Raw genomic sequence first — 114190 nt, forward strand, 5'->3', positions numbered from 1 at the left:
CCACCGCCGTCGCCGGCAGCAGGCGCTCGGTCGCCTGACCCCCATCGAGTACGAGACACTTCTTCAAGCCGCTGCCGCGGCCTGACCGCCCCTAACGACGAGGGTCAACGAGACTGGGGGCAGACCCCCCGGTGGAAGCGCGGCACTGCCCCCAAGCACGGAGCCTTCGTCGCCGTCCACGTCATCCTGGCGATCATGATGCCTGCCCTGGCCTTGCTCGCCTGGCTGAACCACTTCGGCTGGTGGCTGAGCATCCCGGCGGCCATCGCCGGCGCCGGATCCATCGCGACCGCAGTCCACGAGGTGCACCTGCTCCGACGCGGGGAGGGCTCGCCCTCCTCCTAGGGCATCTCAGCTGCCCTCTGGCCAACCACACGGTCATCTCGCCTTCCACGCGCTCGACGACTTCGCGGACAGGACGTCGACCGTGTGGTCGTGGACGTCTGCTGCTGAACCTCCACGGTCGAGGGAATCGCGTCCTCCTCCACTCAGGTGCGGGACCATCGTCAGGTGCAGTTCACCTCCACCGACGGCGCCGCCTTCGAGCTGCGCCCCACCGGCTACGAGTACCCGGCGACCAACACCCCCGGCGACTGGGATGCGAACTGGCTCATCGTCCACGGACAGGTGCACACTGCCGCCGGCGAGTCGTGGACGTTCCACGACCCGAGCCTCACGACCTGGGAGGCCCGCGAACTGCACCGCTGGCTGAAGAGAACTGCCCGGGGCAGGGTCGAGCCGACCGACAACCCTGGCCAGGACGCTGCGGACGTGCTCGCCTTCACCGAGCCGAACCTCGCCTTCAGCGTGGCCTCGGTGATCGACGGGGAGACCGTGCTGCGTGTCCACCTCTCCCTGGAGGCGGTCGCGGGCAAGGCCGGCTGGACGAGGGAGACCGGGCCCAGGCTCTACGAGTACAGCGTTCTCCTCAAGCTCGACCAGCGTCAGCTACGGGCAGCCGCAACACAGTGGAACCGTGACATCTCGACCTTCCCACCTCGTTGACAAGGGCCGAGATCGATCCCGATGGACACGGTCCGCCCGCCGCTGATGTCACGCGCATCCCGCGGTCCGAGCGAGGACGGCCACCAGCGACCCACTGAGGGCCCTACTCGAACGGGACCGTCTCGACGTGGTCCCACGGGCCCCCCGCGTAGCGGTGCACCGCCAGGCCCGTGACGGTGAACTCCCACGGCGTGATCTCCGCGCTGAGCCGTTCCACGGTGGCGCGGGCCGTGGCCGGATCCACGAAGTTCTGCACCGTGACGTGCGGGGAGAACCCGTGCCCGTCCTGACGGGTCAACCGGCCGGCGAAGTCCGTGGCCACGGCGGCCCGCGCGGCGACCAGGCCGGGGCTCGCGACGACGAGCGCGGCGCCGCGCCCCAGGGACCGCACGCCCGTCACCTCCGCCGTCGGGGCGGGCCGGGCGCAGGCCCGGCGTACGGCGTCCAGCACGTCGCCGAGCGCGTCGCCCGGGAGGGCGTGGAACAGGGTCAGGTGCGCCGCGAGCCGGTTCCGCTCGGGCGGGAAGTGTCTGCGGCGCAGACGGTCGAGGGCGTCCTGCGTGGGTTCGTCGACCTCGGCGGCGACGATGAACGGGTTCACAGGACGACGACGGCCGTCGCCACGACCCCCACGACGACGCACACGACGGAGAGCGCGAGGCCGGCCGTCCACCACCCGCGGTCGGGGTGCCCGGCGCGCAGCGCCCGCACCGCGAAGCCCACCACGACGAGGCCCATGACGATCGACAGCGGGGCGATGACGAGCGAGACGACGAGGCCCGCCAGGGAGGCGACGACCCCGCCGATGGCACCCGTGTTCGTGGGCTGGTTCGTGGGCTGGTTCCCCCGCGGGTTCCCGGGCTGCTGCACCGGGCCACTGTGCCACGCGTCCTCCCACGGGGCCGCTCGCGCCCCGCACGCGGCACGGCCCGGCCACCTCCGAGAGGTGACCGGGCCGTGGTCCGAGGGGGTCGCGCCGGGTCAGCCGACCGTGACGACCGTCCGCAGCGGGGTGTCGCCGTAGGCGATCGTCCCGAGGTACCGCTTGGACGGGTCGACGCCCTTCCACGACGCGGTGACGGTCGCCGGGCGGCCCTGCGTCAGCTGCAGCGGGTCCGGACGGACCGTGAAGCTGCCGGCCCCGGCGCCGGCCCCGAGGACGTACGACGTCACCGAGTACCCGACGTCGGAGGCCCCGCCGGCCCCGGTGTAGCCGGAGACCTGCAGCACGTACCGGCCGGGTTCGACGAACCCGTCGATCCGTTCGTCGGCGGCGGTCGTCGCGGACTGCGCGACGAGGGTTCCACCGTCGGTGTAGAGGAACAGGTCGACGTCCGACCCGGCCTGCCCGACGAGGTCGAAGCGGGTGAACGTCGTCCCCTCGGGGATCGTGACCGGGAACTCGCGGACGTCGCCGACGGGCACGCGACCGCTGCGGGTGTCCCCGGCCACCAGACCCGTGGCCGTGAGGTCCAGCGCACCGGTCGTGCCCGGCAGCACGGTCGCGCGGACCGAACCCGACGCCGCCGCGGGGGCCGTGAGGTCCGCGGGCACACCGCCGAGCGTCAGCGGCTTGAGCGCCACGGGCGAACGGACGGTGAGGCGCTGACCGCCGGTCCACGTCAGCCAGCCCGAGGACCACTGGTCGACCGGCGCGGTGGTCCGCGAGAACGTCACCCGGAACTGGCCGGTCTGGCCCGGCTGCAGGTTCAGGACGCTCGGCTGCACCTGGACGTCGAACCCGGGGACGGAGGCCTTGGCGTAGTACAGCCCGCCGGTGACCGCCGTGACCGACCGGGTCACGGTCCGGGTCCCGACGAGGTCGCCGACCGCGATGGAGGCCTGGTTGAGGTCGCTCGGGTCGACGGCGGGAAGACCGGTCCCGGTGTCGACGCCCGAACCTTCCAGCCAGCTCAGCCAGTCGACCGGCGTGGAGTCGTAGACCAGACCGGGCGAGGACATCTTCGTCGGCTCGACGAAACCCGCCCCGGCCGACAGGACCTTGCGGACGGCCTTGCCGTCGGACCCGACGATGTCGCGCGCCGTGGTCATGAGGGCCGACTTGACCATCATGGGCGTGAACTCGGGGTGCGCCGCCATGTACAGGGCCGCGAGCCCGGTGACGTGCGGGGCCGACATCGACGTGCCCGACTCGGGGGCGAACAGGTCCTTGCCGTTCGTCGAGGCGACCGGCGAGTACCCGGCGATGACGCCGGAACCGGGCGCCGTGACGTCGGGCTTGAGGACGTCGCCGTCGTCGACGAGGGCCGGACCGCGCGAGGAGAACGCCGATATCTGCGGCGTCGCCGTCGCGCGGCCCGTGGTGTTGCCGACCTGGAAGGAGGCCGTGGCGTTCCGGTTCCCCCGGACGTACGCGACGACGCGCTGGCCTGCGGTGGTGTCGAGGTGGACCGTGGGCACGGAGTGCGCGTCGGGTTCGAGGGAGTTCGAGACGGGGTTGTAGAGGACCATCCCCACCCCGCCGACCCGGGCGACCTCGGCGGACTTCGCCACGCGGGCGGTGATCGCGCGTTCGCAGACGACGATCTTGCCCTTGGCCTTGGCCGGGTCGAGCGAGCCGTCGAGGCACTTGTCGGCGTCGTCGGCCGGTGCCTGCCGGATCCGCACGGCCGACCCCAGGACGATCGGGGCCGAGGCCAGCGGCTTCTGCTGCAGGCGCGCACCGACGAGCTTGGTGCCGTCCCCGAGGACGACCGTGCCCTCGTGCAGGACGGACGTGGCGGCGGCGACGGTGGTCACCCAGGGGCTCTGGTGGTCGACGGTCGAGGCGGCCGGCCCGGAGTTCCCGGCCGAGGCCGACACGAAGATCCCCGCGGAGGCCGCGGACAGGAACGCCAGCTCGACCGGGTCGGCCGGGTCGGGCGAGGGGTCGGAGCCGATGGAGTAGTTGATGACGTCGACGTTGTCGGCGACGGCCTGGTCGATCGCGGCGACGAGGTCGGAGGTCTGGCAGCCGTTCTGCCCGTCCTCGCCCGTCCAGCACACCTTGTAGACGGCGAGGGCGGCGGCGGGCGCGATGCCGGTGACGTCGCCGTAGGAGTCGCCCTGGATCGTCGCGGGCACCCCGTTGCGGCCGACGGCGGTCGTGCCCGTGTGGGTGCCGTGCCCGTCGCTGTCGCGGGCCGAGTCGAACTCCTCCGGCGCGAGGGCCTGCGCCTGGAGGAAACCCTCGTTGAAGGAGCGGGCCCCGACGACCTTCGTCGAGCAGTTCGAGGCGCTCCACTGCTGGCCGGTCTGGCAGATCCCGGTGTAGGTGCCGCCGTCGGCCTTGGTCATGCGGATCGTGGACCCGCTGCGGTACGGCCCGTAGGGGTCGTTCGCGGGTGCCTTCGTGGGCAGCTTCGCGCCCGCGACCGACGGGTGCTCGGGCCACAGGCCGGTGTCGAGGTCGGCGACGACGACGCCGCGGCCGGCCTGGGCGACCCCGCCGAGCTGGTCCCACACACCGCCCTTGCCGGTGAGGCCGAGGTAGTCGGCGGTGGTCCTCGTGGACGCTGCGGTCGGCGCCGCCGACGCGGTGGTGCCGGAGGCCGCGGCAGAACCCTGGCTCTCGCTCGTCGTGTCGGCCAGGTGCCGGGTGACGTCGGGGGCGACCGAGACGACGCCGGCCGTCGCGGCCAGCCGCTTCGCCTGCGCCGCGGACAGGTGGGCGCTGAACCCGTTGAGCGCCACGGTGAACCGCTGCTGCGGCCTGGCACCGACGACGTCGGCGACCTTGGTCTGGGCCGACAGGAGCAGGTCCCGGTAGCGGCGGGTGGTGGACCGGGTCATGTCCAGCTCCCCGCCCGCGGACTTCAGCCTCGGGATGCCGGGAACGGAACCGTCGTAGTTCGCGATGGGGTCCTGGGCGAGGGTGACGACGTAGTTGCCGTCGGCGAAGGTCGTCGCCGGCGCGGAGGGTGGGGCGGCGGTCGCAGGGAGCGCGTGCGCGACGGCGAGGAGGATCCCCACCCCCGTCGCGAGCGCTGTGGTGGTGAGTGGACGTCGGGCGACCACGGTGGCCTCCAGCGGGGCAGGAGCGAAGGATTACTAGAAGTGTGCATCGTGTGACAGTCGGTGAAGACGTGACGCGGGGCAGCCAATCGGGTGACGGACGAACCGTCAAGACCGACACGACCTCCGGTGCTCGGGGCCGCAACACCGGCCGTCTCCGACGCTCCGTAGTCTTGGGACGTGCCGACCACCGACGTCCCCCGGTCCACCACCGCCGCCCCGACCCGCCCGGGTCCTCGCCGTGCGCTGCTGGCGACCGCGGCCGGGGTCTTGGCGCTCACCGGCGGACTGGTCACGGCCGGCCCCGCGGCCGCCCACGACCGCCTCGAGTCCACCAACCCCGCGGACGGCGCCACCGTCGCCACCGCCCCGGACGCCGTCGTCCTCACCATGTCCTCGACCCCGCTCGCGCTGGGGACCCTCGTCCGCGTGACCGGCCCCGACGGGGCCGTGGTCTCCAGCGGGGACCCGCAGATCGTCGACGCCGACGTCACCGAACCGCTCACGGGGGCCCGCCCCGCGGGCACCTACACGGTCGACTGGCGGATCACGTCCTCCGACGGCCACCCCGTCTCGGGCACCTTCTCGTTCACGGCGACCGGCGCGGCGGGCGGCTCGGCCAGCCCCACCACCTCCGCGCCCGACGCCACGGCGAGCGACTCCCCCAGCCCCTCAACGAGCTCGAGCGCAGCGGTCGTCGACCCGTCCAACCCGGTCGCCTCCGAGGGCAACGGGGGCCTCATCGCCGCCGGCATCGCCGTCGTCGTGGTGGTCGGCGGCATCGGCGGGCTCATCGGGTACCGGCGCCGGCAGCGCTGAGCGCCCGTCCCGACCGTTCCAGGCGCAGGTCGAGGAACCACACGAGCACGACCAGGACCCCGAAACCCGCGCCGACGGCGCTGACGAGGGGCCACCCGCCCGCCCCCCACGCCGCCGAGCCGACGGCCGACCCCAGCGCGCCGCCGGCGAAGTAGGTCGTCATGTAGACGGAGTTCAGCCGCGCCCGGGCGTCCGGGCGCAGCGGGTAGACCACGTTCTGGTTCGACACGTGGACGGCCTGCAGGAACATGTCCGCCAGTCCGAACCCGAGGACGAACAGCAGCAGCGACGTCAGCCACACCGAGCTCGACAACCCGAGCAGGCCCCAGGTGGCGACGAGACCCACGGCGCCGATGCCCGTCGCCCACTGCCCCTTGCCCGCGTCCGCCATCCGGCCGGCGAGGGAGGCCATCGATGCGCCGGCCACCCCCGCCAGCCCGACGAGCCCGATCTGCAGCTCGGACAGGCCGAAGCGGGGACCGGCCAGCAGGAACGTCGTCGTCGCGAACAGGACCGAGACGCCCGCGAAACCCAGCCCGCCGAGCAGGGCGCGCGTGCGCAACCGCGGCAGTTCGGCGACCAGCCGCGCCCCCGACGCGAGCGTCGCCAGGTACCCGCCGGGGGCGGACGGGACGCTGCGCGGGAGCCTGCGGCGCAACAGGACCGCGATGAGGAGCAACCCCACCGCGACGAGCGCGTAGGGGGCGTGCCACCCACCCACCTCGGCCAGCGCTCCGGACACGCTGCGCGCCAGCAGGGCCCCGATGAGCAACCCGCTCATCACGGTGCCGACGGCGCGGCCCTCACGGCCCGGTTCGGCCAGTTCCGCGGCGAACGGGACGAGGACCTGCGCGGCGACCGAGAACACGCCCGCCACCGCCGTCCCGACGACGAGCACCGCGTACGAGGGGGCGAGGGCGCACACGGCGTGCCCGGCCGCCGCCAGCAGGGCGAGGGTGACGAGGAGCCGGCGCCGTTCCAGCAGGTCGCCGAGCGGGACGACGAGCAGCAGGCCGAGCCCGTAGGAGACCTGGGCGACGGTCACGAGCGCCGCGGCGCGGCCGTCGGAGACCCCGAGGTCGGTGGCGATCGTGTCGAGCAACGGCTGGTTGACGTAGTTGCCGCCGACGGTCAGACCGGTCGTGACGGCCATGAGCAGCAGCAGCGGGCGGGTCAGCACCGGCCCATCGTGCGCCGGGGCCCATCCCCTGTCCAAGCGATCGGACGACCCGCACCGATCGCGATCCGCGATCGACGGGTGGGGGCGTTCCGGGGAGACTGTACGCCGTGACCCCGTTGCAGCTGCGGTGCGTCCTCGCGGTCGCGCAGGACCTGCACTTCACGCGCGCCGCGGCCGCGCTCGGGATCGCCCAGTCCGCGCTGAGCCACCAGGTCGCGACGCTGGAGGCCGAACTCGGGGCCCGCTTGTTCGAGCGGACGAGCCGGCGCGTCCGGCTGACGGCCGCGGGTGCCGCCCTGCTCCCCCGCGCCCGGTCGGTGCTCGCCGAGCTCGACCGGCTGCGCACGGACGTCGTCGCCGCCGGTGGCGCCGTCGCGGGGCGCCTGCGCATCGGGACCGTGCCGACCCTGCCGGAGGTCCGGCTGGCCGACGTCGTGGCCGGTCTGCACCGCCGCCACCCGGCGGTCCGGGCGTCCGTGGTGGTGCAGGGCAGCGACGCGACCCTCGCCGCCGTCGCGGACGGGTCCCTCGACGTGGGGTTCGTCGGGCTGGCGCTGACCGAACCCCCGGCGGGGGTCGAGCGGCGGCTGCTCGCGGTCGAACGGCACGTCGCCGTCGTCGCGGCCGACGACCCGTGGCGCGCCCGGCGCCGGGTCCGGCTCCGCGACGTGGCCGCCCGGCCGTGCGTCGACTTCCCCGCCGGCACCGGTGGCCGCCGGCAGACGGACGCCGCCTTCGCCGCCGCCAGCCTCGTGCGCGACGTCGTCGTGGAGTCCGACGACGTCGGCCTCGTGCTCGACCTCGTCCGCCGGGGCGTGGGGACGGCACTGCTGCCCGCGTCCACCGTGCCCGGTTCCGCGGGCCTGCACACCGTCGCGGTCGTCGACGGCCCGGCCCGGCGCACCTCCGTCCTGCACGCCGGCGACGGCGCCTCGGCCGCGACGCGCGCCTTCCTCGCCGAGCTCGACCGGCACCTGCCCGCCGGAGGCGCAGCGGGGTGAGGGCGCAGCGCACGCACGGGGACACCCACGGGGGAACTCACGTGGAGTGAGACGCGGGTGTCCCGAACCGGTCGCCCCGACGACGCCGAGCGGCCACCCACGGGTGTTCCCACGCCCGGTCCCACCTGGTGGCAGCCGTCGGACCGGCCAGCCGGTCGTCAGGACGACGCGCGCCCCGGTCCCACCCCCGGTCCGACGTCGCGCCGGGCCGCAGGACACCCATCGGGACACCCACGGGGGAACTCACGTGGAGTGAGACGTGGGTGTCCCGAACCGGTCGCCCCGACGACGCCGAACGGCCACCCACGGGTGTTCCCACCTCCGGTCTCACGGCCCGTGCCGCGCGACGGCCACGGACGCAGCAAGGGGCGGGACCCGGTCGGGTCCCGCCCCTCGCTCACCGCTGTCCGGCGCGCGTCCTGGTCAGGGGACGATGAGGCCGTTCGTCTGCGTGCGGGCGCGGTCGAAGCGGGCCTGGGCGTCGGCCCAGTTCACGACGTTCCACCAGGCCTTGACGTAGTCCGGCTTGACGTTCTTGTAGTCCAGGTAGAACGCGTGCTCCCACATGTCCAGCACGACGATCGGGACCAGGCCCAGGGCCAGGTTGCCCTGCTGGTCGTACAGCTGGACGTTGATGAGCTTCTGGCCGATGGAGTCCCAGGCCAGGATCGACCAGCCCGAGCCCTGGATGCCCAGGGCGGTGGCGGCGAAGTGCTTCTGGAAGCCGTCGAAGGAGCCGAAGTCGGCGTCGATGGCGGCGGCCAGTTCGCCGGTCGGCTTGTCGCCGCCGTCGGGGGACAGGTTGGGCCAGAACACCGAGTGGTTGACGTGCCCGCCGAGGTTGAACGCGAGGTTCTTCTCGTGCAGGTTCACCGTGGCCAGATCGTCCTTGGAGCGGGCCTCGGCCAGCTTCTCCAGGGCGGTGTTGACCCCGGCCACGTAGGTGGCGTGGTGCTTGTCGTGGTGCAGCTCCATGATCGCCCCGGAGATGTGGGGCTCGAGCGCGGAGTAGTCGTAGGGCAGATCCGGAAGGGTGTACTCAGCCATGCCTTCTCCTCGTCAGCGATCCTCGGCGCGCGGCGGGCGGCGGCTCGCGACCGCTCACGACCGCCTCGCACCCGTGACCTTCGCGCAGCTCCCAGGGGTGCGCAACCGGCGTCCGCAGCCTCTCACCGCGTGATCACCGACCTGCGTCCGGGGTCAGCCCCGGAAGGCGCCCCGTAGGGTCGCCCCCATGACGTCCGCGCCGGCCTCCGCGCCCGAGCCCCGCACCGACGGCGTCGCACCGGTGCCCGTCGTCGGGTTCGACCTCGACATGACGCTCGTCGACTCCAGCGACGGCATCGCGACGACGTTGCGGGCCGTGCTGGGTGAGGTGGGCGTGACGATCACCGCGGCCGACACCTGGCCCTACGCCGGGATGCCCCTCGACCTCATCCTCGCCGGACTGGCCCCCGGGACACCGGCCGAGGAGATCGAGGCCCTGCAGGCGCGGTACCGCCACCTCTACCCCTCCCTGGGCATCTCCTCGGTCCGCCCCTACACCGGAGCCGCCGCCGCGCTCGCCGCACCCGCCGCGCACGGGGGGCGCAGCGTCGTCGTCAGCGCCAAGCACACGCCCAACGTCCACCGCGTCCTGGCGGTCGCGGGGCTGGCCGGAGCGGTCGACGACGCCGACGTCGCGGGCGACCTGTTCGCCGAGGAGAAGGGTGTCCGGCTCGCCGAGCTCGGGGCCACCGCCTACGTCGGCGACCACCCCGGCGACGTGCGGGCGGCCGCCGTGGCGGGGGCGGTCGCCGTGGCCGTCACGACCGGGTCGCACGACACGGCCGCCCTCCTCGAGGCCGGCGCCGACGTCGTCCTGTCCTCCCTCACGGACTTCCCGGAGTGGCTGGCCACTCACGTCGAGGACCTGCGCACCGGCGCGGCCGGGCCGAACGGTGAGCGGACGGCACCGCTGCCCGGTTAACCTGGACCGACGGCCCACGGACCGCCGACCCCACGGTCGGCCGGACGCCGGGCCCGCTCAGACACTGGACGCACCCGCCGGTGCGCGCGGCCCCCCGCGGCGCCCGGCACCGCAGGCTGGAGAAGTTCGTGCCGACTGGCAAGGTCAAGTGGTTCGACGCCGACAAGGGGTTCGGCTTCCTCGCCGCCGAGGGCGGTGAGGAGGTCTTCGTGCACGCCTCGGCGCTGCCGACGGGCACCGCGACCCTCTCGAAGGGCACCCGCGTGGAGTTCGGCGTGGTGCAGGGCAAGAACGGCAACCAGGCGCTGTCCGTGCGTCTGCTGGAGCCCGTGCACTCGGTGAGCCGCGCCACCCGCAAGAAGCCCGACGAGATGGTCCCGATCGTCGAGGACCTCATCAAGCTGCTCGACGGCGTCTCCGGCTCGTTGCGCCGCGGCCGCTACCCCGACGCCTCCGGCGCGCGCAAGACCGCCGCCGTGCTGCGGGCCGTCGCCGACGACCTGGAGGCGGGAGCGTGAGCGTGGACTCGGTCGAGGACGAGACGACCACCACCCCGGGGACCACGACCGCCAAGCGCGTCCGCAAGCCGCGCAAGCCCACCCTGGACGCCGCCGCGGCCGGTGCGGTCGACCTGGCCCGCGCCGCGGCCGAGGAGGTCGCCGACGAGGGCACCGTCGGGGAACACCTCGGCACCGTCCCCGAGGGCGACCGCATCGTCAGCCACACCTTCGCGTGCCTGCTGCCCGGGTACCGCGGCTGGCGCTGGACGGTCACCGTCACCCGCGCCTCCCGCGCCCGCAACGTCACCGTCAGCGAGGTCTGCCTCCTGCCCGGCGACGACGCGCTGCAGCCGCCCGTGTGGCTGCCGTGGGCCGAGCGGCTCGCCCCGGGCGACGTCGGACCGCAGGACACCCTGCCGCGCAAGGCGGACGATCCCCTGCTCGAACCCGGCTTCGAGGAGACGGGCGACGAGGACCTCGACCGCGTCGCGCTGCACGAGCTGGGCCTCGGCCGCGAGCGCGTGCTGTCCCCGCTGGGCCGGGACGAGGCCGCGACCCGCTGGTACGAGGGCGACCGCGGCCCGCGCACCGAGATCGCCGAGAACGCCAAGGCCCAGTGCTCCACGTGCGGCTTCTTCCTCGCGCTCGCGGGCTCGCTGCGGCAGGTGTTCGGCGCGTGCGCGAACGAGTGGTCCCCCGAGGACGGCCGCGTCGTGAGCGTGGACCACGGTTGCGGCGCGCACAGCGAGACCGACGTCGAGGTGACGCCGGACGAGCCGTCCGTGACGGTCGTCGACGACCTGTCCTCCGACGCCTTCGAGGTCGTCGAGACGGCCTCGCTCGTGGACGACTCCAGCTCGTCGACGCTGGAAACCGTTGCCGGCGACGACGCCACGCAGACCGACACGCAGACCGACACGGTCGAGGCGACCAGCTGACCACGCCCGACCCCTTCGGGACCGCGGCGCTGCGCGACCGCGTCCTCGCGGCCTGGAACGCCTCGCCGGCCCGGCTGCGCGAGGACGCGAACGCCGAGGAGGACGCGGCCCTCGGCGCCTACCGCGACCGGCTCGTCGTCGAGCTGGCGCAGAACGCGGCCGACGCCGCGACCGCGGCGGGCGTGCCCGGCCGGCTGCTCCTGCGCCTCGTCGACGACCCCGCGGGCGGAGCCGGCACGCTGCTGGCCGCCAACACCGGCGCCCCGCTGACCGCCGCCGGCGTCGAGGGCCTGTCGACCCTGCGAGCGAGCGCGAAGGCGGACGCCGACGGGAGCGGGTCCGTCGGACGCTTCGGCGTCGGGTTCGCCGCCGTCCTGGCCGTCACCGATGCCCCCGCGCTGCGGTCGACGGACGGCGCGGTCCGCTTCTCCCGCAACGACTCCGTCGACCTCGTGCGGCAGGCGGGCAGCCCCGGCGCCGTCGCCGAGCTCGCCACCCGCGACGGTCACGTCGCCGCGCTGCGCCTGCCCTTCCCGGCCCCCGACGCCGCCGCCGTCCCCACCGGCCACGACACGGTCGTCGAGCTGCCGCTGCGCGACGCCGCCGCCCGCACCCTCGTGGAGGCCCAGCTCGACGAGCTCGCGGCCGGCGGGGGCGACGTGCTGCTGCTGGCCCTGCCGGGGCTGGCCGAGGTCGTCGTGGAACGCCCCGGCGCGTCGCCCGTGCGCACCGGCGACGTCACCGACCGCTGGCGGGTGCTGCGCCGCAGCGGCCGGTTCGACCCGGCCGACGTCGCCGACCGCGGCGTGGAGGACCGGCGCCGGCTGGGCTGGCAGCTGACGTGGGCGCTGCCCGTCGAGGGCTCCGGTGCGCGCGCGCCGGGCGTGCTGTGCAGTCCGACCCCGACCGACGAGGACCTGCCCTGGCAGGCACTGCTCGTCGGCACGTTCCCCCTCGGCCCGGACCGGCGACGGCTCGCCCCGGGCCGGGCGACGGACGTCCTGCTCGACGCGGCCGCGGAGGCCTACGGCGAGCTGCTCGCCGGCGTCGCCGCGGACGGCGGCGACGCGCTCGAGCTCGTCCCGTACGGCGCCGCCGCGGGACGCGTGGACGCCGAGCTGCGTCGCCGTGTCCTGGACCGCGCGCGTGACGTGCCGCTGCTGCTGTGCGTGGAGCGCGTCGACGGCGCTCCCCTGCCGGTGCGACCGTCGTCGGCCGTCGCGCTCACCGGGCCGGGTGCCGACGACCCGAGCCTGCTGGCGGCCCTTGCGCCCGCGCTCGCCGGTCTCGTCGCCGCGCCGCGGACCGCGGACCGGGTGCTGACCGAGCTCGGCGTCGTGCGCATGGGCCTGGCCGAGGTCCTGGACGTCCTGCCCGGTCAGGACGCCGCGGGCAGCCGCGCCCTCTTCGCCGCGCTCGCCCCGCTGGCGGCGGCCGACCCCGTGGCCCGGGAGGCGATGAGCGGTCTGGCCGTGCCGCTGCTGGACGGCCGCGGCGTCCACGGGGCGCGCGGGCTCGTGCTGCTCGACGCCCTGCCGGACGGGGCGACCTCGCTCGACCCGGACACCGCAGAGGTGCTGGCGCAGCACGGGTTGCGGGTCGTCGACCCCGCCGTCGCCGACGGTCCCGCCCGTGACCTGCTCGTGCGGCTCGGCGCCCGTGAGGGCGGTTCGTGGGCGCTGCTCACCGACCCGGCCGTCCGCGCGGCGGTCGCCGCCTCCCCCGACGCCGAGGACCCCGACGCCGTCGCCGAGGCGGTGCTCTCCGTCGTCGAGGCCGTCGTCGGGGCCGACGCGCCGGACCGGGCGACGGCGGACCGGGTGGCGCGGGACCTGCCGTGGCTCGCCGACCTCGCGCTGCCCGACGACGCCGACGACCTGGCCCCGGCGGGGTCCCTGGTCGTCCCCGGCACCCTCGCCGAACGGGCCTACGACCCCGCCGAGGTCACCGCGGTGCACCCGGACCTGCTGCAGGAGTGGGGGTGCGACGTCCTGCGCGCGGTCGGTGTGCTGACCGGACCGGCGCTGGTGGCGCTGCCCGCGCTGGACCTCGCCGACCCCGCCGCCCTCGAGGAGGCCGGCGAGCGGGGGCTCGCGGACGTCGCGCAGTACGTCGAGGAGGTCTGGGCGGACGTGGTCGAGGGGGTCGACGAGTCGCTGGAGGGGACGACCGTCGAGGGGGTCGTCGCCGTGCGCGACCTCGACCTCGTCGCGGCCGCGTGGCCCGAGGTGCTCGTGGCGCTGACCGAGGACCCGGCGGGGACGCAGGCGATCACGGCGGACTGGGTCCTCGGCCCGCACCGTCGTCCGGGGCTCACCGCGTGGTGGCTGCGCCGGCACGGTCCGTGCGCCGACGTCGTGCGCGACCCGGCCGGCTCGGCCCCCGCCTGGCTGCCGCCCGCCCCCGACTGGCTGGCCGGGTTGCCCGGTCCCGTCCGGCGCGCGCTCGGCGTCCTGGACGACCTCGCCACCGCGGGCACCGCCGACCTGGGAGGTCTGCTGCGGCGCTCCGCCCACGAGGTCGGCAGGCCCGGCGGTCCGTCGGCCGCCGACCTGCTCAGCCTGTGGAGCGCACTCGCCCGCGCCGTCGACGAGGCCGCGGAGCTCGACGTCCCGCGGCTGGCCGCCCTCGGTGCGGACGGTGTGCCGGTCGCCGCGGACACCGCCGACGTCGTCGTCCCCGACGACGCGGTGTGGGCGCAACGCACCGACCTCGGGCCGCGTCTGCTCGTCCCGGCGACGCACGCCGCCCGGGTGGCCGACCTGCTCGACCTCGACCTCGCCTCCGACCGCGCGGACGGCGAGCTCACCCACCCCAGAGGCACGGTCCGCGGGGTGCCCGCCGCCGCCCACGCCCTCGTGCCCGGCCTGTCACGGACGTGGACCGAGGTGGCGGAGCTGTCGTGCGACGGCGTGCCCGTGGGGTTCTGGGTGCGGGACGGCGAGCTCCTGGCGACGTCGGTCGCCGGTGCGGCCGCGGGACTCGCGGCGTCGGCGGGCGCCTGGTGGGCACGGACGGCGCTGGCCGGACTCCTCGGCGACGACACCGCCGTCGCGGCGCGGGTGCTCGCGGAGGAACTGCCGGGGCTGGGCTGACGCGCTCGCGTCGGCTGCACCGGCGGTGGGTCACCGCGGACGGGTCGTCCTCACCGCGGTGCCCTGGTGGTGGACCGCCTCCCACCCCTGCGCCGCACGCCGCCACAGGGTCATCCGCTGCGACGTCCTCCCGCCGCGGCGCAGCTCGTACGTGACCAGGAAGGTGTCCTCACCCAGAGCGCGGCAGTGGAAGTCGTCGGCCTGCCACGTCTGGTGCTCGCGCGCCTCACGGCGGCGCGACAGCACGCCGACGACGGCGTCCCGGTCGAGGCGCCGGCCGGTGGGTCCGACGGCGATGAAGTCGGCCGCCAGGTACGCGTACGGGTCACCGCCCTCCGGTCGCCGGGTCAGGCGGTGCAGGAGCGGTTCGCGGGCCTGCAGCTCCAGGAGCACCGGCACGACGTCGGGGTCCGTCGGCGGGGGCCACGTGCTGCCGTCCGCGGCACCGGCGGGCTCCTCGTCGTGGGGTGTCGACGGGTCGGGGGTGGGCTGACCGCTGCCGCTCCCCGGACGTCCTGGCTCGCTGCGGCGGACCGTCTGCCCCAGCGGGCCGGTGCCCTCAGCCAGCACCTCCCCGTCGGCGGCCACGGCTCGCCAGGAGGTGCGCTCGATCGCTTCCTGCGCGGTGACGTCCAGCCAGACCGCCGTCCACCACAGGCCCGCCGCCGTGGGAGCGAAGTGCTCGGTGCCGTCGGGTGTCCTGAGCACGACGGCGATGACGGACGGGTCGGCGTGGCCGAAGAAGTGTGCGATGCCCCCGTCGGGGTCCCCGCTGGGATCGACGCGGTCCCAGGTGGCGGCCGCGTGCTGCGACGGTGCGGCCAAGGGGGCAGCGAACCAGCTGCGCCTGCGGGCGCTGCGGTGTCCGTAGGAGAGGTAGGTCCGGTCGTGCCCGGGGGCGCGGAACGCGGTGGCGTGGGCGACCGGCGTGGGTTCGCCGGGGACGTGGCCGGCGAAGACCGCCCGCAACCCCTCGGGTGCGGGGGTGTGGGACCGCGGCACCTCGTCGGCCGAGGGGGCCCTGCGCCGGTGGGAGTTGACGACGGCGTCGAAGCAGATGGCGGCCGCTCGTTCGGAGACTGTCGCCGGGTCCAGCAGCCGGGGAACGGGCAGTTCCACCGGCTCGGAGGTGGCCACGGGGTCAGCGCGAGCGGCGCTCGCGGCGGTGCACGTACGCCAGGCCGATGAGCCCGAGCACGATCCCGGCGATGCACGAGCCGAGCCAGCGGCCCTCCCCCGTCGCCCGGACCTCCGGCACGACGAGCGCGACGACGAGCAGCAGCACCCACACGCCCAGCCCGACGAGGACGGCGCGGCGGTCGTCGGTCGTCAGCGGCGGCGGGGGTGGTTTCGCCTTCGACGGCGGCAGGAACAGCGGCACGCGCCCAGTGTCCCCCACCGTCGGGTCTGCTGGGGAGTCTGCTGGGATGGGCGCATGGCCTCCTCCTCGTCCCAGCCCTTCCCCCCGCACACCGGGAACGCCCCCGGCCGCACGGCCCTGGTGACGGGTGCGAGCAGCGGCATCGGCGCCGCGACGGTGCGGGCGCTGGCCGCGGCGGGGTTCCGGACGATCGCGGCGGCCCGGCGGGTGGACCGGTTGCAGGCGCTGGCGCAGGAGGTGGGCGGCCAGGCCGTCGCCCTCGACGTGACCGACCCGGAGTCGGTGGCCGCGATGGCCGAGCAGGTCGGTGACGTCGACGTGGTCGTGCACTCCGCCGGTGGCGCCCTCGGCAGCGACACCGTCGAGCACGGCGATCCCGAGGGCTGGAAGACGATGTACGACACCAACGTCGTCGGCGTCCTGCGCGTCCACCAGGCCCTGCTGCCCGGGATGCGCCGCGGCGGCAACGCGCACGTGGTGGTGATCGGCTCGATCGCCGGGTTCGAGGTGTACCCCGGCGGCGGCGGGTACACCGCCGTCAAGCACGGCGTGAACGCCCTCGTCCGGACGCTGCGGCAGGAACTCCTCGGCGAACCCGTCCGCGTCACCGAGATCGCGCCCGGCATGGTCGAGACGGAGTTCTCGCTCGTGCGGCTCGGTTCGCAGGAGGCGGCCGACAAGGTCTACGACGGCCTCGTCCCGCTGAGCGCCGAGGACGTCGCGGACGTCATCGCCTTCGCCGTGACGCGCCCGCCGCACGTCGACCTCGACAAGATCGTCCTCCGGCCGATCGCGCAGGCCGACGCGGCGCACGTGCACCGGGCCTGAACCCCACGCCCGGGCGGGCGTAGGATCCCCGCCAGCGTTCCGCACCCCGGTCGCGTCCCACCGTCCTCCCGCCGGCGTCACCATCGCCCGCGCGGGACGGTTCCGCCGCACACCACCGTCCCGGGGAGCCCGTCGTGACCGCACCCTCGTTGAACCCCCGCCTGGCCGGGGTCCGTTCCTCCCCCGTCCGCGACCTGCTCGCGCTCACGGGCGTCGAGGACGTCATCTCCTTCGCCGGCGGCCTGCCCGCGCCGGACCTGTTCGACGTCGACGGTCTGCGTGCCGCCTACGACCGCGCCCTGTCCGGCCCCGCGGCACGCCGGAACCTGCAGTACGCCGCGACGGAGGGCGACCCGCGGTTGCGCTCCCTCGTGGCGGACCGGCTCACGCGGCGCGGTCTGCCGACGGACCCGGACGACCTGCTCGTCACGACGGGATCGCAGCAGGCGCTGACGCTGCTCACGACGGCCCTGCTCTCCCCCGGCGACGTCGTGGCGGTGGAGGAACCCAGCTACCTCGCTGCGCTGCAGTCGTTCACGCTCGCCGGCGCCGAACTCGTGGGCGTTGCGAGCGACGACGACGGAGCCCTGCCCGAGGCCGTCGAGGAGGTGTTCCACACCCGTCGGCCCGCGGTCCTGTACCTCGTCCCGAACTTCGCGAACCCCACCGGGCGGACCCTCACCCTCGAACGCCGCGTCCGGATCGCCGAGCTCGCCGCCGAGCACGGCGTGTGGGTCGTCGAGGACGACCCCTACGGGGAACTGCGCTACACCGGAGACCCGGTCCCGGCGCTGGCCGCGCAACCCGCTGCGGCGCAGAACGTCCTGCACCTCGGCAGCTTCTCGAAGATCGGCGCTCCGGGGTTGCGGCTCGGGTGGGCGCGGTTGCCGCGAGCGGTCCGGCCGGCGGTCGTCGTGGCCAAGCAGGCCGCCGACCTGCAGACGTCCACCGTGGACCAGGCCGCCGCCGCCGAGTACCTGGCTGCGACCGACCTCGACGCGCACGTCGCCGGCGTCGTCGCGGCGTACTCCGCGCGCCGGGACGCGATGCTCGCGGCGCTGGAGGACGCGCTGCCCGTGGGCAGCACGTGGTCGCGCCCGGACGGCGGGATGTTCACGTGGGTCGACCTGCCGGGAGGGGTCGACTCGGCGCAGTCGCTGCCGGCCGCGCTCCGCGAAGGCGTCGCGTTCGTGCCCGGGGAGTCGTTCTTCGCCGGGGAACCGGACCGTTCGACGCTGCGCCTGTCGTTCACGACGCACTCCCCCGAGCGCATCGCCGAGGGGGTGTCCCGGCTCGGCCGCGCGCTACGGGCGTGAGAGCGCGATCGGGCCGGACGGGAGCCGGTGCGCCTCCACGGGCCGACCGAACAACCACCCCTGGGCCCGGTCGCACCCCATGTCCCGCAGCATCTTCGCCTGCAGTTCGGTCTCCACGCCCTCGGCCGTGACGACCATGCCGTGGGCGTGGGCGAGGCTGATGAGCGCCCGCACGACGGCCTCGGCCCGATCGGAGGAACCCAGGGGTCGCACGAAGCTCATGTCGATCTTGAGGAAGCTCAGCGGGAACTTGTCGAGGTAGGACAGCGAGGAGTACCCCGTCCCGAAGTCGTCGAGACCGACGCGGGCTCCGATGCTCCGCAGTTCGCCCAGGCTCGCGCGCGTCGACGTCGACAGGTCGATGAGCGTGCGTTCGGTGACCTCGGCGAGCAGGGAACTGCCGGAGGCACCGGTCGACTCGACGCTGTGCGCGAGGCGGTGCGCGAACGCGGGGTGCTCGAGCGTCTTGCCGGAGACGTTGAACGAGACCTGCAGGCCGACCCCGTCGCGCCGCCACTCGCGCAGTTGCCGCAGGACCTCACCCAGCACCCACGTGTCGACGTCGACGATGAGGCCGGTGTCCTCGGCCGTGTCGACGAAGTGCTTGGGTTCCAGGATGCCCTCGACCGGGTCGTCGAGCCGGACGAGCGCCTCGGCGGCGACGAGTTCGGACGACCGCAGGTCGACGATCGGCTGCCAGACCACGCGCAACCCGTCCGTGCGCAACGCACGGCGCACGCGGTGCTCGGCGACGTGGCGGGCCTGCGCCTCCTCGCGCATGGCCGAGTCGTAGACGGCGACGCGGTCGCGGCCGCCGTCCTTGGCCCGGTACAGCGCCATGTCGGCGCTGCGGAACAGGTCGTCGGCCGTCCCGTCGTGACCGATGGCGATGCCGGCGCTGGAGGTGCACACGAACGGCTCGGGCAGGCCGGGCAGGAGCATCGGGGTGCGGAGTCGGCGCAGGACGTCGCGCGCCATGATCGAGGCGGCCTCCACGCGGCTGACGCCGGGGACCATGACGACGAACTCGTCGCCGCCGAGGCGGGCCAGGACGGCACCGGGCGGGGCGGCGTCCTCGAGGCGGACGGCGACCTGGCGCAGCAGCGCGTCGCCGATCTGGTGCCCGAGGGTGTCGTTGACGAGCTTGAACCGGTCGAGGTCCAGCAGCACGAGGGCCACGGCGTCCTGCGGCGTCGCCCGCTCGAGGGCCTCGGCGAGGCGGACGTCGAGCACGGACCGGTTGGCCAACCCGGTGAGGGAGTCGCACTGGGCGAGGCGGACGAGTTCGCCGGTCGACTTCTCCCCCGCGGACACGTCGAGCACGAGGCCCTGGACGACGCTGGTGCTCGTCGTGGACAGCGGGACGCTCATCCCGAGGAAGGTGCGTTCGGTGCCGTCGGCGGAGGCGACGCGGAACGGGTACGGGGCGGAGGTCCCGGCGTGGGCCGCGGGGTCCTCGACGCCGGTGAAGGGTCCGCGGTCGTCGGGGTGGATGCGGGAGCGCCACGTCTCCAGGTCCGGGTCGGGCTCGGCGGCCGGCAGGCCGAGCATCTCCCGCAGGCGGTCGTCGAGGGTGACGACGCCGCTGGCCGGGTTCCACGACCAGGACCCCAGGCCCGCGAGGCGCAACGCCCCGGACAGCAGCAACCGCGCGCCAGCGGACTCGCGGTCCGCGCGCGCAGCGTCCGCCGTGGCGACCAGGGCGCGCCAGGCGGCGCCGGCCGAGGCCGTCAACACCTCCAGCCGCGGGAAGCGGGCACCGCCCACCCCTTCGCCGCCGCCCCAGACCGCGAGCCGCGGGGCGCGGGGGTGGCCCGGGACGAGTTCCACGACGGCGGACGGGCACATGCGCGTGAGGTCGGCTCCGGCGAGGCGGGACCCCGGGACGAGCAGCAGGTCGCCCTCCGCGGCGATCACCTCCAGCTCGCGGTGCCGGGACCGCGCCACGGTCTCCAGCAGCAGGACGCGCGCGTAGCCGGCGTCGTGCACCTCGGCGACGAGCTCCTCGGCGAGCGCCGTGACGTCCGAGCACTCGGTGAAGCGGCGCTGCGCCCGCAGGACGGCCGCCCCGAGGTCCACCGGGGGAACGGCGGCGGCGGAACCTGACAGGTCGACGCCGAGGCGCACGTCCTCCACGTCCCGCGAGGGGTCCTCGGCGACGGCCGCGGCCGCGCGCTCGCGGGCCCGTCGCGCGCGCAGGGTGGCCGACGACGCTGGCAATCCGCTCACTTCCCGGTTCCACCCTCCGCCGTGCGGGCCGACAGCCCGCCCTTCATCACGCAACGTGACTGACTCTAACGCCGAGTGCACGTCTTTGGTACCTCGACCGGCGTCTCGACAGATCGTTCGCAGTGGTAATTAGCGAGAGCAAGGACTATGGTGTCCTCATGCCACCATCTCCCTCCCCCGACGTCCGGGGCGCGGGCGCCGTGAGCACCACCGACCGCCCGGTCGACGACCACGACACCCCCGGCGCCCCCCTGGACCGCCTCGCGGTCGACCTGCGGGTGTCGCTGCTGCGCACCGCCCGGCGGCTGCGGGCCCAGAAGAGCGTCGACGACCTCACCGACGGCCAGTTCTCCGTCCTCGCCCAGCTCGTCAACGGCGGGCCGCGCACGCCCGGCGAACTCGCGGACGCCGAGCACGTGCGGCCGCCGTCGATGACGCGGACCATCGCCGCCCTCGCCGACGCGGGGCTCGTCTCGCGCACCGACCACCCGGTCGACGGCCGTCAGGTGCTCGTCGCCGTCACCGACGCCGGCCGCGACGTCGTCCTGGAGACCCGGGCCCGCCGGGCGGCGTGGCTGAGCCGCCGCCTGGAGGACCTCAGCCCCGCCGAACGCGCCACCCTGGCCGAGGCCGCCGCCATCCTCACGCGGGTGATCAGCGCGTGAACCAGACCTTCCGCTCGCTGCGGCACCGCGACTACCGCCTCTGGGCCGGCGGCGCGATCGTCTCCAACACCGGCACGTGGATGCAGCGCGTGGCCCAGGACTGGCTCGTCATCCAGGTCCTCACCCACGGCTCGGGCACCGCCGGCGGCATCACCACCGGTCTGCAGTTCGGCCCGATCCTGCTGCTCGCCCCCGTCGCGGGCACGATCGCCGACCGCTTCGACCAGCGCCGCACGCTCATGGTCACCCAGGCCGTCATGGGGTTCCTCGGGCTCGTCCTGGGCGTCCTCGTCGTGAGCGGGACCGCCCAGCTCTGGCACGTCTACGTGCTCGCCGTCCTGCTCGGGTCCGCCTCCGCCATCGACGGCCCCGTCCGGCAGACCTTCGTCGGCCAGCTCGTGCCGCGGGAGGACCTGCCCAACGCCATCGGGCTGAACTCGGCGTCCTTCAACTCCGCCCGGCTCATCGGCCCGGCTCTGGCCGGCGTCCTCATCGCCTGGGTCGGCACGGGCCCGGTCTTCCTCATCAACGCCGCCTCGTTCGTCGCACCCCTGGTGATGCTGCACCTCATGCGGCCCGCGCAGCGCGCGCCGCGGGTGAAACCGGCGAAGGGCAGCGGAGGCATGCGGGAGGGCCTGGCCTACGTCCGGGCCCGGCCGGACCTGCTCGCGATCTTCGTCCTCGTCGGGGTCATCGGGACGTTCGGGCTGAACTTCCAGCTCACCAGCGCGCTCATGACGAGCGTGAAGTTCGGGACCGACTCCGCCGGGTTCGGCCTCGCCGGCACCGTGCTGGCCGTGGGGTCCCTCGCCGGTGCCCTCGTGGCCGCGCGCCGGGGACGTCCCCGGTACCGGCTCGTCGTCGGTGCCGCCTTCGCCTTCGGGGTGCTGGCCTCGGTCGCGGCACTCATGCCGACGTACGCGCTCTACCTCGTGGTCCTGCCGTTCATGGGCCTGGCGTCGCTCACGCTCATGACGGCCGCGAACGCCACGGTCCAGATGAGCACCGAACCCGCCATGCGTGGGCGGGTGATGGCGATGTACATGTCGCTCATGCAGGGCGGCACCGTCGTCGGCGGGCCGTTCGTCGGGTGGATGGGCACCCGGTTCGGCCCCGAGTGGTCGATCCTCGTCGGCTCGATCCCCTCGGCCGTGGTCGGCGTCCTCGTCGGGGTGTACTTCCTGCGGCGGGCGCGGGTGCGGGTCACCTACTCGTGGAAGCAGTCCCCGCACGTGCGGCTCGTCCCCGTCCGCGACGACGAGCGGGATGCCGCCGCGGCGTGAACCGCCTCGGGCGGGGCGGAGAATGGAACCCGTGCCCACCGACCTGACCACCGCCCTGGCCGACGTCCGGACCCTGCTGCTGGACACCCCGCACCTGGCCCGGGCCGTCGCGGCGGGACGGCGCAAGGGCCTCGAACCGCCGGCGGCCGAGCGGGTCGAGGTGCGCCCCGTGCAGCTCAAGGCCGGTCCGCACCTGCAGTTCACCGCCCGCACCGGGCCGGTCGTCTCGACCCGCAACGTCCCCGTGGACGAGGCCGCCGCGGCCGTCGACGACCTGCTCGCGCAGCCCTACGGCAACCTGCACGTGGAGACGGCGACGGAGGTCGTGCAGGTCCGCGTGACGAAGAAGGGCGACGCGCAGGTCCACCGCGCCGCCGCCGCGCACGAGGCGGGACCGGCCGGGCACGACAAGGCCAAGAACCGTCTCGTGGACCCCGACGACCCGCTGTTCCGCGTCCTGGGCGCCGGGGGCGACAAGCGGCGCCAGGTGGAGGCGTTCGTCCGCCAGCTCGCCCCGCTCGCGCCGACCGTGCTGTCCCGGCCCGGCGACCGGGTGCGGGCCGTGGACCTCGGCTGCGGGAACGCCTACCTGACCTTCGCGGCCCACCGGTGGCTCGGGGACGCAGCCCGCGCCGAGGGCAAGGTCCTGACGACCGTCGGCGTGGACGTGCGCGAGGACGTGGTGGCGACCGGTCGCCGCGCGGCGGCCGAGGCGGGCCTGACGGGCCTCGAGTTCGCTGTCGGCTCGATCGCCGGCGCGGACCCGTACGCCGACGGCGGGCCCGACGTCGGGCCGGACGTGGTCATGGCCCTCCACGCCTGCGACACCGCGACCGACGAGGCGCTCGCGCGGGCCGTGCGCTGGGGCGCTCCCCTCGTCCTCGCCGCGCCGTGCTGCCACCGCGACGTCCAGCGGCAGCTGCACGGGAACCGCGCCCCGCTCGTCCGCCACGCGATCCTGCGCGAGCGGTTCGCCGACGTCCTCACCGACACCCTGCGCTCGCTCGTGCTGCAGCTCCTCGGGTACCGGGTCGAGGTCGTCGAGTTCATCGACTCCGCGCACACGCCGCGCAACGCGATGATCCGCGCGGTCCGGACCGGTTCGGGGCCGCGCCCCGCCGCCCGCGCCGATCTGCTGGCCGAGTTCGACGAACTCACCCGCACGTGGGGCGTCTCACCGGCCCTGGCCCGGATGCTGGAACCGGAGCTCGCCGCCGTGCGCGCAGGGGTTCAGGCCGCGCTGTAGGTCAGGCACTCCGTCCCGCCGCCGGCCGACGTCCCGACCTCGATCGTCGAGGCCGTGCACGTGAGGTCGGAGTTGTGCGAGCAGTCCGAGAGCTGGCACGCACCCACGTGGCCGTCGCTCGTCGGGGAGTGCTTCGTCGGGATCCCGAGGAACGTCGCGCAGTGGTTCGCGCCGTGGTCCCCGACGGTGATGGCCGGGGCGTGGCAGGACGCCGAGGCGTTGAACGTGCAGCCGTCGGCGGAGCACTGGTGGATGGGGGTCAGGTCCAGGTTCACGGTCGCCATGGTTCGAAAGTAACCGCGGAAATCCCGCACGGCTAGCCAGGAATGCCTTTCCTGGCCGCTTCGGGAAATGCAGGTCAGGCTTTCCTCAGTCGTTCCGCGACGTGGTCGACGCACGCCGTCAGGGCCCGCACGTCGTCGGGCTCGACGGCCGGGAACAGGCCGATCCGCAGTTGGTTGCGCCCCAGGCTGCGGTAGGGGAAGACGTCGACGATCCCGTTGTCGCGCAGCACGTCCTGGACCGCGACGGCGTCCACGGAGGGGGCGAGGTCGATCGTCGCGACGACCTGGGACCGGGCCGCGGGCTCGCTGACGAAGGGACTGGCCCACTCCCGCTGCTGCGCCCAGTCGTAGACGTGCGCGGAACTCTCCGCCGTCCGCCGGACGGCCCAGTCCAGGCCGCCCCGGGCGAGCATCCACTCGACCTGCTCGGCCAGCAGCACCAGGGTCGCCACGGCCGGGGTGTTGTACGTCTGGTCCTTGCGGGAGTTCTCGACGGCGATCTGCAGGTCGAGCGAGGCGGGCGTCCAGCGACCTGTCGCCCCCACCTCCCGCACGCGGTCGAGGGCGGCCGGCGACAGCACCGCGAGCCACAGGCCCCCGTCGGAGGCGAACGCCTTCTGCGGCGCGAAGTAGTAGGCGTCGGTCTGGGCGACGTCGACGGGCAGACCCCCCGCCCCGGAGGTGGCGTCGACGACGACGAGCGGACCGCCCTGCTCGGCGGTGGGCCCCGCCGGCCGCACGACGGGCGCCATGACGCCGGTGGAGGTCTCGTTGTGCGGCCAGGCGACGACGTCGACGCCGCCGGCGACCTCCCCGAGCCGCGGCAGCGTCCCGGGCTCCCCCCGGACGACCACGGGATCGGCGAGGAACGGCGCGGCGGCGGTGGCGGCGGCGAACTTGGCGGAGAACTCCCCCAGGACGAGGTGCTGGGCGCGCTCGCGGACGAGGCCCAGCGTGGCGACGTCCCAGAACGCCGTGCTGCCGCCGTTGCCGAGGACGACCTCGTAGCCCTCGGGCAGGGAGAACAGCTCGGCGATCCCGGCACGGACGCGGCCGACGAGCGACTTCACGGGCGCCTGGCGGTGCGAGGTGCCCAGCACGGTGCGGCCGGCCGCCGTCAGGGCCTCCAGCTGCTCGGGCCGGACCTTCGAGGGGCCGGACCCGAAGCGACCGTCGGACGGCAGCAGCTCGGTGGGGATGCGCAGACCGGTGGCGGGAGCAGTCACGGTCGCATCCTGCCGCACCCGGGCGGGCCTCCCGCACGCATGATGGGTCCGTGACCAACGACGACGCGACCGACGCCGGCGCCGACGCACAGATCGACCTCGAACGCTTCGTGTCCGCCTCCGCCGACACCCACGAGCGGGCGCTGGCCGAGCTGCGCGCGGGCCGCAAGACGTCGCACTGGATGTGGTGGGAGTTCCCCCAGCTGCTCCTCGGCAGCTCCCCCACGTCCGTCGCCTACGCGGTGCACGGCCTGCCGGAGGCGCGCGCGTACCTCGCCCACCCCGTCCTCGCCCGGCGATGGCGCGAGAACTGCGAGGCGCTGCTGGGGCAGCCGTCCCGTGACGCCCGGACCGTGTTCGGCGGGATCGACGCGGCCAAGCTGCGCAGCTCGGCGACCCTGTTCGCCGCCGCGGGCGACGAACAGGCCCGGCAGGTCCTGCAGGAGTTCTTCGACGGCCGCGCCGACGCCTCGACCACGGACCTGCTGGACCGGGCCGCCGACTAGACGAACTCCTCGAACCGCTTGCGCAGCAGGCGGGTCACGTCGTCGGGGTCCTCGGACCACCAGCGCTTCGAGAGGATCTCCACCTCGACGGGACCAGTGAAACCGGCGTCGGCGACGAGGCCGGACAGGTGCGGCAGGTCGATGACACCGTCGCCCATCATCCCCCGGTCCAGCAGCAGGTCGGACGTCTCGGGCAGCCAGTCCGAGACGTGGTACCCGGCGATCCGCGTTCCCGCGCGGGCGATCTGCGCCTCGAGCTCGGGGTCCCACCACACGTGGTAGGCGTCCACGACGACGCCGACCTCCTCGCCGGCGTCCCCGCCGAGAGCGTCGGACAGGTCGAGGGCCTGACCGAGGGTGCTGACGACCGACCGGACGCTGATCATCATGGGGTGCAACGGTTCCACGGCCAGCCGGACACCCGCGGCCTGGGCGTGCGGGAGCAGGTCGGCGATGCCGTCGCGCACCCGGGCGCGGGCACCGGCGAGGTCGCGGTCCAGCAGGGGCCCGCAGACCAGCACGAGCGCGTCCGCCTCCAGGGCCGCGGCCTCGTCGACGGCCCGGCGGTTGTCGTCGCGCACCGCCGCGGGATCGGCGGCGGGGTCGGTGAACATGCCTCCGCGGCAGACGGAACTGACGTGCAGCCCGGCCGACCGCACGAGCTCGACGGCCCGGTCGAGACCGACCGCGGCGATCTTGTCCCGCCACAGGGCCATGGCCCCGATCTCGTGCCGCTCGCAGGCGGCGACGGCCGCGGGCAGGTCGAGGGAGTTGAGGGTGATCTGGTTCAGGCTCAGCCGCGCGGCGTCCATGGTCCACTCCGTCGTCGTCGCTGGAATGCGCTTTCCCGCACCTTGGCACAGGCCGGTGCCCCGGTCAACGCCGAGCTCTCCCGGGCGGGTCACAGGCCCGTCTTGTGACCCCACGGTCCGTCCCCGGTTCCGCGGCCCGCCCCGGGGGCGCAGGCTGAGAGCGTGCTCCGCGCCCTGCCCCGCCCCACCTCCCCGATCGCCGCGCTCGTCCCCGGTCTGCTCGTCGTCGCTCTCGCCACGGTGGTCGCCCTCGGCCTCGAACGTCTGACGCACGTCCTGACGGCCTCCACGGTCGCCGTGGCGCTGGGGGCCCTCGTCCGCTCCACCGGCGCGTTCCGGCCGTCCTGGAAGCCGGCGACCGGCTTCGCGTCCAAGCGGCTGCTGCGGATCGCGGTCGTCCTGCTCGGGCTGCAGCTGCCGCTCTCACAGGTGCGGGACCTCGGGTGGGGCGGGGTCGTCCTCGTCGTCGGGGTCGTCGTCGTGACGTTCACCGGCACCCAGGTGCTGGGCCGCGCGCTCGGGCTCGGCCGGGACCGCTCACTGCTCGTCGCGACGGGGTTCTCGATCTGCGGGGCGTCGGCCATCGCCGCGGTGCGGCCCGCGACGGACGCCGACGAGGAGGACGTCGCCACCTCCATCGCCCTGGTGACGCTCTGCGGATCGCTGGCCATCCTGCTGCTGCCGTTGCTGCGCAGTCCGTTCGGCCTCGACGTCCACGCCTTCGGCGTGTGGGTCGGAGCGAGCGTCCACGACGTCGGGCAGGTCGTCGCCACGGGCGACCGGGTGCCCGGAGCGCTCGAGACCGCCGTCGTCGTGAAGCTCTCCCGCGTGCTGCTGCTGGCACCGCTCGTCGCCCTCGTCGTGCTGCACCGCCGCCGGACAGTGCCCGCCACCGACTCCACCGCCCGCCCCCCGGTCCTGCCGTTCTTCGTCGCCGCCTTCGTCGCCGCCGTCCTCGTGCGCGCCACCGGCGTCGTGCCCACCGCCGCCCTCGACGCCGTGCAGCACGTGCAGTCCGTTCTGCTCGTCGCCGCGCTGTTCGCGCTCGGGACGGGGATCGACGTCCCGCACCTGCTGCGGACGGGCGGGCGGTCGCTGGTGCTGGGCCTCAGCTCGTGGGTGCTCGTGGCGGGGGTGTCGCTCGCCGGGGTGCACCTGCTGCACGTCGGCGGCTGACCGCGGCCGGTCCCGCGCCTGCACCCACGTCTGACCGGGCGTGGGACCAGGCGTGGGAACACCCGTCGGTGTCCTCCCCGCGTCGTCGGGGCGACCGCCTCGGGACACCCACACCTAATGGGCCTTACCGGCACCGGAAGTAGTTCTAGGGTCCGGTACCGGTAGCGACTGGTGGGTCAGCACTCACCACATCTGGAGCGCGTGAGGCCTGGAGTGAGACCGTGCGCCCATCAGCCGCGAGAAGGCGCGCACTACTGCTGGGATGACGTAGCCCCCCAGGAGGCCCCGACGGGGGCCGCCCTCCGGTGAGCACTCGACCATTAGGTCGTCAGCAGCCTTCTCCTCGCTACCGGGCACGACCTGGCACCGCCCCTCGGTGCCGGGCAGGAGCGCAGACGAGCAGATGGAGGCGAACACCGATGGCGCTGTTCATCGGGGACGACTGGGCCGAAGACCACCACGACATCCTCATCACCGACGAGCACGGCAAGAAGCTGGCCAAAGCCCGCCTGCCCGAAGGCCTGGCCGGGATCGAGCGGTTGCACGCCCTGGTCGCCGAGCACCTCACCGACGCCGACGTCGACCCAGTCACCGGCCACCTGGCCAGCGATCGGGTCGTCGTCGGCATCGAAACCGACCGCGGCACCTGGGTCGTAGCACTGGCCGCGGCCGGCTACACCGTCTACGCCCTGAACCCGATGCAGACCGCCCGCTACCGCGAGCGGTACTCCACCTCCGGAGCCAAGTCCGACGCCGCCGACGCCGCGGTCCTGGCCCGCATCGTGCGCCAAGACCGTGAGCACCACCGGCCGTTGGCCGCCGACAGCACCGACGTGGTCGGGCTGAAGATCGCCACCCGCGCCCATCAGTCGCTGATCTGGGACCGCACCCGGCACCTGCTGCGGCTGCGCTCGACCCTGCTCGCCTTCTACCCCGCTGCCTTGCAGGCTTTCGGTGAGGTCGGTATCGAGCTGGGTGAGGCGGACTGCCTGGAGCTGCTGGCCGCTGCGCCGGACCCAGACCGGGCCCAGGCCCTGTCCCGCTCGAAGATCGCTGCGATGCTGCGCCGGGCCGGGCGACGGGAGGTGGAGGCCAAGGCCGAGGCGATCCAGGCCGTGCTGCGGGCTGCGGCGTTGCGTCAACCCGACCCGGTCCAGCGGGCCTACGCCGCCTCGGTCAGCGCCTCGGTCAGCGCCTCGGTGGGGTTGCTGGTCGCGCTGCGGACCCAGATCGGTGAGCTGGGGCAGGTGGTGGGGCAGGGTTTTGGTCAGCACCCGGCCGCTGAGATCTACCTCAGCCAGCCGGGCCTGGGACCGGTCCTGGGAGCGCGGATGCTGGCCGAGTTCGGCGACGCCCCCGGCCGCTACCGCGACGCGCGGGCGCGGAAGAACTACGCCGGGACCTCCCCGATCACCCGGCGTTCTGGGACTCGCAAGAACGTCCTGGCCCGCTACGCCCGTAACCGCCACCTGGCCGACACCGCCTACCAGCAGGCCTTCTGCGCCCTGCAGGGCTCACCCGGAGCTCGGGCCTACTACGACATCTGCCGGGCCCGCGGGGCCAACCACAACGCCGCCTTACGGCAGCTGGCCAACCGGCTGATCGGGATCCTGCACGGCTGCCTGCGCCACGGCACGCTCTACGACGAGGCCACCGCCTGGCCCTGTCCTGCCGGGCGAGCACCGGTGCCGACTCCCCAGCCGGCAGCTGCCGCCGCTTGACGCCGCCAAGCCCTGGGATGTCTCACCCCACGTGGGTGTCCCGATGGGTGTCCCCGTGGGTGTCCCGATGGGTGGCACCGTGGGCGCACCGTGACGAGCGGCCCTCAGTCCCCGAACTCCGCCAGCACCACCGGCACCGTCGTCCGGCGCGGCGGCGCCTCCGACCCGCCCATCCGCTCCACGAGCAGCCGCGCGGCCTGGCGGCCGACGTCGACGGGGTCGTAGGTGGCGAGGGCGACGCGGTCGACGAGCACCTCCGCGAGCTCGACGGCGTCGAACCCGCCGATGACGACGTCGGCGCGGGCGCGGTGGACGGCCAGGAGCGCGCCGACGGTCATGCGGTTGTTGTCGCAGAACACCGCGGTCGGCGGCTCGGGCAGGGCCAGCAGGTCCTGGGTCGCGGTCCGGGCCTCCTCGCTGCTGTGCTGGTTGAACCGCAGCAGGTCCCGCTCCTCGCGCACCCCGGCGGCGCGCAGGGCGGCACGGAAACCGGAGTAGCGCTTCGCGCCCGTGCCGGACCCGCGGTCGCCGCCGACGTAGGCGATGCGCCGGTGCCCGCGGTCCAGGAGGAGCTGCGTCAGCCGGCGGCTGCCCCCGGCGTTGTCGAGGAGCACGACGTCACCGCGCACGCCCTTGGGCAGGCGGTCGACGAACACGATCGGCGCCCGCTCGGCCAGCGCCGCGTACCGGCCCTCGGCGTCGTCGTCGCCGGGCACCATGAGGACGCCGTCGACCCGGCGGCGCAGCAGCTCCCCGACGATCTCCTTCTCCCGCACCTGGTCGCGGTCGCCGAGGGCGTCGCGGCCGGTCGAGAGCAGCAGGACGACGTACCCGGAGGCGGCGGCGACGATCTCGACGCCGTGGGCGAGCTCGGCGGAGAACGGGTTGGTCAGGTCCTCCACGACGAGCGCGATCGTCGCCGTCCGCTGACCCGGCCGCAGCGTGCGGGCGCTCTCGTTGCGCAGGAAGCCGAGGGCGGCGACGGAGGCCTCGACGGTGGCCCGCGTGACGGGGTCGACGTACTTCTCGGCGTTGACGACCCGCGACACCGTGGAGATGCTGACCCCGGCGTGCTCGGCGACGTCCCGCATCGTGGGGGGCCGGCCCTGTCCCACGTCGACCTCCTCGTCGCGCGTCCCTGTGAACCCTGGGCGTGCTGTGAACGTTGTCAGCGCACAGTAGACGACCCCCGGTGCCGCGTCACGACTCCGGGCCCATCACCCACTCCTCACCGCAGGACGCGGGTGAGCCGGTCCACGCGGCCGATCGTCCGCAGGGCCGCAGCCACCCCCGCCGGCGGGTCGGACACGAACGTGTCGCGCCGCCGCAGCTCGTCGAAGTCGATCCGGTCGCCCCGCGGGAAGTCCACCCCGGCGCCGGCGAGGACCGCCGCGAACTCCTGCGCGACGAGCCCGTACCCGCACGACGTGGGGTGCAGGCCGTCGAGGCCGATGAGACCACCGGCCAGCAGCCGGCCCGCGTCGTCGGTGGCGGGGAACCGGGTGTCCAGCCCGCGCAGGGCGTCCGGCAGCGGGTAGGGCGCGAACTCCGGCGGACGCGCACCCAGTTCGTCGTTGCGGCGCACCGCGAGCCGGTCGAGCATCGCGCCCACGTCCACGACGCGCCAGTCCCGCCCCTGCTCCCGCGCGGCGCCGACGACGTCGAGCAGGGCCCGGTTGTAGCCGTCGATGGCCTGGTCCACGGCCCACGCGTCGAACCCCGTGAGGTGCCCGTCGCGGTCGGGGTCGAAGGTCTCCTCGGTCGCCCACGGACGGCCGTACCAGCGGAAGTACCGCCCGCACTCCGGCAGCGGCCCGCCGAGTCCGTGGACGATGGGCGGGATCGTCACGTGCGGGACGGTCCCCCACAGCACGCGGTCGGTGTCGACGTCGGCCACCGCCCGCGCGACCTCGGCCAGCTCGGCGGTGAAGTCGGGGACCGTCCACACCGTGTAGGCGTCCTTGGCGTCCAGCTCGCGGAAGCGCGGTCCGCTCGCCACGACCCGCAGCTGCACGACGCTGCGCAGCGCGTTGTTCGCGCCGAGCCACACGCAGAGCGACTCGACACCGCCGTCGAGGTCGCGCACGGCCCGCAGCGACGTCAGGGCCTCCCCCGTGACCGAGCGGGAACCGTCGAGCACCTCGACGGCGGCCCGGGCGTTGGGCGCCTGGACCAGGGGGTTGAGGCGGTGCCACCACCCGGACCGCACCCGGGCGCGCTCGGTGTCCGCCGTCCGCGCGAGGTGGTCGCGCAGGTCCCAGCCCCAGACCGCGAGGTCCTCGTAGCGGGGGCCGCCGCGCGCGCCCGGCGGCCGCTCGTAGGCGCGTTGCACCTCCAGCGCGTACCTCAGCCCGCCGACGAGGGTGGGCACGAGCGGGCGACCGAGCGCGCGGCGGGCCAGGAACTCCAGGTTCAGCGGGTAGCCACCGGGACCGTCGTCCTGCGGGCGGGCGAACGGCACACCGAGGAGGTCGGCGACCAGCGCCGGCCAGGACAGGGCGCGGTCGTGGACGGCGTAGTGCTTGAACCCCTGCGTGAGGGAGTCGCCCACCGCGGCGAACCGGTGCGTCCGCGGTCGCGGGGGTCGCGGTGGGACGTCGACGCCGAGCGTCGGGTCCTGGACCGGGGGCCGGACGGCCGTCGTCAGGGTCAGCCCGAGGTCGGACGCGGCGGTCGGCACGCGCGCAGTGTGCCCTCCCGCGGGTCCCGGACGAGGACCGGGCCTACGCTCGGCCCCGTGGAGGATCCGGCGGGACGACGGGTGGACTACGGGCAGCGGCACCTCGCGGAGTCCGACCTCGCGGCGACGCCGCTCGAGCAGTTCGAGCGGTGGTACCAGCAGGTCGTGGACGCGGGCACCGCGGCGGTGCCCGAACCCAACGCGATGACGCTGTCCACGGTCGACGAGGACGGCGTCTCGGCCCGGACGGTGCTCCTCAAGGGGGTCGACGCGCGGGGTTTCGTCCTCTACACCAACCTGCGCTCGCGCAAGGCCCGCGGGATCGCCCACGACCCCCGGGTCTCCCTCGTGTTCGGGTGGTTCGGCGTGCAGCGCCAGGTGTGCGTGCGCGGCCGGGCCGAGGAGGTGCCGCGCGAGGAGACGGAGGCGTACTTCACCTCGCGCCCGTACGGTTCCCGCATCGGCGCGTGGGCGAGCGAGCAGTCCGCCCCCGTCGACGCCGCGACCACGCTCGATGAGCGCGCCGCGCAGTTGCGGCAGCGCTGGCCGGACACCGGTTCGGCCGCGGACGTGCCGACCCCGCCGCACTGGGGGGGTTTCCTCGTGCGTGCGCACGAGGTGGAGTTCTGGCAGGGGCGGACCTCACGGCTGCACGACCGCCTCGTGTTCTCCGCCACCGGCACGGGGACCGCCCTCGACGTCGCGGGGAACTGGTCGGTCGCACGGCGCCAACCCTGAACCCGCGACTCCGGAGCCGGCTGGGGTTCCGGCGAGTATCGTCGGGGGATGGAGAGGACCCTGCACACCCGGCTGCACGCCGACGCCCTCGAGGCCTACGACACCCTGCACGCCCAGGTCCCCGCCGACCTGCTCCAGGCCCTCGCCGACGCGGGCGTGCGGGACTGGCGGATCTGGCGCGACGGCCGCGACGTGTTCCACTGGCTCGACGTCGAGGACTACCAGGCCATGCGCGCCCACCTGCGCGACCACCCGGCGAACATCGCCTGGCAGGCCCGCGTGACGCCCCTGCAGACCACGCCGGACGACTACTCGGGGGACGACGAGGGACTCCCGTTCGTGTGGGGTTTCCGCGAGCAACGCGCTGCGGCGCAGCAGGACTGAGCACCGTGGCGGTCACCGACGACGCGATCGAGCGCATCAAGGGGATGATCCTGGGCGGCGAGCTGCGCCCCGGTGACCGCCTGCCGCGGGAGGCCGAACTGTCCGCGGCGCTGGGGTTGTCGCGCAACTCCCTGCGCGAGGCCGTGCGCGCCCTGGCGCTCATCAACGTCCTCGACGTGCGCCAGGGCGACGGCACCTACGTGTCCAGCCTGGAACCGGGCGTGATGCTCGACGCCATGACGTTCGTCGTCGACGTCCAGCACGACGACTCGCTGCTGGAGTTCATCGAGGTCCGTCGTCTGCTGGAACCCCCCGCGACGTCGATGGCGACGTTGCGCATGAGCGACGAGGAGATCGCGGGACTGTCCGACCTGCTCGACGAGCTCGGCCCCGACCCCAGCGTCGAGGACCTCGTCGCCAACGACCAGGAGTTCCACCGCCGGATCGCCCTCGGCGCGGGGAACTCCGTCCTCGCCTCCCTCATCGAGACCCTGTCGGGCCCGCTGCACCGGGCGCGCGTGTGGCGCGGGCTGACCCAGGAGGCCGCGACGACGCGGACCCTGGACGAGCACCGCGCCATCCAGCAGGCCATGGCCTCCCGCCAGCACGACGTGGCCCGCGCCTGGGCGCAGGTCCACGTCGCGGGCGTGGAGCAGTGGTTGCGGTCGGTCAGTGCAACCCGTCGTGCCGCGGCGGCACCGGACGCTCCCGCAGGGTGATCCGGACCGTCGCCCCCGGCTCGGCCAGTCCGGCCGGCAGGTCCACCTCGAGGGCGTCCGCCGTCCGGCGCGAGGCCACCGGGCCGTCCGCGCCCAGGACGCGCAGGTCGTCGAACTCGTCCAGCAGGCCGGCCGCGCTCCCCCACGAGCGGACGCGCAGCGTCCCGGAGGTGACGGCCCCGAGGGCGGTGGCGTAGAGGTGCGTGCCGGTCGGGTCCTCGCGGACCGTGAACCGGACGTCCTCCCCCGTGTACTCGCGCGCCGTGGCGTCGACGAACGAGCCGGCGGCCAGCTGGGTCGGCCCCTCGCCCGCCAGGACCCACGGGTGCGTCCCGAAGACCGCCTCGCCGTGCACGTCCAGCCAGCGGCCGATGCCGTGCAGGAGCTCGACCTCCTCCGGGGCCAGCGTCCCGTCGGCCTTCGGCCCCACGTTGAGCAGCAGGACGCCGTTCTTGGCGACGACGTCGACGAGTTCGGCGACGAGTTCGGGCACGCTCTTGTAGTCCTGGCCCGGCACCCAGCTCCAGGAGGTCCGGCCCACCGACGTGTCGTTCTGCCACACCCGCGGGTGGATGCCCTGCAGCGCACCGCGCTCGACGTCGTAGACGGCGCTGCCGTCGGCGAAAGCCTTCCACTTGTAGTTGATGACGACCTCGCGGCCCCAGCGGGCGGCCGCGTTGTAGTAGTACGCGGCGAACAGCCTCAGGTACGGCTCGAAGGCGGGGGTCTCGATCCACCAGTCGAACCAGACGACCTGCGGGCGGTGGCGGTCGACGAGCTCGACCGTGCGCAGCAGCCAGTCCTCGAGGAACTGCTCGTTGGGCGCCACCTCCTCGCGCAGCGCGGGCCCGTAGAAGTCGGCGAACTCCGGGTCGTTGACGTCGGAGTCGAACTGCGTCCCGCCGTTCATGAACCACCAGTGCTCGGCCCGGTGCGAGGACGCACCCAGGACCATGCCGCGCGCCCGGACAGCCTCCCCGAGCTCGCCCACGACGTCGCGCCGCGGCCCGCGCTCGGCGGCGTTCCACGACGACCTGTCGGTCGCGTACATCGCGAACCCGTCGTGGTGCTCGGCGACCGGCACGACGAACTGCGCACCCGCCCGGTGGAACACCGCCGCCCACGCCGCGGGGTCGAACTCAGGGGCGGTGAACCGCTCGACGAAGTCCTTGTACCCGAACTCCGTGTGCGGCCCGTACGTGGCGACGTGGTGCTCGAACTCCTTCGTGCCCTGCTGGTACATCGTCCGGGCGTACCACTCGTTGCCGAAGGCGGGGACGGAGTAGACGCCCCAGTGGATGAACACGCCGAACTTGGCGTCGCCGTACCACCGCGGGGACGTGTAGCGCTGCAGGGACTCCCACGTCGGCTCGTACGGACCGGACGACGCGACCTCACGCACGCGGGCCAGTTCGGCGTCGTCCGCACCGACCGGACGGGGGCTCACGCCCGGCCTCCGCGCACGGCGGGGTCCACCGCGAGGTCGACGACGACGGGGCCGGGGACGGCCGGCGCCGGGACGTCGACGACGACCCGGTCCCCGTCGGCGCGCGCGGCCACCGGCGTCCCGTCGGGCAGGCGGGCCGATCCGGGATCGGCCCCGGGCAGGTCGAGCGCGACCTCCCCCGCGGCGTCGACGACGGCGTGCACCACGTCACCGGTGCGGGTGAACCGCACCCAGGGCGCGTCCGAGGGGGTCGCCCCCTCGACGGTGGTGGTCCCGTGGACCGCGGAGGCGTTGACCGCCATCCAGTCGGCGATCCCCTCCAGGCACCGCCGCTGCAGCTCGGGGATCCTCCCGGCCTCGTCGGGGCCCACGTTGAGCAGGAAGTTGCCGCCGCGCGAGACGACGTCGAGCAGGTGCCGGACCGCGCCCGGTCCGTCGAGGTACTGGTCGGCGCCCTCGACCTGGTTGTAGCCGAAGGACAACCCGACCCCGCGGCAGTTCTCCCAGGCGCCCGTGCTCTCGGACTCCTTGCCCGCCTGGTACTCGCTGGTGCGGAAGTCCCAGTGGGTCAGGCCCCACCGGTCGTTGACGACCCCGTCGGGCACCGCGGCGTAGTAGCGCTCGAGGATGCGCGCGAAGGACGTCGGGCCGTCGGGTTTGCCCGCGTCGGGCCACTCGATGTCGCCCCAGAGGACGTCGGGGCGGTACCGGTCGACGAGGTCGACGACGTGGGCGAACGCGTAGGCGTTGTAGGCCTCGTCGACGGGGCGGTTGTCCGCCAGGGGCTCACCCGTGTGCGGGCCGTGGTCGGCGACGTGCCAGTCCAGCCCGCCGGAGTAGTAGGTCCCGAACCGCAGCCCGGCGCGGCGGGTCGCGCCGGCGAGTTCGGCGACGAGGTCGCGCTTCGGCCCACGGTGCACGGTGTTGCGGGTCCCCGTGCCCGGCGCGTCCCACAGCGCGATGCCGTCGTGGTGCTTGGTGGTCGGGACCACGTACCCCGCGCCCGCACGGGCGAACAGCGCCACGAGGTCGTCGGGGTCGAACGCCGAGGCCGTCCACTGGTCGAGGAAGTCGTCGTAGGGAGCGCCGCCGTGGACGGTGCGGTGGTGCTCCTGCGCGGGGCTGCCGTCGATGCGGATGGTGTTGGCGTACCACTCGGCGTAGGGGTTGTGCTTCATCCACTCGAGCGGCTCGACGGTGCCGAGCTCACCGGTGGGTTCGGCCCAGGCCGGCACGGAGTAGGCGCCCCAGTGGATGAAGATCCCGAACTTCACGTCGCGGTACCACTGGGGCACCTCGCGCTCGAACTTCCGGTAGAGCTCCGGACGCACCGGTGCGTCGGTGAACATGGCCACGCTGGTTCCTCCTGGTCGTGCGGGGGGCTGCGGGGGCGTGCGGGGTCAGGGGCGGGTCACAGGCGGTACGTGCGCACGGCGTTCCCGGCCAGGACGGCGGACCGTTCGTCCTCGGAGAGCCCGTCGAGGAGGGAGCGCGTGCGGGCCACCACCGCCGGGTAGTCGAGAGCGAGCGTGCTCACGGGCCAGTCCGTCCCGAAGACGAGGCGGTCCGGTCCGAAGACGGTGAACAGGTGGTCCACGGCGGGTGCGAGCAGTTCCTGGTGGTCCAGGGTGAACAACCCCGACAGCTTGCACACGACGTTCTCCCGGCGCGCCAGCTCGGTGGTGCCGGCGCGCCACGCCGCGTACCCGTCCGTGCCCACCGGGGGCTTCGCGCCGTGGTCGAGCACGAAGGAGCCGTCCGGGACGGCGTCGAGGAGGGCCGCCACGGCCGGCAGCTGGTCGAACCGCACGAGCAGGTCCACGACCAGACCGTGCGCGGACCGGACCGCGGCGACGACGTCGGGGCGGCGCAACCAGTCGGGGTCGGGTTCGTCCTCGACCTGGTGCCGGACACCGCGCAAGAACTCCGCGTGCGCGAGCCCCTCGAGCTGAGCGGGGACGTCGCGGGTGTGGTCGACCCAGCCCACCACCCCGGCGATCAACCCGTCCGAGGCGGCCGCCACGGCGCAGAACTCCGCGGTCTCGGCGGCCGAGGACACGGTCTGGACCAGCACCGTGCGGTCCACGCCGGCCAGGGCCGTCTCGCGCCGCAGGTCGTCGGTGGTGAACGGCGCCGCGAGGGCGGGCGGCATCCACGGGTACTCCCGTCGCGACGGGTCCCAGAGGTGGTGGTGCGCGTCGACGATCACGCCGCTCCCTCCCCCGGCACGACGAGCCCGGCGGGCAGGAGGTCCTCGCGCCGCAACGCCTCCCACACCTGGAGCGGCACCTCCTCCGCGAAGAGGGCCGCGTTGTGCTGCACCTCCTCCGGGGACCGCATGCCCAGCACGACGGAGGCGACGGCCGGGTGCGCTCCGGCGGCGTGGACGGCCAGGGCGGGCAGTGTCGTCCCGTGCTCCCGGGCGATCGCGGCGGTGCGACGGGCCCGGCCCAGCAGTGCCGGTGGCGCCTGCTCGTACCGGTACGTCGCGTCCTGCGGGGGTTCGGCGGAGGCCAGCAGACCCGAGGCGAAGACTCCCCCGAGGACGACGGCCGTGCCCGCGCGCTGCGCCGCCGGGAACAGCCCGTCGGCGGCCGAGGCGTCGAGCAGGTGGTACCGGCCGGCGACGAGGACGACGTCGAGGTCGAACTCCTCGACGACCGCCGTCAGCGGGGCGGTCTCGTTCATCCCCGCTCCCACGGCCCGCACGAGCCCCTCCTCGCGCATCCGCAGCAGTTCGGGGAACGCCCCGGCCCGCGCGTCGTCGAGGTGGTCGTCGGGGTCGTGGACGAGGGCGACGTCGACGCGGTCCAGTCCCAGCCGTCCCAGGCTCTCCTCGACCGAGCGGCGCACCCCGGCGGCGGAGAAGTCCCAGACCCGCACGCGGGTGTCCGGGACGTCGAAGCCCTCGGTGTCGCGGCCCGCGCCGGGTCCGGGGACCAGGAGCCGACCGACCTTCGTCTGGAGGAGGAACTCCTCGCGCGGGCGGTCCCGCAGGGCGGCACCGACGCGTTCCTCGCTGAGACCGGCGCCGTAGTGCGGAGCGGTGTCGACGTAGCGGACCCCCGCGTCCCAGCAGGCGTCGACGGTCGCGCGCGCCGTCTCGTCGGAGACGGCGGTGAAGAGGTTCCCGAGGGTGGCGGCCCCGAGACCCCAGCGGGGCAGGTCGATCACGTGGTTCCCCCCGCCGGCGGCCGGGCGGGCACCCGCAGCGCGTGCATCCCGCCGTCGACGGCCAGGACGGCCCCCGTCGTGGCCCCGGACCGGGGATCGGCGAGGTGGACGATCGCGTGCGCCACCTCCTCGGGCGTCACGAGGCGTCCGGTGGGCTGGCGGGCCTGCAGTGCAGCACGTTCGGCCGCGGGGTCGGCGCTGGCGTCGAGCAGGCGCTGCACCCACGGGGTGTCGGCCGTGCCGGGGTTCACGCAGTTGACGCGGATGCCGTCGGCGAGGTGGTCGGCGGCCATCGCCAGCGTCAGGGCCTGCACGGCGCCCTTGGTCGCCGAGTACAGCGCCCGCTGCGGCAGGCCGGTCCAGGCGGCGATCGAGCACGTGTTGACGACGGCCGCGGTCCCCCTCTCCGCCGCCGCACGGCGCAGGTGCGGAAGGGCCGCGCGCGTCGTGCGGACGAGCCCGACGACGTTGACGTCGTAGACCCGGTGCCAGGTGTCGTCGTCGTTGGCCGCGACGTCCCCGACGGCGCCCACGCCCGCGTTGTTCACGAGGACGTCGAGCCCGCCGAGGTGGTCGACCGCGGAGGTGACGGCGGCGCGGACGGAGGCGTCGTCGGACAGGTCGGCCCGGACGGTGCGGTGCTCGGCGGAGTCGTCCCGGTCCAGGACGACGACGCGCGCGCCCTCGGCGGTGAACCGGGCCGCCGTGGCCGCACCGATGCCCGAGGCACCGCCGGTGACGAGGACGGCCAGCCCGGCCAGCGGTTCCGACGTCACGCGGGGACCTCCCGCGTGTGCAGGTGGACGGGGTCCTCCGTGGGGACGGGGCGCCACTCGGCCCCGTCCGGGAAGGCGTAGTGCGCCAGCGTCTCCGGTCGCACCTGCGCGCTGAACCCGGGGGTCGTCGGGGCACGGTAGGCGCCCTGCGTGACGACGACGGGGTCGGTGAAGTGCTCGTGCAGGTGGTCGACGAACTCGATGACCCGGTCCTGCGTCGTGCCGGCGACGGCGACCAGGTCGAACATCGACAGGTGCTGCACCAGTTCGCACAGGCCGACACCGCCCGCGTGCGGGCAGACGGGGACGCCGAACTTCGCGGCCAGCAGCAGGATCGCGACGTTCTCGTTGACGCCGCCGACGCGGGCGGCGTCGATCTGCAGGACGTCGAGCGACCCCGCCTGCAGCAGCTGCTTGAAGACGATGCGGTTCTGGACGTGCTCCCCCGTGGCGACCTTGACCGGGCTCACCCCGCGCCGGATCGCCGCGTGCCCCAGGACGTCGTCGGGGCTCGTGGGTTCCTCGATCCACCAGGGGTCGTACGGCGCGAGCCGATTGACCCAGTCGATCGCCACGCCGACGTCCCAGCGCTGGTTGGCGTCGACCGCGATGCGGACCTCGGGCCCGACGGCCTCGCGGGCGAGGCGGAGGCGGCGCACGTCGTCCTCGACGTCCGCCCCGACCTTGAGCTTGATCTGGGAGAACCCCTCCGCGACCGCCTCGTGGGCCAGCCGGACGAGCTTCTCGTCGGAGTACCCCAGCCAGCCGGGGGTCGTGGTGTAAGCGGGGAACCCGCGCTCCAGCAGTTCCGCGCGGCGGGCGGCCCGGCCCGGTTCGGCGCGGCGCAGGAGCTCCAGCGCCTCCTCGCGGGTCAGGGCGTCGGTGAGGTAGCGGAAGTCGACGAGGTCGACGAGCTCCTCGGGGGTCATGCGGGACAGCAGGTCCCACAACGGCAGCCCGGCGCGCTTGGCCTTCAGGTCCCACAGGGCGTTGACGACGGCGGAGATCGCCATGTGCATGACGCCCTTCTCCGGTCCCAGCCAGCGCAGCTGGGAGTCGTCGACGAAGGACTTCGACGTGGCGCCCATGTCGGCGAGGACGGCCTCGACGTCGCGGCCGAGGAGGTGCCCGGCGAGGGCGTCGATGGCGGCCACCTGCACGTCGTTGCCGCGGCCGATGGTGAACGCGAACCCGTGCCCCTCGAGGCCGTCGGGGTCGTCGGTGCCGACGACGAGGTAGGCCGCGGAGTAGTCCGGGTCGGGGTTCATGGCGTCGGACCCGTCGAGGTCGCGGGAGGTCGGGAACCGCACGTCGTGGGTCGTGAACCCGGTGAACCTGCTCATCACGCCGCACCCATCCGCTGGCGCATCCGCCCCAGCCCCTCGATCTCGCACTCGACGACCTGCCCGGCCCGCAGGTAGGGCTTGGGGTCCGGCTGCCCCAGGGCGACGCCCGCCGGCGTCCCGGTGTTGATGACGTCGCCGGCCTCGAGCACCATGAAGCGGCTGAGGTAGTGCACGAGCTCCCCGACGCCGAACACCATGTCGGCCGTCGTGCCGTCCTGGCGCAGCTCCCCGTCGACCCAGCAGCGCAGCGCCAGGGACGTCGGGTCGGGCACCTCCTCGGCGGTGACGAACCACGGGCCGAGGGGGTTGAAGGTCTCGCAGTTCTTGCCCTTGTCCCAGGTGCCGCCGCGCTCGGTCTGGAACTCGCGCTCGGAGACGTCGTGGGAGACGACGTAGCCGGCGACGGCGGCCAGCCCCTCCTGCGCGGACTCCAGGTACCGCACCCGCCGTCCCAGGACGACACCCAGCTCGACCTCGTAGTCGGTCTTCTCCGAGCCCCGCGGGACGAGGACCTCGTCGAACGGCCCGACGACGGTCGAGGGCATCTTGAGGAACAGCACCGGCTCACCCGGCACCTGCGCTCCGGTCTCGGCGGCGTGGTCGCGGTAGTTCAGCCCGATGCACACCACGATGCCGGGACGGGGCAGCGGGCTGCCGACGCGCTCGCCCTCCACGTCCACCGTCGGGGCGTCGGCCAGGGCCGCCCGGGCGCGCTCGAGGTCCTCGAAGCTCCAGGCCGTCGCCGGGTCGAGGACACCCGACAGGTCGGCGTGCGTGCCGTCCTCGCGCAGGGCCACGGGTCGTTCGGCGCCGGGCCGGCCGATGCGCATCAGTCTCACGGTCTTCTCCTGGTGGGTCGGTGGTTCAGCGGCCGCCGAGGCCGGACAGGGCGATGCCCCGCACGAGGTACTTCTGCAGCACCAGCACGAGCAGGACGGTCGGCGCCATGGAGATCGTCGCAGCCGCCATGAGCAGTTGCCACTCCTGGCCGTTCTGGCCGAGGAACAGGTTCAGCCCCAGCGGAACCGTCGTCGTCGACGTGTCGTTGGTGATGATGAGGGGCCACAGGAAGCTGTTCCAGTACGTGATGAAGGTGAACACCGCCAGGACGGCGAACGCGGGGGCCGCGATGGGCGCGATGACGCGGGTGAGGATGCGCCAGTGCCCCGCCCCGTCGATCTTGGCCGCCTCCTCCAGCTCCGTGGGGATCGTCAGGAAGAACTGCCGCAGCAGGAAGGTCCCGAACGCCGTGAAGGCCCACGGCAGGATGAGCGCCTGGAAGGTGTTCACCCAGCCGAGGTTCTTCATGATGAGGAACATCGGCACGACGACGACCTCCTGCGGCACCATCAGGGTGCCGAGGTACAGCAGGAAGACCGCCTCACGGAAGCGGAACCGCAGCCGGGCGAAGGCGTACGCCGACATCGCCGAGGTGACGAGGGTGATGAGCGTCCCGGCCACCGCGACGAGGAGCGTGTTGAGCATGAACCGCCCGAAGGGCAGGTAGTCGGCGGCCTGGGTGTAGTTGGAGAACAGCAGCTGGTCGCCCAGCAGCTTCGGCGGCGTGGAGAAGACCTCCCCGCCCGACTTCAGCGAGCTCGCCACCATCCACACCAGCGGCATGGCGAACCCGAGGCCGACGAGGGTCAGCAGCACCTGCGAGACGGTGCGGCGCAGGCGGTGCCGGCCGTGCGGCCCGACGGGGGCGGCCGGTCGGCGCACGAGCGTGGGGCTCGGCGCGCGAGTGTCACTGGTCATAGTGGACCCACCGCTTCTGGCCGATGAACTGCACGGCCGTGATGATCATGATGAAGACGAAGAGGACCCAGGCGATGGCCGAGGCGAAGCCGAGGCGGAAGAACTGGAACCCGCTCTGGTACAGGTACATGACGAGCGTGGTCGTGCTGTTGCCCGGTCCGCCGCCGGTGAGGACGTAGGACTGCGTGAACACCTGGAAGGAGGAGATGAGCGTCAGCACCGTGGCGAAGAAGATGCTCGGCGACAGCAGCGGGAGCACCACGTTGAAGAACCGGCGGAAGGCGCCCGCCCCGTCGATCTCGGCCGCCTCGACGAGGTGCTGCGGCACCGCGTCGAGGGCGGCGGAGAAGACCAGCAGGTTGTAGCCGAAGCCCTGCCACACCGACAGCAGGACGACGGCCGGCATGGCCCAGGCCGAGGAACCCAGGAAGTTCGGTGCCCCGACGCCGAACCAGGACTTCATCGCCGAGTCGACGAGCCCGTTCGGCGTCAGGAGCAGCGTGAACACGACGGCGTTGCCGACCATGGGCGTCACGGCCGGGATGAAGAACAGCACCCGGTAGTACCGCCGCCCCTTGATGCGCGGGGAGATCCAGACGGCCAGCCCCATCGAGACGACGATGTTGACCGGGACGTACAGCACGACGAACAGCAGGGTGTTGACGATGGCCGTGCGGAACGTGTCGTCGGTCGTGAACAGCTCGACGTAGTTCCCGAACCCCGTGAAGGTGGGGGTCCCCAGGACGGGCCAGTCGAAGAAGCTCATGACGAGCGAGGCGATGACGGGGAAGAGCGTGAAGGCGAGGAACCCCAGGGCCCCCGGGGTGAGGAACCCCAGGGCCACCTTCCCGTCCCCGCGCCGGACCTCCTCCTTGGTGCCCCGTCGCTTCGTCCCCGGCGGGACGACCGGCGCTGCCGCTACGGCCACGACCGACCTCCTACTTCTCGCCCTGGGCCTGGACCCGCTGGATCAGGTCGTCGACCGTGCTGTCGCCGTTGAACGCGGTGACGGCGTACCGGGAGTACGTGTCGTTGACCTGCGTCCAGTTCGCCGTCGTCTTGTAGGGGACGGAGTTCTGGATCGAGTAGTCCATGACGGTCTTCGCGTCCCCGAGGTCGTTCCCGTCGTACCAGGACTGCTGCTCCGAGACGCGGGCCGGGAACGCCCGGCCCTGCTGGCCGAGGTACTTCTCCGCGTCCACGCCGGTGAGGACGGCGACGGCCTTGGCCGCGCGGTCGGGGTCCTTGGCGGACGTCGAGACGCCGAACCCGGACCCGGCGGTCCACGTCTTGGACCCCTTCATCCCGGTCGGGACGGGGGCGATGCCGACCTCGAACTTGGCCGTGGCCTTGGCGTTGATGAGGCTCCACGGCCCGTCGAGCGTCATCGCGGCGTTGCCCGCCTGGAACTGGTTCGTGGCGGCCGAGGAGGTGTTCCCGCTGGGCAGCGGCGCGGCGACCTTCTCCTTGGTGATGAGGTCGGCGTACCACTGCAGGGTGGAACGCCAGGCGTCGTTGTCCACGTCGAGCTTGCCGGAGTCGTCGACCGCGGCGACGTCGTAGTCGGACAGGACGAACGGCAGGGCGCCGTCGATCGTGTTGTTGGCGAAGAACCCGTACTTCCCGCCCGTCGTGAGCTTGCGGGCGGCCGCCGTGAAGTCGTCCTTGGTCCACCCCTCGGCCGGCAGGGCCAGACCCGCCTCCTGGAACGCCGTCTTGTTGTAGAAGATGACGAAGGGCCCGAAGTCGTAGGGCAGGGCGAGCAGCTTCCCGTCGACCTTCAGGCCGTCGAAGATGCTCGACTCGAAGGTGTCCGAGGCGATGCCGAGGGACTCGAGCTTGTCGTCGAGGGGGACGAACAGCTCCGCGAACTGCGGGGCGCGCAGCGACTGCATGCTCAGCACGTCCGCGGAGGCACCGCTCGCGGCCTGGGAGGTGAGCTTGGTCCAGTAGTCGTTCCACGACGCGGTCTGGAACGTCACCTTGGTGCTGGAGTCGGCGGTCGTGACCATCTGGGCCACGTGCTTCCAGGCGTCGACCTCCTGGGTCGAGCCGGACCACATGAACCAGGTGAGGTCGCCGTCGGACCCGGAGGACCCCTGGGACCCGCCGCCGCAGGCGGCGAGCGCGGCCAGGGCGCCCGCTCCCCCGGCGTAGGACAGCAGGGAGCGGCGGGACAGGGCGGCGGCCTGGTGGGGCGCGGGCGTGCGGGGGTGGGACATGGGGAGTGCCTCCATGACGTCGATGTCACCGCGGCGACGCCGAACGGCTCACCACGCGAAGCACCGAGCAGACCTCGGATGTCTGAAGGGTGTACCCCGCTCCAGGGCCTGTCAAGAACCCTCGATGCCGTGTTCCTCGGAGCTGGACATCCGATGACTAGACACCGTGCGGAGACCGACGGACCGCGCGAGGTCGTACCCGGCGGTCGCGGCCTTCAGGCCCCAGCGCTCGCCGGGGCGGTAGTCGGCGGCCGGTACGAGCCGGGCGGCGAGGTCCGGACGCAGGCGCGCGAGGTAGCGGCGGGCGCGCAGCGCGTGCACCGGCGAGGACGCCAGGGCCACGTGCCGGGCACCCTCGAGGTCGCCCAGCGTGCGGACGACGTTCTCCCACGTGGTCGTGGCCGTCTCCTCCGTCCGCAGCCGTGCGGGGTCGACGCCGAGGACGTCGCGGGCGTGGGCCGCCATGACGGCCGCCTCGCTCGGGGCGCCGGGCCGTGCGTAGCCGGAGAACACCAGGACCGGCCGGCCCGGGGTGCGGACGGCGATCTCGGTGCGCCAGCGCTGCATCCCGCTGACCGTGCCGTCCGGCCGGGGCGGGCAGCCGAGGACCACGACGACGTCGGGGGCGACCGCGCGCCGGCCTCCCGGGAACCCGCGCCGGGCCGCGAGGGCGTGGACGGCCTCGACCGACGCCCACCCGAGGACGGCCGCGCCGAGGAGGGCAGCGCCCGCTCGGGGGTCCAGGGGCGTCCGCACCGCCCCACCCTGTCCCGCCGCCCTCCCCGCAGCAACAGCGACGGCGACGGGGTAGCGCTACCGCGCGACACTCCGGAGCGCCACCGGCCTCCCCTGGACCCCGGCGGACGGGGCCCGCGTGCCAAGCTGGACCGGCCCCGCACACCCCGAGAAGGCCGGTCATGAACCTCGAGCAGTCGGACAAACTCGCGAACGTCCTCTACGACGTCCGCGGCCCCGCCCTGCGACGCGCGCAGCAGCTCGAGGAGGCCGGTCACCGCATCCTCAAGCTGAACATCGGCAACCCGGCCCCGTTCGGTTTCGAGGCCCCCGACGAACTGCTCCAGGACATGGTCGCGAACCTGCCGGTCGCGCAGGGGTACAGCGACAGCAAGGGCATCCCCTCGGCGCGCCGGGCCGTCGTGCAGTCCAGCCAGCTCAAGGGCGTCCGCGACGTCGGCGTCGGCGACGTCTACATGGGCAACGGCGTCAGCGAACTCATCGTCATGGCCATGCAGGCCCTGCTCAACGACGGCGACGAGGTGCTCGTCCCGGCGCCGGACTACCCGCTGTGGACGGCGGCCGTGAGCCTGGCCGGCGGCCGCGCGGTGCACTACCTCTGCGACGAGTCGCAGGACTGGGAACCGGACCTGGAGCACCTGCGGGCCCAGGTCTCCCCGCGCACCAAGGCGATGGTCGTCATCAACCCGAACAACCCCACGGGCGCCGTGTACGGCACCCGCGTCCTGGAGGGCATGCTGCAGGTCGCGCGCGAGCACGGGCTGCTCGTCCTGTCCGACGAGATCTACGACAAGATCCTCTACGACGACGCCGTCCACGTCTCCACGGCCTCCCTCGCGCCGGACCTGCTGTGCATCACCTTCAACGGGTTGTCCAAGGCCTACCGCGTGGCGGGTTTCCGGTCGGGGTGGATGTACCTGTCCGGCCCGAAGGCGCACGCGTCGGGTTTCGTCGAGGGGCTCGACCTGCTCGCCAACATGCGCCTGTGCGCCAACGTGCCCGCCCAGCACGTCGTGCAGGCCGCGCTGTCGGGGCACCAGTCCATCAACGACCTCGTCCTGCCCGGCGGCCGGCTCGCCGAGCAGTCGCACCGGACGTGGGAACTGCTCAACGCCATCCCCGGCGTCAGCTGCGTGAAACCCCGCGGCGCCCTCTACTGCTTCCCGCGCCTGGACCCCGAGGTGCACGCGGTGCAGGACGACTACCAGCTCATCGTCGACCTGCTGGAGGACCAGCACGTCCTCGTCGTGCAGGGCACGGGGTTCAACTGGCCGACGCCGGACCACTTCCGCATCGTGACCCTCCCCCGCGTCGAGGACCTCGAGAACGCCGTCGGGCGCATCGGGACGTTCCTGGGCGCCCGCCGCGGCTGACGGTTCCCGGGCCCCGGGTCACGCGGGCCGTGCCGACAGTTCCGGCACGGCCCGTCGTGAGACGAGGACGACGAGGAGGGCGACGGTCGTGAGCCCCGCGCACACCGCGAAGACGCCCCCGTAGCCGAGGTGCGTCGAGGAGCCGACGGCGATGACCGGCCCGGCGATGACCTGGCCGACCTTGCGGACGTTCCCGAACACCCCGACGGCCAGACCGGGGCGCGGGATGATCCGCTGGAACATCGTCAACCCCACACCGGCGCTGATCGCGAAGAACCACGCGTTGAGGGCCTGCAGCGCCAGCAACGACACCGGCCCGACGGCGACGAACACGACACCCAGGTAGTAGGCGGTGCCGGCCAGGCACCCCGACAGCACCAGCGGCAGGTCGCCGAAGCGTGCGGTCAGCCGGCCCAGGAGCAGCAACGCGGGGATCTCGAGCCCCGCCGAGACGCCGAGGACGATCCCGGCCCACACGACGTCGAGCCCCAGGCGCTGCGTCACGAACAGGCTCATGACGCTGACGGCGGCGCTGTTGGCCGCGGCCACGGCGACGAAGGCCACGGCGACGAGGGCGGTCCCCCGCCACGGGACCCCCGGTCCGGCGGGGGCCTCCGGCGCGCCGACCGCCACGCCCCGGCGCAGCTGCAGCGTCGTGACCACGTTGAGCGCGGCGATCACGACGACGGCCGCCAGCAACCAGTGCACCCCGTACCCCAGGAGGACCGTGGCCAGGGGCGGCCCGGCGATCCAGGCGGCCGAGAACACGGCCCGGGTCCGCACGACCTGCTCGGCCCCGGCCCCCGCGTTCTTGAGGTGGGCGAACAGGAGGGAGGACCCCACGCCCGCAGGACCACCCAGGACGACCAGCGCGACGACGGCCGGCGGCAGCGCGGTCACGAGCGCCAGCACCACCGCGAGCGCCGCGGTCAGCACCCCGCTGGCCACCATGGGCAGGACGTACTCCCCCCGCCGGTCCGCCCAGACGGGGACGACGAGCGAGGCGACGAACCCGCTGGCGTTGTAGAGGGCCAGGACGACGCCGACCTCGGTGGGGGTGGCGTCGAACAGGCCGACGAGGAGGAAGGCCAGGGCGGGGTTGAGGAAGGACAGCTGCAGACCCCACCACAGGGCGGCGGAGGGGACGAGCAACCGGCGGAACGGGGGGCGGGGCACGGTCCCACCCTCTCCCCGCGGACGCTCCGGCTCTCAGCCGGGCACGATCGCCACGGCCTCCACCTCGACGAGCTGGTCGGGCCAGCCGAGCACGGTGACGCCGAGCAGCGTGCTCGGGACGTCGTGGTCGCCGAACGCTGCGCTGACCACGTCCCACGCGGCGACGAGGTCCTCGTGCCGGGTGGTCGCGACGAGGACCCTCGTGCTCACGACGTCCGTCAGCTCGGCACCGACCGCCGCCAGCGCGGTGCGCAGGTTCTCGACGACCGCACGTGCCTGCCCGGCGACGTCCCCGACGCAGACGGTCCTGCCGTCCCGGTCGAGGGGGCAGCTGCCGGCGAGGAAGGTCAGCCGCGCTCCGGCGGGGACCGTGGCCGCGTACGCGTACGGGACGTCGGCGAGGTCCTGGCTGCGCACGAGCCGGACGCCCGTCACCGGACCGCGTCCACGACGAACTCCAGCCCCGGCCGGTCCGGTGCCTGGCCCACGGCGTCCACCGAGAACCCGCGCCGCGTCAGCGCGTCCTCCAGCTCGTCGAGCTCGCGGAAGCGGAGCGTGGAGTCGGAGACGACGACCTCACCCCGCAGCCGGTAGGTCTGCCGGAAGCTCACGAACGGCGGCGCCACGTCGAGCAGCGAGAAGGCGCGCTCGACCCGGCCGACGCCGGGCACGTCGCGGTGCTCCTCGACCGGCTCCCACGTCTCCCACGCCCGGGCCTGCGGCCGTCGCGCCTCCAGGACGAACCGGCCGCCGGGACGCACGGCCCGGGCCACCCCGGCCAGCGCGTCGTCGAGGTCGTCGTCGGTGAGGAACACCTGGGCGACGTTGCCCGTCATGACGGCCAGGTCGGCTCCCAGCGGCGGGAGGTCGGCGGCGGCGAGGTGCAGCCAGGTGACGCGGTCGCCGCGGGTCCGGGCGACGTCCACGCTGGCGGCGGCCGGGTCGGCGCCCGTCACCTCCAGACCCAGGTCCGCGAGCCGCGCCGCGAGGACCCCCGTCCCGCACCCCACGTCGAGGACCCGCCGGGTACCGGGGACGTGCGCGCGGGCCACGTACGGGTCGAGGTCGGGCCGTCGGGGGTCCTCGAAGGCGTCGTACACGACGGCGAGACGCGGGTCGGCGAAGATCGGGTCCGGCACGTCCCGATCCTGCGCGCCTCCCCCTCTCCGGTCACCCCCTTTTCCGGCCCCCGTCCCGCGTGGAAAACACTCTTTCCGCCCTTCGAAGCGGCCTGCGGAGGGCGGAAGGAGTGTTTTCCACGCGGGACAGGGGGGACGCGGGTGGGGGGCCTCAGCGGACGGCGGTGAGGAAGTCGGTGAACTCGCGGGGCTGGACGTGCACGACGATCCGACGCAGGAGCCCGTCGACGTCGAACGCCACGGCGACGTCGGGGACGTGGACGCCGTAGAGCTGCAGGTCGAGGGCGAGGGCCTCGCTGAGGAAGTCGCCCGGCTCCACCTCGAGGACGTCCCGGCGTCCGGTGCCGTCGAGGGAGCCCCACCACCGCTCGAGGAGTTCGCGTTGCGTCACGACTGCTTCATCGCTGCGTGACGACACACGTTTCGCGCCGTCCCCCGTCCGGAGCAGGGGCCCCGCGTGCAGGCCGGGACGGGGCGGCGCAGGGTGGGGCCATGGACGCCAAGGACCTCCTCCTCGACCTCTACGGCCGCATCCCCGCCGCCGCGCACGCCGCCGTCGACGGCCTGGACGAGGACACGCTCACCGCTCGGCTCGACCCGCAGGCCAACAGCATCGCCTGGCTCGTGTGGCACCTCGTCCGCGTCCAGGACGACCACGTCAGCGAGGTGGCCGGCCACGAGCAGACCTGGACGGCCGACGGCTGGGCCGGCCGGTTCGCCCTCCCGTTCGACGACGGCGAGACGGGGTACGGCTTCGACGCCGACCAGGTCGGGCGGGTCCGGGCGGGCGCCGACCTGCTGACCGGGTACCTCGACGCCGTCCAGGACCGGACGACGGCCTACCTGCGGACCCTGTCGGACACCGACCTCGACCGGGTCGTCGACGAGCAGTGGGACCCGCCGGTCACGCTCGGGGTGCGTCTGGTGAGCGTCGCCGACGACGACCTCGAGCACGCGGCGCAGGCGGCGTTCCTGCGCGGGGTGCTGGAACGGCGCTGAAACGCAGAACGACCCCCGTCCCAGCAGGGACGGGGGTCGTTCAGGCGTTCGTCAGAGACGGACGACGTTGGCGGCCTGGGGGCCCTTGGCGCCCTGGGTCACCTCGAACTCGACGGTGTCGTTCTCCTCGAGGTTGCGGTACCCGTTGCCGGAGATCGCGGAGTAGTGGACGAAGACGTCCGGACCACCGTCGGTGGGGGCGATGAAGCCGAAGCCCTTCTCGCCGTTGAACCACTTGACAGTTCCCTGAGCCATGAGGCCTCCTCGGGTGTTGCGCCCCACTCGTGTGAGGCTCGCCGCCGAGGGTGCTGACCGGGTGGTGAGCGTACTGGGCCCTCGGTGATTCCCCGGGGCGCTGCGAGCACGTCGAAGAACTGCGACTAGCCCACAACGTAGCACGTCGCACGCCGGGGCGGGCAACTCCTCAGGCGGCGCGGAGCTGACCGACGAGCGGGCACGAGAACGGGTCCCGCGCGGCGATCCCCACCTGGTTCAGGTAGGCGACGATGTCGGCGAAGGACCGCGCCAGCGATGTCTCGGTGTAGGAGATGCCGTGCTCGGCGCAGAAGCGCTGCACGAAGGGACGCGCCGCGCGCAGGTTCGGTCGCGGCATGGACGGGAACAGGTGGTGCTCGACCTGGTGGTTGAGCCCCCCCATGACGAGGTCGACGAACCAGCCGCCCGAGATGTTGCGCGACGTCAGCACCTGGCGGCGGATGTAGTCGACCTTCGCCTCACGGGCCACGATCGGCATGCCGACGTGGTTGGGCGCGAACGCGCCGCCCATGGAGAACCCGAAGGCCGCCATGTGGACACCGAAGAACGCCGCACCCCGGGCGGGCCCGAGGAGCAGGACGAGGGCGCTCGCGTAGACGGCCCAGTGCACGACGATGAGCGAGGTGTCGATCCAGCGTCGCTTGCCCGCCCGGCCCTTGATCATCGTGCGGACCGAATCGGCGTGCAGGTTCAGGCCCGCGAGGGTCAGCAACGGCCAGAACCACCAGCCCTGCTTGGCGGTGGCCCAGCGCAGCAGGCCCTTGCGGCCGGCCGCGGCCTCGCCGTGGAACGAGACGACGTCGGACTCGATGTCGGTGTCCGTCCCGAGCTTGTTGGGGGCCTGGTGGTGGCGGGTGTGCTTGCCCATCCACCAGCCGTACGACAGGCCCGTCAGCAGGGCCGCGAAGATGCGCGCCGCCCACTCGTTGCCGCGGTGCGTGGCGAAGATCTGCCGGTGCGCGCCGTCGTGGCCCAGGAAGGCGAACTGCGTCAGGACGAGCGCAAGCGGGGCGGCCGTCAGCAGGACCAGCCACGAGTCGCGCAGCAGGACGGTGCCTGCGACGACGGCCGCGAAGGCCAGGGTCGTCGCGGCGATGCGCCCCCAGTAGTGCCCGGTGCGCCGGCGCATGAGACCGGCCTCCTGGACCGCCGCGGTCAGCGCCCCGTAGGGAGTGGTGCGGCGCGCTGGGCGGGCGTCGGTGGGCAGGGTCGTCACGGGGCTCCTCGGCGAGGTGGGGGGACGCGCCCGGTCTGGACGGGTCGGGCGGGTGCAACTGTGGTTGAACGTACAGGTCCGCCCGCTCGTGCCCCGGCGTTCCCGTCTACTCTTCTTCGGTGCCGTTCGCGGCGCGCCTGAGCCGTCCCGCCCGAGGAGAGCCGACCGAGTGAGCCAGTCGACGCAGTCGGACGCGGACGTCGCCGCCCAGGCGGACGCCCGCGAGGTCGCCCGGGTCGTCGCCGCCGAGGACGCGCACGTCGGCGGCCTCTACGCCCGGCTGGACCAGCTGCGGGCCCAGACCGCCGAACAGCTCGCCGAGGTGCGGCGCACCGAGGCGACCGGCACCCACCAGAACCGCTTCGAGCGGGACGCGTTCGCGACGCTCTACGAAGACCGCCTCTCCCAGCTGTGGTCGGTGGAGAACCGGCTCTGCTTCGGGCGGCTGGACCTGCGCGAGGGCACCCAGGACCCCCGCCGGTACGTCGGCCGCCTCGGCCTGGCCGACGAGCGGGGGACGCAGGTCCTGGTCGACTGGCGGGCGCCGGCGGCGCAGGACTTCTACCAGGCCACCGCGGCCTCTCCACGCGACGTCGTGCGACGCCGTCACCTGCTGACCTCCGGGCGGCGCGTCACGGGCGTCGACGACGAGGTGCTCGTGGCCGCCGACGGGGAGCGCACGACGGGCGACGCCGCCCTGCTGGCCGCCGTCACCGCCCCCCGCACCGGCCGGATGGGCGACATCGTGGCCACCATCCAGGCCGAGCAGGACCGCGTCATCCGCGCCTCCGAGCGCGGCGTCCTCGTCGTGCAGGGCGGGCCCGGCACGGGCAAGACCGCCGTGGCCCTGCACCGCACGGCCTACCTGCTCTACACCCACCGCGACCGGCTGGCCCGCAGCGGTGTCCTGCTCCTGGGTCCGAGCCCGGTCTTCCTGCGCTACGTCGAGCAGGTGCTGCCCGCGCTCGGCGAGACGGGCGTCGTCACGCTGACGCTCGGCGAGATGTACCCCGGCGTCGTGGGGCGCGGTGAGGACTCCCCCGCGGCCGCCCGCGTCAAGGGGTCGCTGCGGATGGTCGACGTCCTGGAGGCGGCCGTGGCCGCCCGCCAGCGCGTGCCCTCCCGGCCGATCCGCTTCGACCTCGACGGGACGCGGGTGCAGCTGCGCCCGGAGGCGATCGCGTCGGCCCGCACCCGGGCCCGCCGGACGCGCAAGCCCCACAACCTGGCGCGCGTGACGTTCGTGCGCGAGGTGCTGAACTCCCTCGTCAACTCCCTGGCCCGCGCCCGCGGCGTCGACCTCGGCGAGGAGCGCGACGACCTCGTCGCCGAACTGCGGGAGAACGTCGACGTGCGCCGCGAGGTCAACCTCTGCTGGATGCCGCTGACGCCGCAGAAGGTGCTGGCCGCCCTCTACCGGAACCCGGCGCTGCTCGCCGAGGTGGCCCCCGGCCTGTCCGAGCGCGACCGCGACGCCCTGCACCGGGAGGACCCGACCGCCTGGACCGAGGCCGACGTCCCGCTGCTCGACGAGCTCGCCGAACTCCTCGGGCCGCTGGAGGAGACGGCGACGGACGCCCGCGCCGCGGCCGAACGGGAGGAGCAGGTCGCCTACGCCCGCAAGGTCCTGGAGGACTTCGAGGCCTCCGGCGTCGGGAACCCGCTCGTCTCCCCCGAGCTCCTCGCCGACCGGTTCGCGACCGGCGGGCCCAGCGGCACCGTCGCCGAACGCGCCGCGGTGGACCGGACCTGGGCGTACGGGCACGTCGTCGTCGACGAGGCGCAGGAACTGTCCGCGATGGCCTGGCGCCTGGTGGAACGACGCTGCCCGTCGCGGTCCATGACGCTCGTCGGGGACGTCGCGCAGACGTCGAACCCCGCCGGTGCGCGGTCCTGGGCGCAGGCGCTGAAACCCGTCGTCGACGACCGGTGGCGGCTGGAGGAACTCACCGTCAACTACCGGACCCCGGCGAGGATCTCCCGCGTCGCCGCGGACGTGCTGCGGGCCGCGGGGATCGCCGCGAACCCGCCGACGCCCGTCCGCGAGGGCGAGCACGACCCCGTCGCCCGGCCGCTCGCCGGCCCCGGGTCCGTCGTGGAGCTCGTCCGGTCGCGGTTCGACGCGCTCGAGGAGGGCCGCATCGCCGTCCTGACGGCGCACGAGGACGGTCATGTCGGCTCCGACGCCCTGCGGGCCGCGGTGACCGCGGCCCTGCCCCCCGGCTCGGTCGCGGCCTCCCCCGACGACCTGGACGCGACGGTGTCGGTGCTCGACGTCCACCGCGCCAAGGGCCTGGAGTTCGACGTCGTGGTCCTCGTCGAACCCGCGGCCGTGCTGCGGCGCCCGCGGGGGGCGAACGACCTCTACGTCGCCCTGACCCGCGCGACGCAGGAACTGCACGTGCTGCACGCCGAACCGTTGCCCACGGGCATGGAGTCGCTCGCCTGACGGCTCACCAGGCCACGGCGAGGGCCCCCGCCAGCGCCAGCACCGCCCCCGCGGTGCGCACGACGTCGGCCCGCAGCAGCCGGCGCAGCAGCTCCGGTCGCGGCCCCTCCCGCCCCAGCCGGGCGTGCGTGGGCGCGGCGGCCGCGGCCGTCGTCCCCAGCGCCAGGACGGTGCCGACCGCCGCGACGACGAGACCGGCACCGACGGGCAGGGTCGCCAGCGCCCACGCCCAGGACGCCAGCAGCGCGCCGTACACGGCCGCGACGACGGGCGTGATCCGGCGGGTGTGCGCCGCGTGGACGGCGGCCCAGCGATCGGCCTCCGTCGCGACCAGGGCCGGGTACGCCACCGCCGTCACGACCGCCGAGAAGGCGGCGTGCGCGGCGGTGGCGGCCAGCAGGGCCGTGGCGGCGTCGGTCACGGGGTCATGCAACCGCCCGTGCCGCGCCGGTGCCCGTCCGGTCAGCCCTGGGGGCCGAACGCGTCGTCGTCGAAGACCGTCAGCGTCCCGAAGCCGTCCCCGACGACCGCCCCGCGAGGCGTCGCGATGGTCACGGTGAACCGGGCCTGCTGCTCCTCGGGGACGGTGTCCCCGGTCAGGGGGACGACGGCCGAGCCCGTGAGCGCACCGGCGGGGATGGTGACCCGCGTCCACGCGGCCGGGATGCGGCCGTCGAGGGCGGCGGCCGCGGTGTCGACGTCCACGGTCACCGGGACGGCCGAGCGGTGCGAGAGCGTCAGGGGCATCCGCAGCTCCTGGGTGCCGTCGGCTTCTACGGCCTGCACGTCCCCGATGCTCACGGCGGGCAGGGTCGTGACGACCCCCGTGCCGGTCGCCGGTGTGTCGAGGGCGACGTCGGACAGGAAGACGTTCGCCGTCGGCTTCAGCGGTGTGAACGAGACCGAGGCGAGGGTGCCGAGGTCCACGCCGGGGAAGGCGTCGAGCGGGATGCGGACCGTGCGCAGCCACGTCTTCGCGGCCCCCTGACCGTCCTGCGACCACGGCGACGCCAGCACCGGCAGCGCCGTGAGCGCGGTGGAGTACCGGGAGACGGGGACGCTCGCGGTGCGGCCCTTCGCGTCCGTCAGGGTCACCTGCAGGTCGGTGCTCAGCGTCCGCGCGGGCGCGGCGCGGAACGTCAGGGCCTGGTGCACCCCCGCAGCGGCTCCCGGAGCCACGCGCACGGTGACGGGCTTGCGCTGGCCGACGGTCCAGCGGGCGTGCAGCAGCGGGGTGGCCGGGACGGTGGGCGCGAAGGCGGCCGGCGTCCAGTGCGGCAGGGACCCCGCGTACGGGTCCTGCGAGGTGCAGCGAGCGGCCTGGCCGGGCACCGGCTCACCCGCGCCGACGCAGAACGCCGACTTCGACGCCAGGGTCACCGAGGAGGAGGGACCTTCGAGCCGGGCCAGGTCGGTGCGCGCGGACGAGGGCTGCTGGGCCTCGGTGTGGACCACGGCGCGACCGGCCGAGGCCGCACGCCCGCCGGTGCCGTCGAACAGCGGACGGAACTGCTCCTCGCCGCCGAGGTTGAGGCGGAAGAACCCCGAGACGTAGGCGGCCCCGACGGCGCGCTGCTCGGCCGCGGTGAGGCGCTGCGGGGAGGAGGAACCGCAGACCGGGTCGTCGTCGACGCCCCAGTCGTCGTTCGAGGGTGCCTGGGACACCCCGGGCGTCCACTCGGAGTTGAAGAAGTTGTGGTTCGCACCCATGACGAGCAGTGACGTGCGCAGGACGTCGTCCTTCGCGGCGTATCGGGTGTCGTCGTAGAAGTGCTGGCCCTGCTGGTCGGAGACGTCGCCGTCGCAGTACGGCAGGACGACGGCCATCGCCGCGCCGGGCAGCGTCTGCCGGGCGAAGTCGACGGGGGCCAGCGGCATGACGGCCCGGATGCCGTACGGGTCGGGGCGCTCGGCGTTGAGGAGGGCGGCGCGCACGACGCCCTCGCCCCCGCGCGAGTGTCCCATGAGGCCGACGTCGGACAGGTCGAGGCGACCCTTCAAGGGCGCTCCGGCCACGCCGCCCCGGCCCGCCGTGAAGGCCCGCAGGAGGTCGAGGTGGGCGAGGACGAGCTCGCCGCGGGCCTGGGCGCCGCCGTCCTCGGCCTGGTAGTCCAGGGCGTTGATCCCGTCGGCGCTGATCGAGACGACCGCGTACCCCTGGGAGGCCAGCGCCTCGGCGGCCTGGCCGTAGCCGAGGTGGCTCGGGACCGGCTTCGCGCCGCCCGAGCACGGCCAGCCCTCGTCGAACTGGTCCCCGTCGCCGCCGTAGCAGGCCTGGTGGCGGCCGTGCAGGAAGACGACGACGGGACGGGGACCGGTGGCCCCCTTCGGCAGGTAGACGGCGGCGCGCTCCTCGACGGCCTGCCCACCCAGGCCGGGCAGCCGGACCGCGGTGTCGCCGAGGTCGTAGTCGGCGCGGGTGACGGCGTAGCGACCCTTCGCGCCGGGGTCGTCGGCGAGGGTCCGGCTCCCCGGGTCCGGCTGGGCGGCGGCCGGCGCGGCGGCGTGCTTGAGCACGCGCGCCTCCTGACCGGCCACGACGCCGTTCCACGCGAGCCGGACGCTGCGCGCGCGGGCGACGCGCGGGTCGGAGGTCTGGACGGTGAGGGTGCGGCGGTCGGAGTCCTCGCGCGCCGTGCCGAGCAGGACGCCGTCCACGACGAGCTGGGGCTGCGCGGCCCGCACGGGCACGCCGCCGGGCAGGGTGAGGTCGACGTCCCACGACCCGGCGCCGGCCGGGGTGACCGTCCACGGTGCCGAGGCCGTCGTCCCGCTGGCGACGGGGGCGGGGACGGCGGGTGCGGCACCGGCGGCCGGGGCGAACGCGAGCGCCGCCGCGAGGGTCAGCGCACCCCCGGTGACCCCGCGGGCCACGCGCCGCCTGCTCGATGACCTGACCACGTGCGGCTCCCTCGTCCGGGGCGCCCGGCGCCCGCCGGCGTCCGATGATCACGGGCGCCGCGCGAACGCTCCCACAGCCCGCACGCGCGCGGGGCGTCGTTCACCGGATCGCCGACATCAAGGTCGCGGTCCCGCAAAGGACCTCTCAGACGCGGCGGTTGCGCAGGACGGGCAGGGTCTCGCGCACCGTCCGGACCCGGTCGAGGTCGAGGTCGACGACGAGCCGTCCCGGCTCCTCCCCCAGCTCGGCGACGACGACGCCGAGGGGGTCGACGACGCGGCTGCGGCCGATGCCCGTGGGGGCGTCACCGGACGGGCCGGGCGGGCGCGCCTGCCCGCACGCCAGCACCCAGCTCGTGCTGTCGAGGGCGCGGGCGCGGGTCAGCAGGTCCCACTGCTCGGCCTTGCCCGGTCCCTCGCCCCACGAGGCCGCCACGACGAGCACCTGCGCCCCGGCGTCGGCCAGGGCGGTGGCGAGCCCCGGGAAGCGGACGTCGTAGCAGGTGCTGAGCCCGACGCCGACCCCGTCGACGTCCAGGACGACGTGCCGCTCGCCCGCCTCGACGGTGTCGGACTCGGCGTACCCGTAGGCGTCGAAGAGGTGGACCTTGTCGTAGTGGTCGCGCACCCCGGCACCGCGGGCCAGCAGGGTGTTGCGCACCCGGCCGCCGGCCCCGGGGCTGAAGGCGCCCGCGACGACCGTCAGGCCGGCGTCCTCGGCCGTGCGTTCCAGGGAGGTCGCCCACGGGCCGTCGACGGGTTCGGCCACGGGCGCCAGCGGCACCCCGAAGCAGCACGACGTCGCCTCGGGCAGCACCAGCAGCCGCGCCCCCGCGGCGCAGGCCGCGGCGACCTCCGCCCGGACCAGGTCGAGGTTGGCGGCGGGGTCGGGTCCGCTGCTGATCTGCGACAGGGCGATGCGCACGAGGTCTGCCTACCACGGCGGTCCGACGGGCGGGCGGGTCAGCGGGCGAGGAACAGCCGGACCGCGAGGGCCAGACCGGCGACGGCGACCACGACGCGCAGGTACCGGGGGTCGACCCGCCGCACGACGGGCGGGCCGAGCCGGCCACCCACGACGCAGCCGACGCCGAGGGCGAGCGCGGCCCACCAGTCGACGGGTCCGAAGACGGCGAAGCCGACGGCCGCCACGGTGTTCGCCGCGCCCGTGAGCATGTTCTTCAGGGCGTTGTTGCGGGCGAGGGACTGCGCGTGCAGGAGTTCGGTCAACGCCAGCATGAGGACGCCTGCGGCGGCCCCGAAGTAGCCGCCGTAGACGCCGACGAGGAACACGGCCGCCAGGACGAGCGGGTTGCGGGCCGACCACCGCCCCGGGCGCAGCTGCTGCACGCGCGGCTGGACGAGGAGGAGCAGTGCGGCCCCGGCGACGAGGAACGGGACGACCCCCTCGAAGGTCGTCGAGGGCAGCGCGAGCAGCAGCACGCACCCCAGCGCCCCGCCCGCGGCGGCGACGGGCACGAGCCGGCGCATCCGGGCGCCCTGACCGGTGAGCTCGGGCCGCGAACCGGCCGCCGTCCCGGCCGTCACCCCCAGGAGCGCCACGGTGTTCGTCACGTTCGCCGCCAGCGGTGGCAGTCCGGCGAGCAGCAGCGCCGGGTAGGACACGAGCGAGGCCAGCCCCGCCGTGCTGCCCACGAGTCCGGCCGCGACGCCGGCGAGCAGCAGCAGCGGCACCTCGATCACGGGCCCCAGTGAACCGGCTGCCCGGACCCGACCTGCGAACCGGGCCCCGGAAGGGTCTCCCCTCGTGTCGGGGGTCTGTGCTGTGCTGGGCCCTGTGACGACGACCACTCCCGGGACCAGCCCCCTGACCCGTGACGAGCTCGAGCGCGAACTCGCCGCGCGCCGGGCGGAGCTGCGCGGCTACTGCTACCGGATGCTGGGCTCGGCCTTCGACGCCGAGGACGCCGTCCAGGACACGATGGTGCGGGCCTGGAAGTCCGTCGAGGGGTTCGAGGGCCGCTCCGGCGTGCGGTCGTGGCTGTACCGGATCGCGACGAACGTCTGCCTGACGACGATCGAGACGCGGGGCCGACGGGCCCGTCCGATGGACCTGTCGGCGACGGCGTGGGAGCCGGTCGAGGCGTCGCTCGTCCGCACGCGCGGCGAGGACACCTGGCTGGAGCCGATGGTGGACGAGCGGGTGCTGCCCGAGGCCGGGGACCCGGCCGAGATCGCGGTCGCGCGGGAGTCGGTGCGGCTCGCGTTCGTCGCTGCGCTGCAGCACCTCCCGCCGCGCCAGCGCGCCGTGCTGATCCTGCGCGACGTGCTGCGCTGGAAGGCCGACGAGGTCGCCTCGCTGCTGGACACGACGACGGCGTCGGTCAACAGCGCGCTGCAGCGGGCGCGCGCCACCCTCGCCGAGCGCCCCGACGTCGGCCGCACCGAACCGCTGGGCGAGAGCCACCAGGCGCTCCTGGAGCAGTACGTGCGCGCCTTCGAGGCCTACGACATCGACGCCTTCGTCGAACTGCTGGCCGCCGACGTCACGCAGAACATGCCGCCGTTCGAGCTGTGGCTGGAGGGCGCCGACGACATCGCCGCGTGGATGGTCGGCCCGGGCCACCAGTGCCGCGGGTCCAAGCTCGTGCCGGTGACGATGAACGGCTCCCCGGCCTTCGTGCACTACAAGCCGATCGGCGCCGACGGGGAACTGGTGCCCTTCGCCGTGCAGGCCCTCGAGCTGGCCGACGGGAGGATCGCGCGGATCACGTCCTTCCTGGACACCCGGCTCTTCGACCTCTTCGGGTTCCCGACCGAGCCGCCGGCCTGAGGACGTGGGGGACCCGCGCGGATCAGCCCATGGACTTCCGCCCGTCCACCGCCTCGCGCAGCAGGTCGGCGTGCCCGGCGTGCTGGGAGATCTCCGCCAGCAGGTGCAGGAAGACGCGGCGGGCCGACCACTCCTCCTTCTCGAACCAGGGCGCCTCGGGCAGCGGGAACGCCCGGTCGAGGTCGAGCGTGCGGACGGCCTCGTCGGTGCGGGCCGCGACGGCGGCGTAGTCGGCCAGGACCCCGGCCACGGTCTCCCCCGGCAGCAGCCGGAAGGAGTCGGCACGCGCCTGCCAGTCGGTCTGCTCGAACGTGGGGAAGGCCGAGGTGCCCTCGCGGGCGAACCGCACCCACTGGTCCTCGGTGTCCGCGACGTGCTTGACGAGCCCGCCGAGGCACAGCTCGCTGACCGTGGTGCGCGCGGCGGCCTGCTCGTCGGTGAGGTCGGTCAGCGTGGCGGTGAACAGCCACCGGTGCTTGGCGAGGGCCGCCAGGATCGCGGCGCGCTCGTCGGACAGCGGTTCCTCGGTGCCCGGCTCGACGGTCGTCATGGGCGAACGCTACGACCGCGCCGTGTCCGAGCACAGCCCTAAACTCGTCCCGATGCCCACGGCCCCAGCTCGCGCCCCGAAGTCGACCCCGCGCACCCTCGCCGAGGACCTGCGTGCCCGCGCGGACGAGGACCTGCGGGCCCTGTTCGCCGCGCGCCCCGACCTCGCCGCTCCCCTGCCGACGTCGTCCTCGGCGCTGGCGACGCGGGCGACGACGCGCGCCAGCACCCAGCGCGCGCTCGAACGCCTGGACACCCCGCTGCTGCAAGTGGCCGAGGTGCTGACGGTCCTGCCCGACCCGACGAGCGTGACCGCCGTCTCGAAGGCGTGGGGCGCCAAGGCGGGCGACGTCGTCGCGGAGCTGCGCCGCCGGGCGCTGGTGTGGGGCCCGGACCGCCGGCTGCACCTCGTCTCCGCCGTCCGCGAGCTCCTCGGGCCGCACCCCGCCGGGCTGGGCCCGTCCCTGGCCGACGCGCTGGGCCGGCGCTCGCCGCAGCGGCTGGCCGAACTGCTCGAGGACCTCGGCCTGGAGGTCAGCCACGACCCGGAGGTCGCGCTGGCCCGGCTCGCCGAGCACCTGGCCGCGACCGGCACCGTGGAGACGCTCCTGGAGGCTGCCCCCGACGGCGTGCGCGCCGTCCTCGACAAGCTCACCTGGGGGCCCCCGACGGGAGCCGTGGAGCGGGCCGACCGGCAGGTGCGGGCGGCCTCGGCGAGCGGCCCGGTGGAGTGGCTGCTCTCCCACGGGTTGCTGGCCGTGTCGGGTCCGGGGACCGTCGTCCTGCCGCGGGAGGTGGGCCTGGCCCTGCGCGGCGGGCGCGTGCACCGGAGTGCGGAGCGGACGGCACCGGAGCTCAGCACGACGCAACGCCCTGTGCCGCAGGTGCTCGCGGCCTCGGCCGAGGCCGCCACCGAAGCGTGCCGGCTGGTCGCCGAGCTCGGCCGCTGGTGGGGCACGGCCGGCCCGCCGGTGCTGCGGGCGGGTGGCTTGGGCGTGCGGGACCTGCGCCGGACGGCGACCGCGCTGGAGGTCGACGACCCCACGGCGGCGCTCGTCGTCGAGACGGCGTGGGTGGCCGGGCTCGTCGCCGACGACCGCGAGGTCGAACCGCGCTGGCTGCCGACGCCGGCGTTCGACGCGTGGCTGGAGGAGGAGCCCGGGGAGCGCTGGCTGACGCTCGTCTCGGCCTGGCTGCCGTCGACCCGCGTGCCGGCGATGGTCGGCACGCGGGACGCGAAGGACTCCCCGCGCAACGCCCTGGGCGCCGACCTCGACCGCGCGTCGGCCCCCGCGGTGCGGCAGGCGGTGCTGGCCGAGCTCGCGGCGCTGCCCGAGGGCCAGGCCGCCGACGCCGCGAGCCTCGCGGACCGGCTGCGGTGGACCGCTCCGCGCCGGGCGAGCCGGCTGCGCGAGGACCTCGTGACGTGGACGCTGCGGGACGCGAGCTGGCTCGGGGTCCTGGGTGCGGGTGCGCTCGGCGCGGCCGGGCGGGCCCTGCTCGCCGGGGACGAGGACGGGGCGCGCCGGGCGCTGGAGGCCGCGCTGCCGACACCGGTGCGCGAAGTCCTGCTGCAGGCCGACCTCACGGCCGTGGCGCCGGGTCCGCTCGAGCCGGCGCTGGCCCGGCGGCTGGAGTCCCTGGCCCGGGTGGAGAGCCGGGGCGGGGCGACCGTCTACCGGTTCGACCCGACGTCGGTGCGGCGCGGGCTGGACGAGGGCGCCACGGCCGACGAGGCCCTCGCCTTCCTCGCCGAGCTGTCCTCGACCGGGGTCCCGCAGCCGCTGGAGTACCTCCTCCGCGACGTCGCCCGCCGGCACGGGCGCGTCCGGGTCGGTCGGGCCGCCGCGTACGTGCGCGCCGAGGACCCGGCCCTGCTCGCCGAGCTGGTGACCGACAAGCGGTGCGCTCCGCTGCGGCTGCGGCTGCTGGCCCCCACCGTCCTGGCGGCGGCGGCCGAACCGGACGAGGTGCTCGCGGTGCTGCGGGAGGTCGGTGCGGCCCCGGCGGCCGAGGGCCCCTCGGGTGAGCTCGTCGTGCGCCGGCCCACGGTGGCCCGGACCGGGTCGACCCCGCCGCCGCGCCCCGTCACCGGGGAGCCGCCGCTGCCTGGTCCCTCGCTCGTGAACGCCGCGGTGCAGACCCTGCGCGCCGGGGACGAGGACATCGCGGAGCTGGAGCGCAAGCGCGACCGGCACAAGCACGCCCCTGCCCTGCCGACGATGGACCCGACGACGTCGCTGTCGGTGCTGCGCGAGGCCGTGGCCCGGCGTCAACCCGTGTGGATCGGCTACGTCGACACCGCGGGAGCCGCGGGCCGTCACCTGGTCGACGCGCTCGGCGTCGACGGAGGGAGGATCACGGCCTTCGACCACACCGAACGGACGGTGCGGTCCTTCTCCGTCCACCGGATCACCGGAGTGGTCCAGGCCGAGCCGTGAGCGTGAGGTGCGTGTCGGGGCCGTGGGCTAGCGTCGTGCCTCGAACCGGTTGACCCAGCGGACGAGACTCGGAGTGCGGACCACCATGACTGACAGCGGGCAGGGCGACGGACAGCGCTCCTGGTGGGAGAAGCCGGACGCGGACCCCGCGCCGCAGGACCCCTACCGCCAGGGTGAGCAGCAGGGCTCGGGCCAGGACGCGCACGACCCGTACCGCGCGGGCTCCTCGGGCGACGCCCCGACGCAGGCCCAGCCGACGGGCGCGGCGCCGACGGAGGGGCTGCCGCGCTACGGCGAGTCCTCCGGGCAGCCGGCCTCCGGCCAGTCGTCCTACGGCCAGTCCGGGTACGACCAGTCCGGGTACGGCCAGGGCCAGTCCTCGGGCCAGCAGTACGGACAGCCCTACGGCCAGCAGTACGGCCAGCCGGCGTACGGCGCCCCGCAGCAGAACGAGCTGTACCCCGCGAGCGGGTCGTACGGCGGCTACGGCGCGCAGAGCTACAACCAGCAGTACCCGTCCTACGACGGGCCGAAGGTGACAGGCATGGCGCACGCCGTCTGCTGGACGGCGGTCGGCGGTCTGGTCCTGTTCTTCACCGGGCTCGGGTGGATCGCCGCCATCGTGGCGCTCGCCCTCACGCCGGGGGCACGCCGGGAGATCGTGGAGTCCGGAGGGACGAAGCGGGGCCTGGGGTACCTGCTGGCCGGGAAGATCTGCGCGTGGGTGAACATCGGGATCACGGTGCTGGCCATCCTCGCTGTGATCCTCGTCTTCGCCATCGGCATCGGGACCGCCAGCACGGGCGGCTCCTCGTTCGACAGCAACTCCGTGAGCGTGCTGTTCCAGCGATGACCGGAAGTTCCCGAGCCCGCGCGGAGTTGACCACCAGGTGACCGACGGACCCCTCATCGTCCAGAGCGACAAGACGCTGCTCCTGGAGGTCGACCACCCGCGGGCCGGGGCCTGCCGGGCGGCGATTGCCCCCTTCGCCGAGCTCGAACGGGCTCCCGAGCACGTCCACACCTACCGGCTGACCCCGCTGGGCCTGTGGAACGCGCGCGCGGCCGGGCACGACGCCGAGCAGGTCGTCGACACCCTGCTGGAGTTCTCGCGCTACTCCGTCCCCCACGCACTGCTGGTCGACGTGGCCGAGACGATGGCCCGGTACGGACGCCTGCAGCTCGTGAAGGACGAGACCGAGGGCCTGCTGCTGCGGGCCCTCGACGCCCCCGTCCTGGAGGAGGTGCTGCGCAACAAGAAGGCGTCGCCCCTGCTCGGCGACCGCCTCGCCCCCGACACCGTGCGCGTCCACCCGAGCGAGCGCGGGAACCTCAAGCAGGTGCTGCTGAAGCTGGGCTGGCCCGCCGAGGACCTCGCGGGCTACGTCGACGGCGAGGCGCACCCCATCGACCTCGCCCAGGACGGGTGGACGCTGCGTCCCTACCAAGACGAAGCGGTGCAGGGCTTCTGGCACGGCGGCTCCGGCGTCGTGGTCCTGCCCTGCGGGGCCGGCAAGACGATCGTCGGTGCGGGCGCCATGGCCCGGGCCCGCGCGACGACCCTCATCCTCGTGACGAACACCGTCTCGGCCCGGCAGTGGCGCGACGAGCTCATCAAGCGCACGTCGCTCACCGAGGACGAGATCGGTGAGTACTCGGGTGCCCGCAAGGAGATCCGGCCCGTGACGATCGCGACGTACCAGGTCGTGACGACGAAGCGGAAGGGCGTCTACCCGCACCTGGAGCTGTTCGACGCCCGCGACTGGGGCCTCATCGTCTACGACGAGGTGCACCTGCTCCCCGCGCCGATCTTCCGCATGACGGCCGACCTGCAGGCCCGTCGCCGTCTCGGCCTGACCGCGACGCTCGTGCGTGAGGACGGCCGCGAGGGCGACGTCTTCTCCCTCATCGGGCCCAAGCGGTACGACGCCCCGTGGAAGGACATCGAGGCGCAGGGCTACATCGCGCCGGCCGACTGCGTCGAGGTGCGCGTCACGCTCCCCGACTCCGAGCGGCTCGCGTACGCGACGGCCGAGGACGACGAGCGGTACCGGCTGTGCTCGACGTCGCCGGCGAAGTCGCGCGTGGTGGAGAAGCTCGTCGCCCAGCACCAGGGCGAGCCGACGCTCGTCATCGGCCAGTACATCGACCAGCTCGACGACCTCGGCGACCGCCTCGACGCGCCCGTCATCAAGGGCGACACCACGGTGAAGGAGCGCCAGCGCCTGTTCGAGGCGTTCCGCCAGGGCGAGATCAGCACCCTCGTCGTCAGCAAGGTGGCGAACTTCTCCATCGACCTGCCCGAGGCCAAGGTCGCCATCCAGGTGTCCGGTTCCTTCGGGTCCCGCCAGGAGGAGGCCCAGCGCCTGGGCCGCGTGCTGCGCCCCAAGGGCGACCACGGGTCGGCGCGCTTCTACACCGTCGTCTCGCGCGACACGAAGGACCAGGACTTCGCCGCGCACCGGCAGCGGTTCCTGGCCGAGCAGGGGTACGCCTACCGGATCGTGGACGCCGACGACATCGACGGCGGGGTACCGGACGCGAACGGCGTCCTGCCGGACTGACCGGTCACGACGAACGCCCCGGACCGTGCGGTCCGGGGCGTCCTGCGTTCCGGGCGACCGTCAGCCGACGTCGACGAGCACCTTGCCGACGGCGCCCGCCTCGACGGCGTCGTGGGCCTTCGCCGTGTCCTGCAAGGTGAAGCGCGTCAGCGGCAGCCCGTGCTCCTCCCCCACCCCGAACGCGCCGTCGCGCACCGCGGCGGTGACGTCCTCAGCGGCCGCGGCGAGGGCGTCGGCCCCCATCGTGTACATGAGGATGAACTGCCACCGGGCGTTCGTCACCATGTTCGGGCGAACGTCGAGACGCACCTCGTCGCCGCCGTTGTTCGCGTAGACGGCGATGGAGGCGCGCGGACGGATCACCTGCGCGTCGAGTTCGGCGTTCTGCGCCGGGGCAACCTCGACGACGAGGTCGACGCCGTCGGGCGCGACCTCGCGGATCGCCGCGACCGGGTCGCCCTCGCGGTAGTTCACGACGTGGTGCGCGCCCGCGGACTGCGCCAGCGCGGCCTTCTCCGGGCCGCTGACGGTGGTGACGACGGTGGCGCCCGCCCAGCGGGCGAGCTGGATCGCCGCGTTCCCGACGGCCCCCGCTCCCCCGGCGACCAGGACCGTGCGGCCCGCCAGCGCCCCGGGGGCGAGGCGGTGGGGACCGTCCTCGGCGACGGTCAGCGCGCGGTGCGCGGTGACGGCCGGGACCCCCAGGGACGCGCCCACGTCGAAGGAGGCGCCGTCGGGCAGCCGGGTGACGCGCTCGGCGGGCAGGACGGTGAACTCCTGCGCGGTGCCGGTGGGCCGGTCCTGGGCGGCCATGCAGGTCCACACCCGGTCGCCCACCGCGAGGTCGGGGACGCCCGGCCCGACGGCGTCCACGATCCCCGCGCCGTCCTGGTTGGGTGTGGCCTCGGGGAAGGCCAGCGAGGCGGTGCCGCCGCTGCGGGACTTCCAGTCGGTGGGGTTCACGCCCGACACGACGACCTTGAGGCGCACCTCCCCGGCGTCGGGTTCGGGCACGGGGCGCTCCTCCAGGCGCAGGACGGAGGACGGGCCGGTCTCGGAGTACACGACAGCTCTCACGTGGGGGCGAACCCCGCGACCGCGCGTCCTGTTCCGCGTGCCGGCACTCGGGGGGGGGTGGCTCGTTGACGCAGCCGGCTCGTCTGATGAGCCGGCTGCGTCGACGAGCACCCCTGCGGCGCTCCGGCCGGCGGGCGCGAGAACCCCTCAGGCCTCCGCGAGCTGCCGCCGCCGCAGCAGCGGCTCGATGCGCGCGTCCCGGCCGCGGAACTCCCGGTAGGCGGCGAGCGGGTCCACGCTGCCCCCGCGCGAGAGCACGGTGGCGCGGAACCGGTCACCGTTCTCGCGCCGCAGGCCGCCGTTCTCGGCGAACCACTCGACGGTGTCGGCGTCGAGCACCTCGCTCCACACGTAGGAGTAGTACCCGGCCGCGTAGCCCCCGCCGAACACGTGGTGGAAGTAGGTGCTGCGGTAGCGCGGCGGGACGGCGTCGAGCGCGACCCCGGCCTCGGCCAGCGCGGCGGCCTCGAAGCGGCCGACGTCGTCGGGTTCGGCGCCGTCGAAGGCCCCGGGGGCCACCCGGTGCCAGGCCATGTCGAGCAGCGCCGCGGCGAGGTACTCCGTCGTGCCGAACCCCTGGCCGTACGCGCGGGCGGCGCGCAGGCCCTCGGCGGCGCCCTCGGGCAGCGGTTCGCCCGTGTCGACGTGCCGGGCGTAGCGGGCCAGCACCTCGGGTTCGAACCCCCAGAACTCGTTGACCTGGGAGGGGAACTCGACGAAGTCGCGCGGGACGCTCGTCCCGGAGAACCGCGGGAAGTGCACGTCGGACAGCAACCCGTGCAGCGTGTGCCCGAACTCGTGGAACAGCGTCTCGACCTCGTCGACGGTGAGCAGCGCGGGGTCGCCCGCGGCGGGCTTGGCGACGTTGAGGCAGTTCACGACGACGGGACGTTCCCCGAGCAGCCGGGACTGCTCGACGAAGGAACTCATCCACGCCCCGCCGCGCTTGGACGGCCGGGCGTAGGGGTCGAAGAGGTAGAGCCCGAGCGGGCCCGTGGCGTCGGCGACCTCGAACGCGCGCACGTCGGCCGAGGGCACGGGGACGTCCGTGCGCTCGGTGAACGTCAGGCCGTAGAGGGCGGTGGCCGTGGCGAAGACACCGTCGACGAGGACGCGTTCGAGCTCGAACCACGGCCGCAGGGCCTCGGTGTCGACGGCGTACCGCTCCCGGCGCAGGCGTTCGGCGTAGTAGGCCCAGTCCCAGGGTTCCAGCGGTCCGTCGTGACCGTCGGCGTGCAGGAGCTCGGTGAGTTCGGCCGCTTCGGTCCGCGCGTTCGCGACGGCCGCCGGGGCCAGCCGGCGCAGCATCCCGACGGCCGCCTCCACGTCTCCGGCCGTCTCGTCCGCCACGACCCACGAGGCGTGGTCGGCGAACCCGAGCAGCACCGCCCGCTGCGCGCGCAGCCCGGCGATGCGCAGCAGCGTGGCCCGGGTGTCGTGCGGGCCACCCCGGCCGCCACGGCGCACCGATGCCTCGTGGACGAGGCGCCGGGTCTCCCTGCGGTGCAACGACTCCAGCACGGGCTGCCCCGACGGCAGACCGAGCGGCAGGAGGTACCCGCCGCGCTCGCCGGCGGCTGCGGCGGCCCGGGCCAGTTCGGCTGCCCCCAGGCCGTCGAGCTCCGCCGCGTCCGTGACGTGGACGGCGAGGTCGTTGGTGTCGGCCAGCAGTTCGACGTCGAAGGCGGTCGTCAGGCGCGACAGCTCCTCGTTCAGCTCGCGCAGCCGGGACTGACCCGCCTCGTCCAGGAGCGCGCCGGAGCGGGCCGCGTCGCGGTGCAGGCGGTCCAGCAGCCGCCGCTGCTCCTCGCCCAACCCGGCCGGCGGGTCCTCGTGCAGGGCGCGCACGCGCTCGACGAGCCGCGGGTCGAGCCGCACGGCGTCGTGGTGGGCGGCGAGCCGGGGGCTCCACTGCGCCTGCACGGCGCGCAGGTCGTCGTCGGCGTCGGTGCCGACGAGGTTGAAGAAGACGGCCTCGGCCCGGCCGAGGAGGCGGCCGGTGGACTCCAGGGCGTCGAGGAACTCGGCGGCCGGCAGCTCACGTGCGAACAGGGCGTCGAGTTCGTCGCGGTGGGCCTGGACCCCCGCCGCGAACGCCGGGGCGAAGTGCTCCGTGCGGATCCGGTCGAAGGGCGGCACGGCGAAGGGCAGGTCGCTCGGGGCGGCGAAGGGGTTCGACTCCGGCAGGTCCATGGACCGATCCTGCCCCACCCGCCGGCGCGGGAGGATCGCACCCCGGGAAGGTGAGGCTCACCGTGCTCGCAAGAGATCACGTCCCGTTCACCGCCACGCCACCGGGCAGACGGCTCAGACACCTCACAGCCTTCGTAGCGTCCGGCGTGCAGGGCCTGCCCGAGGGCCCGCACCACGCCCCGCCACGCCACCCGGAAGCCCCCCGGAACGCCCCGAGAGGACCCCCGTGACCACGGACGCCTGCCAGCCCACCCTGACGCTCCTGCCGTACGCCCCCGCCGGGCGCAGGAGCCCCATGACCTGCCACTACCGCTGCGCCACGTCCTGCGCCACGCCCGTGCAGAACCGTTCCGCGAACGCCTACTTCGGCGACGTCGTGCGGTCCGCGGTCTCCCGGCGCGGCGTCCTGGCCGGGCTGGTGGGCCTGGGGGTCGCCGGCGCCGCCGTGGCCGGGGCCCGTCCCGCGGCCGCCTCCCCGGGCGGCGGGGACGTGAACCTCCTGGCGGACCCCTTCGACCCCGGCCACGCGGTCGAGTTCGAGGTCATCGCGCCGGTGCCGGCCGAGGTCGACTCCTTCGCCGTCCCGGCGGGCTGGACGTGGGCGCCGCTCATCTCCTGGGGCGACCCGATCCTGCCCGGCGCGCCCGAGTTCGACCACGAGAACCAGAGCGAGGCGGCCCAGCTGGGGCAGTTCGGCTACAACAACGACTACACGACGATCGTCCCGCTGCAGGACCCGAACCGCGCCCTGCTGGTGTGCAACAACGAGTACACCAACGAGGAACTCATGTTCCGCGACTGGGTCGACTCCGACTCCGCCACCGAGGAGCAGTTGCGCATCTCCATCGCCGCGCACGGCATGTCCGTCGTGGAGCTGCGCCGCGCCGGCGCGGACCAGCCCTGGGGCCACCTGCGCGAGTCGGTGTTCAACCGCCGCATCACCCCCTGGACGCCCATGGCGTTCACCGGCCCGGCCGCGGGCGCGAAGGCGTTGCGCACCAGCGCCGACCCGCAGGGACGGACCCCGGTCGGCACGTTCGGGAACTGCGCCGGCGGGACGACGCCGTGGGGCACCGTGCTGTCGGGCGAGGAGAACTTCAACGGGTACTTCTCCTCCCCCGAGACCGAGGGCGGGCAGAGCGACCGCTACAGCGTCTACGGCAGCAGCGGCCGCGGCTGGGAGCGCGTCGACCCGCGCTTCGGCGCCGGGACCGAACCGAACGAGGCGCACCGCTTCGGCTGGATCGTCGAGGTGGACCCGTCGGACCCGACGTCGACCCCGCGCAAGCACACCGCGATGGGCCGCATGAAGCACGAGGGCGCCACGGTCTCGCTGGCCGCGGACGGCCGCGCGGTCGCCTACATGGGCGACGACGAGCGGTTCGAGTACCTCTACAAGTTCGTCTCGAAGGAGACCTACCGGGAGGGCGACCGCGAGCACAACCTGCGCCTGCTCGAGGACGGCGACCTGTTCGTCGCGGTGTTCGAGGGCGACGGGATCGACGACGAGCGCTACGACGGCCGCGGCCGCTGGGTCGCCCTGACGCGGAACGGCCGCTCGGTCGTGCCGGGCATGTCGGTCGAGGAGGTCCTCGTGAACACCCGCGCCGCCGCCGACGTGGTGGGCGCCACGAAGATGGACCGCCCCGAGGACGTCGAGCGCAACCCCGTCAACGGCCGCGTCTACGTGGCGTGCACGAACAACACCCAGCGCGGCACGCTCGGGAAGACCGGCGTCGACGAGGCCAACCCGCGCCCCTTGAACAAGGACGGTCACGTGGTCGAGATCGTCGAGGCGCGCGACGACGCGGCCGCCACCGAGTTCGCCTGGAACCTCGTGCTCGTCTGCGGGGACCCGGAGGACCAGAGCACGTACTTCGGGGGTTTCGACCCCGCGCTGGTCTCGCCGATCTCCTGCCCGGACAACGTGGCGTTCGACACCACCGGCAACCTGTGGATCTCGACCGACGGCAACACGCTGGGGTCCAACGACGGCCTGTTCGAGGTCGTCGTCGACGGCCCCGACCGCGGCCGGGTGCGGCAGTTCCTCTCGGTGCCCACGGGCGCGGAGACCTGCGGGCCCGTCATCGCCGACGACGGCCGGACGGTGTTCGTCGCCGTGCAGCACCCGGGCGAGGTGGACGGCGCGACGATCGACGAGCCGGCGTCGACCTTCCCCTACGACGGGACGGGCCAGCCGCGTCCCTCGGTCGTCCAGGTCCGCAAGGACTGAACGGAGCCGGCCTCAGCCGCCGGACCGGACCAGCCGCGTCAGCAGCCGGTCCAGCTCGGCGGCCGGGTCGGCCGTCAGCCCGCAGTGCACGGGCGAGGTCTGCAGCACCGTGGACCGGGGCGCCGTGAGCCAGCGGAACCGGGCCCCCTTGGCCTCCGTCGTCGCCGCCCCGGCGCGGGGGTCACCGGCGCACACCCCCTCCAGCGCCACGAGGTGGCGCCGCACCGCCGCCAGGTCGACCCCACCGGGCAGGGCGCGCAGCCGCTCCTCGTCGAGGTGGGTCCCCGCCACGAGGTGCTCGCGGGCGCGGCACCACAGCACCACGCCGGCGTTGAGGAACTCCCCCCGGTCCACGCGCGGCACCACGCGGACGACGGCGTACTCGAACACGTCCAACGTCGCCTCAGCCACAGGACACCTCCGCCTGCGCGCGGTCGAGGTCGGCGCGCCAGCCGGTCGCGGCGAGCCGGCCGGTGAACCAGTCGAGGTAGGCCCGGCGCACGGCGGCCCCGTCGTCGAACCCCGGTTCGTCGTCCACCCACTCCGGTGGCACGGCGTCGACGGCCGCGGCGAGCACGTCCGGGGTGAGGGCGCCGGCGCACGCGGCGTCCACCGCGCCGAGGGGCGCCGCCGAGCGCAGCAGCAGGTGGTCCTCGACGTGCCGCAGCGGCCGGTCGACGCTGGCGGCGGCCCGCGCCCAGTCGTGGTGGAAGTACAGGGCCGCGCCGTGGTCGATGAGCCACGGCCGACCGCCCCACCACAGCGCGTTGGGGTTGCGCCAGGAGCGGTCGACGTTGAGGACGAAGGCGTCGAACCACAGCACCCTCGCGGCCCAGTCCGCCTCGACCGGGTCCACGGCCGGGTCGAAGGACAGCGCGCCGGGCAGGAAGTCCATCCCGAGGTTGGCCCCCGGGGACCGCAGCAGCAGGTCCTGCACCTCCTCGTCCGGTTCCCCGCGCCCGATGACGGGGTCGACGTCGGCCACGACGAGCTCGGGGACGTCGAGACCGAGGGCGCCCGCGAGCGCCGCGGCCAGGACCTCGGCGACGAGCACGCGCCGCCCCTGTCCGGCGCCGTGGAACTTCACGACGTAGGTGCCGTCGTCGTCGGCCTCGCACAGGCCCGGCATGCTCCCGCCCTCGCGCAGCGGGGTGACGTAGCGGGTGGCGGTGACACGGCGCAGAGCAGGGCGGAGCACGCAGGCATCCTGCCAGCCGGGGGCACCGACGGCGGGACCAGCGGATCTTCGCAGTTCCCCCCCACGGCTCCGGGCCGGCCCCCAGGACTCTCCCAGCCTGCGCGCGCACACTGGGCGGGTGAGATCCGCTGGTGCTGCGCCGGAAGCCCGTCTCCTGGTCGTCGACGACGAACCGAGCATCCGCGAACTGCTGGCCACGAGCCTGCGCTTCGCCGGGTTCGAGGTCGCCTCGGCCGCCGACGGCGCCGAGGCCCTGAAGCTGGCGGAGGACTTCCGCCCGGACCTCGTCGTGCTGGACGTCATGCTGCCGGACCTCGACGGTTTCACGGTGACGCGCAAGCTGCGCGAGCGCGGCCGGGCCATGCCGGTGCTGTTCCTCACCGCCCGCGACGACACCGCCGACAAGGTCGCCGGGCTCACGGTGGGCGGCGACGACTACGTCACCAAGCCGTTCAGCCTCGAGGAGGTCGTGGCCCGCATCCGCGCGGTGCTGCGGCGCACCGGGGCGGCGGCCGGCCCGGACACGGGCCGGCTCGTCTTCCACGACCTGGAGCTGGAGGAGGACTCCCACGAGGTCCGCCGCGGCGGCCGGGAGGTGGAGCTGTCCCCCACCGAGTTCAAGCTGCTGCGCTACCTCATGCTCAACCCGAACCGGGTGCTGTCGAAGGCGCAGATCCTCGACCACGTGTGGGACTACGACTTCAACGGCGAGGCCGGGATCGTGGAGTCCTACATCTCCTACCTGCGCCGCAAGCTCGACACCGAGGGCCTTGAACCGCTGATCCACACCAAGCGGGGCGTGGGCTACGTGCTCCGGGTCCCGCAGTCGGTGGGATGACCCGCGCCGGGACGCGCCTGCGGGCCGTCCGGACGCGGATCGCGGCCGCCGAGGACCGGCTGCCGCTCCAGGCGCGGCTGCTCGTCATCGTCGTCGTGCTGCTGTTCATGGCGATGACCCTGACGAGCCTGGTGTCCCTGACGCTGCTGCAGCAGAACCTGCGCAACCAGGTCGACACCGAGCTGCTGGTGCGGGGGAAGGCGACCGCGCAGCAGGCCTTCGCCACCTTCAACCAGGAGGCCGAGCGCAACCTCCTGCTCTCGGACTACTACGTCGTCTACACCGGCCTCGACGGCTCCGACCCCTACCCGGTGTGCGCGCGGTCGCAGGACGCCCAGGAGTGCCCGAAGGCGCCCGCGCTGCCGACGCTGACGTCGGCGTACGTGACGGCGCACGAGGGGCACCCCTTCACCGTGGCCGACTCCGACGACGGTGACCCCTGGCGGGTGCTGGTCTTCCCGGCCCGCGTCGAGGGGACCGACCGCGGGGTGAACATCGCCGTCGCGCTGCCCCTGACGGGGACCACCCGCACGGTGTCGGACTTCCGCACGATCGCCTTCGCCGTGTCCGCCGGCGTGCTCGTGCTGGGCGCCTTCTTCGCGGTCCTGGCGATCCGGCGCAGCTTCCGCCCGCTGGACGACATCGAGCGCACGGCGTCGGCCATCGCGGGCGGCGACCTGTCGCAGCGGGTGCCGGACGCCCCGGCGAGCACGGAGATCGGGCGGCTCTCGACGGCCCTGAACACGATGCTGTCCCAGATCGAGACGTCCTTCCGCGCGCAGGAGCGCTCCGAGGAGCAGATGCGCCGGTTCGTCGCCGACGCCAGCCACGAGCTGCGGACCCCGCTGGCGGCCATCCGCGGGTTCGCCGAGCTGTACCGCCAGGGCGCGGTCCGCGAGCCCGACGACGTGGCGCACGTCATGGGCCGCATCGAGGGCGAGTCCACCCGGCTCGGCCGGCTCGTGGAGGACCTGCTGGCCCTGGCTCGCCTCGACGAGGCCCAGCGGGCCCGCACGGCGCGCCGGGAACCGGTGGACCTGGTCGTGGTGGCCTCCGACGCCGTCCACGACGCCCGGGCGCTCGCCCCCGACCGCACCGTCCGGCTCACGGGTCTGCGGCCGGACGAGGGGCCGGGGTCGGCCGTGGTCGTCGCCGACGAGGCGGGCATGCGCCAGGTGCTGACCAACCTGCTGGCCAACGCGGTCCACCACACCCCCGCCGGGACGGCCGTGGAGGTCGCGGTCGGCCGGGCCGCGGGCCCGTCGGGGCCCGAGTGCGTCGTCGAGGTGCGCGACCACGGTCCCGGGCTCACCCCCGACCAGGCGGACAAGGTGTTCGAGCGGTTCTACCGCGTCGACTCCTCACGCCGCCGCGGCACGGGTGGGGGCTCCGGGTTGGGCCTGGCCATCGTCGCGACGATCGTCGACCTGCACGGCGGGACCGTCACCGTGCTGCCCACCGAGGGCGGCGGCGCGACCTTCCGGCTGCGCTTCCGCGCGGCCCCCGAGGTCGGGGGGCCGGCCCCGGTCGACGACGAGGACGACGACGACGGCCCCGCCGACCCGATTCACAGCTAGGTTCCAGCCACCTCCGGGTCCACCTGCAGCGGAGTGTCCGAACCTCGAGGAGTAGACGAACCACTCGAGACGCGACCCGCAGAGGTGAGCAGAGGATGAACGGCCCCCAGCGCCCCACCACCGACGGCACCGGACACCCCACGTCCGGGGCCCTGTCCACCCAGGCCCGCGGCGGCGACGGCCAGGGGTTCGGCGGCTACGGCCGCCCCGACGACACCGGCGCCACCCAGCCGCAGCAGCCGTGGGACTGGAACAAGGGTCCCTACGGGCAGCAGACCGACCGCTCCTACGGCGGCTACGGCCAGCAGGACCCGTGGGCCACGCCCGGTGGCCCCACCCCTCCCGGCGGTGGCGGTGACGACCACGGCGGCGGCGGGGGCGGTGGCCGGCGCGGACCGCGCCGCTCCCCCGGCTGGCTCGGGGTCGCCGGTGTCGCGATCGCCAGCGCCCTCGTGGCCAGCGTCGTGACCGTGGGTGCCGTCGGCGCCTTCGGCCAGGACTCCTCGGGCGGGTCCGGCGGCGGGACGACCTCCTCCAGCAGCTCCTCGGGCGCCCCGATCCAGGGCGTCAGCGAGACGACGGTGAACTGGCAGGCCGTCGCCAGCGCGGTCGGGCCGAGCGTCGTCTCGGTCACCGTCACCGGGCAGACCGGCGAGGCGGAGGGGTCCGGCATCGTCTACGACGCCCAGGGCTTCGTCGTCACCAACAACCACGTCGTCTCCGGCCTCGGCCAGGGCGCGAAGATCACGGTGACGTTGAACGACGGCCGGGAGTACCAGGCGACCATCAAGGGCACCGACCCCGCAACCGACCTCGCCGTCATCCAGCTCACGAACCCGCCGAGCGACCTCAAGGCCGCGACGTTCGCGGACTCCGACGACGTGGTCGCCGGCCAGGCCGTCATGGCCCTGGGGAACCCGCTCGGCCTGTCCGGCAGCGCCACGACGGGCATCGTGTCGGCCATCAACCGGCCGGTCATCACCCAGACCGAGGAGCAGTCGCAGTCGCAGGACCCGTTCGGCCAGTTCGGCGGCGGTCAGCAGCAGCAGCAGACGACCGCGGAGACCGCCGCGACCAACGCCATCCAGACCGACGCGGCCATCAACCCCGGCAACTCCGGAGGCGCGCTGCTGGACTCCTCGGGCAAGGTCATCGGGATCAACTCCTCGATCGCCTCGCTGAGCTCGTCCTCGTCCTCCTCCCAGTCGGGCAGCATCGGCCTCGGGTTCGCGATCCCGTCCAACGAGGTGAAGATGATCGCCGACCAGCTCATCAAGACCGGTTCGGCCCAGCACGCCTGGCTCGGCGTGAGCATGTCCGAGCAGGCCGCGACGGCCACCGTCGGGGACGTGTCCCGCCAGGGCGCCCAGGTCGCCGACGTCTCGAGCGGGTCGCCCGCCGCGCAGGCCGGACTGAAGGCCGGCGACATCATCACCGCCGTCGACGGTGTGACCGTCGACGGCGCCGACTCGCTCACCGCAGCGATCCGCGGCAAGGCCGTGGACAGCCAGGTGAAGCTCACCGTCGTCCGGGACGGCGCCGAGCAGACGCTCACGGCGACGCTCACGGCGCGCGCGGAGAACTGACCCGGTCCCCCCACCGGGTCCTCCCGCCGAGACCCCCGTCCCTCCAGCCAGGGGCGGGGGTCCTCGCGTCCGGGCGGACGGCGATCAGTCCGGCCGCAGCAGGGGGGCCCACCACGCGGTCGGCAGTGGACCGTCCGGCACGTCGAGGACGACGAGCCCGTCGTGCTCGAGCCGCACGCCCGCGTCCGACCGGGACCACCGGCGGCGGAAGCCGACCACGGACGCGGCCAAGGGCGCGGTGAGGAGGTCCAGCACGGGCAGGTCGCCGTCGTCCAGGACCAGCCGACCCCGTACGGTCCGCGCGACGCGGTGAGTGCCGTGGGGTGCGGGGACGCGCCGGGAGCGGACGACGTCGACGCGCTCGCCCGCGACGACGCCGGAGTGCACGACCTTCTCCCCCCGGCGCTTGGGGGTGCGCAGACCGGCGGCACGCACCCGCGCCAGCAGTTCGCGGGTGGTGACGAGTTCGGCGCCGAGGGCGACCGCCTCGGGGACGCGGTCGGCGGGGACGTCGTAGTGGTCGCCCTCGAAGGCGCGGCGCGGGACGCCGAGCCGGCGGGCGAAGGCGTGCAGCTCCTCCGGCGAGGTGTCGCTGGCCAGGTGCGACCACCACGTGCCGTGCGCGGGGATGCGCGCTGCGTCGACCAGGACGCTCACGCGCAGGTCGTCCCGGGCTCCACAGGCCCCTGAGCGCCGACCGGGACCCGGTCCCTGTGGACGGTCGCGGGGTCCGTCGGTGCCACCGCCCTACGTTCGTCGGGAACCGGGGAGCCCGGTCCAGGAGCACGCACCGCGGGGGTCCGCGGGGCGAGGGAGGAGTCCATCATGTCCCGGTTCGAGGTCGACAGCGCCCGCGTGGAGCAGGCGAGCACCGCGGTGGCCGCGTCCGCGACCAACCTGGCCGCCGAGGTCGACGGCATGATGCGGCACCTGCTCGACCTGGAGTCGTGCTGGAAGGGTCAGGCGGCCAGCGGGTTCCAGGCCCTGTCGGCGCAGTGGCGCGTCACCCAGGACCGCGTGCGCACCTCGCTGGAGGACATCCAGCGGGCCCTGGCGCAGGCCGGTCGTCAGTACGCGGACGTGGAATCGGCCAACGCCCGGATGTTCGCCTCCTGAGGGGTCGCCGTCCCCGGACGGACGTGGGCCCCGCGCCGGGTGGCGCGGGGCCCACGTCGGAGCCAGGCTCAGGGCCCGGCCGTCCAAGCTCAGGCGGCTCGCGAGAGCGGGGCGTGCGACCCGGGGATGCTCCAGCGCATCTCCAGGTGCGGGCGGCCCGACGCGTCGCGGACCATGACCCAGTGCACGGCGGGCTTCGCCGTCGCCTGGTCCGCGGCCTTCGTCTTGATGTCGATCATGTGCCACCTCCTGTTCATCTGCAGTTCACCTTAGCGGATGTGAACCACTTCGGAGCAACTCCTGACGCGCTTCACACGATGTGACCAACGGCACACGGTCCGCCGCGATGCGGAACCGCGCCCACGATCGACCTACCCTGAACCCGTGACGACGGTCGACCTCGGTGTCCCCCGGCTTCGGCGGCCCACCGCCGCGGACGGTGCCGTCGACGGTGCGGGGGGCCTGCCGACCGACCGGCCGGCAACCCCGGACCTCCTCGACCGCCACGGCCGCACCGCGCGCGACCTGCGGGTCTCCCTGACCGACCGCTGCAACCTGCGCTGCCACTACTGCATGCCCCCCGAGGGCCTGCCCTGGCTCGAGGGCCCGGCCGTCCTCACCGACGATGAGGTCGTCCGGCTGGTCCGGCTGGCCGTGCGCGACCTCGGCGTCCACGAGGTCCGGTTCACCGGTGGTGAACCGTTGCTGCGCAAGGGACTCGAGGACATCGTGGCGGCGACGACCCGGATGCGGACCGCCGACGGCGGTCCGGTCCGCACGTCGCTGACCACCAACGGCATCGGGCTCGCCCGCCGGGCCGCGGCGCTGGCCGCCGCCGGGCTGACGCGCGTCAACGTCTCGCTCGACACCCTGCACGCCGACCGCTTCGCCGCCATCACGCGCCGGGACCGGCACCGGGACGTGCTCGCAGGCCTCGAGGCGGCCGCCAGCGCGGGGCTGGCCCCCGTCAAGGTGAACGCCGTCCTGCTGCGCGGCACGAACGACGACGAGGCCGCGGACCTGCTCCGGTGGGCGCTCGCCGCCGGGTACCGGCTGCGCTTCATCGAGCAGATGCCGCTGGACCCGCACGGGTCGTGGCAGCGGTCGCAGATGGTCACCGCCGACGAGATCCTCGCTGCGCTGCAACGGGAGTTCCGCCTCGTGCCGCGTCCGGGCACAGCCCGCGGCGCCGCGCCGGCCGAGACGTGGGACGTCGTGGACGCCGACGGGACGCGCCTCGGCGACGTCGGGGTCATCGCCTCGGTCACGCGGCCCTTCTGCGGGGACTGCGACCGCACGCGTCTGACGGCCGACGGCCAGGTGCGCACGTGCCTGTTCTCCACGACGGAGACCGACCTGCGCGACGCCCTGCGCTCCGGCGCCGACGACGCGGCCATCGGGAACCTGTGGCGCACCGCGATGTGGGGCAAGCTGCCCGGCCACGACATCGACGACCCGGGCTTCCTGCACCCCACCCGGCCGATGAGCGCGATCGGCGGCTGAGCGTGACCGCCCCGCAGACCCGGCAGGAAGGTGAACAGCAGGTGAACGAGACGGAGACGCTGGACGTGCGCTGGTTCGCGGGAGCCGCGGCCGCCGCGGGCCGGGAGGAGGAGCGGGTCCCCCTCCCCGACGGCGGCACGCTCGGCGACCTCGTCCGGGTCCTGGGCGCTCGCGGTCCCGCCCTGGCCCGCGTGCTGGCCGCGAGCAGCTTCCTCGTCGACGGGGTGGCCGCCCGCGCCGAGGACGCCCTCGCGCCCGGCACCACCCTCGACGTCCTGCCCCCGTTCGCCGGCGGCTGAGCCTCAGCGACCGGCGAGCCGCGCGGTCGAGGAGACCAGGTGCACGCGCATGGCGGCCCGGGCGGTCTCGGCGTCGCCCCGCTGGACCGCGAGCACGACGGCCGCGTGCTCCGCGACGACCTCCTCCGCCCGGGGCGCGCCGGCGCGCAACCGGGCCGAGGGCATGGCGATCATCGGCTCCCCCAGCGTGCCGAGCAGCTCGCGCAGGTAGCGGTTCCCCGACGCCGTCGCCACGGCGAGGTGGAAGGCGAAGTCCGCCGCGACGGCGTCCGCCGGCCGGTCGGCGACGGCCCGGGCGAAGGCGTCCGCGGACCGGCGCACCGCGGCGAGCTGGTCGTCGTCGCGCCGCAGCGCCGCCAGCGCCGCGGCCTCGGTCTCCACGGCCGTGCGGAACTCCAGGAGCTCGACGCGTTCGGCCACCGAGCGCAGCCCGCCGACGTCGACGCCGAAGGACTCCGTGCTCGGCCGGGCCAGCACGAACGACCCGCGCCCGCGCAGGGTCTCCACCAGGCCCGCGGCCTGCAGCCGCGACATCGCCTCGCGCACCACCGTGCGCGACACCCCGAACTCCGCGACGAGCTCGCTCTCGGAGGGCACCGGCCGCCCCGGGGCGAGGTCGCCGTCGACGATCCGGGCGCGCAGCGCGTCGACGAGGGCCTGCGTGCGCGTGGTCACGGGCGGCTCACCGCGTCCCGAACTCCACGCGCTCGGTGGTCCACGCCCGCGCCTGCTCGGAGAAGGTGAACCCGAGACCGGGGCGGTCCGGCACGACCATGCGCCCGGCGACCGTCTCCAGCCGCTCCTCGAACAACGGGTCCAGCCACTCGAAGTGCTCCACCCACGGTTCGCGCGGATAGGTCGCCGCGAGGTGCAGGTGGATCTCCATGGCGAAGTGGGGGGCGAGGTCGAGCCCGGCCTGGTCGGCCAGAGCAGCCAGCCGCAGGAACGGGGTGATGCCGCCGATGCGGGGCGCGTCGGGCTGCAGGACGTCGGCCGAGCGGTGCTCGACGAGCTGCAGGTGCTCGGCCACGCTGGCGAGCATCTCCCCCGTCGCGACGGGGGTGTCCAGAGCGCGGGCGAGGTCGGCGTGCCCGACGGCGTCGTAGGCGTCGAGGGGTTCCTCGATCCAGACGAGGTCGAACTCCTCCAGGGCCCGGCCCATGCGCAGCGCGGTCCGCCGGTCCCACTGCTGGTTGGCGTCGACCATGAGCGGGACGTCGGGTCCGAGGTGCTCGCGGACGGCGGCGACCCGGCGCAGGTCCTCCCGGGTGTCCGGCTGGCCCACCTTGATCTTGATGCCGCCGATGCCGGCGGCCAGCGAGGCGTCGGCGCGCTCGAGCACCTCCGGCAGCGGGGTGTGCAGGAACCCGCCGGAGGTGTTGTAGGTGCGCACGGAGTCGCGGTGGGAGCCGAGCAGCTTGGACAGGGGCAGCCCGGCGCGCCGGGCCTTGAGGTCGTGCAGGGCGATGTCGAGCGCCGCGATGGCCTGCGTGGCCACGCCGCTGCGCCCGACCGACGCCCCGGCCCAGAGCAGCTTCGTCGCGACCTTGGCGATGTCGCTGGGGTCCTCCCCCAGCAGGTCGGCCGCGACCTCCTTGGCGTGCGCGTACTGGGCCGGACCGCCCGCGCGCTTGGAGTAGCTGAACCCCGTCCCCTCGTGGCCGTCCTCCGTGCGGACCGCGGCGACGAGGACGACGACCTCGGTCATGGGCCGTTGCCGGCCGGTGAGGACCTTGGCGTCGCTGATCGGCTGCGCGAGCGGCAGTCTCAGCGTGGACAGTTCGACGTGCCGGATGCGGTCGGGCACCGTGACCTCCGGGGTGGGGCGGATGGACCCACTCATCCTACAAGTAGTCCCACTTGTCCTACGAGAAGGGCGCGGGGTGGAACGTGCCGTTGCGCCGCCGGAACTCGCTCGCCGTGTCCGGCCACAGCAGCGTGAGCCGACCGCTGCGCGCGTCGACGTACCAGCTCGAGCAGCCACCCCGCAGCCACACCGAGTCCGCCGCCATCGCGTCGACCTCCTCGGTGTAGCGGCGCTGCGCCGGCAGGCTCACCTCCAGGGGACGCGCCGTCGCCGCGAGGTGGTCCAGCGCCCCGAGCAGGTACCCGACCTGGCTCTCGATGACGTGGACGGCGGAGTTGTGCCCCAGGCTCGCGTTCGGGCCGTCGAGGACGAACAGGTTCGGGAACCCGTGCACGACCGTCGAGGCGTGCGAGACCATCCCGCCCTCCCACGCCTGGGCGAGCGTGCGCCCGTCCCGGCCCGTGACCCGGGCCGCGTAGGGCTGCACGGTGGAGTGGAAACCCGTCGCGAGCACGAGCACGTCGAGCGCGTGCCGCCGCCCGTCCGCCGTCGTGACCGACCCGGGCGCGACCGAGCGCACGGCCGACGGCACGAGCCGCACGTCGGGGCGCCCCAGCGCGGGGTAGAACTCGTCCGAGAGCAGGACGCGCTTGCAGCCGATCTCGTAGTCCGGGGTCAGCGCGGCCCGCAACCCGGGATCGGTCACCTGCGCCTGCAGGTGCTCCGTCGCGCTGCGGCGCAAGGCCTCCAGCGCACCGGGGTCGAGGCGGCGGGCGGCCAGCCCCCGTTCCATGTCGGTGAAGACGTCCTCCCGCAGCCGCCGGGCCGTCTCCGGGTCGCGGGCGAAACCCGCCCGTTCGGCGGGACTGAACGGGCGGTCCCCGCGCGGGACGATCCACGCGGCGCTGCGCTGGAACACGTCGACGTGGGCGGCCCGGCCCGCGAGTTCCGGCACGACCTGGACGGCCGAGGCGCCCGTCCCGACCACCCCGACGCGGCGGCCGGTGAGGTCGAGCCCGTGGTCCCACCGGGAGGTGTGGACGACGGGCCCACCGAACTCCCCCAGCCCGGGGACGTCGGGGATCCGAGGCTCGGTGAGCCGGCCGGCGGCCAGGACGAGGACGCGCGCCCGCACCGGCCCGGTCGACGTCGTCAGCGACCAGTGCTCGCCGCGCGCGTCCCAGGCGGCGTCGAGGACCTCGCACCCCAGCCGCAGGTGGTCGGTCACCTCGCGGGCGCACGCGCGCAGGTACCGCTGCACCTCGGCGCCGGGCGCGAACACGCGCGACCACCCGGGGTCGGGGGCGAAGGAGAACGAGTACAGGTGCGACGGGACGTCGCACGCGACACCCGGGTAGGTGTTGTCGCGCCAGGTGCCCCCCACGTCGTCGGCGCGTTCGAGGACGACGAAGCTCTCCCGGCCCCGGCGCGCCAGCTGGATCGCTGTGCCCAGGCCGGCGAACCCCGCACCGACGACCGCCACGTCCAGCACGGGAGCCGCGTGCGTCACGCCGGCGCGAGGTCGCCGTAGCGGGTCGTGCGCTGCCGCAGGGGACGGCCCACCCGCTCCGCGAGCGCCGCGGCGGCCTCGCGCGTCAACGTCGTCCCGGCCTCCTGACCCGCGGCCGGGTCGAGCGTCCCGTCGAGGAGCAGTCCGCCGAGGTCGTCGGCGCCCCCGCGCAGCAGGTCGGCGACGAGGTCGACCGGGTGCTTGGGCCAGGCGGCCTGCACGTGGTCGACGCTGCCGTCGAGCAGCAACCGGGCGACGGCGTGCAGCGCGCGGGTCGCCCGCGCCGACGGCGGCGACAGCGGCGAGGGCATGGCGATGAACTCGGTGACACCGCCCGTGCTCGCGGCGACGTCGGCCAGCAGCCGCAGGTGCGCGACCTGCTGCGCGGGCGTCTCCGGACCACCGTGGACGAGCGTGGACGTCGACGTCAGCCCGACCTCGTGCGCCGTGCGCAGCACCTCGACCCAGGTGGCCACCGGCAGGTCGGGCACCCCGCCGTTGAGCTCGGCGCGGACGGCGTCGTCGAGGACCTTGGCCGCCGTGCCGGGCACCGACCCGAGCCCGGCCTCGCGCGCCGCGACCAGGAAATCCCGGGGCGTGGACCCGCGCCGGGCGGCGGCGTCGAGGACCTCCGGGACGCGGAAGGCGTGCAGGTGCACGCCCGGCGTTCCGGCGCCGGCGGTCACGGCCCGCACGAGGTCCAGGTAGCCCTCGGGCCCGGCCTGCGCGGGCACCGGCCCCTGGACGCAGACCTCGGTCGCCCCCAGCTGCACCGCCTCGGCGACGAGCTCGCGGACGTGGGCGGGGTCGGCGCCGACGCGGGTGCCGTCGAGGTTGCGGTTGACGACGAACGTCACGGCGTCCCCGACGCGGCGGCGGCGCAGGTCGTCGGCGAGCGCCGCGAGCGCCTCGAGGTCGTCGCCGTCGGCCCCCAGGAGGGCCACCGCCTGCTCGTCGGTGAGGGCACCGGGCGAGGAGGACGCCGCGGCGAGGGCCTGCTGGAGGAGCGGGTCTGGCACCGACCGAGGCTAACCCTCAGGGGCAGGCGACCCACTCGGAGGTGCCGTCGGCGAAGTGCTGGTGCTTCCAGACCGGCAGCCGGTCCTTCACCTCGTCGACGAGCCGCGCGCACGCGGCGAACGCCTCCCCGCGGTGGGCGGCCGAGACCGCGACGGCGAAGGCGACGTCCCCGACCGCCAGGTGCCCGACGCGGTGCCCGACGGCGACGGCGTCCACCTCGCAGCCGGCGACGACCTCGGCGACGACGTCGCGCAGGACGTCGGGGGCACTGGGGTGGCCCACGTACTCCAGCTCGCGCACCGACCGGCCGTGGTCGTGGTCGCGCACGACGCCCGCGAAGGTGACGACGGCCCCGGCCGCGGCGTCCCCCACGAGCGCGGCGTGCTCGGCCACGTCGAGCGGCTCGGGTCCCACGGCGGTCCGCACGACGCGGCGGGCGGGCGCGGTGAGGCGGGTGGGTACGTGCACGCCGTCAGGGTAGGTCCCGTCCGGGGCAGGTGTTCCGGAAGGAGGGCCCGTGGGAGAGGATCGCCCGGTGACGCACGTGAGCGGCTGGCGGGTCGTCGTCCCCGTCAAGGGCGGCGACGAGGCGAAGACGCGGCTGGCGCTGCCGCGCCGGCAACGTCAGGAGCTGGCGCTGGCGATGGCGCTGGACTGCCTGACGGTGTGCCGCGACACCCCCGGGGTGGGCCTGGTCGTCTGCGTCAGCGACGACCCCGACGTGCTGCGGGCCGCCCGTGCCGCGGGGGTGAGCACCGTCAGTCCCGGACGGCCGGGGCTGACCGTGGCCGTGGCCGCCGGGCTGGCCAGCCTCGAACGCGGCCCGACGGCCGTGCTGCTCGGAGACCTGCCCGCCCTGCGGTCCCAGGACCTGCAGCAGGCGCTCGCCCGGGCGCTGACGGTCCCCGGTCCCGCGCTGGTCGCCGACGCGGCGGGGTCGGGCAGCGTCCTGCTCACCGACCCCGACGGCGACGTCCCGCACCACTTCGGGCCGGACTCGGCCCGCCGCCACGTCGAAGCCGGGGCGGTCGCGCTGGGCGACCCGCTGCCGTCGCTGCGCCGGGACGTCGACACCGTCGAGGACCTGCGCACGGCCCTGGCCCTCGGCGTCGGCCCGCACACGCGCGCGGCCCTGGCGCACGACGTGCCGGCCCTCCCCACGACCGACCGTCCGGCGGACTGCGCCGCACCCCGCTGCTGAGAGCTGGAGACACCACACCCCGTGAGCGCCACACCCCTGCCCGACCCCGCACCCGCCCGGACCCGGCACGCCGCCCCACCCGAACCCGCCCCCTCGGCCGACGAGCTGGCGCGCGCCCTGGCGGCCGCGGCGCGCAGCGGCCCCGACGGCTGGGACGACGGGGGCGCGGAACGCGAGTCCGCCCGCGTCCTGCTGCACGCGCGCGGCGACGACCTCGAGCAGCTGTGCGCGCTGGCGCGGCCCGTCCGGGACGAGGCCATGCGCCGCGCCGGACGTCCGGGGACCATCACCTACTCGCGCAAGGTGTTCGTGCCCATCACGCGGTTGTGCCGGGACCGCTGCCACTACTGCACGTTCGCGACCGTCCCGGGCCGGTTGCCCGTGCTCTTCCTGTCCGAGGAGGACGTGCTCGCCATCGCCCGCGAGGGGGCCGCGATGGGCTGCAAGGAAGCCCTCTTCACCCTCGGCGACGCCCCCGAGGACCGCTGGCCGGCGGCCCGCGCGTGGCTGTCCGAGCGGGGTTTCTCCTCGACGCTGGAGTACGTGCAGCACCTGGCCCGCCGGGTGCTCGACGAGACCGGGCTGCTGCCCCACCTGAACCCCGGCGTCATGTCGTTCGAGGCGCTCACGGCCTCCCGCCCGCTCGCGCCGTCGATGGGCATGATGCTCGAGACGACGTCCCGGCGGTTGTGGGAGGAACCCGGTCAGGTCCACCACGGCTCCCCCGACAAGGACCCCGAGCTGCGGATGCGGGTGCTGCGCGACGCCGGCCGGGCGCGCGTCCCGTTCACCAGCGGGGTGCTGCTGGGCATCGGGGAGACGTCCGCCGAGCGCGTCGACTCGCTCCTGGCCCTGCGCGACGTCGCCCGCGAGACCGGCGGCATCCAGGAGGTCATCGTCCAGAACTTCCGGGCGAAGGACGACACCGCGATGCGCGGTGAGGCCGACCTGGAGCACCCCGAGTACGTCGCCACGATCGCGGTCGCGCGGCTGCTCCTGGGGGCGGACGTGTCGTTGCAGGCCCCGCCGAACCTGTCCGAACCCGGTCAGCGCGAACAGCTCCTGGCCGCGGGGGTCGACGACTGGGGCGGGGTCTCCCCCCTCACCCCCGACCACGTCAACCCCGAACGCCCGTGGCCGCAGCTCGACGACCTGGCCGCGACGACGCGCGCGGCGGGTTTCCGGCTGGCCGAACGGCTGACCGCCCACCCGCGGTTCGTCCTGGACGCCCTGGCGGGCGGCGACACGTGGATCGCGCCGGAACTGCACGCCGCCGTGGCCGCCCTCGCCGACCCCGCGACGGGGCTGGCGCGCGAGTCCGCGGTTCCCGTCGGACGCGCCGCGTGAGCGCCGAGGTCCCGCCGCCCACCGACGCCGAGGTGCGGATGGCGCGGTTCGTGGGCGAGCAGCTCGTCCCCGACGGCCGCCCGCAGATCGACGAGTTCCTCAACCGCGACGAGACGCTGTCCCTCGACGTGCTGACGGCGCTCGACGCGCCCGCGCCGGGGTTCACCTCCGTGTCCACGCTGTCGATGCACCGCTCGCCGAACCTCGTCTCGGGCACCGACGTGCGCGTCGAACTCGTCACCGTGCTGGAGCACGTGGAGGAACGGCTGGCGACGGGGCTGCTCGTGGCCTCGGCGTTCGCCGCGCTGGGTGAACCGTGGCCGCTGTCACCGTCGACGGTGTTCCCGGGGATCGTCGCCGACCTGCTCGGCGGCCGCACCGAGCACCTGCTGTTCACCGCTCCCGGGAACTTCCCGCGGCTGTCGCGGTACCGGCTCGAACCCGGGGTCGACGTGCACTGGCTGCAGGCCGTGCCCGTCCACGAGAGCGAACGCCGGTTCCTGCTGGAGCACGGGCTGGATGCGCTGGAGGAACGGTTCGAGACCGCCGAGGTGCCGTTCTACGACATCACGCGCGACGCCGTCGTCTGACGCCTCACCGCAGCAAGCGGTCGGGAGCCTTCGCCGCCCACGCGTCCTGGACGGCCACCTCGAGGTCGGTGTCCGCGACGTCGTCGAGCGCGACGAGGTAGGCGGCGTAGCCGTGGAAGTGCTCCATGTCGAACAACCCCGGGGTCCCCTGGGAGAGGACGGCACCCTTCTCCTGCAGGTCCGCGCAGGCCAGGGCGAGGACGGGCCCGGCGGTCGGCTCGATCCCCGCGGCCGCGAACCGCTTGCGGTCGGCTCCGGTGAAGGGCCGCTCCCACGCGAACGCCTTGCCCGCGACGTTCCACACGCGCGTCCCGCGCCGGTCGGTCTCGGTCACCTCGGCCAGCCCGACCGCCACCCGCGCCACGTCGTCGTAGGTCGCCATCCCCCGCACGCTAGCCGCCCCTCCCGCGTGGAAAACACTCTTTCCGCCCTTCTCCATCGATGGAGAAGGGCGGAAAGAGTGTTTTCCACGCGGGAAGGGCGGGGCCGGGAACGCCACGAGGGCGGCCTCCCGAACGGGAGACCGCCCTCGCGGGTGGTGCTGGTGCTACGGAGAGGCGGGACTCAGAAGTCCATGCCGCCCATGCCACCGTCGCCGGCCGGGGCCGCAGCGGCCTTCTCCGGCTTGTCGGCGATGACGGCCTCGGTCGTGAGGAAGAGCGCCGCGATGGAGGCGGCGTTCTGCAGCGCGGAGCGCGTCACCTTGACCGGGTCGTTGATCCCGGCCTCGAGCAGGTCGACGTACTCGCCGTTCGCGGCGTTGAGGCCGTGACCGGTCGGCAGGTTGCTGACCTTCTCGGCCACGACGCCACCCTCGAGACCGGCGTTGACCGCGATCTGCTTGAGCGGAGCCTGGATGGCGACCTTGACGATGTTCGCGCCGGTCGCCTCGTCACCGACGAGCTCGAGCTTGTCGAAGGCCAGCACGCCGGCCTGGATGAGGGCCACGCCACCACCGGCGACGATGCCCTCCTCGACGGCAGCCTTCGCGTTGCGGACGGCGTCCTCGATGCGGTGCTTGCGCTCCTTGAGCTCGACCTCCGTCGCCGCGCCGGCCTTGATGACGGCCACGCCGCCGGCCAGCTTCGCGAGGCGCTCCTGGAGCTTCTCGCGGTCGTAGTCGGAGTCGGAGCGGTCGATCTCGGCGCGGATCTGGCCCACGCGGCCGGCGATGGCGTCGGCGTCGCCGGCACCCTCGACGATCGTGGTCTCGTCCTTGGTGACGACGACCTTGCGGGCGCGGCCCAGCAGGTCGAGGTCAGCGGTGTCGAGCTTGAGGCCGACCTCCTCGGAGATGACCTGGCCACCGGTGAGGATGGCGATGTCGCCGAGCATGGCCTTGCGGCGGTCGCCGAAGCCCGGGGCCTTGACGGCGACGGACTTGAAGGTGCCGCGGATCTTGTTGACGACCAGGGTCGCGAGGGCTTCGCCCTCGACGTCCTCGGCGACGATGACGAGCGGCTTGCCCGACTGCATGACCTTCTCCAGCAGCGGGAGCAGGTCCTTCACCGTGGAGATCTTGGAGTTGAGGATGAGGATGTAGGGGTCCTCGAGCTCGGTCTCCTGACGCTCCGCGTCGGTGACGAAGTAGGGCGAGATGTAGCCCTTGTCGAAGCGCATGCCCTCGGTGAGCTCGAGCTCGAGGCCGAAGGTGTTGCTCTCCTCGACGGTGATGACACCTTCCTTGCCGACCTTGTCGAGCGCCTCGGCGATGAGCTCGCCGATGGAGGCGTCACCGGCGGAGATCCCGGCGGTGGCCGCGATCTGCTCCTTGGTGGTGACCTCCTTGGCCGCGGCGAGCAGCTGCTCGGTCACGGCCTCGACGGCCTTCTCGATGCCGCGCTTGAGGCCCATCGGGTTCGCACCCGCGGCCACGTTGCGCAGACCCTCGCGGACGAGCGCCTGGGCGAGGACGGTGGCGGTGGTCGTGCCGTCGCCGGCGACGTCGTCCGTCTTCTTGGCGACTTCCTTGACGAGCTCGGCCCCGATCTTCTCGTAGGGGTCCTCGAGCTCGATCTCCTTGGCGATGGAGACACCGTCGTTGGTGATCGTGGGGGCGCCCCACTTCTTCTCCAGGACGACGTTGCGGCCCTTGGGGCCGAGCGTCACCTTGACCGCGTCGGCGAGCTGGTTCATCCCGCGCTCGAGGCCGCGACGAGCCTCTTCGTCGAAGGCGATGATCTTGCTCATGCCTGGTGTTCCTCCCAGAAGACGGGCGGTGGGTGGTCGGAACGGCGCCCGCGACGGACGGCCAGCAGCCCCGGGGTCACGTCCCCCGGCGCCCGCAGGCCTCACCGGACCGGCCGGGGAGCTTCGCTCCCGGGTCGAGTTGTCACTCTCGACTCGAGAGTGCCAACGCCAATGTTGGCACTCTCCCCCGTCGAGTGCAAACCCCACGCCCCCGTCCGCCGAGGGCGGACGGACGGACGAGGGCCCGGGGTGGTCACCCACCCCGGGCCCTCCTGACGTCCTGCCTCGCGTCCTGCCTCGAGTCCTGCCTCGAGTGCCGCCTGCGCTGGTCGCGCCGCGTCAGAGTCCGCGCACGCTCTCGGCCTGCGGACCCTTCTGCCCCTGGCCGACCTCGAACTCGACCCGCTGCCCCTCCTCGAGGGACCGGTAGCCGTCCGCGACGATGGCGGAGTAGTGGACGAACACGTCGGCACCACCGTCGTCGACGGTGATGAAGCCGTATCCCTTCTCGGCGTTGAACCACTTCACGGTGCCCTGAGCCATTGCCTTCTCCTGGTGCTGCAGCGAGCGGAAGACGCCTCCGGCGCGCGCCGGACACGGGTCTCACGCTGCCCGCGGCCACGAGGCCGTGGGCCAGGTCCGATGTGCGCTCCCGGGGAGGGTGTGCTCCTCGAACTGATCGACCGAGGCTCAGATTAGTGCCGGGAGGGGCGCGTGTTACAAGGTTCTGTGAACCTCGTCTTCACGGAAAGGTCACGACGGGCGCCGGCGCGGGAGCGTCACAGGACGCCGTCGAGCACTCCCAGGACGGGCTGCAGGACCGAGCGCAGGGCCAGCACGACCCCGGTGGCGACGGCCGCGGCCACCAGGAGCCAGACGAGGACGAGCACCGCCACCCCGGCGGGCCCCCGGCGCGTGCGGTGGGCGCCGCGACGCGCGGCGAGCTGGCGGGGGCGGTGGCCCCGACCGCTCAGGGCTGCACGCCCAGACGACGGGCCGACCGCGCACGCTGGCGGCTCGACCGCATGCGGCGCAGGCGCTTGACGAGCATCGGGTCGTGCGCCAGGGCCGCCGGGGAGTCGATGAGGGCGTTCAGCAGCTGGTAGTAGCGCGTCGGGGAGAGGTCGAAGAGCTCGCGCACGGCCTGCTCCTTGGCGCCGGCGTACTTCCACCACTGGCGCTCGAAGGCGAGGATCTCGGCGTCGCGGCGGGTCAGGCCCTCGGGCAGTTCGCTCGCCCCGCCCGGCCCCTCCTGCGCGTGGTCCCCCGTGTGCACGTCGGCCTCGATGCGTGCCGTCGCGTCCCAGCGCTCCACGGTGTCCACCCCTCTCGACCGAGCCCCCGAACGGCAGCTCGCGGGGCGAGTCTAGGCAGGGCATCACACGCGTGTCATTCTCCTCCGTCCGCGCGCCGGGGACCGCGCGCCGCGGGTCCGGCCTGGGTACCGTCCCACGCGTGACTGCCGACCCAGCCGCCTCACGGACCCCCCCGGTCTTCCCCGCGACGGCCGCCGACCCGGCCGGTCTCGGCCTCGACGACCTCGACCCCGGCTGGGCCCGGGCCCTGGCTCCCGTGCGCGCCGACCTGGAGCGCATCTCCGCCTCCCTGGCCGACGACGCCGGCTGGCTGCCCGCGCCGGGAGACGTCCTGCGCGCCTTCCGCCAGCCGTTCGACGGGGTGCGGGTGCTGCTCGTCGGCCAGGACCCCTACCCGACGGCCGGCCACCCGGTCGGGCTGAGCTTCGCCGTCGAACCGCACGTGCGGCCGTTGCCGCGCAGCCTGGTCAACATCGGCCGCGAGCTGCGCGACGACGTGGGCGTCCGGCCCCCCGAGCACGGGGACCTGTCGTCGTGGACGGACTCCGGTGTCCTCCTGCTCAACCGCGTCCTCACCGTCCGCGCGGGCAGCTCGGGCTCGCACCGCCGCCTGGGCTGGCAGGCCGTCACCGACGCCGCCGTCCGCGCCCTCGCCACGCGGGGCGGTCCGCTCGTCGCGCTGTTGTGGGGAAAGGACGCGCAGCAGGTGCAGCCGCTGCTCGACGGGGTGCCCGTCGTCGCGGGCGTGCACCCCAGCCCCCTGTCCGCCTCGCGCGGGTTCTTCGGCTCCCGCCCCTTCAGCCGCGTCGACGCGCTGCTGCGCGAGGCCGGCGGGGACGGGATCGACTGGCGCCTCGCCTGACCGGCCGCCCGTGGTAGGGAACGTTGCCTCCCGGCGGCGAGGCACGGCGACCCCGTGCACGGACCGGGGTGTCGTGGGGCACGATCGGCCCATGACCTCCCCCACGGTGCAGCGCAGCCCCTTCGGCCGGACCCGGCGCGGCGAGCCGGTCGAGCGGTGGGAGCTGCGACTCCCCTCCGGCGCGTCGGCGGCCGTCCTGACCCGCGGGGCCACGCTGCAGCAGGTCCGCGTCCCCGACGCCGCGGGCGAGATCGGTGACGTCGTCGTCGCACTCCCGGACGTCGCCGCCTACGAGGCCGCCGACGGCTACCCCGGCGCGAGCGTGGGTCGCGTCGCGAACCGGCTCGCGGGCGGACGGTTCACCCTCGACGGCACCCGCTACGACGTCCCGACCAACGACGGCCCGAACGCCCTGCACGGCGGAGTCGAGGGTTTCGACCAGCGCGTCTGGACCGCGGAGGAGACCGAGGTCGACGGGGTTCCGGCGGTGCGGTTCTCCCTGACGAGCCCCGACGGCGACATGGGGTTCCCCGGCACGCTCGAGGTGTCCTGCACGTACTCCCTGCGTCAGGACGGGGACGCGGTCACCCTGCGCCTGGACCACCACGCCACCACCGACGCGCCGACGCCGGTGAACCTCACGAACCACGCCTACTTCGCCCTCGACGGCGCCGGCTCCGTGGAGGACCACGTCGCGCAGGTGGCGGCCACCCGCTACCTGCCCGTGGACGCGAACCTCATCCCGACCGGCGAGCTGGCCCCGACCGCGGGCACGCCGTTCGACTTCTCCTCCCCCACCCGCATCGGCGAGCACCTGCGCGACGCCGACGAGCAGCTCCTGCGCGCGGGGGGCTACGACCACTGCCTCGTCCTGGACGAGCCAGGCTCGTTCCGCGAGGTCGCCTCGGTGCGCGGGCCGCGGTCGGGCCGCACCGTGCGGGTCCGCACCGACCTGCCGGGGCTGCAGTTCTACTCGGGGAACTTCCTCACCGGCGCGTGGCGCACGCTCGAGGGCCGGCCCGTCCGGCAGGGCGACGCGCTGTGCCTGGAGACGCAACTGCTGCCGGACGCGGTGAACCAGCCCGCGCTGGCGGAACTGGGCGACCCGGTGCTGCGTCCGGGGGCGGAGTTCGCCACGACGACGGAGTACGTGTTCTCCGCCTGACCTGCCCGAGGAACGCGAACGCCCGCCCCGGGAGACCGGGGCGGGCGTCGGCGGGCGGGCGCGTCAGTTGATGTGCTTGCCGCCGTCGACCTGGTAGCTGGCGCCGGTGACGAACCCGGCCTCCTCGGACAGCAGGAACGCCACCATGGCGGCGATGTCGGCCGGCGTCCCGACGCGGCCGACGGGGATGCCCGCGGACATCGCGGCCTTGCGCTCGTCGGTCAGCGTGCCGCCCATGATGTCGGTGTCGATGGGGCCGGGCAGGATCGCGTTGGCGGTGATGCCGTGCGGCCCGAGTTCGCGGGCCGCGCCGCGGGTCAGCCCGAGGACCGCGGCCTTGGCCGCGGCGTAGGAGCTCTTGGAGAACGTCCCGCCCCCGTCGACCGCGGTGATCGAGGACGTGTTGACGATGCGCCCCACCCCGACCTCCATCATCCGGCGGGCCGCGGCCTGGATCATCAGCAGCGACCCGGTGGCGTTGACGGCCATCGTCCGGTTCCAGCCCTCGAGCGTGAGCTCCATGAGCGGCGTGGGGTCGGCGATGCCGGCGAGGTTGACGAGGCCGACGACCGGCGGCAGCGAGGCGTCGAACTGCGTGAACGCGTCCGCGACGGAGTCGGGCGAGGCGATGTCGGTGACGACGCCGTGGACCTGCGCGCCGGCGTCGGTCAGTTCACGGGTGATCTCCTCGACGCCGGTCGCGGAGATGTCGACGAGGCCGAGGCTCCAGCCGTCCTGCGCGAGGCGGCGGGCCACGACGCGGCCGATGCCGCGGGGGGCGCCGACGCCGGTGACGACGGCCGTGCGGCGGGTGGGGAACTCCATGGTGGTCTCCTGGGGTCGGGCTCGGGGTCGGGGTCGGATCAGCGGACGGCGTCGGCCGTGGTCGCGGGGGCGTCGGCGGGGGCGGTGCGCAGGAACCTCGTGCCCAGCAGGAACAGTGCCCCCAGGACGGCCATCCCCGCCAGGGCGAACAGGCCCGCGGTGGTGGAGTCGAACGTCTCCTCGGCCCAGACGCGGATGTTCGGGGCGATGAACCCGCCGAGGTTCCCGAGGCCGTTGATGAGACCGAACCCGGCCGCCAGCGCGGCCCCGCTGAGGTAGCGGGTGGGCAGGGTCCAGAACAGCGGCTGGCACGTGACGAAACCGACGGCCGCGACGCACAGGGCGACGATCGCGACGACGGCGTTCTCCGCGACGGCCGAGACGGCGATGCCGATGCCGGACAGGACGAGCAGCGCGGCACCGATCTCGCGGTGCTTGCCGCTGCGGTCGGCGAACCGGGGCAGGACGGCGATGGTGACGAACGCGCACGCCCACGGGATGGACGTGAGCAGCCCGACCTGGAACCCGACGTCGCGGCCGGTGATGCTCGCGACCTGCGTCGGCAGGAAGAACGTCAGGCCGTAGACCGCGGCCTGGATGCACAGGCAGATCAGGCAGAAGTACAGGACGCGGGGGTTCAGCAGCGCCTTGGCCCAGCCCTGGTGCCCGCCCACGGCGGCGCGGTCGGCGTTGTCGGCCTCGAGCCGCGCGAGCAGGGCGTCGCGCTCGGCGGCCGGCATCCAGGCGGCCTTCTCGGGCCGGTCGGTCAGGTAGAACACCGCGACGATCCCGACGAGGACCGCGATGACGCCCTCGACCATGAACAGCCACTGGTACCCGGCCAGGCCCGCGACCCCGTCGAGTTCGAGGAGCCCGCCCGAGAGCGGGCCGCCGACGATGTTGGCCAGCGGCAGGCCCATCTGGAACAGGCCGGTCGCGAACGCGCGCCGGTCCTCGGGGAACCAGTACGTGAGGTACAGCAGGACGCCGGGGAAGAACCCGGCCTCGGCGACACCGAGGAGGAACCGCAGGACGTAGAACATCGTCTCGCCCTGCACGAACATGAACGCGGTCGCGATGATGCCCCAGGTCACCATGATCCGGGCCATCCACCAGCGCGCGCCGACCTTGTGCATGATGAGGTTGCTGGGCACTTCGAAGACGGCGTAACCGACGAAGAACAGGCCCGCGCCGAGGGCGTACGCGGCGGCGGACAGGCCGATGTCGGCCTCGAGCTCCTCCTTGGCGAACCCGACGTTGCTGCGGTCGAGGAACGCGATCACGTACATCAACAGCAGGAACGGGATGAGCCGCTTGACCGAGCGGCGGACGGCGGAGTCGACCAGCACGGTCTGCTCCGGGGTGACGGGTGCGGTCACTACCTGCTCCTGATGACGTCTTCGTTCACAGAGGGTCCTGTCGGACGGTCCTCACCGTCCGCCGGAAGGAAACATCCAATAGGATCTAGGTGTCAACCCGACGTCGTGTCGTAGCACTGGTCGTGACCCTAGGAGTCGTGCGCCCCGCGGTGGCCGACGGCGGCGCTGTCGGCGAGGGCCCGCGAGCGCACGGCCTCGAGGTGTTCGCGCATGAGGTCCGCCGCGGCGTCACCGTCCCGCGCTCGCAGGGCTCGCAGCAGCGCCCCGTGCTCCTCGATCGCCGTCTCGGCGTCGGTCACGCCGTCCCCCACCAGCCGCAGCCGGAACCGCTGCACCTGCCCGTTGAGGGCCTCGAAGGCGTCGGCGAGGAACGTGTTGCCGCCCGCGCGGTTCAGCAGCCGGTGGAACTCGTTGTCGGCCCGGTGGTAGTCCTGGTAGTCCGCGAAGGACGGCCCCTTGGGGGCTGCCTCCATGCGCCGCACCGTGTCCTGGAGGCGGTCGAGCAGGGCGTCGTCTACGCGCGCCGCCGCGGCGGCCGCGTTGTGGCACTCCAGGAGCAGCCGCGCGTCCATGAGCTCCTCGACCTCGGCCGGCGTGAGCAGCCCCGCGACCCGGTACCCGCGCATCGCGACGCGCTCGACCAGCCCCGTCCGCTCGATGCGGGCCATCGCCTCGCGCACGGGGGTCGGCGAGACGCCCAGCTCGCGGGCCAGGCCGTCGATGCTCAGGGGTTCCCCCGGCCCGGCGTGGCCGTCCATGAGCCAGGCGAGCAGCGAGGAGTGCACCGAGTCGGCCAGCGATTCCCGGGCAGGGGCGGTCGGCGGGACGGTGCGGGGGGCCACCGCCGGATCGTAACGGCCCGCTCCGCGGGGGCTCAGAAGGAGGACAGCAGGTCCGCCACGACCGGCCGACGGTCGTCGGCGAGCGCCACGAGGTGCAGGGCCAGCGGCGGGAGGTCGTGCAGCGGGACGAAGACGATGTCGTCGGACCGGTGCGCGGCCGCCACGGTCGCGGACGTGATCGCCATGGCGCGGCCCGTCGCCACGACGGCGAGCATCTCCTCCACCGTCGTCGCGGGAGGGCCCACCACCACCGGGGACGCCCCGGACGGGCGCGGGTCGACGAGCCAGACGTCCCGGTCGCTGCCGGCGTCGACGATGGGTTCGTCGTCGAGGTCGGCGATGGACAGCGCCTCGACCCCCGTGAGCCGGTGCCCGCGGGCGAAGACCGCCACCCGGTCGACGTCGCTGACGTGCGCGGTGCGCAGGCGAGGGTCGGGGTCCTGGCCCGGGGCGAGGTGGAGGAAGACGACGTCGACGCTGCCGTCGGACAGGTCGTGCACCTCCCGGCCCCACGGGACGTGCCGCAGCACGACGTCCAGCTGCGGGCTCTCCTGCGCGGCCTCGACCAGCCGGGTCGAGACCCAGCGCGGCGTCGACGTGCCGATGCCGACGGTGAGGCGTTCGCGCTCCCCCGCCTCGGCGATGCGGCGGGCCCGCGCCAGGGCCCGGTCCAGGACCTCGGTGACGTGGGCGGCGTCGGCCAGCAGCGCCTGGCCGCTGGGCGTCAGCGCCGATCCCTCGCGGGCCACGCCCCGGGCGTCGCGGACGACGAGGCGCCCGCCGACGAGGGCTTCCATCCGGGCGATCGCCTGGCTCAGGGCCGGCTGGGAGACCTGCAGCGACGCCGCCGCCGTGGTGAAGCTGCGCTCGCGGGCGACGGCCATGAGGTAGCGCAACGACCTCGCGTCGAGTTCGCCCGACCCCCGTCCCGCCCGCGCATCCACGGCCCTGATCTTCGCAGAACAACCGCTTGTGCGACACGGTGCCCCCTGCCCGCATACGTTGGCGAGGTGCCGTCCACCCGGTCGCTGACCGCGCTGCCCAAGGTCCACGTCCACGCGCACCTCGACGGTTCCTACCCCCGGGACGCGGTGCTCGCGCTGGCCCGGCGGCGCGGGGTCGACCTCGACCCCGAGCGCGACCTGCCGGAACGCACCGGCGCACCGGGCGGTCCCGGCGGCTGGCGCGACGTGTGGGAGTTCTTCGAGGCCTACGGTCGCGTCCCGGCCCTCGTCGCCGACCTCGACGACCTCGCCGAACTGTGCGGGGCCCTCGTCGCGCAGGAGGCCGCCGAGGGCGTCGTCTACCTCGAACCCGCCGTCGAACCGCAGTTGTACGCGCCCCGGCTGGGCAGCCTGCGCGACGTCACCCGCGTCGTGCTGGAGGCCTTCGCCGACGCTGCGACGCGGCACGGCGTGGAGGTCGGGGCGCTGCTCACGGTGAACACCGACCAGGACGAACCCATCGCCGGCGACCTCACCGACGTCGCCGTGGAGTTCGCCGGTGCGGGCGTGACCGCCTTCGGCACCGCGGGTTTCGAGGAACCCTCGGGCCTGCACCGCTTCGCCGCCCACGCCGGCCGGGCCCGCGCCGCGGGGTTGCCCGTCGTGGCCCACGCCGGGCAGACCGGCGGCTGGGAGTGCGTCGCGGAGGCGGTGGACGTCCTGGGCGCCACCCGGATCTCCCACGGGGTGCGGTCGGTCGAGAACCCGGAGTTCGTCCGCCGGCTCGTCGAGTCGGGCATCGTCCTGGACGTCGCCCCCGTCTCGAACGTCGCGCTGGGGATCGTGCCGGACCTCGCTGCGCACCCGGCGCCCGTCCTGCACCGCGCGGGCGTGGGGGTGACCCTGAACGCCGACGACCAGCTCTGGTTCGGCCGCAGCGTCACCGACCAGTACGCCGTGGCGCGCGACGTCTGGGGGTTCTCCGACGCCGACCTCGCGGCGCTGGCCGGCCACGGGTTGCGGGTGGAGGGGATGAGCGCGCGGACCCGGCAGGTGTTCGGGGCCGGGCTCGCGGCGTGGCTGGACGACGCGTGAGCCTGCTGCTGTCCGCGTTCGAGATCAACGGCCCGAACCTCACGAGCCAGGGGTTGTGGGCCCACCCCGAGCAGGACACCGTCCGCTACACCGACCTCGACCACTGGCTCGACCTCGCCCGGACGCTGGAGGAGGGCGGGTTCGACCTGCTGTTCCTCGCCGACTCCCCCGGGTACCCGGTGCTCGGCGGGACGACGCCCGACGTGACGTTCGAGCAGGCCGTGGAGATGCCCACGAACGACCCGCTGCTGCTCGTGCCCGCGATGGCCGCGGTGACCCGGCGGCTGGGTTTCGCGGTGACGGCCTCGACGACGTTCGAGGGCCCGTACTCGAACGCCCGGCGGTTCGCGACGCTGGACCACCTGACCCGCGGCCGCATCGGGTGGAACGTCGTGACGACGTCGTCGGCCGTCGTGAGCGACCTGCACGGGACCGCGCCGCTGCCGGCCCACGACATCCGCTACGACGTGGCCGACGAGCACCTCGAGCTGAGCTACCGGCTGCTGGAGGGCGGCTGGGAGGACGGCGCCGTCGTCGGCGACAAGCAGGCCCGGCGCTACGCCGACCCGCGCCGCGTCCACGAGGTGCACCACGACGGCCGCTGGTTCTCCAGCCACGGCTACTTCAAGGTCGAGCCGTCACCGCAGCGCACGCCCGTCCTGTTCCAGGCCGGCGCCAGCGAGCGGGGCCGGGAGTTCGCCGCCACCCACGCCGAGGTGGTCTTCGTCCAGGGCCGCGACGCGGCGGGGGTGCGCCGGCAGGTCCAGGACGTCCACGCGCGGGCCGAGCGCCACGGCCGGCCCCGGGGGTCGGTGCGCACCCTGGCCGGGCTCACGGTCGTGCTGGGACGCGACCGCGCGCACGCCCGGGACCGGCTCGAGCGGTACCTGTCGTGGGTCCACGACGACGCCGCCCGGGCCTACTTCGCGTCCATGACGGGCGTGGACCTGCGGGCGCTGGACCAGCGCGCCGACCTCGGGACCGTCAGCACCGAGGGCGGCCGGACCCAGGTCGAGCGCTACCGCGGGGAGACCGTGGCCCGGGCCACGGCGGACTTCCTGCGCTTCGGGATGCGCGAGTTCGTGCTCACGGGTTCGGTCACCGAGGTCGCCGACGACGTCGAACGGCTCGTCGAGGAGACCGGGGTCGACGGGTTCAACGTCACGCCGTTCCTCGTGCCGGGCTCCTACGTCGAGTTCTGCGCCGAGCTGGTGCCGGAGCTGCGGCGCCGGGGTCTCGTGGACCAGCCCCGCGCGCGTGAGGAAAGCCTTACGCTGCGTGAGGTGATCTTCGGTGCGGGCCGCACGAGGCTGCCCGCCGACCACCCGGCGGCACGGTTCCGCCGGTCGTCCCGAGAGGCTGGGTGAGCGGACCGGTGGTCCTGCACGGGAGCACGAGCGGCGGGCGGTCGCGGTGAGCGAGGTGCCCGCGACCCCGCAGACCCGCGTCGGCGGCGTCGACGTCGAGCTCAACGGCGTGAACGCCGTGGGCGAGGACGAGCGGCACGGCCGGCCCCGGGACCTGTTCTGGCCCTGGTTCGCCGCGAACGTCTCCGTCCTGGCCGTCAGCTACGGCTCCTTCGTCCTCGGCTTCGGCATCTCGTTCTGGCAGGCGACGCTCGTCTCGGTGGCCGGGGTGTTCCTGTCCTACGTCGTCGTCGGGCTCGTCGCGATCGCCGGCAAGCGCGGATCGGCGCCCACGATGACGTTGTCCCGCGCGGCCTTCGGGGTGCACGGCAACCGGCTACCCTCCCTCGTGTCCTGGCTGCTGACGCTGGGCTGGGAGACCTCGCTGGCCGCCGTCGCCGTCCTGGCGACCGCGACCGTCCTGGACCGCCTCGGTGCCGGCGGTGGGACGGGCACCAAGCTCGTCGCGCTCGTCGTCGTCGTCGGGCTCATCGTCCTCGGCGGCACGCTGGGGTTCCGCGTCATCATGCGGATGCAGCGCTGGATCACGGTCGTGACCGCCGTCCTGACGGTGGCCTACATCGCCTTCGCGGCCCCCTCGATCGACCTCGACACGGTGCTGGCCCTACCCGCCGGGGACGCCGCCGCCGTCGTCGGCGCGTTCACCATGGTCATGACGGGGTTCGGCCTGGGCTGGGCCAACGCCGCGGCCGACTACTCCCGCTACCTGCCGCGCGACGCCTCCAGCCGCGGCGTCGTGTTCTGGACCACGCTGGGCTCCTCCCTCGGCCCGGCCGTCCTGCTGGTCTTCGGCGCGCTCATCGTCGGCTCGCAGCCCGGGCTGAACGACAGCGTGGCCAAGGACCCGGTCGGGGCGCTCACGGGCATCCTGCCGACCTGGTTCCTCGTGCCGTTCGTGGTCGTCGCGGTCCTCGGCCTCGTCGGCGGGGCCGTCATGGACATCTACTCCTCGGGCCTGGCGCTGCTCAACGTCGGCCTGCGCGTGCCGCGGCCGGTCGCCGTCCTCGTCGACGGCGCGCTCATGGTCGCCGGCGCCGTCTACATCGCCTTCTTCTCGGCCGACTTCCTCGTCCCGTTCCAGGGGTTCCTCATCACCCTGGGCGTGCCGATCGCGGCGTGGGCGGGGATCTTCCTCGCCGACCTCGCCACCCGGCGGACCGGGTACGCCGAGGACGAGCTGCTCGACGCCCGCGGGCGGTACGGCGCGGTGCGGCCCCTGGCCCTCGGGACGATGCTCGTGGCGACCGTCGTGGGCTGGGGCCTGGTCACCAACAGCGGCGCGAGCTGGCTGGCGTGGCAGGGCTACCTGCTCGGGCCGATCGGCGGCCGCGAGGGCGAGTGGGCCTACGCCAACATCGGCGTCCTGCTCGCGCTCGTCCTCGGGTTCGTCTCCGTCGCCGCGTTCGGCCGCGGTGAGGTGCGGCGGCAGGAGCGCCGCTGACCGCCGCCGGACGACGAGTCCCCACCACCCCGACGGGCGTCAGGCGCGCTGGACGGTGACCTTCGGCGGCGTCTGCAACGTCTGGGCGATGACGCAGTAGCGCTCGGCCAGCGTGATCATCTTCTGCTCCGTGGCCTCGTCGGCGTCGGAGGTGAAGTCGAACGTGATCGTCACGTCCGTGATGCCGACGGGGACCTCGCGGGAGACGCCGAGGGTGCCGCGGGCGTCCCAGTGCGCCTCGGCCGTCACCGACGCGTTCCGCAGCTCCACGCCCATGGCGGTCGCGACGCTGCGCAGCGTCACACCGGCGCACGCGGCGACGGCCTCGCAGAGCATGTCGGCCGAGCAGGCCTCGGTGCCGTCACCCCCGGCGGCGGGGTGCAGCCCCGCGCGGGTCGTCCCGGCGAACCCGTCGACCGAGACCCCGATGGACTGCCCGTCGAGCACCGCGACGGCCTTGGCCGGCACCAGCGCCTTCGCCGGATCCTCCCGGTAGGAGTCCTTCAACGGCTTCTGCAGGGCCCTCAGTTCGGTCGAATCCACCGGCGAAGCTTAGGCCCGGAGGTGGTCCGACCCGCAACCTCCCCGCTCCTCGCGCGGACGGCCCGCCACACTGGGCGGCGTGAAGTGGACCACCGCCCTGAAGACCCTCGAGGACGTCGCCGACCGCTGCGCGCACGTGCACCGCCAGCCCGCGGGCATCGTGACCCTGCGGGTGGGCGAGGCGTGGGTGTTCGGCCCCCTGCTCGGCCCGCGCCGCGACGACCTGCCCGACGACGCCGTCCGGGTGGCCCTCGTGACGAACGCGGCGGAGGCCGACTGCGCGGCCGGCACCCGACCGCCCGCGGCAGGCCACTGGCTCGCCGCGTCGGGGCTGGAGACGAAACCCGTGGTCCTGTGGTTCCGGTCGGGCGAGGCGCCCGTGTGGAACCACGTCGTCGAGCGGCCCGTGCGGTTCTGGACGGCGCAGGACGGCCTCGACCACGACGTCCTCGTGCAGCTGCGCGCCGGGGACGGGGAGTCGTTGCGACCGGCGGCCCCCTCCCCCGCCGACCTCGTCGAGCGACTCGGGAGGGAACTGCACGTGAGCCGGGAGGCGTTGCGCCGCAGCGCGGTCGAGTACGACGACAAGCGGTGGGCGCCCGGGTCGCCGAAGAAGCGCGGCGACGCGCTGGCCGACGCGGCCCTGGGGTTCCTCGCCGTCCAGGACGCCCTGGACCCCGTGGACACCGCCGGGGATACCCTCCCCGGATGAGCGAGGAGAAGCTGAGCTACCGCCTGCTGACCGGCCCCGACGACCGCTCGTTCTGCGAGAAGGTCAGCGCCGCCCTCGCCGACGGGTACGTGCTGTTCGGCAGCCCCTCGGTCACCACGACCGAGGGTCGGACGGTCGCCGCGCAGGCCGTGGTCCTCCCCCACGTCCTCGCCCAGGTGAGGCCAGAGGGCTGACGCTCGCGGGGCCGGACCACGGCGCGGCCGGTGCTAGGGTCTGGACAGGTCATGAGTGACAGCGACAAGCCCTGGCTCGCTGTCCGGCAACCCTCCTCCGCGGTGGGGTGCCCCAGGTGAGGACCTGGCCGGACGACCCCGTCCGGCAAGCGCGGATCAACGGACCCCGTCGATCACGGAGTGCTGCGAGCCGCGCGCCCGCCGAACGACTCCCGGAGTGATCGCGTGTCCAACGCCCCCGCCCTGCCCGACAAGCCCAAGCGCCGTGGCCTCCTCGTCGGCGTCGTCGCCGCGGTCGTCGTGGTCGTCGTGGTCGTCGCCCTCGTCCTGGGCAACCGAGACGACACCACGACCACCGCGGCCGCCGGCGGCGGCGAGGCGAAGACCGTCAAGATCGGTGTCGCCGACGCGTCGCTGAAGTACTGGACGACGTACAAGGAGCTCGCGAAGTCGCAGCTGAACGTCGACGTCGAACTGGTCAACTTCTCCGACTACAGCCAGCCGAACCCGGCGCTGTCGCAGGACCAGCTGGACCTCAACCAGTTCCAGCACATCCAGTACCTCGCGAACTACAACGTCACCTCCGGTGACGACCTGCAGCCCATCGGGGCGACGGCCGTGTACCCGCTGCCGCTGTACTCGCTCACCGCGAAGTCCACCGGTGAACTGCCCGCCGACGCGAAGGTCGCCATCCCGAACGACGCGATCAACGAGGCGCGCGGCCTGCTCGTGCTGCAGAGCGCCGGCCTGGTGACGCTGAAGAACGGCGGGACCGCGTTCTCCAAGGTCAGCGACATCGAGTCGGCCAAGGTCGAGGTGACGACCGTCGCCGCCGACCAGACCGCCTCGGCCCTGCAGTCCGGTTCCGTGGTCGCCGCGATCGTCAACAACAACTACGCCACCAAGGCCAAGCTGCCGACGAGCGACATCATCGTCAAGGACGACCCCAGCGACCCCGCCGCGGCCCCCTACGTCAACATCTTCACCTCCCGCAAGGCGGACACGGGCAACGAGACGTACCTCAAGCTCGCGCAGCTGTGGCACGACCCGGCCGTGCAGGAGGTGTTCCTGGAGGAGAACCCGGGCGCGGTCGTCCAGGACACCTCCGCGGCGGACCTGCAGAAGGAACTGACCGAGGTCGAGGCCGACGCGAAGGCCGCCTCGGGCAAGTGAGCACGCTCATCTCGCTGACGGACGTCAGCAAGACCTTCGACCGTCGTGGCGGCAGCACCGTCACGGCGGTCGACGGCGTCTCCCTCGACGTCGCCGAGGGCGAGGTCCTCGCCGTCATCGGGTACTCCGGCGCCGGGAAGTCCACCCTGGTCCGGCTCATCAACGCGCTCGAGAAGCCGACGTCGGGCAGCGTCCGCGTCGCCGGCCAGGACCTGACGACGCTGTCGGAGGGGGAACTGCGCTCGGCGCGTTCCCGCATCGGCATGATCTTCCAGCAGTTCAACCTGTTCCGGTCCCGGACCGTCGCCGGGAACGTCGCGTACCCGCTGAAGGTCGCGGGAGTCGCGAAGGCCGAGCGCGACCGGCGCACCGCCGAACTGCTCGACTTCGTCGGCCTGCTCGACCGCGCGCACGCCTACCCCGAGCAGTTGTCGGGCGGGCAGAAGCAGCGGGTCGGCATCGCCCGCGCCCTCGCGACGAACCCGCCGCTGCTGCTGTGCGACGAGGCGACGAGCGCGCTGGACCCCGAGACGACGACCGAGGTGCTGTCGCTGCTGCGACGCGTCAACACCGAACTCGGCGTCACCATCGTCGTCATCACCCACGAGATGGAGGCCGTCCGGCAGATCGCCGACCGCGTCGCCGTGATGGAACAGGGCCGGGTCGTCGAGGTCGGGGACGTCTACGACGTCTTCTCGTACCCGAAGACCCCTGCGGCGCAGCGCTTCGTGCGCAGCGCGACGCACGACCGCCCCTCGGCCGACACGGTCGCGCGGTTGCGGTCCCACCACCCGGGCCGCCTCGTGAGCGTCCGCATCACCGACGAGCCCGGCCTGCAGCAGCGCATCGACTCCGCCTTCCGGCAGCAGGGGGTCACCGCCGAACTCGTGTACGGCGGGGTCTCGGAGATCCGCGAGCGCCGGGTGGGTTCGCTCACCTACGAACTGACCGGTGCCCCCGGATCCGTCGAGGCGGCGCTCTCGGCGTTGCAGTCGGCCGGCATCCACACGGACGAGGAGGCCTGAGCGTGGACTTCAGCGGATTCCTCGAAACGATCGACGTCTTCAAGACCGCGATCTGGCAGACCCTGCTCATGTCGGTCGTCTCGCTCATCGCCTCCGGCGTGATCGGGCTCGTCCTCGGCACGGCGCTGTACGCCACCCGGCCGGGGAACCTGTACGGCAACCGGTTCGTGTTCGGGGTGATCGGGTTCGTCGTGAACCTCGTCCGCCCGATCCCGTTCGTCATCTTCCTCGCGGCGATCACCCCCCTGCAGATCGCCGCCGTGGGGACGACGATCGGCACCTCGGCGGTCACGTTCGCCATCTCGCTGGCGGCGGCGTTCGCCGTGGCCCGGATCGTCGAACAGAGCCTCGTCGGTGTCGACCCCGGTGTCGTGGAGGCCGCCCGCGCCGTCGGCGCGTCCCGGATGTCCATCCTCGTCGGCGTCGTCATCCCCGAGGGGCTCGGGCCGCTCATCCTCGGCTACACGTTCATCTTCATCGGGATCGTGGACATGACGGCGCAGGCCGGTCTGGTCGGCGGCGGTGGGCTCGGGGACTACGCCATCAGCTACGGCAAGCAGCAGTACGACTACGGGATCATCTACGTCGCCGTGGCCGCCATCATCGTCATCGTGCAGGTGGGCCAGGTCGTCGGCAACCGCCTCGCGCGCGGGGTCATGCGGCGCTGACCCAGCACCGGCTCACGGCGCCGGGTCCGGCCGACCGGCCGGGCCCGGCGCCGTCGTCGTGCGGGGCCCCTTCCCCGCCGCCCGGCCCGCCGGGCGATCCGACGGCGCGTCCTGGGCCGCCGCCCGCGGGGCGGGCTCCGGACCGGCAGGGTGGGGTTCGACGGGCTTCGCGGGCACGGGCTTCGGAGGCACTGGCTCCGGGTTCGCCGACGTCTGCGGAACCGGTTTCCTCGCGGCCGGGTCCTCCGCAGCCGGTTTCTGCGGAGCCGGTTTCTGCGGAGCCGGCTTCTGCGGAGCCGGCTTCTGCGGAGCCGACTCCCGAGGAGCCGGTGCCCGCCCGATCGGACCCGGCTGCCCCGTGCTCGGGGTCGAGGGTTCCGAGGGCTCGCCCGTGGTGCCGCCGGTCTCCGGGACCACGACGCCGGTGGGCGTCCCCGTCGCGGCCACGGGGGTCTCGGGGACCGTGGCCGGGGACGTGGCCGGGGACGTGGCCGGGGACGTGGTGACGCTCGCGGCCGGAACGTCCGTGGGCGTCCCCCCGGGGGCGAGCGGCGCCCCCGAGGGCGTCGGCACGCCCGTCGGGACTGCGCGGGACGGGGAGACCGGGGCGGTCGTGGGGACCGGACCCGGCCGCGCACCGGCACCGTCGTCGGTCGACGTGGCGGTCCGCGACCCCACGACCGGTGCCGGAGCCACGGCCTGCGCCCCGCCCGCTCCGACGCCCACCCCCACACCTGCCGCCAGCACCACGCTCAGGACGTGACCGCCGGAGGTCTGCGCGACGGTCGAGGCCGTCGAGAGCGCCTGCGCGGGAACGGCGCCGAGACCGGGGAGCGCGGCGAGCAGGGTGGCGGGGCCGGCCACGAGACGGAGCCGCCCGATGCCCACCGAGAGGAACGCGCGCACGACGTCGGGGTCGAACTGCCCCCCGGCGCAGCGCGTGATCTCCTGGCGGGCCTGCCTGGCCGACAGGGGCTTCTCGTACGAGCGCGCCGAGGTGATGACGTCGTAGGTGTCCGCCACCGCGATGACGCGCGCGGCCAGGGAGACGTCGGTGCCGGCGAGTCCACGCGGGTACCCGCCTCCGTCCCAGCGTTCGTGGTGCTGCTCGACCCCGTCGAGCCAGTCCCCCAGCCAGCCGCGCAACGGTTCGACGAGCCGGCCACCGTGCGCGGGGTGCCCCTGCAGCACGGCCCACTCCTGCTCGCTCGGCCGGCCCGCGCCGTTGATGACCTCCACGGGCACCCCGACCTTGCCGACGTCGTGCAGCAGGGCGGCCCAACTGAGCCGGGCGACGTCGTCCCGGGACAGGCCCAGTTCGCGCCCGATGAGGGCGGCGTACGCCTGGACGCGCTCACCGTGGGCGCGCGTGCGGTCGTCGTGGGCGGCCAGGGCACCGACGAGGCCGAGCACGAGGTGGGCCGGGTCGCCGGCGGGCACCCGGCCGTCCCGCAGGTTCTGGGGGGACCAGGTACGGCGGGCCACGGCGAACCGGCTCGGGACGCGGTCGGGCAGCACGAGGCTCAGGCGCAGCAGCGACGCCAGCGGGAGCAACCTGCGCAGGTGGCGGGCGCAGACCACGAGCACCGCGGAGGAGACGGCGACGACGGCGAGCAGCCAGACGGCGGCCGGGACCCCGAGGTGCCGCGGCGGGACCCAGTGCGCCGCAGCGGCTCCCACCGCGGCGGCGAAGACGACCGGCCCGAGGGCGACGACGGCCCGCACGAGGAGGGCGAGCACCGGACGCGGGCGCCACGTCGCGCCGTCGCCGTCGTAGTTCTGGGTGGGGCCACTGGACACGGCGAGAGCGTCGGCCCACCCACCCGCCGCATTGAGGAGCGAGTCCCGTCATTCACCCGACCGGTCGTGCGCCGGGGACACCACCGCCCTCAGGGACACACCACCCGCCAGACGTCGGCGTGCATCTCGAAGCGCTCCGACGTCTGGTGGTCGGTGACCTCACCGTCGGAGTTCAGCCGGAACGTGCCCGACTCGGCGGTGATCTCGACGACCTTCCCGGCCGCCGTCGTGACGTCCTGGCGTTCGACGTGCACCCCGCGGCGCAGCCCCGCCGCGAACCCGAGCCGGGCCAGCGGACCCGTGGACGTGCTCACCACGACGTCGGCCACCCCGTCGTGCGGGTCGGCGCCGGGCACGAGCGGGGCGCCGCCGCCGATCGTCCCGCCGATGCCGATGCCCACCATGAGGACGGGTTCGGGACCCGGCGCCACGACGTTCCCGTCGACCTCGACGCGCAGCCGGAACCCCCGGCCCGCGCTGATCCCCGCCCACGCGGCCCCCACGGGGTACGCGAGCGCCTTCAGCCCCTTCTTCAGCCGCTGCGCCTTGGCGGTGGCGGACGCGCCGATCCCGGCGTGGACGGTGTTGACGGTGATGCGGTCGTGGGAGTCGACGAGCAGTTCGAGCCCGCGCGGCCGGCCCGTGGTGACGAGCCGGGCGGCGGCGACGGGGTCGAGCGGGAGCCGCAGCGAGCGCGCCAGGTCGTTGCCCGTGCCGAGCGGCACGATGCCCAGGGGGCCGACCTCCCACGTCTGCCGCGCGTCCCACAGCAGTTGCAACGCGGCGTGCAGCGAGCCGTCCCCGCCCATGAGGACGACGCGGCGCCCGTCCGCGCCCAGGAGGGCCTCGCGCAGCTCGTCGAGGCTGCCGGTGCGGCGCAGTTCGACGTCGCCGGCCCGGCCCAGTTCCCCGACGACCGCGTCGACGGCGTCGGCCCTGGCGGATCCGGCCCCCGCGTTGACGAGGGCGAGGAAGCTCTGGTCGTCCTGGTCGCTCACGCGGGGGTCAACGCCCGGCACGCCCACCGGGTGCCGCCCGTGGCGCGGGTCACAGGGGGTTCCAGGTGCCGTCGTGGCCGAGGACCTCGCCCCGGCCGTCCCACCGGTAGACCGACCGGCCGCCGAGGACGACGTGCAGCGCGCGGGACATGACGTCGAGGGGGTCGCCGGACCAGACGACGACGTCCCCGTCGAGGCCGGGGGCCAGCGACCCCACGCGGTCGTCCAGGCCCAGGATGCGCGCGGGGTTGAGGGTCAGGGCGCGCAACGCCTCGTCGGGGTCCATCCCCTCCTTGACCGCGAAGGCCGCCGAGACGGGCAGGTACTGGATCGGCACCACGGGGTGGTCGGTCGTCAGCGCGACCTGCAGCCCGGCGCCGGCGAGCAGGCCCGGCACCGCGAGCGAGCGGTTGCGCAGCTCCGGCTTCGAGCGCGACGTGAGCAGCGGCCCGACGACGGCGGGCAGCCCGCGCTCGCGCAGCAGGTCCAGGACGAGGTGCCCCTCGGTGACGTGGTTGAGGACGAGCCGGTAACCGAACTCGTCGGCGAGGCGGACCGCGGTGGCGATGTCGTCGGCGCGGTGGGCGTGCTGGTGCCACAGCAGCTCCCCGGCCAGCACGCGGGCCAGGACCTCCGCGTCCCGGTCCGTCCCCGTCACCGGGCCCGGCTCCCCGCCGTCGGCCTGCGCACGGTCCCGCTCGAGGGTGAAGCGCTGCGCCGCAGCGAAGGCGTCGCGCAGCGCGGCCGCGACACCCATCCGCGTCCCCGGCCCCTTCCCGCCCGAGGAGTTCTTCTTGGGGTTCTCCCCCAGCGCGCTCTTCACGCCCAGCGGCGCGCGCAGCAGCATCGCGTCGACCGTGGGACCCCAGGTCTTCAGCGCGCTCGTCTGGCCCCCGACGACTCCGGCGGACCCCGGCAGCACGGCGACCGTCGTGACGCCCGCACCGAGGGCGTCGGCGAACCCCCGGTCGGCGGGGTCGACGCCGTCCCACGTCCGCAGCCGGGCGCCGCGGGGTTCGCCCTTCTCGTTGACATCGGCGCCGTGCCACCCCTCGCCCTCGGCGTGCACGCCGAGGTGGGTGTGGGGGTCGACGAAGCCCGGCAGGACCCAGCGGCCGGTGGCGTCGACGACGGGCACGCCCGCGGGCACCGGGACGTCGGGGCCGACGGCGACGATGCGCCCGTCCCGGACGAGGACCGTCCCGCGGACGGAGCCACCGCGCCACCGCGGGTCGAGGGTGCGGACGTCCCCGCCGACGACGGCGACGTCACGCGACCTGGTCCGGTCCTGGGGGGCGCTCACGGCGGTCACTGTCGCAGCCCCGCGGTGGTGGCGCCCGCCGGTGGTCGGCGTCGGGCGGGTCGCTCAGGCGGTGGCGCTGCCGGCGAGCGCGTCCTCCACGGCCCGCAGGGCCTGCCGGACGAGCCACCGCTCGGCGCGGGCGGAGTCCCACCCGCGGTCGTGCACGAGCAGCGCGTAGCCGCGAAAGCCGAAGTAGAACCACAGGACGTCGAGGACCTCGCGGTGGGCCCCGGGGTGGTCGGTCAGGTCGAGGATGCGGCGCACGCAGCGGTCGACGTCGGCCTCGTACACGCGCCGGACCTCCAGCAACCGGGCGGCGACGGCGGGTTCGTGCGGGGCGGTGGCCAGGACGACCTCGATGACGTCGCCCCACTCGTCGCGCACGCGGCCGACCCCGGCGGACAGCTCGGCCAGGACGTCCTCGACGCGCTCGCAGCGGGCGACCCCCTCGAGCGCCTCCCGCACCGCCGGCGTCGTCGACCACTCCTGCACGAGTTCGAACAGCAACCCCTGCTTGCCACCCGTCGTGGCGTAGACCGTGGCCGGGGCGACGCCGGCGACGCGGGCGATCTGCTCGACCGTCGTGGTGAAGTAGCCCTGCTCGGCGAACAGCGTCCGGGCCGCGGCGACGACGGCGCTGCGCTTGGCGCGGGCGACCTCGGCGCGGCGGCCGTCGGGCGGCAGGGGCACGTCCAAGAGGTTACCCGACGCACCGATCCGTTGCGCCGCAGCCGGACCTGACGTGACGTGACGGTTTCGCCGGAGTTGCACTCCGGCGAAGTCGTCGGCGAGGATCGCGCACGGCTGGGTCACAGCCGCCGGGGGGGAGGACGGACGCGTGCGGATCGGGGTCGCGGAGACGGTCGTCCGGGGGCTGCGCGGTCGCGTCCCCGACGAGCGCGTCGTCCACGCCCCCGAAGCCCTCGACGTGGCCTGCCGCGTGCTCAACGCCGCCGTCGGGACCCGCCCCGCCGTCCTCGTGCGCTGCCGGGACGCCGCCGACGTGCAGCTCGCCGTCCGGGCCGCCCGTGACACCGGGCTGCCGCTGTCCGTGCTCGGCCGGGGCCACGACTGGGCCGGGCGCTCCCTCGTCGCCGACGGGCTCGTCCTGGACGTGCGGGACCTGCGCTCGGTCGTGGTCGACCCCGGGACGCGGACCGCGCGGGTGGGCGGCGGGGTGAGCAGCCTCGACGTCGCCGCGGCGAGCGCCGTCCACGGACTCGCCCCCGTCACGGGGTGGCGCGGGGACGCCGGTCTCGTCGGCCTCAGCCTCGGCGGCGGGTACGGGCCGCTGGCCGGACGGGCGGGGCTGGCCGCCGACAACCTGCTCGGCGCGCTCGTCGTGCTCGCCGACGGCACGTGCGTGGACACCGACGAGGACCCGGACCTGCTCTGGGCGTTGCGGGGCGGGGGCGGCAACTTCGGCGTCGTCGTGCAGGCCCGGTTCGCGCTGCACCCCCTGCGGGTGCTGGTCGGCGGGACGACCGTGTACCCGTGGACGCAGGCACCCACCGTGCTCGCGGGCCTGTCGGACCTCCTGGCCGCCGCGCCGGACGAGCTGACCGTGCGCTCCGGGGTGCGCCGGGACCGCACCGGGGAGCCCGTCGTCGTCGTCCAGCCCGTCTGGTCCGGCGACCCCGCGGCCTGGACCTCCCGGCCCGGCCCCGTGCCGGAGCTGGCCGCTCTCGGCACGCCCTCCTGCAGCGACGTCGCACCCGTGACGCTCACGTCCCTGCTCGGCGACGAGGACCGCGCCCTCCCGGCCGCCGGAGCACGTCGGCACGAACTGGTGCGCACCCGCACGCTGGACCGGCTCGACGCCGCCGCGGCGAAGGCGCTGCTGGAGGCCGGGACGGCCCTGACGTCCCCCCACTCGCGCGTGTGGCTGCACCACTTCCACGGCGCCGCCGACCGCGTCGACCCCGCCTCCTCCGCCCTGCCGCTGCGCCGCCCACACCTGGTCGCCGAGATCGTCGCCGGCTGGGAGGAGGCCGGTCGCGGGGCGCTGCACCGGGCATGGGCGGACCGCGCCAGTTCCCGGCTGTCCTGGACGGCGCTGGGCGGTGGGAACGTCAACCTGCTGTGCTGCGAGGAACCCGACCGGATCGCCGACGCCTACGGACCCAACGCCGTGCGGCTGCTCGAGTTGAAGACGCGGTACGACCCCGACGACGTCTTCCGTGCCACCCCTCTGCCCACCCAGGAGCCGGTCGACCCTGTGTGTCGTCTGGAGGTGAGCCAGGAACAGGGTTAGCCTCGGGCCCACGCTGACGAGGAGGTCACGATGGCTGAGCCCGACGTCCCCCGCGGGACCGCGCCCGACCCGTACGAGGAGGTGCGGACCTCCCCGGAGTTCCAGGCACTGCGCCGCCGCTTCCGCCGGTTCGTGCTCCCCCTGGCCGCGCTGTTCCTCGTCTGGTACGCGGTCTACGTGCTGCTGGCCGACTACGCGCACGGGTTCATGAGCACCCGGCTGGGCGACTCGAACATCACCGTCGGCCTGCTGTTCGGCCTCGGGCAGTTCGTGTCCACGTTCGTCATCACGACGGTGTACGTCCGCTGGGCGAACCGCCGGTTCGACCCGGCCGCGCAGGCCCTGCGGGAGCGGGTCGAGAACGCGTCCCTCCAGAGCACCCACGACCGGGAGGCCCGTCCGTGACCGACATCGGCGAACCCCTCGTCAACATCGCCATCTTCGCCGCGTTCGTCGTGGTGACCCTCGCGGTCGTCCTGCGCGCGAGCAGGAACAACAGGACGGCGGCGGACTTCTACGCCGGCGGGCGCTCGTTCACCGGGCCGCAGAACGGTGTCGCCATCGCCGGGGACTACCTCTCGGCGGCGAGCTTCCTCGGGATCGCCGGGGCGATCGCCGTGTACGGGTACGACGGTTTCCTCTACTCCATCGGGTTCCTCGTCGCGTGGCTGGTCGCGCTGCTGCTCGTGGCCGAACTGCTGCGCAACACCGGCCGGTTCACGATGGCCGACGTCCTGAGCTTCCGGCTCAAGGAACGGCCGGTGCGCCTGGCCGCGGCCGTCTCGACGCTGGCGGTGTCGTTCTTCTACCTGCTCGCGCAGATGGCCGGGGCCGGCGGGCTCGTCGCGCTGCTGCTCGGGATCGACTCCGCCGCAGGACAGAACGTCGTCATCGCCGTCGTCGGCGCACTGATGATCCTCTACGTCCTCATCGGCGGGATGAAGGGCACGACGTGGGTGCAGATCATCAAGGCCTGCCTGCTCGTCGCCGGGGCCGGGGCGATGACGGTGTGGGTGCTGGCGCGCTACGGGTTCAACCTCTCCGACCTGCTCGGTGCGGCCGTCGCCGCGCCCGGTTCCGCCGGGGAGGCGCTGCTCGGGCCGGGGGCGCAGTACGGCGCGACCGGGACCTCGCAGCTGAACTTCCTCTCGCTCTCGCTCGCGCTCGTCCTCGGCACGGCCGGTCTGCCGCACGTCCTCATGCGGTTCTACACCGTGCCCACGTCGAAGGAGGCCCGCCGCAGCGTCGTGTGGGCCATCTGGATCATCGGGTTCTTCTACCTGTTCACCCTCGTCCTCGGGTACGGCGCCGGCGCCCTCGTCGGCAAGGAGGCGATCCTCGCCGCCCCCGGCAAGGTGAACTCCGCGGCGCCGCTGCTGGCCTACGAACTCGGCGGGACGATCCTGCTGGGCGTCATCGCGGCCGTCGCGTTCGCGACGATCCTCGCCGTCGTCGCGGGGCTGGCGATCACCGCCAGCGCCTCCTTCGCGCACGACGTCTACGCCTCGGTCATCAAGCGGGGGAAGGTCGAACCCGGCGCCGAGGTCCGGGTCGCCCGGATCACCGTCGTCGTCATCGGCGCCGTCGCGATCGTCGGCGGGATCTTTGCCAACGGCCAGAACGTGGCGTTCCTCGTGGCGCTCGCCTTCGCCGTGGCCGCCAGCGCGAACCTGCCGACGATCCTCTACTCGCTGTTCTGGCCGCGGTTCACGACCCGCGGGGCGCTGTGGAGCATGTACGGCGGGCTGGTCTCCTGCCTCGTCCTCATCGCCTCCTCCCCCGTCGTGTCCGGGAAGGTCGACCCGGCCACGGGGGCCTCGCTGTCCATGATCCGCGACACCTCGGTCGACTTCTCCTGGTTCCCGCTCGAGAACCCGGGTCTGGTGACGATCCCGCTCGCGTTCTTCCTCGGCTGGCTCGGGTCGGTCACCGGCAGGGAGCGCGGGAACGAGCGGCGGGCCGCGGAGATGGAGGTCCGCAGCCTCACCGGCGCGGGGGCGGAGAAGGCGGTGGAGCACTGAGCGGGCGACGGCTACGACGCTGAAACGTCTCAGGGCAACGTGGGGATCGTCACGCATCGTGAACGTGACTACGGAGCGTGTTTGAGGGATGGTTTCGTTCGCCCGAACGGGTGAGCGAAACGCGCCGTCGCGACGGTGCGTGCGTGGTGGTCCGCCCCCCGGGTCCACCCCCACCCGTCCCTCTCGAGCTCTGAGGACCCATGACCCCACGTCTCCCCCGCACCACTCTCCTCCCCCTCGCGGCCGTCGTCGCGCTCGCCCTCCCCTTCACCGCGACCGTCGAGCCGGCGTCCGCTGCGTCCCGGGAAGCGGTCACGATGCCGGCCGGCGGTCCCTTCAGCGCCGGCACCGCCTGGCGGCTCGACGTCCGCGACGCCCCGGTCGCCGACCGCTCCCGCGGCATGGTCGCGAACGTCGCGCGTCAGACGGCCGAACGGTACGGCGGGGTCGCCGCCTTCAACGTCGACCAGTACACGACGAGCTTCTACACCGTCCCGGCCGGCCAGCGGCGCGTCGACGTGAAGTGGACCAACTGCCAGTCCATGTCCTTCACCCCCACCGGCCTGCTCGGCAGCGGCGGGCAGTTCTCGGACGTCCCGGTGCCGGCGGACGCGGTCCCGGCCGCCGGGAACGACGGCCAGCTGACGGTGTACTCCCCGTCCACCGACCAGCTCTGGGAGTTCTGGCAGGCCGAGCGCGTCGGTTCCCACTGGCAGGCCTGCTGGGGCGGGCGCATCGACCACGTCTCCCGCAGTCAGGGACGCTTCTCGGGCACCTTCGGCGCCAGTGCCAGCGGCCTGGCCGTCTCGGGCGGGACCATCGGCATCGACGAGGTGCGCCGCGGGTCCATCGACCACGCGATCGCCCTGTCGCTGCCTGAGATGGGCCGGGGCACGAGCTACCCCGCCTCGCGCGGCGACGGCTGGGTGAAGGGGGGCGACAGCATCCCCACCGGCACGCGGCTGCGGCTGCCGGCCTCGGTCGACGTGGACGCCCTGGGCCTGCACCCGGTGGCGCGCATGGTGGCCGTGGCGGCGCAGAAGTACGGCTTCATCGTCACCGACACCGGCGGTTGCACCTCCGTCGTCGCCGAGAGCCCCGCCGCCGTGGAGGCGAAGACCGGGAAGGACCCCTGGGACCAGCTGCTCGACGGGACCCCCAACTACAGCGTCATGGCCGGGTTCCCCTGGAAGTCGTTGCAGGCGCTGCCGAAGGACTACGGCAAGCCCTGATCCGGCGGGTCAGCCCCTCCGACGCGCCACGACCTCGTCGTACAGCGTGCGGGAGGGGACCCCACCGCGGTCGGCCGTCACCCTGACGGCGTCCTTGAGCCGGTAGCCGGACGAGACGAGCGCGAGGACCTCCTCGACGAGTTCACCCGGCTGCCGGCTCGGAGCACCGGAGGACCCGGCGACCACCAGGCAGACCTCGCCCCGGACCTCCTCCGCGGCGGCCCACGCGGCCAGCTCCCCCAGGGGCCCCCGCACGACCTCCTCGTACGTCTTCGTCAGCTCCCGGCAGACGGCGGCACTGCGGTCGGGCCCGAAGGCGTCCGCCATCGCGGCGAGCGTGGTGGCCGTCCGGTGCGGGGACTCGAAGAAGACGAGCGTGCGCTCGTCGGCGGCCAGCGCCGCGAAGGTGCGGCTGCGCTCCCCCGGCTTGCGCGGCGCGAAGCCCTCGAAGGCGAAGCGGTCGCTCGGCAGCCCCGAGACCGCGAGCGCCGTCAGCACCGCCGACGGCCCGGGGACGACCGTGACCGGGAGCTCGGCGTCCACGCACGCTCGGACGAGCCGGTAGCCGGGGTCGGAGACCGACGGCATGCCGGCGTCGGTCACCAGGGCGACGGT

General features: G+C 74.2%; 109 protein-coding genes, 1 pseudogene and 1 riboswitch (1 of these 111 cut by a window edge). Of the genes and pseudogenes, 50 read left to right on the forward strand and 60 right to left on the reverse strand.

Annotated features, from left to right (window positions below; all coding sequences use genetic code 11):
* The first annotated feature begins 195 nt into the window (after positions 1-195).
* Together AB1207_RS13585 and AB1207_RS13590 are read left to right on the forward strand one after the other, a co-directional pair.
* Positions 196-345 (forward strand): hypothetical protein, encoded by a 150-nt coding sequence (locus tag AB1207_RS13585; RefSeq protein WP_367638918.1) that lies wholly within the window; start codon positions 196-198, stop codon positions 343-345.
* A gap of 165 nt (positions 346-510) precedes the next feature.
* Positions 511-1005 (forward strand): WapI family immunity protein, encoded by a 495-nt coding sequence (locus AB1207_RS13590; RefSeq protein WP_367638919.1) that lies wholly within the window; start codon positions 511-513, stop codon positions 1003-1005.
* A 103-nt stretch (positions 1006-1108) separates the two neighbouring features.
* Here AB1207_RS13590 and AB1207_RS13595 read toward each other — a convergent pair whose 3' ends face one another.
* The 3 genes from AB1207_RS13595 to AB1207_RS13605 all read right to left on the reverse strand — a co-directional run bounded on the left by AB1207_RS13595 (position 1109) and on the right by AB1207_RS13605 (position 5022).
* Positions 1109-1606, reverse strand: coding sequence for a 2'-5' RNA ligase family protein (locus tag AB1207_RS13595; RefSeq protein ID WP_367638920.1), 498 nt, complete (start codon positions 1604-1606; stop codon positions 1109-1111).
* Entirely contained in the window at positions 1603-1875 is a 273-nt protein-coding gene (locus AB1207_RS13600; protein ID WP_367638921.1) for a hypothetical protein, read from the reverse strand. The genes AB1207_RS13595 and AB1207_RS13600 overlap by 4 nt, the downstream gene beginning before the upstream one ends.
* A gap of 111 nt (positions 1876-1986) precedes the next feature.
* The gene (locus AB1207_RS13605; RefSeq protein ID WP_367638922.1) at positions 1987-5022 is read right to left on the reverse strand and encodes a S8 family serine peptidase; all 3036 of its coding nucleotides are present in this window, start codon (positions 5020-5022) and stop codon (positions 1987-1989) included.
* Between the two features lie 177 nt (positions 5023-5199).
* Between AB1207_RS13605 and AB1207_RS13610 the strand changes: the two genes are divergently transcribed.
* Positions 5200-5838 (forward strand): copper resistance CopC family protein, encoded by a 639-nt coding sequence (locus AB1207_RS13610; protein WP_367638923.1) that lies wholly within the window; start codon positions 5200-5202, stop codon positions 5836-5838.
* Here AB1207_RS13610 and AB1207_RS13615 read toward each other — a convergent pair.
* The gene (locus AB1207_RS13615; RefSeq protein ID WP_367638924.1) at positions 5810-7018 is read right to left on the reverse strand and encodes an MFS transporter; all 1209 of its coding nucleotides are present in this window, start codon (positions 7016-7018) and stop codon (positions 5810-5812) included. The genes AB1207_RS13610 and AB1207_RS13615 overlap by 29 nt on opposite strands.
* A 107-nt stretch (positions 7019-7125) precedes the next feature.
* Between AB1207_RS13615 and AB1207_RS13620 the strand changes: the two genes are divergently transcribed.
* Complete coding sequence (locus tag AB1207_RS13620; protein ID WP_367638925.1) at positions 7126-8019, forward strand: LysR substrate-binding domain-containing protein; 894 nt, start codon at positions 7126-7128, stop codon at positions 8017-8019.
* A 423-nt stretch (positions 8020-8442) separates the two neighbouring features.
* Here the strand turns inward: AB1207_RS13620 and AB1207_RS13625 are convergent, their stop codons facing one another.
* Positions 8443-9066 carry a superoxide dismutase gene (locus AB1207_RS13625; protein WP_367638926.1) on the reverse strand — a complete coding sequence of 208 codons (624 nt, stop codon included), beginning with the start codon at positions 9064-9066 and terminating at the stop codon, positions 8443-8445.
* Between the two features lie 187 nt (positions 9067-9253).
* Between AB1207_RS13625 and AB1207_RS13630 the strand changes: the two genes are divergently transcribed.
* From AB1207_RS13630 to AB1207_RS13645, 4 genes are all read left to right on the forward strand, one after another.
* Positions 9254-9988 (forward strand): HAD family hydrolase, encoded by a 735-nt coding sequence (locus AB1207_RS13630; RefSeq protein WP_367638927.1) that lies wholly within the window; start codon positions 9254-9256, stop codon positions 9986-9988.
* 128 nt (positions 9989-10116) lie between these two features.
* The gene (locus tag AB1207_RS13635) at positions 10117-10506 is read left to right on the forward strand and encodes a cold-shock protein (protein ID WP_367638928.1); all 390 of its coding nucleotides are present in this window, start codon (positions 10117-10119) and stop codon (positions 10504-10506) included.
* Positions 10503-11426: a DUF3027 domain-containing protein gene (locus AB1207_RS13640; RefSeq protein WP_437178938.1), complete on the forward strand. Its 924-nt coding sequence runs from the start codon at positions 10503-10505 to the stop codon at positions 11424-11426. Before AB1207_RS13635 ends, AB1207_RS13640 begins: the two co-directional genes overlap by 4 nt.
* A 29-nt stretch (positions 11427-11455) precedes the next feature.
* Positions 11456-14521 carry a sacsin N-terminal ATP-binding-like domain-containing protein gene (locus AB1207_RS13645; RefSeq protein WP_437178948.1) on the forward strand — a complete coding sequence of 1022 codons (3066 nt, stop codon included), beginning with the start codon at positions 11456-11458 and terminating at the stop codon, positions 14519-14521.
* 30 nt (positions 14522-14551) lie between these two features.
* On the opposite strand, the gene AB1207_RS13650 is transcribed toward AB1207_RS13645, so the two are convergent.
* Together AB1207_RS13650 and AB1207_RS13655 are read right to left on the reverse strand one after the other, a co-directional pair.
* Positions 14552-15658, reverse strand: coding sequence for a DUF4440 domain-containing protein (locus AB1207_RS13650; RefSeq protein WP_367638930.1), 1107 nt, complete (start codon positions 15656-15658; stop codon positions 14552-14554).
* 4 nt (positions 15659-15662) lie between these two features.
* On the reverse strand, positions 15663-15902 hold the full coding sequence (locus tag AB1207_RS13655; RefSeq protein WP_367638931.1) for a DUF2530 domain-containing protein: 240 nt from the start codon (positions 15900-15902) through the stop codon (positions 15663-15665).
* Between the two features lie 54 nt (positions 15903-15956).
* On the opposite strand from AB1207_RS13655, the gene AB1207_RS13660 reads away from it, so the two are divergent.
* Positions 15957-16730, forward strand: a complete 774-nt coding sequence (locus tag AB1207_RS13660) for an SDR family NAD(P)-dependent oxidoreductase (RefSeq protein WP_367638932.1) — start codon at positions 15957-15959, stop codon at positions 16728-16730.
* A gap of 134 nt (positions 16731-16864) precedes the next feature.
* Complete coding sequence (locus tag AB1207_RS13665; RefSeq protein ID WP_367638933.1) at positions 16865-18046, forward strand: aminotransferase-like domain-containing protein; 1182 nt, start codon at positions 16865-16867, stop codon at positions 18044-18046.
* Here AB1207_RS13665 and AB1207_RS13670 read toward each other — a convergent pair.
* Positions 18035-20275, reverse strand: coding sequence for a putative bifunctional diguanylate cyclase/phosphodiesterase (locus AB1207_RS13670; protein ID WP_367638934.1), 2241 nt, complete (start codon positions 20273-20275; stop codon positions 18035-18037). The two genes, AB1207_RS13665 and AB1207_RS13670, sit on opposite strands and share 12 nt — an antisense overlap.
* A gap of 158 nt (positions 20276-20433) precedes the next feature.
* Between AB1207_RS13670 and AB1207_RS13675 the strand changes: the two genes are divergently transcribed.
* The 3 genes from AB1207_RS13675 to AB1207_RS13685 are packed head-to-tail and all read left to right on the forward strand — an operon-like array spanning position 20434 to position 23469.
* Positions 20434-20940 (forward strand): MarR family winged helix-turn-helix transcriptional regulator, encoded by a 507-nt coding sequence (locus AB1207_RS13675; protein WP_367638935.1) that lies wholly within the window; start codon positions 20434-20436, stop codon positions 20938-20940.
* On the forward strand, positions 20937-22223 hold the full coding sequence (locus tag AB1207_RS13680) for an MFS transporter (protein ID WP_367638936.1): 1287 nt from the start codon (positions 20937-20939) through the stop codon (positions 22221-22223). The genes AB1207_RS13675 and AB1207_RS13680 overlap by 4 nt, the downstream gene beginning before the upstream one ends.
* A gap of 31 nt (positions 22224-22254) precedes the next feature.
* Positions 22255-23469, forward strand: a complete 1215-nt coding sequence (locus AB1207_RS13685) for a class I SAM-dependent methyltransferase (RefSeq protein WP_437178939.1) — start codon at positions 22255-22257, stop codon at positions 23467-23469.
* Here AB1207_RS13685 and AB1207_RS13690 read toward each other — a convergent pair.
* A complete protein-coding gene (locus tag AB1207_RS13690; RefSeq protein WP_367638938.1) occupies positions 23454-23753 on the reverse strand; it encodes a DUF1540 domain-containing protein in 300 nt (99 codons plus the stop codon). The two genes, AB1207_RS13685 and AB1207_RS13690, sit on opposite strands and share 16 nt — an antisense overlap.
* A 74-nt stretch (positions 23754-23827) precedes the next feature.
* Positions 23828-24979: a phosphoserine transaminase gene (gene serC, locus AB1207_RS13695; protein ID WP_367638939.1), complete on the reverse strand. Its 1152-nt coding sequence runs from the start codon at positions 24977-24979 to the stop codon at positions 23828-23830.
* A gap of 50 nt (positions 24980-25029) precedes the next feature.
* Here serC and AB1207_RS13700 point away from each other — a divergent pair, with 50 nt between their 5' ends.
* Complete coding sequence (locus tag AB1207_RS13700; protein WP_367638940.1) at positions 25030-25485, forward strand: DUF1810 domain-containing protein; 456 nt, start codon at positions 25030-25032, stop codon at positions 25483-25485.
* Here AB1207_RS13700 and AB1207_RS13705 read toward each other — a convergent pair.
* Positions 25482-26297, reverse strand: coding sequence for a sugar phosphate isomerase/epimerase family protein (locus tag AB1207_RS13705; protein ID WP_367638941.1), 816 nt, complete (start codon positions 26295-26297; stop codon positions 25482-25484). The two genes, AB1207_RS13700 and AB1207_RS13705, sit on opposite strands and share 4 nt — an antisense overlap.
* A 162-nt stretch (positions 26298-26459) precedes the next feature.
* On the opposite strand from AB1207_RS13705, the gene AB1207_RS13710 reads away from it, so the two are divergent.
* A complete protein-coding gene (locus AB1207_RS13710; RefSeq protein ID WP_367638942.1) occupies positions 26460-27473 on the forward strand; it encodes a YeiH family protein in 1014 nt (337 codons plus the stop codon).
* A gap of 419 nt (positions 27474-27892) precedes the next feature.
* Complete coding sequence (locus tag AB1207_RS13715) at positions 27893-29194, forward strand: IS110 family RNA-guided transposase (RefSeq protein ID WP_367638943.1); 1302 nt, start codon at positions 27893-27895, stop codon at positions 29192-29194.
* Positions 29195-29298: 104 nt separating this feature from the next.
* On the opposite strand, the gene AB1207_RS13720 is transcribed toward AB1207_RS13715, so the two are convergent.
* Together AB1207_RS13720 and AB1207_RS13725 are read right to left on the reverse strand one after the other, a co-directional pair.
* Positions 29299-30309 carry a LacI family DNA-binding transcriptional regulator gene (locus tag AB1207_RS13720; protein WP_367638944.1) on the reverse strand — a complete coding sequence of 337 codons (1011 nt, stop codon included), beginning with the start codon at positions 30307-30309 and terminating at the stop codon, positions 29299-29301.
* A 113-nt stretch (positions 30310-30422) separates the two neighbouring features.
* Positions 30423-31874: a hypothetical protein gene (locus AB1207_RS13725; protein ID WP_367638945.1), complete on the reverse strand. Its 1452-nt coding sequence runs from the start codon at positions 31872-31874 to the stop codon at positions 30423-30425.
* Between the two features lie 57 nt (positions 31875-31931).
* On the opposite strand from AB1207_RS13725, the gene pdxH reads away from it, so the two are divergent.
* From pdxH to AB1207_RS13740, 3 genes are read left to right on the forward strand one after another with little or no spacing between them, the layout of a single operon-like run.
* Positions 31932-32612 carry a pyridoxamine 5'-phosphate oxidase gene (gene pdxH / locus AB1207_RS13730; protein ID WP_367638946.1) on the forward strand — a complete coding sequence of 227 codons (681 nt, stop codon included), beginning with the start codon at positions 31932-31934 and terminating at the stop codon, positions 32610-32612.
* Positions 32613-32660: 48 nt separating this feature from the next.
* The gene (locus AB1207_RS13735; protein ID WP_367638947.1) at positions 32661-32996 is read left to right on the forward strand and encodes an L-rhamnose mutarotase; all 336 of its coding nucleotides are present in this window, start codon (positions 32661-32663) and stop codon (positions 32994-32996) included.
* Between the two features lie 5 nt (positions 32997-33001).
* Positions 33002-33715 carry a FadR/GntR family transcriptional regulator gene (locus tag AB1207_RS13740; protein WP_367638948.1) on the forward strand — a complete coding sequence of 238 codons (714 nt, stop codon included), beginning with the start codon at positions 33002-33004 and terminating at the stop codon, positions 33713-33715.
* On the opposite strand, the gene AB1207_RS13745 is transcribed toward AB1207_RS13740, so the two are convergent.
* The 11 genes from AB1207_RS13745 to AB1207_RS13795 all read right to left on the reverse strand — a co-directional run bounded on the left by AB1207_RS13745 (position 33666) and on the right by AB1207_RS13795 (position 45194).
* Entirely contained in the window at positions 33666-35162 is a 1497-nt protein-coding gene (locus tag AB1207_RS13745; RefSeq protein WP_367638949.1) for an alpha-L-fucosidase, read from the reverse strand. The genes AB1207_RS13740 and AB1207_RS13745 overlap by 50 nt on opposite strands.
* Positions 35159-36517 (reverse strand): alpha-L-fucosidase, encoded by a 1359-nt coding sequence (locus AB1207_RS13750; RefSeq protein ID WP_437178940.1) that lies wholly within the window; start codon positions 36515-36517, stop codon positions 35159-35161. The genes AB1207_RS13745 and AB1207_RS13750 overlap by 4 nt, the downstream gene beginning before the upstream one ends.
* 56 nt (positions 36518-36573) lie before the next feature.
* Positions 36574-37371 (reverse strand): amidohydrolase family protein, encoded by a 798-nt coding sequence (locus AB1207_RS13755; RefSeq protein ID WP_367638950.1) that lies wholly within the window; start codon positions 37369-37371, stop codon positions 36574-36576.
* Positions 37368-38336: an aldo/keto reductase gene (locus AB1207_RS13760; protein ID WP_367638951.1), complete on the reverse strand. Its 969-nt coding sequence runs from the start codon at positions 38334-38336 to the stop codon at positions 37368-37370. The genes AB1207_RS13755 and AB1207_RS13760 overlap by 4 nt, the downstream gene beginning before the upstream one ends.
* On the reverse strand, positions 38333-39112 hold the full coding sequence (locus AB1207_RS13765) for an SDR family NAD(P)-dependent oxidoreductase (protein WP_367638952.1): 780 nt from the start codon (positions 39110-39112) through the stop codon (positions 38333-38335). The genes AB1207_RS13760 and AB1207_RS13765 overlap by 4 nt, the downstream gene beginning before the upstream one ends.
* Complete coding sequence (locus tag AB1207_RS13770) at positions 39109-40455, reverse strand: L-fuconate dehydratase (RefSeq protein WP_367638953.1); 1347 nt, start codon at positions 40453-40455, stop codon at positions 39109-39111. The genes AB1207_RS13765 and AB1207_RS13770 overlap by 4 nt, the downstream gene beginning before the upstream one ends.
* Positions 40455-41297: a fumarylacetoacetate hydrolase family protein gene (locus AB1207_RS13775; RefSeq protein WP_367638954.1), complete on the reverse strand. Its 843-nt coding sequence runs from the start codon at positions 41295-41297 to the stop codon at positions 40455-40457. The genes AB1207_RS13770 and AB1207_RS13775 overlap by 1 nt, the downstream gene beginning before the upstream one ends.
* Positions 41298-41322: 25 nt before the next feature.
* A complete protein-coding gene (locus AB1207_RS13780; protein WP_367638955.1) occupies positions 41323-42216 on the reverse strand; it encodes a carbohydrate ABC transporter permease in 894 nt (297 codons plus the stop codon).
* Positions 42206-43144, reverse strand: a complete 939-nt coding sequence (locus AB1207_RS13785; RefSeq protein ID WP_367638956.1) for a carbohydrate ABC transporter permease — start codon at positions 43142-43144, stop codon at positions 42206-42208. Before AB1207_RS13785 ends, AB1207_RS13780 begins: the two co-directional genes overlap by 11 nt.
* A 10-nt stretch (positions 43145-43154) precedes the next feature.
* Positions 43155-44438: an ABC transporter substrate-binding protein gene (locus tag AB1207_RS13790; RefSeq protein ID WP_367638957.1), complete on the reverse strand. Its 1284-nt coding sequence runs from the start codon at positions 44436-44438 to the stop codon at positions 43155-43157.
* A 111-nt stretch (positions 44439-44549) separates the two neighbouring features.
* Positions 44550-45194: an ElyC/SanA/YdcF family protein gene (locus tag AB1207_RS13795; protein ID WP_367638958.1), complete on the reverse strand. Its 645-nt coding sequence runs from the start codon at positions 45192-45194 to the stop codon at positions 44550-44552.
* 161 nt (positions 45195-45355) lie between these two features.
* On the opposite strand from AB1207_RS13795, the gene AB1207_RS13800 reads away from it, so the two are divergent.
* Entirely contained in the window at positions 45356-46567 is a 1212-nt protein-coding gene (locus AB1207_RS13800) for a pyridoxal phosphate-dependent aminotransferase (RefSeq protein ID WP_367638960.1), read from the forward strand.
* Positions 46568-46585: 18 nt separating this feature from the next.
* Here the strand turns inward: AB1207_RS13800 and AB1207_RS13805 are convergent, their stop codons facing one another.
* From AB1207_RS13805 to AB1207_RS13820, 4 genes are all read right to left on the reverse strand, one after another.
* Positions 46586-47743 carry an MFS transporter gene (locus AB1207_RS13805; protein ID WP_367638961.1) on the reverse strand — a complete coding sequence of 386 codons (1158 nt, stop codon included), beginning with the start codon at positions 47741-47743 and terminating at the stop codon, positions 46586-46588.
* 33 nt (positions 47744-47776) lie between these two features.
* On the reverse strand, positions 47777-48178 hold the full coding sequence (locus AB1207_RS13810) for a RidA family protein (RefSeq protein WP_367638962.1): 402 nt from the start codon (positions 48176-48178) through the stop codon (positions 47777-47779).
* Entirely contained in the window at positions 48175-48882 is a 708-nt protein-coding gene (locus tag AB1207_RS13815; protein ID WP_367638963.1) for a class I SAM-dependent methyltransferase, read from the reverse strand. The genes AB1207_RS13810 and AB1207_RS13815 overlap by 4 nt, the downstream gene beginning before the upstream one ends.
* Before the next feature lie 151 nt (positions 48883-49033).
* Positions 49034-49273, reverse strand: coding sequence for a hypothetical protein (locus tag AB1207_RS13820; RefSeq protein ID WP_367638964.1), 240 nt, complete (start codon positions 49271-49273; stop codon positions 49034-49036).
* A gap of 101 nt (positions 49274-49374) precedes the next feature.
* Here AB1207_RS13820 and AB1207_RS13825 point away from each other — a divergent pair, with 101 nt between their 5' ends.
* Entirely contained in the window at positions 49375-49881 is a 507-nt protein-coding gene (locus AB1207_RS13825; protein ID WP_367638965.1) for a mycothiol transferase, read from the forward strand.
* Positions 49882-49932: 51 nt separating this feature from the next.
* On the opposite strand, the gene AB1207_RS13830 is transcribed toward AB1207_RS13825, so the two are convergent.
* Positions 49933-50136 (reverse strand): cold-shock protein, encoded by a 204-nt coding sequence (locus AB1207_RS13830; protein WP_106212702.1) that lies wholly within the window; start codon positions 50134-50136, stop codon positions 49933-49935.
* A 169-nt stretch (positions 50137-50305) separates the two neighbouring features.
* The gene (locus AB1207_RS13835; protein WP_367638966.1) at positions 50306-51373 is read right to left on the reverse strand and encodes a fatty acid desaturase family protein; all 1068 of its coding nucleotides are present in this window, start codon (positions 51371-51373) and stop codon (positions 50306-50308) included.
* A gap of 169 nt (positions 51374-51542) precedes the next feature.
* Here AB1207_RS13835 and AB1207_RS13840 point away from each other — a divergent pair, with 169 nt between their 5' ends.
* The gene (locus tag AB1207_RS13840; RefSeq protein WP_367638967.1) at positions 51543-53822 is read left to right on the forward strand and encodes a HelD family protein; all 2280 of its coding nucleotides are present in this window, start codon (positions 51543-51545) and stop codon (positions 53820-53822) included.
* A 4-nt stretch (positions 53823-53826) separates the two neighbouring features.
* Here the strand turns inward: AB1207_RS13840 and AB1207_RS13845 are convergent, their stop codons facing one another.
* From AB1207_RS13845 to AB1207_RS13860, 4 genes are all read right to left on the reverse strand, one after another.
* Positions 53827-54243: a hypothetical protein gene (locus tag AB1207_RS13845; RefSeq protein WP_367638968.1), complete on the reverse strand. Its 417-nt coding sequence runs from the start codon at positions 54241-54243 to the stop codon at positions 53827-53829.
* 41 nt (positions 54244-54284) lie between these two features.
* Positions 54285-56696: a poly(ethylene terephthalate) hydrolase family protein gene (locus AB1207_RS13850; RefSeq protein ID WP_367638970.1), complete on the reverse strand. Its 2412-nt coding sequence runs from the start codon at positions 56694-56696 to the stop codon at positions 54285-54287.
* A 172-nt stretch (positions 56697-56868) separates the two neighbouring features.
* Entirely contained in the window at positions 56869-57648 is a 780-nt protein-coding gene (locus AB1207_RS13855; RefSeq protein WP_367638971.1) for a carbon-nitrogen hydrolase family protein, read from the reverse strand.
* A 38-nt stretch (positions 57649-57686) separates the two neighbouring features.
* Complete coding sequence (locus tag AB1207_RS13860) at positions 57687-58427, reverse strand: sulfite exporter TauE/SafE family protein (protein ID WP_367638972.1); 741 nt, start codon at positions 58425-58427, stop codon at positions 57687-57689.
* A 94-nt stretch (positions 58428-58521) separates the two neighbouring features.
* Between AB1207_RS13860 and AB1207_RS13865 the strand changes: the two genes are divergently transcribed.
* Positions 58522-59517, forward strand: coding sequence for a sigma-70 family RNA polymerase sigma factor (locus tag AB1207_RS13865; protein ID WP_437178941.1), 996 nt, complete (start codon positions 58522-58524; stop codon positions 59515-59517).
* 22 nt (positions 59518-59539) lie between these two features.
* Here the strand turns inward: AB1207_RS13865 and AB1207_RS13870 are convergent, their stop codons facing one another.
* On the reverse strand, positions 59540-60067 hold the full coding sequence (locus AB1207_RS13870; protein WP_367638973.1) for a DinB family protein: 528 nt from the start codon (positions 60065-60067) through the stop codon (positions 59540-59542).
* Between the two features lie 52 nt (positions 60068-60119).
* Between AB1207_RS13870 and AB1207_RS13875 the strand changes: the two genes are divergently transcribed.
* From AB1207_RS13875 to AB1207_RS13885, 3 genes are all read left to right on the forward strand, one after another.
* Positions 60120-62507, forward strand: a complete 2388-nt coding sequence (locus tag AB1207_RS13875) for a helicase-associated domain-containing protein (protein WP_367638974.1) — start codon at positions 60120-60122, stop codon at positions 62505-62507.
* A gap of 85 nt (positions 62508-62592) precedes the next feature.
* A complete protein-coding gene (locus AB1207_RS13880) occupies positions 62593-63360 on the forward strand; it encodes a DUF4190 domain-containing protein (protein ID WP_367638975.1) in 768 nt (255 codons plus the stop codon).
* A gap of 37 nt (positions 63361-63397) precedes the next feature.
* Positions 63398-65071 (forward strand): DNA repair helicase XPB, encoded by a 1674-nt coding sequence (locus AB1207_RS13885; protein WP_367638976.1) that lies wholly within the window; start codon positions 63398-63400, stop codon positions 65069-65071.
* Between the two features lie 60 nt (positions 65072-65131).
* Here the strand turns inward: AB1207_RS13885 and AB1207_RS13890 are convergent, their stop codons facing one another.
* Complete coding sequence (locus tag AB1207_RS13890; RefSeq protein WP_367638977.1) at positions 65132-66148, reverse strand: NADPH:quinone reductase; 1017 nt, start codon at positions 66146-66148, stop codon at positions 65132-65134.
* Positions 66149-66295: 147 nt separating this feature from the next.
* Positions 66296-68341 carry a M3 family metallopeptidase gene (locus tag AB1207_RS13895; protein ID WP_367638978.1) on the reverse strand — a complete coding sequence of 682 codons (2046 nt, stop codon included), beginning with the start codon at positions 68339-68341 and terminating at the stop codon, positions 66296-66298.
* 295 nt (positions 68342-68636) lie between these two features.
* Between AB1207_RS13895 and AB1207_RS13900 the strand changes: the two genes are divergently transcribed.
* Positions 68637-70574: a PhoX family protein gene (locus AB1207_RS13900; RefSeq protein ID WP_437178949.1), complete on the forward strand. Its 1938-nt coding sequence runs from the start codon at positions 68637-68639 to the stop codon at positions 70572-70574.
* 12 nt (positions 70575-70586) lie between these two features.
* On the opposite strand, the gene AB1207_RS13905 is transcribed toward AB1207_RS13900, so the two are convergent.
* Positions 70587-70985, reverse strand: a complete 399-nt coding sequence (locus AB1207_RS13905; protein WP_367638980.1) for a DUF3037 domain-containing protein — start codon at positions 70983-70985, stop codon at positions 70587-70589.
* Positions 70978-71772, reverse strand: coding sequence for a HipA family kinase (locus tag AB1207_RS13910; RefSeq protein WP_367638981.1), 795 nt, complete (start codon positions 71770-71772; stop codon positions 70978-70980). Before AB1207_RS13910 ends, AB1207_RS13905 begins: the two co-directional genes overlap by 8 nt.
* Before the next feature lie 118 nt (positions 71773-71890).
* Between AB1207_RS13910 and AB1207_RS13915 the strand changes: the two genes are divergently transcribed.
* From AB1207_RS13915 to AB1207_RS13925, 3 genes are all read left to right on the forward strand, one after another.
* Entirely contained in the window at positions 71891-72610 is a 720-nt protein-coding gene (locus AB1207_RS13915) for a response regulator transcription factor (RefSeq protein WP_367638982.1), read from the forward strand.
* On the forward strand, positions 72607-74187 hold the full coding sequence (locus AB1207_RS13920; RefSeq protein WP_367638983.1) for a sensor histidine kinase: 1581 nt from the start codon (positions 72607-72609) through the stop codon (positions 74185-74187). The genes AB1207_RS13915 and AB1207_RS13920 overlap by 4 nt, the downstream gene beginning before the upstream one ends.
* 95 nt (positions 74188-74282) lie before the next feature.
* A complete protein-coding gene (locus AB1207_RS13925; RefSeq protein WP_367638984.1) occupies positions 74283-75773 on the forward strand; it encodes a S1C family serine protease in 1491 nt (496 codons plus the stop codon).
* Positions 75774-75857: 84 nt separating this feature from the next.
* On the opposite strand, the gene AB1207_RS13930 is transcribed toward AB1207_RS13925, so the two are convergent.
* Positions 75858-76430, reverse strand: coding sequence for a DUF4031 domain-containing protein (locus AB1207_RS13930; RefSeq protein WP_367638985.1), 573 nt, complete (start codon positions 76428-76430; stop codon positions 75858-75860).
* Between the two features lie 168 nt (positions 76431-76598).
* Between AB1207_RS13930 and AB1207_RS13935 the strand changes: the two genes are divergently transcribed.
* The gene (locus tag AB1207_RS13935; protein WP_367638986.1) at positions 76599-76889 is read left to right on the forward strand and encodes a WXG100 family type VII secretion target; all 291 of its coding nucleotides are present in this window, start codon (positions 76599-76601) and stop codon (positions 76887-76889) included.
* Positions 76890-76978: 89 nt separating this feature from the next.
* Here AB1207_RS13935 and AB1207_RS13940 read toward each other — a convergent pair whose 3' ends face one another.
* Positions 76979-77128 (reverse strand): hypothetical protein, encoded by a 150-nt coding sequence (locus AB1207_RS13940; RefSeq protein WP_367638987.1) that lies wholly within the window; start codon positions 77126-77128, stop codon positions 76979-76981.
* Positions 77129-77273: 145 nt separating this feature from the next.
* Here AB1207_RS13940 and moaA point away from each other — a divergent pair, with 145 nt between their 5' ends.
* Positions 77274-78392, forward strand: coding sequence for a GTP 3',8-cyclase MoaA (gene moaA, locus AB1207_RS13945; protein ID WP_437178942.1), 1119 nt, complete (start codon positions 77274-77276; stop codon positions 78390-78392).
* Positions 78393-78433: 41 nt separating this feature from the next.
* Positions 78434-78691: a MoaD/ThiS family protein gene (locus tag AB1207_RS13950; protein WP_367638988.1), complete on the forward strand. Its 258-nt coding sequence runs from the start codon at positions 78434-78436 to the stop codon at positions 78689-78691.
* A 3-nt stretch (positions 78692-78694) separates the two neighbouring features.
* Here the strand turns inward: AB1207_RS13950 and AB1207_RS13955 are convergent, their stop codons facing one another.
* From AB1207_RS13955 to AB1207_RS13975, 5 genes are read right to left on the reverse strand one after another with little or no spacing between them, the layout of a single operon-like run.
* Positions 78695-79366, reverse strand: a complete 672-nt coding sequence (locus AB1207_RS13955; protein ID WP_367638989.1) for a FadR/GntR family transcriptional regulator — start codon at positions 79364-79366, stop codon at positions 78695-78697.
* A gap of 7 nt (positions 79367-79373) precedes the next feature.
* A complete protein-coding gene (locus AB1207_RS13960) occupies positions 79374-80534 on the reverse strand; it encodes an L-talarate/galactarate dehydratase (RefSeq protein WP_367638990.1) in 1161 nt (386 codons plus the stop codon).
* Between the two features lie 22 nt (positions 80535-80556).
* Positions 80557-81990 carry a flavin-containing monooxygenase gene (locus tag AB1207_RS13965; RefSeq protein WP_367638991.1) on the reverse strand — a complete coding sequence of 478 codons (1434 nt, stop codon included), beginning with the start codon at positions 81988-81990 and terminating at the stop codon, positions 80557-80559.
* A gap of 14 nt (positions 81991-82004) precedes the next feature.
* Entirely contained in the window at positions 82005-83027 is a 1023-nt protein-coding gene (locus AB1207_RS13970; protein ID WP_367638992.1) for an FO synthase, read from the reverse strand.
* Between the two features lie 16 nt (positions 83028-83043).
* Positions 83044-83496, reverse strand: a complete 453-nt coding sequence (locus AB1207_RS13975) for a molybdenum cofactor biosynthesis protein MoaE (RefSeq protein WP_367638993.1) — start codon at positions 83494-83496, stop codon at positions 83044-83046.
* Between the two features lie 67 nt (positions 83497-83563).
* On the opposite strand from AB1207_RS13975, the gene cofC reads away from it, so the two are divergent.
* The 3 genes and pseudogenes from cofC to AB1207_RS13990 all read left to right on the forward strand — a co-directional run bounded on the left by cofC (position 83564) and on the right by AB1207_RS13990 (position 86166).
* On the forward strand, positions 83564-84229 hold the full coding sequence (gene cofC, locus AB1207_RS13980; protein WP_367638994.1) for a 2-phospho-L-lactate guanylyltransferase: 666 nt from the start codon (positions 83564-83566) through the stop codon (positions 84227-84229).
* 36 nt (positions 84230-84265) lie between these two features.
* Positions 84266-85567, forward strand: a pseudogene (gene cofG, locus AB1207_RS13985) (7,8-didemethyl-8-hydroxy-5-deazariboflavin synthase CofG); the annotation flags it as partial.
* Positions 85568-85572: 5 nt separating this feature from the next.
* Positions 85573-86166: a suppressor of fused domain protein gene (locus tag AB1207_RS13990; RefSeq protein ID WP_367638995.1), complete on the forward strand. Its 594-nt coding sequence runs from the start codon at positions 85573-85575 to the stop codon at positions 86164-86166.
* A gap of 4 nt (positions 86167-86170) precedes the next feature.
* Here AB1207_RS13990 and AB1207_RS13995 read toward each other — a convergent pair whose 3' ends face one another.
* The 4 genes from AB1207_RS13995 to AB1207_RS14010 all read right to left on the reverse strand — a co-directional run bounded on the left by AB1207_RS13995 (position 86171) and on the right by AB1207_RS14010 (position 89644).
* The gene (locus tag AB1207_RS13995; protein WP_367638996.1) at positions 86171-86548 is read right to left on the reverse strand and encodes a hypothetical protein; all 378 of its coding nucleotides are present in this window, start codon (positions 86546-86548) and stop codon (positions 86171-86173) included.
* Positions 86549-86730: 182 nt separating this feature from the next.
* On the reverse strand, positions 86731-88356 hold the full coding sequence (groL, locus tag AB1207_RS14000) for a chaperonin GroEL (RefSeq protein WP_367638997.1): 1626 nt from the start codon (positions 88354-88356) through the stop codon (positions 86731-86733).
* Between the two features lie 339 nt (positions 88357-88695).
* On the reverse strand, positions 88696-88899 hold the full coding sequence (locus tag AB1207_RS14005) for a cold-shock protein (RefSeq protein ID WP_179749831.1): 204 nt from the start codon (positions 88897-88899) through the stop codon (positions 88696-88698).
* A gap of 427 nt (positions 88900-89326) precedes the next feature.
* The gene (locus AB1207_RS14010; RefSeq protein ID WP_496204301.1) at positions 89327-89644 is read right to left on the reverse strand and encodes a DUF3263 domain-containing protein; all 318 of its coding nucleotides are present in this window, start codon (positions 89642-89644) and stop codon (positions 89327-89329) included.
* 167 nt (positions 89645-89811) lie between these two features.
* On the opposite strand from AB1207_RS14010, the gene AB1207_RS14015 reads away from it, so the two are divergent.
* Positions 89812-90534: a uracil-DNA glycosylase gene (locus tag AB1207_RS14015; RefSeq protein ID WP_367638998.1), complete on the forward strand. Its 723-nt coding sequence runs from the start codon at positions 89812-89814 to the stop codon at positions 90532-90534.
* 91 nt (positions 90535-90625) lie between these two features.
* The gene (locus AB1207_RS14020; RefSeq protein ID WP_367638999.1) at positions 90626-91699 is read left to right on the forward strand and encodes an aldose epimerase family protein; all 1074 of its coding nucleotides are present in this window, start codon (positions 90626-90628) and stop codon (positions 91697-91699) included.
* A 63-nt stretch (positions 91700-91762) separates the two neighbouring features.
* Here AB1207_RS14020 and AB1207_RS14025 read toward each other — a convergent pair whose 3' ends face one another.
* The 4 genes from AB1207_RS14025 to AB1207_RS14040 all read right to left on the reverse strand — a co-directional run bounded on the left by AB1207_RS14025 (position 91763) and on the right by AB1207_RS14040 (position 95689).
* A complete protein-coding gene (locus AB1207_RS14025; protein ID WP_367639001.1) occupies positions 91763-92524 on the reverse strand; it encodes an SDR family NAD(P)-dependent oxidoreductase in 762 nt (253 codons plus the stop codon).
* A gap of 38 nt (positions 92525-92562) precedes the next feature.
* Positions 92563-93903 (reverse strand): MFS transporter, encoded by a 1341-nt coding sequence (locus AB1207_RS14030; RefSeq protein WP_367639002.1) that lies wholly within the window; start codon positions 93901-93903, stop codon positions 92563-92565.
* 128 nt (positions 93904-94031) lie between these two features.
* Positions 94032-94745 (reverse strand): GntR family transcriptional regulator, encoded by a 714-nt coding sequence (locus tag AB1207_RS14035; protein WP_367639003.1) that lies wholly within the window; start codon positions 94743-94745, stop codon positions 94032-94034.
* A gap of 32 nt (positions 94746-94777) precedes the next feature.
* Complete coding sequence (locus AB1207_RS14040) at positions 94778-95689, reverse strand: LysR family transcriptional regulator (protein ID WP_367639004.1); 912 nt, start codon at positions 95687-95689, stop codon at positions 94778-94780.
* A gap of 66 nt (positions 95690-95755) precedes the next feature.
* On the opposite strand from AB1207_RS14040, the gene add reads away from it, so the two are divergent.
* The 3 genes from add to AB1207_RS14055 are packed head-to-tail and all read left to right on the forward strand — an operon-like array spanning position 95756 to position 99652.
* The gene (add, locus tag AB1207_RS14045; protein ID WP_367639005.1) at positions 95756-96784 is read left to right on the forward strand and encodes an adenosine deaminase; all 1029 of its coding nucleotides are present in this window, start codon (positions 95756-95758) and stop codon (positions 96782-96784) included.
* On the forward strand, positions 96766-98151 hold the full coding sequence (locus AB1207_RS14050) for an NtaA/DmoA family FMN-dependent monooxygenase (RefSeq protein WP_367639006.1): 1386 nt from the start codon (positions 96766-96768) through the stop codon (positions 98149-98151). The genes add and AB1207_RS14050 overlap by 19 nt, the downstream gene beginning before the upstream one ends.
* A 46-nt stretch (positions 98152-98197) precedes the next feature.
* On the forward strand, positions 98198-99652 hold the full coding sequence (locus AB1207_RS14055) for a purine-cytosine permease family protein (RefSeq protein WP_367639007.1): 1455 nt from the start codon (positions 98198-98200) through the stop codon (positions 99650-99652).
* Between the two features lie 39 nt (positions 99653-99691).
* On the opposite strand, the gene AB1207_RS14060 is transcribed toward AB1207_RS14055, so the two are convergent.
* Entirely contained in the window at positions 99692-100195 is a 504-nt protein-coding gene (locus AB1207_RS14060) for an OsmC family protein (protein ID WP_367639008.1), read from the reverse strand.
* A 79-nt stretch (positions 100196-100274) separates the two neighbouring features.
* Between AB1207_RS14060 and AB1207_RS14065 the strand changes: the two genes are divergently transcribed.
* The 5 genes from AB1207_RS14065 (at position 100275) to AB1207_RS14085 (ending at position 103967) form a co-directional block, all read left to right on the forward strand.
* Positions 100275-100907, forward strand: a complete 633-nt coding sequence (locus tag AB1207_RS14065; protein WP_367639009.1) for a DUF7711 family protein — start codon at positions 100275-100277, stop codon at positions 100905-100907.
* The gene (locus tag AB1207_RS14070; RefSeq protein WP_367639010.1) at positions 100904-101101 is read left to right on the forward strand and encodes a DUF1737 domain-containing protein; all 198 of its coding nucleotides are present in this window, start codon (positions 100904-100906) and stop codon (positions 101099-101101) included. The genes AB1207_RS14065 and AB1207_RS14070 overlap by 4 nt, the downstream gene beginning before the upstream one ends.
* 47 nt (positions 101102-101148) lie before the next feature.
* Positions 101149-101259, forward strand: a riboswitch (SAM riboswitch).
* Positions 101260-101326: 67 nt separating this feature from the next.
* Positions 101327-102274, forward strand: a complete 948-nt coding sequence (locus AB1207_RS14075) for a MetQ/NlpA family ABC transporter substrate-binding protein (protein ID WP_367639011.1) — start codon at positions 101327-101329, stop codon at positions 102272-102274.
* Positions 102271-103299: a methionine ABC transporter ATP-binding protein gene (locus AB1207_RS14080; RefSeq protein WP_367639012.1), complete on the forward strand. Its 1029-nt coding sequence runs from the start codon at positions 102271-102273 to the stop codon at positions 103297-103299. Before AB1207_RS14075 ends, AB1207_RS14080 begins: the two co-directional genes overlap by 4 nt.
* A gap of 68 nt (positions 103300-103367) precedes the next feature.
* Positions 103368-103967: a methionine ABC transporter permease gene (locus tag AB1207_RS14085; protein WP_367639133.1), complete on the forward strand. Its 600-nt coding sequence runs from the start codon at positions 103368-103370 to the stop codon at positions 103965-103967.
* Between the two features lie 12 nt (positions 103968-103979).
* Here AB1207_RS14085 and AB1207_RS14090 read toward each other — a convergent pair whose 3' ends face one another.
* From AB1207_RS14090 to AB1207_RS14105, 4 genes are all read right to left on the reverse strand, one after another.
* Positions 103980-105767 carry an HD-GYP domain-containing protein gene (locus AB1207_RS14090; RefSeq protein WP_367639013.1) on the reverse strand — a complete coding sequence of 596 codons (1788 nt, stop codon included), beginning with the start codon at positions 105765-105767 and terminating at the stop codon, positions 103980-103982.
* An 89-nt stretch (positions 105768-105856) separates the two neighbouring features.
* Entirely contained in the window at positions 105857-106765 is a 909-nt protein-coding gene (locus tag AB1207_RS14095) for a diacylglycerol/lipid kinase family protein (protein ID WP_367639014.1), read from the reverse strand.
* A 49-nt stretch (positions 106766-106814) separates the two neighbouring features.
* Positions 106815-108068 (reverse strand): amidohydrolase, encoded by a 1254-nt coding sequence (locus AB1207_RS14100; protein WP_367639015.1) that lies wholly within the window; start codon positions 108066-108068, stop codon positions 106815-106817.
* A 63-nt stretch (positions 108069-108131) separates the two neighbouring features.
* Positions 108132-108758 (reverse strand): TetR/AcrR family transcriptional regulator, encoded by a 627-nt coding sequence (locus AB1207_RS14105; protein ID WP_367639016.1) that lies wholly within the window; start codon positions 108756-108758, stop codon positions 108132-108134.
* Between the two features lie 148 nt (positions 108759-108906).
* On the opposite strand from AB1207_RS14105, the gene AB1207_RS14110 reads away from it, so the two are divergent.
* The 4 genes from AB1207_RS14110 (at position 108907) to AB1207_RS14125 (ending at position 113575) form a co-directional block, all read left to right on the forward strand.
* The gene (locus AB1207_RS14110) at positions 108907-110322 is read left to right on the forward strand and encodes an FAD-binding oxidoreductase (RefSeq protein WP_367639017.1); all 1416 of its coding nucleotides are present in this window, start codon (positions 108907-108909) and stop codon (positions 110320-110322) included.
* A 30-nt stretch (positions 110323-110352) separates the two neighbouring features.
* Positions 110353-110727: a DUF485 domain-containing protein gene (locus tag AB1207_RS14115; RefSeq protein WP_367639018.1), complete on the forward strand. Its 375-nt coding sequence runs from the start codon at positions 110353-110355 to the stop codon at positions 110725-110727.
* On the forward strand, positions 110724-112343 hold the full coding sequence (locus AB1207_RS14120; RefSeq protein WP_367639019.1) for a monocarboxylic acid transporter: 1620 nt from the start codon (positions 110724-110726) through the stop codon (positions 112341-112343). The genes AB1207_RS14115 and AB1207_RS14120 overlap by 4 nt, the downstream gene beginning before the upstream one ends.
* Positions 112344-112543: 200 nt before the next feature.
* The gene (locus AB1207_RS14125) at positions 112544-113575 is read left to right on the forward strand and encodes a hypothetical protein (protein WP_367639020.1); all 1032 of its coding nucleotides are present in this window, start codon (positions 112544-112546) and stop codon (positions 113573-113575) included.
* Between the two features lie 9 nt (positions 113576-113584).
* Here AB1207_RS14125 and rsmI read toward each other — a convergent pair whose 3' ends face one another.
* On the reverse strand, positions 113585-114190 hold the 3' portion of the coding sequence (gene rsmI, locus AB1207_RS14130) for a 16S rRNA (cytidine(1402)-2'-O)-methyltransferase (RefSeq protein WP_437178943.1). 258 nt of this gene lie beyond the right edge of the window; only the last 606 of its 864 coding nucleotides appear in the window; its start codon lies off the right edge, out of view; the stop codon is at positions 113585-113587.

The organism is Kineococcus endophyticus (assembly GCF_040796495.1).
Taxonomy (GTDB): Bacteria; Actinomycetota; Actinomycetes; order Actinomycetales; family Kineococcaceae; genus Kineococcus; species Kineococcus endophyticus.

Coding starts and splice junctions, on each gene's coding strand:
- AB1207_RS13705 (WP_367638941.1), bottom strand. CDS start 26,297: ATGGACGCCGCGCGGCTGAGCCTGAACCAGATCACCCTCAACTCCCTC.
- AB1207_RS13630 (WP_367638927.1), top strand. CDS start 9,254: ATGACGTCCGCGCCGGCCTCCGCGCCCGAGCCCCGCACCGACGGCGTC.
- AB1207_RS13780 (WP_367638955.1), bottom strand. CDS start 42,216: ATGACCAGTGACACTCGCGCGCCGAGCCCCACGCTCGTGCGCCGACCG.
- AB1207_RS13900 (WP_437178949.1), top strand. CDS start 68,637: ATGACCTGCCACTACCGCTGCGCCACGTCCTGCGCCACGCCCGTGCAG.
- AB1207_RS13825 (WP_367638965.1), top strand. CDS start 49,375: ATGGACGCCAAGGACCTCCTCCTCGACCTCTACGGCCGCATCCCCGCC.
- AB1207_RS14020 (WP_367638999.1), top strand. CDS start 90,626: ATGACCTCCCCCACGGTGCAGCGCAGCCCCTTCGGCCGGACCCGGCGC.
- AB1207_RS13880 (WP_367638975.1), top strand. CDS start 62,593: ATGACTGACAGCGGGCAGGGCGACGGACAGCGCTCCTGGTGGGAGAAG.
- AB1207_RS13800 (WP_367638960.1), top strand. CDS start 45,356: ATGAACCTCGAGCAGTCGGACAAACTCGCGAACGTCCTCTACGACGTC.
- AB1207_RS13920 (WP_367638983.1), top strand. CDS start 72,607: ATGACCCGCGCCGGGACGCGCCTGCGGGCCGTCCGGACGCGGATCGCG.
- AB1207_RS13585 (WP_367638918.1), top strand. CDS start 196: ATGATGCCTGCCCTGGCCTTGCTCGCCTGGCTGAACCACTTCGGCTGG.
- AB1207_RS14005 (WP_179749831.1), bottom strand. CDS start 88,899: ATGGCTCAGGGCACCGTGAAGTGGTTCAACGCCGAGAAGGGATACGGC.
- AB1207_RS14070 (WP_367639010.1), top strand. CDS start 100,904: ATGAGCGAGGAGAAGCTGAGCTACCGCCTGCTGACCGGCCCCGACGAC.
- AB1207_RS13715 (WP_367638943.1), top strand. CDS start 27,893: ATGGCGCTGTTCATCGGGGACGACTGGGCCGAAGACCACCACGACATC.
- AB1207_RS13875 (WP_367638974.1), top strand. CDS start 60,120: ATGCCCACGGCCCCAGCTCGCGCCCCGAAGTCGACCCCGCGCACCCTC.
- AB1207_RS13925 (WP_367638984.1), top strand. CDS start 74,283: ATGAACGGCCCCCAGCGCCCCACCACCGACGGCACCGGACACCCCACG.
- AB1207_RS14085 (WP_367639133.1), top strand. CDS start 103,368: ATGTCGGTCGTCTCGCTCATCGCCTCCGGCGTGATCGGGCTCGTCCTC.
- AB1207_RS13675 (WP_367638935.1), top strand. CDS start 20,434: ATGCCACCATCTCCCTCCCCCGACGTCCGGGGCGCGGGCGCCGTGAGC.
- AB1207_RS13660 (WP_367638932.1), top strand. CDS start 15,957: ATGGCCTCCTCCTCGTCCCAGCCCTTCCCCCCGCACACCGGGAACGCC.
- AB1207_RS14115 (WP_367639018.1), top strand. CDS start 110,353: ATGGCTGAGCCCGACGTCCCCCGCGGGACCGCGCCCGACCCGTACGAG.
- AB1207_RS13935 (WP_367638986.1), top strand. CDS start 76,599: ATGTCCCGGTTCGAGGTCGACAGCGCCCGCGTGGAGCAGGCGAGCACC.
- AB1207_RS13770 (WP_367638953.1), bottom strand. CDS start 40,455: ATGAGCAGGTTCACCGGGTTCACGACCCACGACGTGCGGTTCCCGACC.
- AB1207_RS14125 (WP_367639020.1), top strand. CDS start 112,544: ATGACCCCACGTCTCCCCCGCACCACTCTCCTCCCCCTCGCGGCCGTC.
- AB1207_RS13735 (WP_367638947.1), top strand. CDS start 32,661: ATGGAGAGGACCCTGCACACCCGGCTGCACGCCGACGCCCTCGAGGCC.
- AB1207_RS13960 (WP_367638990.1), bottom strand. CDS start 80,534: ATGAGTGGGTCCATCCGCCCCACCCCGGAGGTCACGGTGCCCGACCGC.
- AB1207_RS13690 (WP_367638938.1), bottom strand. CDS start 23,753: ATGGCGACCGTGAACCTGGACCTGACCCCCATCCACCAGTGCTCCGCC.
- AB1207_RS13870 (WP_367638973.1), bottom strand. CDS start 60,067: ATGACGACCGTCGAGCCGGGCACCGAGGAACCGCTGTCCGACGAGCGC.
- AB1207_RS13895 (WP_367638978.1), bottom strand. CDS start 68,341: ATGGACCTGCCGGAGTCGAACCCCTTCGCCGCCCCGAGCGACCTGCCC.
- AB1207_RS13995 (WP_367638996.1), bottom strand. CDS start 86,548: ATGGCGACCTACGACGACGTGGCGCGGGTGGCGGTCGGGCTGGCCGAG.
- AB1207_RS14025 (WP_367639001.1), bottom strand. CDS start 92,524: ATGGAGTTCCCCACCCGCCGCACGGCCGTCGTCACCGGCGTCGGCGCC.
- AB1207_RS13790 (WP_367638957.1), bottom strand. CDS start 44,438: ATGTCCCACCCCCGCACGCCCGCGCCCCACCAGGCCGCCGCCCTGTCC.
- AB1207_RS13830 (WP_106212702.1), bottom strand. CDS start 50,136: ATGGCTCAGGGAACTGTCAAGTGGTTCAACGGCGAGAAGGGCTTCGGC.
- AB1207_RS13940 (WP_367638987.1), bottom strand. CDS start 77,128: ATGATCGACATCAAGACGAAGGCCGCGGACCAGGCGACGGCGAAGCCC.
- AB1207_RS13625 (WP_367638926.1), bottom strand. CDS start 9,066: ATGGCTGAGTACACCCTTCCGGATCTGCCCTACGACTACTCCGCGCTC.
- groL (WP_367638997.1), bottom strand. CDS start 88,356: ATGAGCAAGATCATCGCCTTCGACGAAGAGGCTCGTCGCGGCCTCGAG.